This window comes from Streptomyces sp. 3-6 (assembly GCF_056323165.1).
Genome location: NZ_JBWHZP010000008.1, coordinates 170,486 through 252,298, shown reverse-complemented (window position 1 = coordinate 252,298; position 81,813 = coordinate 170,486). Strand labels below are relative to the sequence as shown.

Annotated in this window: 56 protein-coding genes and 1 riboswitch; of the genes, 36 read left to right on the top strand and 20 right to left on the bottom strand. The window is 73.6% G+C overall.

Annotated elements, in window-relative coordinates:
• Positions 1–285 precede the first annotated feature (285 nt).
• Positions 286–1,812: a M1 family metallopeptidase gene (locus AC02VZ_RS13840; protein ID WP_476475448.1), complete on the top strand. Its 1,527-nt coding sequence runs from the start codon at positions 286–288 to the stop codon at positions 1,810–1,812.
• A gap of 224 nt (positions 1,813–2,036) precedes the next feature.
• Positions 2,037–3,530: a GTPase HflX gene (gene hflX / locus AC02VZ_RS13835; RefSeq protein WP_432057743.1), complete on the top strand. Its 1,494-nt coding sequence runs from the start codon at positions 2,037–2,039 to the stop codon at positions 3,528–3,530.
• Positions 3,531–3,648: 118 nt separating this feature from the next.
• On the opposite strand, the gene AC02VZ_RS13830 is transcribed toward hflX, so the two are convergent.
• Both AC02VZ_RS13830 and AC02VZ_RS13825 read right to left on the bottom strand, forming a co-directional pair.
• Positions 3,649–5,025 carry a trypsin-like serine peptidase gene (locus tag AC02VZ_RS13830; RefSeq protein ID WP_432057742.1) on the bottom strand — a complete coding sequence of 459 codons (1,377 nt, stop codon included), beginning with the start codon at positions 5,023–5,025 and terminating at the stop codon, positions 3,649–3,651.
• A 256-nt stretch (positions 5,026–5,281) separates the two neighbouring features.
• The gene (locus AC02VZ_RS13825; protein WP_432057741.1) at positions 5,282–6,502 is read right to left on the bottom strand and encodes a trypsin-like serine peptidase; all 1,221 of its coding nucleotides are present in this window, start codon (positions 6,500–6,502) and stop codon (positions 5,282–5,284) included.
• A gap of 446 nt (positions 6,503–6,948) precedes the next feature.
• Here AC02VZ_RS13825 and AC02VZ_RS13820 point away from each other — a divergent pair, with 446 nt between their 5' ends.
• Positions 6,949–9,036 carry an ATP-dependent DNA helicase gene (locus AC02VZ_RS13820; RefSeq protein ID WP_476475447.1) on the top strand — a complete coding sequence of 696 codons (2,088 nt, stop codon included), beginning with the start codon at positions 6,949–6,951 and terminating at the stop codon, positions 9,034–9,036.
• A gap of 447 nt (positions 9,037–9,483) precedes the next feature.
• On the opposite strand, the gene lexA is transcribed toward AC02VZ_RS13820, so the two are convergent.
• Positions 9,484–10,263: a transcriptional repressor LexA gene (lexA, locus tag AC02VZ_RS13815; RefSeq protein WP_362096184.1), complete on the bottom strand. Its 780-nt coding sequence runs from the start codon at positions 10,261–10,263 to the stop codon at positions 9,484–9,486.
• A 705-nt stretch (positions 10,264–10,968) separates the two neighbouring features.
• Here lexA and nrdR point away from each other — a divergent pair.
• Complete coding sequence (nrdR, locus tag AC02VZ_RS13810) at positions 10,969–11,544, top strand: transcriptional regulator NrdR (RefSeq protein ID WP_362096186.1); 576 nt, start codon at positions 10,969–10,971, stop codon at positions 11,542–11,544.
• A gap of 177 nt (positions 11,545–11,721) precedes the next feature.
• A complete protein-coding gene (locus tag AC02VZ_RS13805; RefSeq protein WP_432054609.1) occupies positions 11,722–14,622 on the top strand; it encodes a vitamin B12-dependent ribonucleotide reductase in 2,901 nt (966 codons plus the stop codon).
• Positions 14,623–14,948: 326 nt separating this feature from the next.
• On the opposite strand, the gene AC02VZ_RS13800 is transcribed toward AC02VZ_RS13805, so the two are convergent.
• Entirely contained in the window at positions 14,949–15,479 is a 531-nt protein-coding gene (locus AC02VZ_RS13800) for a TerD family protein (RefSeq protein WP_432054610.1), read from the bottom strand.
• A gap of 166 nt (positions 15,480–15,645) precedes the next feature.
• On the opposite strand from AC02VZ_RS13800, the gene AC02VZ_RS13795 reads away from it, so the two are divergent.
• The 3 genes from AC02VZ_RS13795 to AC02VZ_RS13785 all read left to right on the top strand — a co-directional run bounded on the left by AC02VZ_RS13795 (position 15,646) and on the right by AC02VZ_RS13785 (position 17,978).
• Positions 15,646–16,251, top strand: a complete 606-nt coding sequence (locus tag AC02VZ_RS13795) for a YdbC family protein (RefSeq protein WP_432054611.1) — start codon at positions 15,646–15,648, stop codon at positions 16,249–16,251.
• Positions 16,252–16,370: 119 nt separating this feature from the next.
• The gene (locus tag AC02VZ_RS13790) at positions 16,371–17,030 is read left to right on the top strand and encodes a histidine phosphatase family protein (protein WP_476475446.1); all 660 of its coding nucleotides are present in this window, start codon (positions 16,371–16,373) and stop codon (positions 17,028–17,030) included.
• Positions 17,031–17,042: 12 nt separating this feature from the next.
• Positions 17,043–17,978 carry an ADP-ribosylglycohydrolase family protein gene (locus AC02VZ_RS13785; protein ID WP_476475445.1) on the top strand — a complete coding sequence of 312 codons (936 nt, stop codon included), beginning with the start codon at positions 17,043–17,045 and terminating at the stop codon, positions 17,976–17,978.
• 608 nt (positions 17,979–18,586) lie between these two features.
• On the opposite strand, the gene AC02VZ_RS13780 is transcribed toward AC02VZ_RS13785, so the two are convergent.
• A complete protein-coding gene (locus AC02VZ_RS13780; protein WP_476475444.1) occupies positions 18,587–20,134 on the bottom strand; it encodes an MFS transporter in 1,548 nt (515 codons plus the stop codon).
• A gap of 209 nt (positions 20,135–20,343) precedes the next feature.
• Here AC02VZ_RS13780 and AC02VZ_RS13775 point away from each other — a divergent pair, with 209 nt between their 5' ends.
• The 3 genes from AC02VZ_RS13775 (at position 20,344) to AC02VZ_RS13765 (ending at position 22,451) form a co-directional block, all read left to right on the top strand.
• Positions 20,344–20,970 (top strand): TetR/AcrR family transcriptional regulator, encoded by a 627-nt coding sequence (locus AC02VZ_RS13775; protein ID WP_476475443.1) that lies wholly within the window; start codon positions 20,344–20,346, stop codon positions 20,968–20,970.
• Positions 20,971–21,051: 81 nt separating this feature from the next.
• Entirely contained in the window at positions 21,052–21,753 is a 702-nt protein-coding gene (locus AC02VZ_RS13770; protein ID WP_432054616.1) for a ribonuclease HII, read from the top strand.
• Between the two features lie 68 nt (positions 21,754–21,821).
• The gene (locus tag AC02VZ_RS13765; RefSeq protein WP_432054617.1) at positions 21,822–22,451 is read left to right on the top strand and encodes a hypothetical protein; all 630 of its coding nucleotides are present in this window, start codon (positions 21,822–21,824) and stop codon (positions 22,449–22,451) included.
• A 297-nt stretch (positions 22,452–22,748) separates the two neighbouring features.
• On the opposite strand, the gene AC02VZ_RS13760 is transcribed toward AC02VZ_RS13765, so the two are convergent.
• Positions 22,749–23,363: a hypothetical protein gene (locus tag AC02VZ_RS13760; RefSeq protein WP_432054618.1), complete on the bottom strand. Its 615-nt coding sequence runs from the start codon at positions 23,361–23,363 to the stop codon at positions 22,749–22,751.
• A gap of 461 nt (positions 23,364–23,824) precedes the next feature.
• Between AC02VZ_RS13760 and AC02VZ_RS13755 the strand changes: the two genes are divergently transcribed.
• The 9 genes from AC02VZ_RS13755 (at position 23,825) to AC02VZ_RS13715 (ending at position 39,652) form a co-directional block, all read left to right on the top strand.
• Complete coding sequence (locus AC02VZ_RS13755) at positions 23,825–25,984, top strand: RecQ family ATP-dependent DNA helicase (RefSeq protein WP_476475442.1); 2,160 nt, start codon at positions 23,825–23,827, stop codon at positions 25,982–25,984.
• A gap of 594 nt (positions 25,985–26,578) precedes the next feature.
• Positions 26,579–26,785: a hypothetical protein gene (locus AC02VZ_RS13750; RefSeq protein ID WP_432054620.1), complete on the top strand. Its 207-nt coding sequence runs from the start codon at positions 26,579–26,581 to the stop codon at positions 26,783–26,785.
• Between the two features lie 488 nt (positions 26,786–27,273).
• Positions 27,274–28,980: a DUF4192 domain-containing protein gene (locus AC02VZ_RS13745; RefSeq protein ID WP_432054621.1), complete on the top strand. Its 1,707-nt coding sequence runs from the start codon at positions 27,274–27,276 to the stop codon at positions 28,978–28,980.
• A 1,201-nt stretch (positions 28,981–30,181) separates the two neighbouring features.
• Positions 30,182–32,170, top strand: coding sequence for a glycogen debranching N-terminal domain-containing protein (locus AC02VZ_RS13740; RefSeq protein ID WP_432054622.1), 1,989 nt, complete (start codon positions 30,182–30,184; stop codon positions 32,168–32,170).
• Between the two features lie 131 nt (positions 32,171–32,301).
• Positions 32,302–33,060: an NUDIX hydrolase gene (locus AC02VZ_RS13735; RefSeq protein ID WP_362096255.1), complete on the top strand. Its 759-nt coding sequence runs from the start codon at positions 32,302–32,304 to the stop codon at positions 33,058–33,060.
• A gap of 115 nt (positions 33,061–33,175) precedes the next feature.
• Positions 33,176–35,485 (top strand): ATP-binding cassette domain-containing protein, encoded by a 2,310-nt coding sequence (locus AC02VZ_RS13730; protein ID WP_476475441.1) that lies wholly within the window; start codon positions 33,176–33,178, stop codon positions 35,483–35,485.
• Positions 35,486–35,648: 163 nt separating this feature from the next.
• A complete protein-coding gene (locus AC02VZ_RS13725) occupies positions 35,649–36,536 on the top strand; it encodes a FadR/GntR family transcriptional regulator (RefSeq protein ID WP_432054624.1) in 888 nt (295 codons plus the stop codon).
• A gap of 595 nt (positions 36,537–37,131) precedes the next feature.
• Positions 37,132–38,664, top strand: a complete 1,533-nt coding sequence (locus AC02VZ_RS13720; protein ID WP_432054625.1) for an RNA polymerase sigma factor — start codon at positions 37,132–37,134, stop codon at positions 38,662–38,664.
• A 157-nt stretch (positions 38,665–38,821) separates the two neighbouring features.
• Positions 38,822–39,652, top strand: a complete 831-nt coding sequence (locus AC02VZ_RS13715) for a S1 family peptidase (protein WP_476475440.1) — start codon at positions 38,822–38,824, stop codon at positions 39,650–39,652.
• A 1,176-nt stretch (positions 39,653–40,828) separates the two neighbouring features.
• On the opposite strand, the gene AC02VZ_RS13710 is transcribed toward AC02VZ_RS13715, so the two are convergent.
• Entirely contained in the window at positions 40,829–41,059 is a 231-nt protein-coding gene (locus AC02VZ_RS13710) for a DUF7455 domain-containing protein (RefSeq protein ID WP_164336075.1), read from the bottom strand.
• 439 nt (positions 41,060–41,498) lie between these two features.
• On the opposite strand from AC02VZ_RS13710, the gene AC02VZ_RS13705 reads away from it, so the two are divergent.
• The 3 genes from AC02VZ_RS13705 (at position 41,499) to AC02VZ_RS13695 (ending at position 46,467) form a co-directional block, all read left to right on the top strand.
• The gene (locus AC02VZ_RS13705; protein ID WP_432054627.1) at positions 41,499–43,622 is read left to right on the top strand and encodes a DNA gyrase/topoisomerase IV subunit B; all 2,124 of its coding nucleotides are present in this window, start codon (positions 41,499–41,501) and stop codon (positions 43,620–43,622) included.
• A 704-nt stretch (positions 43,623–44,326) separates the two neighbouring features.
• Positions 44,327–44,875, top strand: a complete 549-nt coding sequence (locus AC02VZ_RS13700; RefSeq protein WP_476475439.1) for a DUF485 domain-containing protein — start codon at positions 44,327–44,329, stop codon at positions 44,873–44,875.
• Entirely contained in the window at positions 44,872–46,467 is a 1,596-nt protein-coding gene (locus AC02VZ_RS13695; protein WP_432054629.1) for a solute symporter family protein, read from the top strand. Before AC02VZ_RS13700 ends, AC02VZ_RS13695 begins: the two co-directional genes overlap by 4 nt.
• Before the next feature lie 469 nt (positions 46,468–46,936).
• On the opposite strand, the gene AC02VZ_RS13690 is transcribed toward AC02VZ_RS13695, so the two are convergent.
• The 3 genes from AC02VZ_RS13690 to AC02VZ_RS13680 all read right to left on the bottom strand — a co-directional run bounded on the left by AC02VZ_RS13690 (position 46,937) and on the right by AC02VZ_RS13680 (position 50,700).
• Entirely contained in the window at positions 46,937–47,617 is a 681-nt protein-coding gene (locus tag AC02VZ_RS13690) for a response regulator (RefSeq protein WP_476475451.1), read from the bottom strand.
• A complete protein-coding gene (locus AC02VZ_RS13685; protein WP_476475438.1) occupies positions 47,617–49,308 on the bottom strand; it encodes a sensor histidine kinase in 1,692 nt (563 codons plus the stop codon). Before AC02VZ_RS13685 ends, AC02VZ_RS13690 begins: the two co-directional genes overlap by 1 nt.
• 453 nt (positions 49,309–49,761) lie before the next feature.
• Positions 49,762–50,700 carry a sucrase ferredoxin gene (locus AC02VZ_RS13680; protein ID WP_476475437.1) on the bottom strand — a complete coding sequence of 313 codons (939 nt, stop codon included), beginning with the start codon at positions 50,698–50,700 and terminating at the stop codon, positions 49,762–49,764.
• Between the two features lie 279 nt (positions 50,701–50,979).
• On the opposite strand from AC02VZ_RS13680, the gene AC02VZ_RS13675 reads away from it, so the two are divergent.
• Complete coding sequence (locus AC02VZ_RS13675) at positions 50,980–52,311, top strand: CobW family GTP-binding protein (protein WP_476475436.1); 1,332 nt, start codon at positions 50,980–50,982, stop codon at positions 52,309–52,311.
• Between the two features lie 466 nt (positions 52,312–52,777).
• Here AC02VZ_RS13675 and AC02VZ_RS13670 read toward each other — a convergent pair whose 3' ends face one another.
• The gene (locus tag AC02VZ_RS13670) at positions 52,778–55,234 is read right to left on the bottom strand and encodes a DNA gyrase/topoisomerase IV subunit A (RefSeq protein ID WP_432054633.1); all 2,457 of its coding nucleotides are present in this window, start codon (positions 55,232–55,234) and stop codon (positions 52,778–52,780) included.
• Between the two features lie 668 nt (positions 55,235–55,902).
• Here AC02VZ_RS13670 and AC02VZ_RS13665 point away from each other — a divergent pair.
• The 4 genes from AC02VZ_RS13665 (at position 55,903) to AC02VZ_RS13650 (ending at position 60,741) form a co-directional block, all read left to right on the top strand.
• Positions 55,903–57,276 (top strand): M16 family metallopeptidase, encoded by a 1,374-nt coding sequence (locus AC02VZ_RS13665; protein ID WP_432054703.1) that lies wholly within the window; start codon positions 55,903–55,905, stop codon positions 57,274–57,276.
• On the top strand, positions 57,273–58,661 hold the full coding sequence (locus AC02VZ_RS13660) for a M16 family metallopeptidase (RefSeq protein WP_432054634.1): 1,389 nt from the start codon (positions 57,273–57,275) through the stop codon (positions 58,659–58,661). Before AC02VZ_RS13665 ends, AC02VZ_RS13660 begins: the two co-directional genes overlap by 4 nt.
• Before the next feature lie 202 nt (positions 58,662–58,863).
• Positions 58,864–59,026: riboswitch (cyclic di-AMP (ydaO/yuaA leader) on the top strand.
• Positions 59,027–59,038: 12 nt separating this feature from the next.
• Positions 59,039–59,812, top strand: a complete 774-nt coding sequence (locus AC02VZ_RS13655; RefSeq protein WP_432054635.1) for a M23 family metallopeptidase — start codon at positions 59,039–59,041, stop codon at positions 59,810–59,812.
• A 233-nt stretch (positions 59,813–60,045) separates the two neighbouring features.
• A complete protein-coding gene (locus AC02VZ_RS13650) occupies positions 60,046–60,741 on the top strand; it encodes a GntR family transcriptional regulator (protein ID WP_476475435.1) in 696 nt (231 codons plus the stop codon).
• 301 nt (positions 60,742–61,042) lie between these two features.
• Here the strand turns inward: AC02VZ_RS13650 and AC02VZ_RS13645 are convergent, their stop codons facing one another.
• Entirely contained in the window at positions 61,043–61,324 is a 282-nt protein-coding gene (locus AC02VZ_RS13645; RefSeq protein WP_362096304.1) for an HPr family phosphocarrier protein, read from the bottom strand.
• Between the two features lie 177 nt (positions 61,325–61,501).
• Here AC02VZ_RS13645 and AC02VZ_RS13640 point away from each other — a divergent pair, with 177 nt between their 5' ends.
• From AC02VZ_RS13640 to AC02VZ_RS13625, 4 genes are all read left to right on the top strand, one after another.
• Entirely contained in the window at positions 61,502–64,351 is a 2,850-nt protein-coding gene (locus tag AC02VZ_RS13640; protein WP_432054637.1) for a bifunctional acetate--CoA ligase family protein/GNAT family N-acetyltransferase, read from the top strand.
• Between the two features lie 99 nt (positions 64,352–64,450).
• Entirely contained in the window at positions 64,451–65,038 is a 588-nt protein-coding gene (locus tag AC02VZ_RS13635) for a DUF5998 family protein (protein WP_362096310.1), read from the top strand.
• Positions 65,038–66,261, top strand: a complete 1,224-nt coding sequence (locus tag AC02VZ_RS13630) for an alkaline phosphatase family protein (protein WP_476475434.1) — start codon at positions 65,038–65,040, stop codon at positions 66,259–66,261. The genes AC02VZ_RS13635 and AC02VZ_RS13630 overlap by 1 nt, the downstream gene beginning before the upstream one ends.
• 77 nt (positions 66,262–66,338) lie before the next feature.
• Entirely contained in the window at positions 66,339–66,989 is a 651-nt protein-coding gene (locus AC02VZ_RS13625; RefSeq protein WP_432054639.1) for a thymidine kinase, read from the top strand.
• Positions 66,990–67,226: 237 nt separating this feature from the next.
• Here the strand turns inward: AC02VZ_RS13625 and AC02VZ_RS13620 are convergent, their stop codons facing one another.
• The 3 genes from AC02VZ_RS13620 to AC02VZ_RS13610 form a co-directional block, all read right to left on the bottom strand.
• Positions 67,227–68,093, bottom strand: a complete 867-nt coding sequence (locus AC02VZ_RS13620; protein ID WP_476475433.1) for a PhzF family phenazine biosynthesis protein — start codon at positions 68,091–68,093, stop codon at positions 67,227–67,229.
• A gap of 178 nt (positions 68,094–68,271) precedes the next feature.
• On the bottom strand, positions 68,272–70,404 hold the full coding sequence (locus AC02VZ_RS13615) for an SDR family NAD(P)-dependent oxidoreductase (RefSeq protein ID WP_476475432.1): 2,133 nt from the start codon (positions 70,402–70,404) through the stop codon (positions 68,272–68,274).
• Between the two features lie 22 nt (positions 70,405–70,426).
• Positions 70,427–71,176, bottom strand: coding sequence for a TetR/AcrR family transcriptional regulator (locus AC02VZ_RS13610; protein WP_476475431.1), 750 nt, complete (start codon positions 71,174–71,176; stop codon positions 70,427–70,429).
• A 56-nt stretch (positions 71,177–71,232) separates the two neighbouring features.
• Between AC02VZ_RS13610 and AC02VZ_RS13605 the strand changes: the two genes are divergently transcribed.
• The gene (locus AC02VZ_RS13605; RefSeq protein WP_476475430.1) at positions 71,233–72,687 is read left to right on the top strand and encodes an MFS transporter; all 1,455 of its coding nucleotides are present in this window, start codon (positions 71,233–71,235) and stop codon (positions 72,685–72,687) included.
• Positions 72,688–72,751: 64 nt separating this feature from the next.
• On the opposite strand, the gene AC02VZ_RS13600 is transcribed toward AC02VZ_RS13605, so the two are convergent.
• Positions 72,752–73,552, bottom strand: coding sequence for a VOC family protein (locus AC02VZ_RS13600; RefSeq protein ID WP_432054644.1), 801 nt, complete (start codon positions 73,550–73,552; stop codon positions 72,752–72,754).
• A gap of 322 nt (positions 73,553–73,874) precedes the next feature.
• Here AC02VZ_RS13600 and AC02VZ_RS13595 point away from each other — a divergent pair, with 322 nt between their 5' ends.
• Entirely contained in the window at positions 73,875–74,726 is an 852-nt protein-coding gene (locus tag AC02VZ_RS13595) for a sulfurtransferase (protein ID WP_432054645.1), read from the top strand.
• A 385-nt stretch (positions 74,727–75,111) separates the two neighbouring features.
• Here AC02VZ_RS13595 and sepH read toward each other — a convergent pair whose 3' ends face one another.
• The 3 genes from sepH to AC02VZ_RS13580 all read right to left on the bottom strand — a co-directional run bounded on the left by sepH (position 75,112) and on the right by AC02VZ_RS13580 (position 79,140).
• Positions 75,112–76,161 (bottom strand): septation protein SepH, encoded by a 1,050-nt coding sequence (gene sepH / locus AC02VZ_RS13590; protein WP_476475429.1) that lies wholly within the window; start codon positions 76,159–76,161, stop codon positions 75,112–75,114.
• Positions 76,162–76,622: 461 nt separating this feature from the next.
• Positions 76,623–77,942 carry a D-arabinono-1,4-lactone oxidase gene (locus tag AC02VZ_RS13585; RefSeq protein WP_476475428.1) on the bottom strand — a complete coding sequence of 440 codons (1,320 nt, stop codon included), beginning with the start codon at positions 77,940–77,942 and terminating at the stop codon, positions 76,623–76,625.
• Positions 77,902–79,140, bottom strand: coding sequence for an MFS transporter (locus tag AC02VZ_RS13580; RefSeq protein WP_432054648.1), 1,239 nt, complete (start codon positions 79,138–79,140; stop codon positions 77,902–77,904). The genes AC02VZ_RS13585 and AC02VZ_RS13580 overlap by 41 nt, the downstream gene beginning before the upstream one ends.
• A gap of 149 nt (positions 79,141–79,289) precedes the next feature.
• Between AC02VZ_RS13580 and AC02VZ_RS13575 the strand changes: the two genes are divergently transcribed.
• Both AC02VZ_RS13575 and AC02VZ_RS13570 read left to right on the top strand, forming a co-directional pair.
• Positions 79,290–80,417 (top strand): ferrochelatase, encoded by a 1,128-nt coding sequence (locus tag AC02VZ_RS13575; protein ID WP_432054649.1) that lies wholly within the window; start codon positions 79,290–79,292, stop codon positions 80,415–80,417.
• An 8-nt stretch (positions 80,418–80,425) separates the two neighbouring features.
• Positions 80,426–81,241 carry an inositol monophosphatase family protein gene (locus AC02VZ_RS13570; RefSeq protein WP_432054650.1) on the top strand — a complete coding sequence of 272 codons (816 nt, stop codon included), beginning with the start codon at positions 80,426–80,428 and terminating at the stop codon, positions 81,239–81,241.
• A gap of 117 nt (positions 81,242–81,358) precedes the next feature.
• Here the strand turns inward: AC02VZ_RS13570 and AC02VZ_RS13565 are convergent, their stop codons facing one another.
• On the bottom strand, positions 81,359–81,532 hold the full coding sequence (locus AC02VZ_RS13565) for a hypothetical protein (RefSeq protein ID WP_362096349.1): 174 nt from the start codon (positions 81,530–81,532) through the stop codon (positions 81,359–81,361).
• Positions 81,533–81,813 lie beyond the last annotated feature (281 nt).

Sequence of the window (81,813 nt, the reverse complement as noted above, 5' to 3'; positions counted from 1 at the left end):
CCATGCTCCGCGACGGCACGTTCTTCCAACCTCACACCGCCCCCCAAGCCACCTGAAACATCACCGATCAACCGACCCGCCCCTTGACGAAAGAGATAGGGGCACCCCCCCCCGCGTCGGCACGCCCCGCCGAGCAGGAGTGGCAGCACCGGGACCGCCCCCGCACGCCCCGCCCCGGCACGTCCGGCCTCGCGCCCCGGTCGTCGTGGGGGCCACCGCGCCCGATCGGGTGCGTGGGAAGCGCGCCGTCGCCGCGGGGCGGGCGCGCGCTGATAGCCGTGGGGCATGCCGCTCACCCCCACCCACCGGGCCCCCCACGGCCGCCTCCTCCCCACCACCGCCCCGCGCGCCCGCCGGCGGCGCACGGCCGCCGCGCTGCTGGCCTCGGCGGTCTCCGTCTGCCTGGTCGCGGCGAGCGCCCCGGCCGTCCCGCTGGGCCTCGGCGACCGCCTCTTCCCCCACCTCGGCAACCCCGGCTACGACGTGGCGGCGTACGACCTGCGACTGGACTACTCCGGCCGCAACGACGCCCCGCTGCGGGCGGTCACCACCATCGACGCCCGGACCACCGCGGACCTCGACCGGATCAACCTCGACTTCGCGCACGGAACCGTCCACTCCGTCGAGGTGGACGGAGAACCCGCCGCCTTCACCGGCGTCGGCGAGGACCTGGTGATCACCCCGGAGGACGGGCTGGACCGGGGCGAGTGGACCCGGATCACCGTGCGGCACACCAGCGATCCGCGGAGCCCGGGCGACCGCGAGGGAGGCTGGGTGCGCACCGCGGACGGTCTCGCGATGGCCAACCAGGCCGACGCCGCGCACCTGGTGTTCCCCTGCAACGACCACCCCTCCGACAAGGCGCTGTTCACCTTCCGGATCACCGCCCCCGACGGCCACACCGCGGTCGCCAACGGCCTGCGCACCCGCGTCGACCGTGCGGGGGGCGAGACCACCTGGACCTACCGGACCCGGCACCCCATGGCCACCGAACTCGCCCAGGTGTCCATCGGCCGGTCCACCGTGGTCCACCGCGAGGGCCCCCACGGACTGCCCCTGCGGGACGTGGTGCCCACGCGGCAGCGCGAGAAGCTGGAACCGTGGCTGGCGAAGACCCCCGGCCAGATCTCCTGGATGGAGGACCGGATCGGCCGCTACCCCTTCGAGACGTACGGCCTGCTCCTGGCCGAGGCGTCCACCGGCTTCGCGCTCGAGACCCAGACCCTCTCCCTCTTCGAGCGGGACCTCTTCACCGACCCGGCCTACCCGGCGTGGTACGTCGAGTCGATCATGGTGCACGAGCTGGCCCACCAGTGGTTCGGCAACAGCGTCAGCCCCGCCACCTGGTCCGACCTCTGGCTCGGCGAGGGGCACGCCACCTGGTACGAGGCCCTCTACGCCGAGGAGACGGCGGGACGGTCGATGGAGGCCCGGATGAAGGCCGCCTACGAGGCGTCCGACGGCTGGCGCACCGCCGGCGGACCGCCCGCCGCGCCCGAGCCCCCCGACCCCGGCCGCAAGATCGGCATCTTCCGGCCGAGCGTCTACGACGGGGCCGCCCTCGTGCTCTACGCCCTGCGCCAGGAGATCGGACGCGGCGCCTTCGACCGCCTGCAACGCACCTGGGTCGCACGCCACCGGGACGGCAACGCCACCACGGCCGACTTCGTCCGGCTCGCCTCCGAGACCGCCGGACGCGACCTCACCGCGTTCCTGCACCCCTGGCTGTACGGCGACAGAACGCCGCCGATGCCCGGTCACGCCGACTGGAGGTCCGGGACGCGGGCCGCCGCCGGAGCCGGGGCGCACTGACCGTGCCGGAAGCGGGCGATATCACGGTGACGAGACGGGCCGTGCCGTGCGACCATCATCGGGTCGGCACCGCAGGGCACACCGGGAATCCCACGGGGTACTCGTGCGTTGTGGACAGTGACGGGAGAGTTTCCGCTCACCCGTCTCCGCAACCGGGGCACCCACGGGACCGGTCCGGTCACCGGGCGTCGCCGCAGACGGTTTCCCATCTACGTAAGGATCCAATGACCTCCTCTTCTTCCCCTTCCCAGGACACCCAGCGCCGCACGCAGAGCCACCCCGAGGGTCTTCGGGCCGATGCCCTGATGGAAGAGGACGTCGCCTGGAGCTTCGAGATCGACGGAGAGCGGGACGGCGACCAGTTCGACCGCACCGAGCGCGCCGCCCTGCGCCGCGTCGTGGGCCTGTCCACCGAACTCGAGGACGTCACCGAGGTCGAGTACCGGCAGCTCCGCCTGGAGCGGGTGGTCCTCGTCGGCGTGTGGACGACCGGCACCGCGCGGGAGGCGGAGAACTCCCTGGCGGAACTCGCGGCCCTCGCCGAGACGGCCGGCGCCCTGGTGCTCGACGGCGTGATCCAGCGCCGCGACAAGCCCGACGCGTCCACCTACATCGGCTCCGGCAAGGCCGAACAGCTGCGTGACATCGTGCTGGAGACGGGCGCGGACACCGTCATCTGCGACGGTGAGCTCAGCCCCGGACAGCTCATCCACCTCGAGGACGTCGTCAAGGTCAAGGTCATCGACCGTACGGCGCTGATCCTCGACATCTTCGCCCAGCACGCCAAGTCCCGTGAGGGCAAGGCGCAGGTCTCGCTCGCGCAGATGCAGTACATGCTGCCGCGCCTGCGCGGCTGGGGTCAGTCGCTGTCCCGGCAGATGGGCGGCGGCAAGGGCGGCGGCCTCGCCACCCGCGGTCCCGGTGAGACCAAGATCGAGACCGACCGGCGCCGCATCCGCGAGAAGATGGCGAAGATGCGCCGGGAGATCGCGGAGATGAAGACCGGCCGCGAGATCAAGCGCCAGGAACGCCGGCGCAACAAGGTGCCCTCCGTGGCGATCGCGGGCTACACCAACGCCGGAAAGTCCTCGCTGCTCAACCGCCTCACGGGCGCGGGCGTGCTGGTGGAGAACGCCCTGTTCGCCACCCTCGACCCGACCGTGCGCCGGGCCGAGACCCCCAGCGGGCGGCTGTACACGCTGGCGGACACCGTCGGCTTCGTGCGCCACCTGCCACACCATCTGGTCGAGGCGTTCCGCTCCACCATGGAGGAGGTCGGCGACTCCGACCTGATCCTGCACGTGGTGGACGGCTCGCACCCGGCGCCCGAGGAGCAGCTGGCGGCCGTGCGCGAGGTGATCCGGGACGTCGGAGCCACCGACGTGCCCGAGATCGTCGTGATCAACAAGGCGGACGCCGCCGATCCGCTCACCCTCCAGCGGCTGCTGCGCATGGAGAAGCGCTCCATCGCGGTCTCGGCCCGCACCGGCCAGGGCATCGAGCAACTGCTGGCCTACATCGACCAGGAGCTGCCCCGCCCGTCGGTGGAGATCGAGGTGCTCGTCCCGTACACCCACGGCCAGCTGGTGGCCCGTGCCCACGACGAGGGCGAGGTGATCTCCGAGGAGCACACCCCGGAGGGCACCCTGCTCAAGCTGCGGGTGCACGAGGAACTCGCCGCCGAACTGGCGCCGTACGTACCGAGCCCGGCCGGCTGACCGACCGCACGTACGAGGAGGCCCGCCCCGGCTGCTGCCGGGGCGGGCCTTCGCCGTCGGTACCGGCGGTACCGACCGTACCCTCGCGGCTCACCGGCCGCCGTGGGACCGGTCCGGCTCACCGGCCGCCGTGGGTCCGGCTCATGTTCTGGTACAGGGCCTCGGCGTCCCGGCCGAGCTGCGGGCCCGCGAGCCAGGTGTGGTCGGCCGGACCGATCGAGGTGTTGGAGACCAGGACCGTGCGGCCGTCGCGGACCCGGAACCACCCGCCGCCCGAGGAGCCGCCGGTCATCGTGCAGCCGATCCGGTACATCGTCGGCTGGTTGCCGGCGAGGGAGAACCGGCCGGGTGCGTCCAGGCACTTGAACATCCGCAGCCCGTCGTAGGGCGCCGCCGCCGGGTACCCCCACGCGCCCATTTGGCCCGTCTCGGCGGCGGTCGGGGCGGAGAAGTCCACCTCCAGCGCACCGCCGACGGTCTCCTCCAGGGACGGGCCGCCCCGCTCCGGCTGCACGTGCAGCACCGCGTAGTCGTACGGCGCCCCGGCACCCCCCGACTCCGCGCCGCCCTGGATCCAGCCGTTGGACGTCGACGCCCAGTCGGCCCACCAGTTGCCGTAGGGAGCGATCTCGGCCGGGTCGGCGTCGGTGAGTTCGCCGCCGGACCGGCCGAGGTCGTTGTACGCCGGGACGAAGACCAGGTTCCGGTACCAGCCGCCGCCCGCACCGGCGTGCACGCAGTGCCCGGCCGTCCACACCAGGTTGGACTTCCCGGGGCGGTTCACGTCCTTGACGACCGTTCCGGAACAGACGCTCGGGCCGTCGGGGGAGTCGAAGAAGACCTTGCCGACGGGGGCCGCGTGCTCGTGGTACGGAGTCTTCTCGGCCTGGGCCCGGACCGGTGCCGGCTCGGGGTCACTGACCCCCGCGGCCGCCCGCGCGTCCTTCGTCGAGACGGTCTTGTCCGCCTCCTCGGCGGCGCGCATCCGTTCCGGCTTCCACAGGCCCTCGATCACCGGGTTGACGAAGTCCTTGGCCTCGCTGAGCCAGGTGTCCCGGTCCCAGTCCTTCCAGCCGCCGTCCTTCCACCGCTCGACCTCGATGCCGTGTTCCGCCAGCCGGTCCGCGAGGTCGGACGGGAGGGAGACCTTGCCGTCGGCATCGTCCGCCGCCCCGGACGCGCCCGACGCGGGCCTGCCACCCGCCTCGTTCCCCGACGAGCCGCCGCACGCGGTCGCGGTCAGCGCCAGGGCGGCGACGAGCCCGGTGGCGGCCAGCAGGGTGCGACGCCGTCCCGGCCGACGGCCCCGGGACGTACGGGTGGCGGAGGCACTGGCGGCGGACGTGCTGGTGGCGGATGCGCGGGTGAGGGACGAACCGGCTGCGGAGGGACGGGGTGCGGACGCATGGGGTGCGGACGCATGGGGTGCGGACGCACGGTCTGCGGATGGACGGGATGCCGAGGGACGGGATGTGGACGGACGGATTGACCTCATGATGCGTTGACCCCCCGTTGGAAAACGATGCGTGCCGTGCCGGGCGCGAACGCCGCCCGGGCCGGTCTCGGTGGAACGGTGCGCGTACGGGCGCGCGTGGCGCGGTGCGCGCCCGTCGTGCGGCACAGGCTCCGGCGCGCACGCCGGGCCGCGCTCCCGGGCGCGGCGAGGTCACCGGCTGGTGCCGGGCTCCCGCCCCCGGGGTCCCTGCGCCCCGGGCCCGCGTGCGCGTCGGCGCGCGGGCCCGGGAGCCGGGTCACTGCCCGGCGAACTTGTCGCTGACCGCGTCGTAGACGCCCTTGGCGTCGGCACCCAGCCGCGGACCGGCCAGCCAGCCCGACGTGACCGGGCCGATGGAGGTGTTGGACACCAGCGCCGGCTTGCCGTCCGAGCCGTTCGCGATCCAGCCGCCGCCGGACGAACCGGCGGTCATGCTGCACCCGATGCGGTACATCGTCGGATCCGAGGCGGCGATGGAGAGCCGGCCCGGCCGGTCCTCACAGCGGTACAGCGTCTGCCCGTCGTACGGCGGCGCGGCCGGGTAGCCGATCGCCGTCACGCTCTTCATGTCCGGCACCGCGGGGGCGTCGAAGTCCACCGGCAGCGCCGAACCGACCGTCTCCTCCAGCGACTTGCCGTCCCCACCCTTCTCCGGCGTCACGTGGATCACCGCGAAGTCGTGCGCTGCGCCGTCACCGCCGGTGGAACCGCCCTGCTCGATCCACTGGTCGGAGGTCTGTGCCCAGTCGCCCCACCAGACGCCGTAGGGAGCGACCTCCTCCTTGGCCGCGCCCTCCAACTCCTTGGTGGACATGCCCGAGTCGTTGTACGACGGCACGAAGGCGATGTTGCGGTACCAGCCGCCCTTCTTGCCGGCGTGCACGCAGTGGCCCGCGGTCCACACCATGTTGGACTTGCCCGGGTTGGCCGGGTCCTTCACCACGGTCGCCGAGCACACCATGGTGCCCTCGGGGGAGTCGAAGAACACCTTGCCCGCCGTGGGGGCGTTGGCGTGGTACGACGGCTGCACGGCCTCCGCCTGCACCGGCTGCGGCGTCGGGTCGGTGACGCCCTGGTCCCCGTCGATGTCGCTCTCGTCGACGCCCTGGTCCGGCTCCTCCGCGTCCCTCATGCGGTCCGGGTCCCAGAGGTCCTCGATGATCGGGTTGATGAACTCGTTGGCCTCGCGCAGCCAGTCGTCCTTGCTCCAGTCCTTCCAGGCGCCGTCCCGCCACTTGTCGATGTCGATCCCGTGTTCCTTCAGCTTGTCCCGGATGTCGTCCGGGATCCGCAGCTTGCCGTCGTCGGCCGCGGCGGTGGCCGAGGGCTCCGCACTCGCGTCGGCGTCCCCCGAGTCGCAGGCGGTGGCGGTGAGGGCGAGCGCCGAGGCGAGCGCCACGGCGGTCAGGACGGGGGAGGTCCTACGGCGCGGCCTCCCCCCTGAGCGGACGCTGAACGACGGCCGTATGGATCGCATGATCTGACTCCCCCTGGTGTGGACGAACGTGGCGCAGTGGCCGTGCCCCCGGCCCCGGGACCCGAACGAGTCCTGGCCGGACTCACGGTCCTGGGAACGGCACCACACACTATGCGGTCGCTGTGGGGGACATCCGACGGAACGGCAACGGTTCCGTCACGGCAGGGATCTTGAGGCAACGCGTGATCCCCGCACCGGCTCGCGGGGCGGTGAGGGAGGGGCCGGCGGCTCGGTCCGTGTCCCTGCACGACGCGGGGCAGCCCTGCAGCGACCGCCCGGCGGGGCCGGACCCTCCCGGCCGAGGACGGACACGGCGCGTCCGGAGGGCCGGACCCCCGGGTCGAGGACGGACACGGCGCGGCTAAGGGCGGTGTCCGTTCCGGACGTCCCGCCCGGAACGGCGTGATCGCCCGTTTGTCAGTGCCGGGCCGTAGGGTGGTCGCGCTATGACGAAGCCCTCACTCCCCGAACTCCTGCATGCCGCCGTCACCGCCGTCGGCGGCACGGAGCGTCCCGGTCAGGTGACCATGGCCGAATCCGTCGCCGAGGCGATCGACGACGGCTCCCATCTGCTGATCCAGGCCGGCACCGGCACCGGAAAGTCCCTGGGGTACCTGGTGCCCGCGCTCGCGCACGGCATGGGCACTCCGTCGGCCGAGGGCTGGGGGAGAGTGGTGGTGGCGACGGCCACCCTGGCCCTCCAGCGGCAGCTGGTGGAGCGGGACCTGCCCCGCACGGTGGAGGCACTGCATCCGCTGCTGCGCCGCCGTCCCGAGTTCGCGATGCTGAAGGGCAGGTCGAACTACCTCTGCCTGCACCGGCTCCACGAGGGCATGCCGCAGGACGAGGAGGAGGGGCTCTTCGACCAGTTCGAGGCGGCGGCCCCGACCAGCAGACTGGGCCAGGACCTGCTGCGGCTGCGCGACTGGTCCGAGGAGACGGAGACCGGGGACCGGGACAACCTCACGCCCGGTGTCTCCGACCGGGCCTGGTCCCAGGTGTCGGTGTCGTCCCGGGAGTGCCTGGGCGCCTCGAAGTGCGCCTACGGGGCCGAGTGCTTCGCCGAGATGGCCCGGGAGCGCGCCAAGCTGGCGGAGGTCGTGGTCACCAACCACGCCCTGCTCGCCATCGACGCGATCGAGGGCGCCCCGGTGCTCCCGCAGCACGAGGTGCTGATCGTCGACGAGGCCCACGAACTGGTGTCCCGGGTGACCGGCGTCGCCACCGGCGAACTCACCCCCGGCCAGGTCAACCGGGCCGTGCGGCGCGCCGCGAAGCTGGTCAACGAGAAGGCCGCCGACCAGCTCCAGACCGCCGCGGAGGGCTTCGAGCGGCTGATGGAGCTCGCCCTCCCCGGCCGTCTGGAGGAGATCCCCGAGGACCTCGGCTACGCGCTGATGGCGCTGCGCGACGCCTGCCGCACGGTGATCTCCGCGATCGGCGGCACCCGCGACAAGTCCGTCCAGGACGAGGACGCGGTCCGCAAGCAGGCGCTCGCCTCGGTGGAGAGCGTGCACGACGTGGCGGAGCGGATCACCAACGGCTCCGAGTGGGACGTCGTCTGGTACGAGCGCAACGAGTCCCGCGGCGGGAGCGCCTACCGGCCCGGCGGTGCCTCGCTGCGCGTCGCGCCGATGTCCGTCTCCGGGCTGCTGCGCGAGAAGCTCTTCACCGAGCGCTCGGTGATCCTCACCTCCGCCACCCTGAAGCTGGGCGGCGACTTCAACGGAGTGGCGGCCTCCCTGGGCCTCGGGCCCGAGGGCAGTTCCGGCGACGACCTGCCGGAGTGGAAGGGCGTCGACGTCGGCTCGCCGTTCGACTACCCCCGGCAGGGCATCCTGTATGTCGCCCGGCACCTGGCGCGCCCGGCCCGCGACGGGGACCGCGGCGACATGCTGGACGAACTCACCGAGCTGATCCAGGCGGCGGGCGGTCGCACGCTCGGGCTGTTCTCCTCCATGCGGGCCGCTCAGCTCGCCGCGGAGGAGCTCCGCTCCCGCATCCCTCAGTTCCCGATCCTGCTCCAGGGCGAGGAGACGCTCGGCGAACTGATCAAGAACTTCGCCGCCGATCCCCGGACCTGCCTCTTCGGCACGCTGTCGCTGTGGCAGGGCGTGGACGTGCCGGGCCCGAGCTGTCAGCTCGTGGTGATGGACAAGATCCCGTTCCCGCGTCCGGACGACCCGTTGATGAGTGCCCGGCAGAAGGCCGTGGAGGAGGCGGGCGGCAACGGCTTCATGGCGGTGGCGGCGACCCATGCCGCGCTGCTGATGGCCCAGGGGGCGGGCCGGCTCGTCCGGGCCTCGGGCGACCGCGGTATCGTGGCGGTGCTGGACCAGCGACTGGCGACGGCACGCTACGGCAGCTATCTGAAGGCGTCCCTGCCCGACTTCTGGTACACCACGGACCCGAACCAGGTCAGGAAGTCCCTCGCCGCGATCGACGCGGCGGCCCGGCGGGCCGAGGCGGGGGCCGGCGGCGCCGGGGAGTCCGGCGGCGAGGCGGATCCGGGGGCGGGAACGGAGGCGCAGTGATCGCGGGTTAGCCTGTCGCGGCCGCGACAGGCTAACCCGCGATAGGGGACGCCCGGACACCGGGTCCATTCCCCCTCGGCGTCCCGGGAGGTCCCGTGACGGAGCGCCCCGACGTCGCCGGCAAGCGCGCCCGGCGTTCGCGGCGTCCGCGTACGACCCCGACGTGGGCCCCAGGCCGCCCAGAACCGGGCCCGGACCAGGCTCCGGGCCGCGGGCCCCCCAAGGGGCGCGGCCCCGCCCCCGGATCAGACGCTGGGCCGCAGGGCTCCGGGCGCCGCGACCGGCGCTTCCGGCCCGGTACGGAGGAGAATCCCGGGCGAAGCGGAACTTCGGACGGAGCAGACCCCGGATAGAGCAGACCCCGGACAGAGCAGGACCCCGGAACCGGCGCAGGGGTCCCGGGGCCCGGTCGGGGGCGGGGCGGCGGTGACGCGGCCCCACGCGGGCTCAGACGCGCCGCAGGACGGCCACCACCTTGCCGAGGATGGTCGCGTCGTCGCCGGGGATCGGCTCGTAGGCCGCGTTGTGGGGGAGCAGCCAGACGTGGCCGTCCTCGCGCTTGAAGCGCTTGACCGTGGCCTCGCCGTCGAGCATCGCGGCGACGATGTCGCCGTTCTCCGCCACGGGCTGGCGCCGGACCGTGACCCAGTCGCCGTCGCAGATCGCGGCCTCGATCATGGAGTCGCCGACGACCTTGAGGACGAACAGCTCACCGTCGCCGACGAGCTGGCGAGGGAGGGGGAACACGTCCTCGACCGACTCCTCGGCGAGGATCGGGCCACCGGCGGCGATGCGGCCGACCAGCGGCACGTACGACGCGGCGGGCTTGCCGGTGGTGTCCGTGGGCTGGACGGAGGCCGCCTGGTCGGAACCGCGCACCTCGTAGGCGCGCGGACGGTGCGGGTCGCGGCGCAGGAAGCCCTTGCGCTCCAGCGCCATCAGCTGGTGCGCCACGGAGGAGGTGCTGGAGAGGCCGACCGCCTGGCCGATCTCCCGCATCGACGGCGGATAGCCCCGCCGCTGCACGGAGTCCCGGATGACCTCGATCACCCGGCGCTGGCGGTCGGTGAGCCCGGAGCTGTCCGCCCGGATGCCGGGAGGTCGGCCCGGCAGGGAGCGCTTGTGCGTCTCGGGACTCGCGGCTTCGTTCATCACATGCACCGGCTCGGGCCGGCCCTGGGGGCGGTCCTGGGCAGTGATGGTGGCACTGTCTGCGGTGGTGGTCACGTCGGCCCCTCTCGATGGTCTCCCTGCAGCACAACGGTAGTAGCTTTCGAAAGGTTGCGCCAAACACACGTTCGAGTGAAAAATTGCGAATTGTGGCCCGCGATCAGGGGGCGAGGTGTATTGGCTGCCGCGCTACCGTCTGATGGCTCTCGGGGACCTGTCGGGCAAACGGGATCATTGGTGTAATCTCGCGGCCGGTGCGGCGGCCCCGTCCGGCGGCCCCGTCCGGCGGTCCCGACCGGCGGTCCCGTCCCGACGCGGCCCTAGTCTGCCATCCGCTCCCCGGCCGTCCGGGGAGCGGCCCCTCTCCTCCGTGCGTCCGGCGTGTCCCGTCTAGGAGCCCGGCGCCGCGTGCGTACCGCCCGCCGGCTGCCTCCTGGCCCCTCCCGGTCGCGTCGGGCAGCCTCGCCGGCGCCCCACCGGAAAGGGTGCCGCCAGGGACACGGAACCGCCCCGCGCCTCCCGGTGTACGGCGCGCGGCAGCGGGCACACGGGTGCTGCCGTGGGGGCGGAAGGCGACGCGCGTGCACGGCGTGTATGTATGAGCCAATCCCCACATCTAGTGGTTGGATTGCTCAGGCAGCCCAGAAGTTGTGGTCCCCCGGGTCTTCCGGGGCTCGGAGATCGCCTATGCTGGTGCTGCTTCGTGGGGCCCGAGTGGCCCGGCGAGGCCATTGAGTCTGCTGTGAGGAGGGTTGGGATTCCATGCACTGCCCCTTCTGCAGGCACCCCGACAGCCGTGTCGTCGACAGCCGTACGACGGACGACGGCACGTCGATCCGCAGGCGCCGCCAGTGTCCCGACTGCTCCCGTCGTTTCACGACCGTGGAGACGTGCTCGCTCATGGTGGTCAAGCGGTCCGGGGTCACCGAACCCTTCAGCCGCACCAAGGTCATCAACGGCGTGCGCAAGGCGTGCCAGGGGCGGCCGGTCACCGAGGACGCGCTGGCCCAGCTCGGCCAGCGGGTCGAGGAGGCGGTGCGGGCCACCGGAAGCGCCGAGCTGACCACCCACGACGTGGGGCTGGCCATACTCGGCCCGCTGCAGGAACTCGACCTCGTCGCCTACCTGCGGTTCGCCTCCGTCTACCGGGCCTTCGACTCGCTCGAGGACTTCGAGGCGGCGATCGCGGAGCTCAGGCGGGCGGGAACCCCCGGTGGAGACGGCGGGGACGGGGAGGACGGCGGTGACCGCGAGGGAGCGGTCGCGGGGAGCCGGGAGAACGACAGCGGGTCCGGCGGGACCGGTGAGGTCCACGAACCCGCCCACGCCGCCGGCTGACAGCAGCGCCGGTCCGTTCCGGACCCGGACCCGGGTCCGGAACGGACCGGCCGGTCGGCGGCGGGGAGAAGAAGCGGCTGCGGGCGAGGCGAGTGGTGCCCGCAGCACCAGACAGAACACCGTGCCACGGGAACATCGGGGCACTTCAGGGCGTTTTCGCCCGTACAGGGAGGCGGCATGACAGAGACGGCGAGCGGTCCGGCACGGAGTTCCCGCGCCAAGGGCGGCAAGACCGGCAAGGGGCTGCGGGTCGAGCGCGTTCACACCACCCCCGGCGTCCACCCGTACGACGAGGTGGCCTGGGAGCGCCGTGACGTCGTGATGACCAACTGGCGCGACGGCTCGGTGAACTTCGAGCAGCGCGGCGTGGAGTTCCCCGACTTCTGGTCGGTGAACGCGGTCAACATCGTCACCAGCAAGTACTTCCGCGGTGCCGTGGGCACGCCGCAGCGCGAGACCAGCCTGAAGCAGCTGATCGACCGGATCGTGAAGACGTACCGGAAGGCCGGTGAGGACCACAAGTACTTCGCCTCGCCCGCCGACGCCGAGATCTTCGAGCACGAACTGGCGTACGCCCTCCTGCACCAGATCTTCAGCTTCAACAGCCCCGTCTGGTTCAACGTGGGCACCCCGCAGCCCCAGCAGGTGTCCGCCTGCTTCATCCTGTCCGTCGACGACTCCATGGAGTCGATCCTCGACTGGTACAAGGAAGAGGGCATGATCTTCAAGGGCGGCTCCGGCGCCGGCCTGAACCTCTCCCGGATCCGTTCCTCCAAGGAACTGCTGTCCTCCGGCGGCAACGCCTCCGGCCCGGTCTCCTTCATGCGCGGTGCCGACGCCTCCGCCGGCACCATCAAGTCCGGTGGCGCCACCCGCCGCGCGGCCAAGATGGTCGTCCTCGACGTGGACCACCCGGACATCGAGGACTTCATCGAGACCAAGGTCAAGGAGGAGGAGAAGATCCGCGTCCTGCGCGACGCGGGCTTCGACATGGACCTGGGCGGCGACGACATCGCCTCCGTCCAGTACCAGAACGCCAACAACTCGGTCCGCGTGAACGACGAGTTCATGAAGGCGGTCGAGGAGGGCGGCCGGTTCGGCCTGCGCGCCCGGATGACCGGCGAGGTCATCGAGGACGTCGACGCCAAGCACCTCTTCCGCAAGATCGCCGAGGCCGCCTGGGCCTGCGCCGATCCCGGCATCCAGTACGACGACACGATCAACAACTGGCACACCTGCCCCGAGTCCGGCCGGATCACCGCGTCGAACCCGTGCAGCGAGTACATGCACCTGGACAACACGTCCTGCAACCTGGCCTCGCTGAACCTGATGAAGTTCCTCAAGGACGACGGCAAGGGCAACCAGTCCTTCGAGACCGAGCGCTTCCAGAAGGTCGTCGAGCTGGTCATCACCGCGATGGACATCTCGATCTGCTTCGCCGACTTCCCGACCCAGAAGATCGGCGAGAACACCCGCGCCTTCCGCCAGCTCGGCATCGGCTACGCCAACCTCGGCGCCCTGCTGATGGCCACCGGCCACGCGTACGACTCCGACGGCGGCCGCTCCCTCGCCGGGTCCATCACCTCCCTGATGACCGGCACCGCCTACCGCCGCTCCGCGGAACTCGCCGCGATCGTCGGCCCGTACGACGGCTACGCCCGCAACGCCGACGCCCACAAGCGCGTCATGAAGCAGCATTCCGACGCCAACGGCGCGGCCCTGCGCATGGACGACCTGGACACCCCGGTGTGGGCCGCCGCCACCGAGGCCTGGCAGGACGTGCTGCGCCTCGGTGAGAAGAACGGCTTCCGCAACTCCCAGGCCTCGGTGCTCGCCCCCACCGGCACCATCGGCCTCGCGATGTCCTGCGACACCACGGGTGTCGAGCCCGACCTCGCGCTGGTCAAGTTCAAGAAGCTGGTCGGCGGCGGCTCGATGCAGATCGTCAACGGCACCGTCCCGCAGGCCCTGCGCCGCCTGGGCTACCAGGAGGAGCAGATCGAGGCGATCGTCGCCCACATCGCCGACCACGGCAACGTGATCGACGCCCCCGGCCTCAAGCAGGAGCACTACGAGGTGTTCGACTGCGCCATGGGCGAGCGCGCCATCTCCCCGATGGGCCACGTGCGCATGATGGCGGCGATCCAGCCGTGGATCTCCGGTGCCATCTCCAAGACGGTCAACATGCCGGAGACGGCGACCGTCGAGGAGGTCGAGGAGATCTACTTCGAGGCCTGGAAGCTCGGCGTCAAGGCCCTCGCGATCTACCGCGACAACTGCAAGGTCGGCCAGCCGCTCTCCGCCAAGAAGAAGGAGGAGGAGAAGGCCGAGGTCACCGAGAAGGCCGAGGAGACGATCCGCGCCGCGGTCGAGAAGGTCGTCGAGTACCGCCCGGTCCGCAAGCGCCTCCCGAAGGGCCGCCCCGGCATCACCACCTCGTTCACCGTCGGCGGCGCCGAGGGCTACATGACCGCCAACTCCTACCCGGACGACGGTCTCGGCGAGGTCTTCCTGAAGATGTCCAAGCAGGGCTCGACCCTCGCGGGCATGATGGACGCCTTCTCCATCGCCGTCTCGGTGGGCCTCCAGTACGGCGTGCCGCTGGAGACCTACGTCTCGAAGTTCACCAACATGCGCTTCGAGCCGGCCGGCATGACGGACGACCCGGACGTGCGGATGGCGCAGTCGATCGTCGACTACATCTTCCGCCGCCTGGCGCTCGACTTCCTGCCCTTCGAGACCCGCTCCGCCCTCGGCATCCACTCCGCCGAGGAGCGCCAGCGGCACCTGGAGACGGGGTCCTACGAGCAGTCCCTGGACGACGACGAGGTCGACGTCGAAGGTCTGGCCCAGTCGGCCCCGCGCGCCCAGGAGCTGAAGTCGGTGGCCCTGCCGCAGGCCGAGGCCGAGGCGGCCGAGCCCGCGCCCCAGCAGGCCCACACGAGTGCCGAACTGGTGGAGATGCAGCTGGGCATCCAGGCCGACGCCCCGCTGTGCTTCTCCTGCGGCACCAAGATGCAGCGCGCCGGCTCCTGCTACATCTGCGAGGGCTGCGGCTCGACCAGCGGCTGCAGCTGACACCGGGCGCCGTCAGGGCGTGAGGCAGTCGTTCGAGGCGGTGGAGCGGGTTCTCGGCTCCACCGCCTTCGACGTGCGTGACGCCCGGCTGTCGTGCCGGGTGACAGGTGCCGCGGGCCAGGGGGCTTGTCGCGGCGGCTGCCCCTGTGAACGGGGGGGCGGACCGGATCGGCCGGACCGGAGCACCGGTCGTCCGGGAAACGCCGACGTGCCCGGAGGCGTCCCCGCGCACGTTCCCGGTCTTCGCGGTGCGTGGGCCGGCCGGGAGATCGCCGGGGCCCCGGGACACGGTCGTGACCGCGGTCCCGGGGCCCCGGTGCGACGTCTCAGGACCTGCGGGCCGCTCCCATGACGCGGGTGAAGGTCGCCGGGTCCTCCTCGAAGCCCCGGATGGCGAAGTCGGCCTCCCAGGGGCCCGTGCCCTCCCGGCGGAACTCCGCCACCACGGCCGCCGTGGCGCCGGGTACGCCGGAGAAGTCGCTCTCCGAGAGCACGTCGTACCCCTCACGGATGCGCAGGCCGGGCCGGCTCACCCCGGCGAAGGTCAGCGGGCTCTGCTGCTGGATGACGACCCCGACGACCACCCGCGCGTACCGCTCGTGCATCCGGTCCAGTTCCACCGTCATGACCTCGTCGAAGCCGAGGCCCAACCCGTCCGTGCTGTCCCGGTTCAGGGTGATGGTGCCGTCGGGCGAGCGGCTGTCGAAGTGCACCACGTAGGCGGGGTCACCGTACGGATCGGTCGCCGGGTAGGGGGCCGCGACGATGTCCAGATCCGTGGCGGGCCGTCCCGCCGGACTGGGGTCCCACTTCAGCGAGATCTCGATCCTGCCGAAGCCCTTGTTGAGATCGTGCACCACTCTCCCCTTCCCCGGGACCGTGCCGCCCGCCGACCGCTGCGCGCCCCCAACCGCCGGGCGGGCGCGGTGGGTTGTCCATCCTGCCACGCACGGGGGCCGGTGCGCCGCCAGGCGGTGCGCCGGAGGGTGACCGGCGCCACGTGCCGGGCCGTACGATGGCGCGGTGCTGGTCAAGTGGATTCGCTGCACCGTGGTGGACCGCCGCGGGTTCGAACGGGGGCAGCGGAAGTGGGCGGGGCTTCTGGGGGAGCCGGGGTTTCGCGGGCAGGGCGGAGGCTGGAGCCGGGGCCGACCGGATGTGGCGCACGTGTTCTCGTTCTGGGAGAGCCGTGCCTTCTACGACTCCTTCATGGCCCGCTCCCACGACCGGCTCGCCACGGCCCAGTCCGGCACGTTCAAGGACGCCCAGGTCAGGCTGTTCGACCACCGTTTCGACGTGAAGACCGGCTTCGAACCGCGCTTCACGGACGCCGATCTGCTGCGGGTGGCGCTCTGCCGCGTCCACGAGGAGCGCGCGGAGCACTACATGCTGATGCAGGAGAAGGTGTGGAATCCGGCCATGGCCGGATCGCCCGGCATGATCCGGGGCATGCTGGGCCAGGCCCCGGGCAACGAGTTCATGGTGCTGTCGATGTGGCGGTCGGCCGCCGAGTACGGCAAGTACCGCACCGAACGGGTGGAGCGGCTGGCCCTGCGGGCGCAGACGGAGGCCGACATCGTGGCCCTCACCGGTGCTGTCGTGGACATGGAACCGACCTGGACCGTCTGACGCCGCCCGCAGTGGGAGCGCGCCCCCGTGTGGCCTGTCGTGCGAGAAGTGTGTGACCTGCGCCGTATGCGACCCCTTCGGGTGCTCGTCCGCGCGTCACCCGATCTAGGGTTCTGACCATGGCACGACCACGGCGCATCGTCCTTGTCCGGCACGGTGAATCAACGGGCAATGTTGACGACACCGTCTACGAGCGCGAACCCGATCACGCGCTGGCCCTCACCGAGAGGGGCCGGAGGCAGGCGCGGGAGACGGGCAAGCGCTTGCGCGACGTCTTCGGCGGTGAGCGGGTCAGCGTGTACGTCTCCCCGTACCGGCGCACGCACCAGACGCTGAGCGCCTTCGAACTCGACCCCACGCTGATACGCGTGCGGGAGGAACCGCGACTGCGTGAACAGGACTGGGGCAACTGGCAGAACCATGACGACGTGCGCCTGCAGAAGGCGTACCGGGACGCCTACGGCCACTTCTACTACCGCTTCGCCCAGGGCGAGTCCGGTGCCGACGTCTACGACCGGGTCGGCGGCTTCCTGGAGAGCCTGTGGCGCAGCTTCGAGGACCCCGACCACCCCCCGAACGTGCTGATCGTGACGCACGGCCTCGCGATGCGGCTGTTCTGCATGCGCTGGTTCCACTGGACGGTGGCGGAGTTCGAGTCGCTGTCGAACCCCAGGAACGCCGAGATGCGCATGCTCGTTCTGGGGGAGAACGGCAAGTACACCCTCGACCGGCCCTTCGAACGCTGGCGGGACCCGGAACCGTACGGGATCACCGGCTAAGGTGGCTGCGCCATGACCGCTGACTCCTCTCCCGCCGCGCGCCTGGAGCGCGCCCTGGCCTGCGTGCGCGGACTGTCGGTGGGGGACGCGCTGGGCTCCCAGTTCTTCGTGCCCGGACACCATGCCCTGCTCCGGAGCCGGACCCTGCCCCCGCCGCCGTGGCGCTGGACCGACGACACCGAGACGGCCTGTTCCGTGGTGGCCGTGCTCGCCGCGCACCGGCGGATCGACCAGGACGCGCTGGCCCGGTCCCTCGCCGAGCACCATGACGCCGAACGGGGGTACGGCCGGACGGTGAGCCGGCTGCTGGGCCGGGTCCGCGAGGGCGGGGACTGGCGGAAGCCGGCCGCGGCGCTCTTCAACGGGCAGGGCTCCTGGGGCAACGGCGCCGCGATGCGGATCGCCCCGCTGGGCGCCTGGTACGCGGACGACCCCGAGCAGGCCACCCACCAGGCCGAGATCTCCGCCTACCCCACCCACCAGCACCGGGAGGCGGTGGTCGGCGCGATGGCCGTCGCCGCCGCGGCCGCCCTGGTCGCCGGGGCCGACGCGCCGCCCGGGCCGGAGGCCCTGCTGGACGGTGTGATCGGGCTGGTCCCGGCCCGGAGCGCGGTCGGCGCGGGGCTGCGCCGGGCCCGGGACATGCTCGACTACGGCGACGCGGCGACCGTCGCGGCCGTCCTGGGCTGCGGGCGGCGCACCACGGCCCACGACACGGTGCCCTTCGCGCTCTGGTCGGCCGCCCGTTCCCTGGACGACTACGCGGACGCCTTCTGGACGACCGCACAGGCCGGCGGCGACGTGGACACGACGTGCGCCATCGTGGGCGGGGTGGTGGCGGCGAGGGAGGCGGGGGCACCACCGGCGGAGTGGCTGGACCGGACCGAGGCGCTGCCGGAGTGGCTGAGTGCGGCCTTGTCGCAGGGGTCGGCGACCCCGGAATCCTGACCTGTTGTCCGGGAGTCCGGTCACGACGGACTCCGTTCGCTCCGTGACCTCCGCGGGCATCTGACGCTGCGTGTGCGTCGGGAACTCTCTGTGACCGCTGTCCGTTGTGGGGAAGACAGCGGCATGCGGCATGCGCCATGCGACAAGCGGAGTGCGGTATCTGCGGGCTCCGGCATCGCGGGAGGGGGACGGACGGGCGGGACGACGGGCGTCGGGCGGGCGAGACGGAGGCTGTGGGGCGGGCGGGACGAGGCGTGTCGAGGCGGCGCGGTCGGCCGGCGTAGCGACGGTCGAGCCTCGTCGACGACCGGGCGTGTGAATCGGCGGGGGCAGGGGGGCAGGGGGTGAAAGGTGTGGGCCTGGACGTGAGCGTGGACGTGAGTGTGCTGCGCCGTGCTGTGTGTGCACAGGTCACCGGGATCGTCCTGGCCCGTGAGACCTGGTGGGGGAGCCGGGCTGCGTCCGGTGGCGCACGGAGCCGTCTCCGCCGCCCGTCACGCGACCGCCTTGGAGACCCCCCGGGATCCGTGACGGATGCCGGGGGCCGACCGGGGACGGCGTGCGACGGGCAGGCGGCGCTCGGTGGACGGGCGTCCGTCGGGCGGTTGTCAGCCGAGCCCGGGCCCTGCCGTGCCGGACAGCGCCTCCAGGTCGCTCCTGCGGACGCGGATGACGAACCACGCGGTGGCCAGGGCCAGCGCGGCCATCGCCGCGGCGGGCACGAAGGCCTGCGCGATGCCTTCCGTGAGCACCTCGTGTCCCCAGGGCGCCGGAAGCTGCTGCGTCCGGGCGAACTCCGCCTGCTGCTGCGGCGTCCCCTCGGCGAGGAAGCGCGGGATCTGCTGCTGCGCCTCGTCCCGGCTGGCGGAACCGAACACCGTGGTGAGGAGGGCCAGGCCGACCGAGCCGCCCACCTGCTGGGTGGCGTTGAGCAGTCCGGAAGCCGCCCCGGCCTCGTGCTGGGCCACGCCCGAGACGGCGGTGAGGGTCAGGGTGACGAAGTTCAGGCCCATGCCGAGCCCGAAGACGAGCATCGGGCCGAGGATGCCGGTGAGGTAGGAACTGTCCGGGGTGATCAGGGTCTGCCAGGCCAGCCCGAGCGCCGCCAGGGTGGAACCGATCAGCATGAAGGGCTTGGGGCCGAACACGGGCAGGAAGCGCTGCGACACCCCCGCTCCCAGTGCGATCACCACGGTGACCGGCAGGAAGGCCAGTCCGGCCTGGATCGGGCTGTAGCCGAGCACGTTCTGCACGAAGAGGACGATGTAGAAGAACATGCCGAACATCGCCGCGGACAGGCTGAGCATGATCACGTACGTGCCCGAGCGGTTGCGGTCGGCGAACATCCGCAGGGGGGTGATCGGTTCCCTGGCCCGGGACTCGATGAGCGCGAAGGCGGCCAGGAGGACTCCGGCGGCGACGAACGAGCCGATCGTCAGGCCGTCCCGCCAGCCCTCCTCCGCCGCGCGGATGAATCCGTAGACGAGGGAGGCCATGCCGGCCGTCGAGGTCACGGCGCCCGCGATGTCGAACCGGCCGGTGTGGCGTTCGGACTCGTTGATGTAGAGCGGCGCGAGCACGGCGATCAGCAGGCCGATGGGCACGTTGACGAACAGCACCCACCGCCAGTCGAGCCACTCGGTCAGCATGCCGCCGGCGAGCAGGCCGATGGCACCGCCGCCGGCGGAGACGGCCGCGAAGACGCCGAAGGCCCGGTTTCGTGCCGGGCCCTCGGGAAACGTGGTGGTGATGAGCGCCAGCGCGGTGGGCGAGGCGATGGCACCGCCCGCTCCTTGCAGGACGCGGGCGAGCAGCAGCTGCCAGGGCTCCTGGGCGAGGCCGCCGAGGAGCGAGGCGAGGGTGAAGAGCAGGATGCCGGTCATGAACACGCGGCGCCGGCCGAGGATGTCCCCCGCCCGGCCGCCGAGCAGCAGCAGGCCGCCGAAGGTGAGGGTGTAGGCGCTGACCACCCAGGTCAGGTCGGTGGTGCTGAAGTCGAGCGCGGTCTGGATGTGCGGCAGCGCGATGTTCACAATCGTGACATCGAGTACCACCATCAGTTGGCACAACGCGATGACGGTGAGCGCGAGGCCGGGATGTCCGCCCCGGCGGGCCGCTCCCGGCTTGCGGTCCTGGAGCAAAGGAGAGGTTGTCACGATGGATCCCCCACAGGTCGTTCAGTGAACGCTTGCGTTCACTGTTGAGCTCAACCGTAGGAGTCCCCCGACAGTGAACGCAAGCGTTCACTGAACATGTCGTCGTGCGGCGCGTCCCCCGCTATGGCCGCACGGCGGCGCCCCCGTCCCCGCGAGGCATGCCCCATCCCCGGAGAAGCCCGCTTCCCTTGCTCGTTGGAGAGAGTCAGATGGACACTTCGAGCCGGGCCGACGCCCAGGCCCGGACCCCCGCCGCCTCCCGCCGCCGCGGCGCGGTCCTGGAACGCGCGATCCTCGACGCCGCCCTGGATCAGCTCAGCACGGTCGGGTGGAGCGGCCTGACCATGGAAGGGGTCGCCGCGGGTGCCCAGACCGGCAAGGCCGCCGTCTACCGACGCTGGCCCTCCAAGGAGGACCTGGTGGCGGACGCCCTGCGGGCCGGACTGCCGCCGACGGGGCCGGCGCCCGACGTCGGCACCGTGCGCGACGACCTGCTGACCCTCTGCATCCGGACGCGCGACGTGATGTTCTCCCGGTCCGGGCTCGCCCTGCGTTCGGTGATTCACGAATGCGACACCACCCAGGCCGACCGCTTCCACGCGGTCATCTTCGAAGGGGTCGTCGAGCCCACCCTCGCCATGCTGCGGGAGGTGATCGAGCGTGGTGTCGAACGCGGGGAGGTGCGCCGTGACGCGGCCAACGACTACGTGTGCGACGCCATTCCAGCGATGATGATGTACCGCTCGAAGATGTGCGGGAGTGAATGGACGGACAAGGATCTGACGGACATGGTCGACCAGTTGATGGTTCCGCTGCTGCGGCCGGAGACCGGCTGACCGGCCGTCCCGGCGGCCCGCGGGCCGATGGGGGAGGCGGGGTGTCGCGGCCCGCGGCGGGCGGCGTACGCTAAGGGCGCCATGCCGTACGAACCACCCACCCACACCGTCGAGCGCTCACTCCGCGCCACGACCGGGGCGAAGATCATTGCAGGTGTCGACGAGGTGGGGCGCGGCGCGTGGGCCGGACCGGTCACCGTCTGCGCGGCCGTCACGGGACTGCGCCGCCCCCCCGAGGGCCTCACCGACTCCAAACTGCTGACCGTCAAGCGCCGCACCGAACTCGCCGAGACACTGCGGGCCTGGGTGACGTCGTACGCCCTCGGGCACGCGTCCCCCGAGGAGATCGACGAGATGGGGATGACGGCCGCCCTGCGGCTGGCGGCGGTCCGCGCCCTCGAGTCGCTGCCGGTCCGGCCCGACGCGGTGATCCTCGACGGCAAGCACGACTACCTCGGGTCGCCGTGGAAGGTCCGGACGGTCGTCAAGGGCGACCAGTCGTGTGTGGCGGTCGCCGCGGCCTCGGTGATCGCCAAGGTGCAGCGCGACAAAATGATGGCCGAACTGGGCCTCGACCATGCAGACTTCGGTTTCGCGGACAACGCCGGGTATCCCTCGCCGGTGCACAGGGCCGCACTGGAGGTCCGGGGACCCACTCCGTACCACCGGATGTCGTGGGCGTATCTTGATGCGCTGCCCCAGTGGCGGCACCTCAAGAAGGTCCGCACCTGGGCCGAGGAACGCGTTCCGGCGATCGACGGTCAGCTCGGCTTCGAGTTCTGACGGTTCCGTTCGCACTCATGTGCCACCCGGCGGCGCGAGCCGTACCAACCTTTGATAAGAAACAGCCCATGCCTCTCATTCCCGAGGAGCCTCAGATTCACGAGAGTGCCCAGGGTCCCCGCGCCACGCCGGCCAGCGGCCGCACCGCGCCGACCCCCCGCCCCGTACCCGGTCCCCGCCCCGCGGCTCCGCCGCGTCCCGGCCGCCCCGGACCGCACCGGTCCGCACCGCCGGCGCAGCGCACGGCGCGTGACGCGACCCCCACGGCCGAGCCGGGCCGTCCCGCCCCGGCCGCAGCCGACTCGCCCACCGCACAGGTCCAGTTGATCCCGGCGTCCGCCGAGGGGGCGCTCGACGCCGCCGAGGAGGCCGTGGACCTGCTGCTCGACTCGGGCCGTGCCCCGGGTGACGTGCTGGTGATCACCACCGGTGAGCCGCACCCGTGGGCCACCCACGAACTGTCCTTCGGCGAAGCCTCCTACTGGGCCCAGCACGACGCGGGCGACGACGTCTTCTACGCGGACGCCGCCGTCGCGCACCGTGCCGCGTCCCGGCCCGTCGTCGTGGTCGCCGTCAACGGCGGTCCCGAACCGGCCGCCGTGACCGCCCTGTCGGTCGCCCACGCCAAGTCCGGTGCCCTGCTGATCGTCTGCGGCGACCCGCAGCGCATCAACGCGGTGCTCGGCGCGGGAGTCTGAGCCACCCGCCCCGGCATCCACCGACGCCGGGGCCGGGGGCACCGCACACCGCACGGGCCCCGGCGCTGGGTCGCGGCCGTCCGTGTCTCGCGGGTGACGGCCGGGTGGTTCTGCCGTCACCTCCGTCATCGGGGTGGCACCGTGCGCCGCGCCCCCTGCCGTACGGCCGCGTCGGGCTGCCCTCCGGCTGCCCTTCGGCGGGCCGCGGCGGGGCGTGGAGGACCCGGCGCGCGGGGCGCGGGAGGTACGGCGCCGCGGGGCCCGCAGGATCCGCCGCCGGCGGGCGGCGCGCGGGCGTCAGCGTGCGGCTGCCCGGCGCATGACCTCCGAAGCGACGCCGCCCGTCCGGGGGATGCGCGCCGGCGCCTCCGCCAGGGCGACCGGCTCGGGTGCCGAACCCGCGCTGGGGCGGCGGCCGCCCCGGTCCTCGCCCAGCACCTGCCAGCCGTCACGCGTCAGCGTGATGTACGCGCCGCAGCGCAGCCCGTGCAGCGTGCAGGCGTCCCGCAGGCCCCACATCCACGCACCGTCCTCCTCCGTCCACCGGGCGTCCCCCTCCCGGCAGTAGAGGAGCACGGCGGTGCGCACCGGAGTGCGGCGCCGCAGGTCGTGCGGGATGACCCGGCGCAACTGGGCGAGCAGGGCGTTGCGGAACATCCAGCCGTCCGCGGGTGCCGAACGGCGGGTGAACGAGGCGCTCGCGCACAGCCGTTCGTCCGGATCGAGCACGGCGACGACCGCGGTCGCCGGCCCGGGACGGTGCCGGGCGTGCAGACCGTTGACGACCTCGCGCGGGTTGCGCAGCAGCGGGATTCCCGCGGCGGCCCACTCCGCTGGTTCGAGCACACGGTGGGCGGATGCGGCGTGCGCGGACAGCGATGCCGCCGAGGACGGAGCGAATCCGAAGGTCACGGTCCTCCCTTCGGCTACGCCCACACAGCGGGCGGGGTCGGATTCGGGGAGCGCGCACGCAACAGCGCCCTACCTGGGCGGCAGACGGGCCGTGCGGGTGCGGACCTCAATTCTTCCTGCCGAACTGAGCCGCGGCAACGAGCAATTGGGGCAGCGGACCGTTATCGGATGATGCGCGGCTAATATCCCCGCCCCCGGATCCCCGGCACCGCGCGGTCGACGGTCGGCCCCGCACCGTTCCTACGCCCTCCGAGTGCGGGCCGTCCAGAGCCGTGCACACAGCGTTCCGAAACGCGGTGACGGCCGCCGGCGGCACAGGGCTCGCCGGGCGCTCCCGGTCGGTGATCGGCTCCGGATCGCCGGCCGTCCTCGGTCCGTGCACGGTAGGGCGCCCCGTCGTGAGCCCTCTCCCGTGCCGGGCGGATTCGCCGATTGTCAGTGGGATCGGGTTGCATGGAGGCATGGACAACCTGGAGCTCCGCGCCGAAGCCGATGCCGTCCTCGCTGAGCTCGTCGGTGCCCCTGCGGGCTCGGCGCGGCTGCGGGAGGACCAGTGGCAGGCGGTGTCGGCCCTGGTGGAGGAACGCCGGCGTGCTCTGGTGGTGCAGCGCACCGGCTGGGGCAAGTCGGCGGTGTACTTCGTGGCCACCGCTCTGCTGCGCAGGCGGGGCTCGGGCCCGACCGTGATCATTTCGCCGTTGCTGGCGTTGATGCGGAACCAGGTCGATGCCGCGGGGCGGGCCGGTATCCGGGCCCGCACGATCAACTCGGCCAACCCGGAGGAGTGGGAGACGATCTACGGGGAGGTCGAGCGTGGTGAGACGGATGTCCTCCTCGTCAGCCCGGAACGTCTCAATTCCGTCGATTTCCGCGATCAGGTGCTGCCCAGGCTCGCGGCCACGACCGGTCTGCTCGTGGTCGACGAGGCGCACTGCATCTCGGACTGGGGGCATGACTTCCGGCCCGACTACCGGCGGCTGCGGACGATGCTGGCGGAGTTGCCGGCGGGGGTGCCGGTGCTGGCCACGACGGCGACCGCGAACGCGCGGGTGACCGCGGACGTCGCTGAGCAGCTGGGCACGGGGGGCGGGGACGCTCTGGTGCTGCGCGGGCCGCTGGACCGGGAGAGTCTCCGGTTGGGTGTCCTGGAGTTGCCGGACGCGGCGCACCGACTGGCGTGGCTGGGGGAGCGGCTGGGGGACCTGCCGGGTTCGGGGATCATCTACACGCTGACGGTGGCGGCGGCGGAGGAGGTGACCGCCTTCCTGCGGCAGCGCGGTTATCCGGTGGCGTCCTACACGGGGAAGACGGAGAACGCCGACCGGCTGCAGGCGGAGGAGGACCTGCTGGCGAACCGGGTGAAGGCCCTGGTCGCCACCTCGGCGCTGGGCATGGGCTTCGACAAGCCCGATCTCGGTTTCGTCGTCCACCTGGGCTCGCCGTCGTCGCCGATCGCCTACTACCAGCAGGTGGGGCGCGCGGGGCGGGGCGTGGACCACGCGGACGTGCTGCTGTTGCCGGGGCGGGAGGACCAGGCGATCTGGGCCTACTTCGCTTCGGTGGGCTTCCCGCCCGAGGAGCAGGTCCGCCGCACCCTGGCGGTGCTGGAGGAGGCGGGCCGTCCGTTGTCGCTGCCGGCCCTGGAACCACTGGTGGATCTTCGACGCTCGCGCCTGGAGACGATGCTGAAGGTCCTGGACGTGGACGGCGCGGTGAGGCGCGTGAAGGGCGGATGGGCCGCTACGGGGCAGCCGTGGACGTACGACGCGGAGCGGTATGCGTGGGTCGCGAAGCAGCGGGCGGCGGAGCAGCAGGCCATGCGGGACTACGTGGCGACCACGGGATGCCGGATGGAGTTCTTGCAGCGGCAGCTCGACGACGAGAAGGCGGCCCCGTGCGGTCGTTGTGACAACTGTGCCGGCCCGTGGCTGGAGGCGTCCGTCTCTCCCGGGGCTCTCGCGGCGGCAGCGGGTGAGCTGGATCGGCCCGGTGTCGAGGTCGAGCCCCGCAAGATGTGGCCGACCGGGCTGGCCGCGGTCGGCATGGATCTCAAGGGACGCATCCCCGCAGGCGAGCAGGCAAGCACGGGGCGGGCACTGGGCAGGCTGTCCGACATCGGCTGGGGGAACCGGCTGCGGCCGATCCTGGCGGCGCAGGCACCGGACGGCCCGGTCCCGGACGACGTGCTGAACGCCGTCGTGACCGTGCTGGCGGACTGGGCCCGCTCACCGGGAGGCTGGGCCGGCGGCTCCCCCGACGCAGTGGCACGGCCGGTGGGCATCGTCGCCATGCCCTCCCGCACCCGCCCCCGGCTGGTCGCCTCCCTGGCCGAGGGCGTGGCGAGGGTCGGCAGGCTCCCGCTGCTCGGCAGCCTGGCCTACACCCCCCGGGCCGATGAGCACGCCGCGCACCGCAGCAACTCCGCCCAGCGGCTGCGCGCCCTGGCCGACTCGTTCACCGTGCCCGGTGAACTCGCCGCCGCCCTGGCCGTCACCCCCGGCCCGGTCCTGCTCGTCGACGACTACACCGACTCCGGCTGGACCCTGGCCGTCGGCGCACGCCTCCTGCGCCAGAACGGGGCGGGCCAGGTGCTGCCGCTCGTTCTCGCGTCGGCCGGATAGGCGGGCCGCGCCGGCCTCGGAAACTTTCCCGCTTTCCGGCCTTCCCGCTTTCCGGGCTTCCCGCTCTTCGGGCTTTCCGCTTTCCGGTTTCTGGGCGGGAGCGTGCGGCCGCGGGCGGCGTCGGGGCGCCGAGCGGGTCTTCCCCGCCTTGGACCGCGCGGACGTGCTGACCCTCGGAGGCCGACGCGGCTACCTCAGTGGCCCCCTGGTCGCATCGGGCTTCCCCACGGCGCAACGGGGCGCCGCGCGCGGAGCGCTGCTGGACGCGACGGCCGCCCGGCGCCCGCAGCACAGGGCCGCTGGTGGTGGCCGTATCTGACCGGCGAGGACGCCGGGACCGGCCGTGCCGCCCTGTCCGCCCCCGGACACGGGCGGCAATGGCGGCCCGGCTGATCGGGGCCGACTGCTCGATCGCGGTGCCCGACGGCGGGGCTCGACGCCCACATCGCCGCCCTGACCGGCAGACAGCGCCCCACCAACGCCCGCCGCGAACTGCGCGCGTTCACCGAGAGCGGGCTCCGTGTCGTCCGCGCCAGCAGCCATATACCGCTCGTGGATCTACTCCGGGGCGCCGTGCTCCGCCCACTCCGGTCCTTGTCGCACGACCTCCCCGTATCCGCCCCCGGCACCCCGGACGCCCGCCGCGACGCGCTCCTGGCCGCGCTTCCGGCGTACGAGGCCGAACTCTTCCGTACCGCCACGGAGGCCGCCTCCTTCCAGCGTCAACAGCACGGCACCGACGGACTGGTGGCTGGGCGGGGCGGAGGCCCGGCGCGGCCCGGCAGCCGTCCTGCCTCATGACGTGGCCCTGCTCAAAGTTATCCACAGGGTAAGCGGACGATTGCGATCCGCGAGATCGTCCTCACATGACGCATCACATCGAAACGACCGGATCCCCCGAAAACGGCGACGCGGCCGACCGCTGTGCCGGAGACGGTGACCTTCACCCCGCGGCCGAAGACGGTCACGTCGCCGGGAACACCCGGCGGCCCGCTGGTGACGATGACCGGGACCGGCGGACCACCGCCGACGAACCCGGACCGGCAGGGCCCGCTGGTGACGACCGAGGGTCCGCCGCCGGCGAACACCGATCGGCAGTGCCCGCCCGGCGGCCCGCCGCTGACGACGGTCGCCCCACCGCCGGCGGACACCGACCGGTGGCGGACGACCCGCGGCTCGACGGGAGCGACGACCTCCTCGGGGACATCGACCCTCCGCGCGAAAAGGGAGTGGGCCAGGGGCAGGGCGGTGCATCGGGTCCTGCGCGGCCGGAAGGCTCCGGAGCTTCCGTGGAGCCGGCAGCCCCCCTCGCCCCCGGGGCCCCGCCACCCCACGGCGAGGATGGTCCGCCCCCGCTCCCCGCGCCCGACCTCGGCTGCACCGCGTACCGGCGGCACGGCGATCCACAGCAGGTCACGCTCCGCAGCCCCGCCGAACTCGCCGACGCGCTGCCCTACCTCCTCGGCTACCGGCCCGAGGACAGCATCGTCCTGGTGGCGCTGCACGAGAAGGACGGGCAGGGCCGGTTCGGCGGCCGGGCCCGCCTCGGCATCCCGACCGACCGGGACGACTGGCCGGCGGCCGCCCGGCAGTTGGCCCGTGGGCTGGTCATCGGGAGTACCCGCCGCGGGGCCCCTCCCGAGCAGATGATCCTCTTCCTGTGCAGGGAACCGGAGCGTGGCGTCTCCGGCAGGGAGGTCAAGGAACACCTCGCTCCGCTGGCCCACGCACTGCGTGTGGAGTGCGGTGCCCTCGACGTCCCGGTGGTGGAAGCCCTGTGCGTCTCCGACGGCCGCTACTGGTCGTACTGCTGCGACATCCCGGAGTGCTGTCCGGCCGAGGGCACCCCCATGGGCCTGGCCGGCACCTCCGTAGTGGCCGCCGCCGCCACCTACGCCGGACTCCAGGTCCGCGGCACCCTGCGCGAGCTGCGGGCCAGGCTCCAGCCGAGGGAGGGCTTCGCGACCGTGGACCAGGAGGCCGCCCTCGACGCGGCAGGGCTGAAGCTGGTGCCCCGCATCCTCGACGAGGCGGGCCGCGTCGCGGTGGCCGACGAGACCCTGCGCCTCGCCGAGCGGGTCCGGCGCCGCTTCGCCGCCGCCCCGCCCGTCTCCGGCGCCCTCCCGTCGGACCTGCGGGACGACGAACTGCTCCGCCACGACGAGGCCGCGACCCTGATCCTCGGCCTCCAGGACCGGACGACACGCGACCGCGCGGCGGAGTGGATGGAGGGAGAGGAGGCGGCCCCGGCCCTCCGTCTGTGGCGTGCCTTGGCCCGCCGGTGCAGTGGCCCGTACGGCGAACACGCCGCGGCTCCCCTGACGCTCGCCGGGTGGGTCGCCTGGTCCACCGGCGACGAACTGGAAGCCCGCGAGGCCTTCGCCATGGCTCTCGGCGCGGACCCCGACTACCTCTTCGCCCGCCTGCTGCACCAGGCCTGCAACGAGGGCCTCGACCCCGAGTCGGTCCGACGGTGCCTGCGTTCGGAACGATCCGTCCGGACCGGCGGCCGTGGCGGTGACGGCGAGGGCGACGGCCACGGTGGGAGCGTCGGCGCCAGTGGTCCCGCACTGCCCGGTGCGAACGGTGGGCCCGACGGGGTGGTTCGGGGAACCGGCGGTGCCACGGCGGCCGGGGCTGCAACTCTCGGTGCCGGGGACGCAGCGTCACGCCGCCGGAGTCATGGGCGGGAGCCGGAAACCGGAGGTGCTTCGGCCCGCCGCCGTACGCGGACCGACGGCCGCAGGCCCCGTGCGCGAATCCCCCGACAGCGCGCGTGGGCGGGCACCACGCACCCCGGAAGCGGTGCACGGGGTGGGCTCCGCCCGGGCGCCGCGTCCGCCGGCGGCACCCGCCCGACCGGACCGCGCCCCGGGACACCGGGCCGGGGCGCCTCTCGCCACCCCGGAGGTGCTGCCGGCACCGGCGAGACGGGCCCGCAGCACGCCCCGGGCAGGCCGGGGCACGGCACCGACGGTGGCGAAACAGAGCGCTGAGGGAGGGGGAGCTGAGGGCGGAGAGGCGAGGGGGAAGGGGGATGGTGATGCCCGTGGCAGTCGGATCACCGGACGTTCCAACATCCCGGAAGCGGGTCGTGTGCCGCAACGTGGAACTCCTCGGTCGGTTGGGAGCCCCTCGGGGGCAGGACCACGCACCGGAGGACCTGCCTCCTGGGACCAGGACGCGGTGCGTGCCGTTCGCCGGGGTGCCGACCGACCGACAGGCCGACCGACAGGCCGACCGACAGGCCGACGGACAGGCCGACGGACAGGCGGGCCGGCCCACGGGTACGAGCGGCCGACTGGTGCGATCCGTGAGATCGGTCGTCGGGCAGCGACCGGACGGGCGGCTGGTCGGCCCGGTCCTCGGATGCCACCGGCGACCGGCCACCCGCGCGGATGCGGAAGCGGCGGTGGCCGCCCGCCGGGGCTGAGCCCGCCCGCTGCGGCGGCGCCCGACCCTCGACGTGGCGCCCGTCCGCCCACGGCACCCGCAGGTGTCCACCCGTCGCGGGCGTGACCGGGGGAGGGCGGCGCCGTTGATCGGAGGGGCGGAACGCCTTCACTCGGGCGGGACGCCGACCCGCCCGCGCCCGGCCGGAGTTCGCCGCGGCGTCGGCGGCGTCCGAGGCCCGTCGAGCGCAGAGGAACCCCAGCCATGCAGCAGCCGTCTTCAGCCGCCCCGGCGGATGATCGCCGTTCCGCGGACGCGTCGGCTCCGGGGCTCGCCGACCGGCACCGCAGTGCGCAACCGACCGGACGCCCGAGCTACTCCACCGACGCGACGATCCCGTCCATCGGCGAGCAGCACTCCGGTGTGCCCCGGGACCGTGGGCCCGGCCCCGTCGGAACCTCGGCCACACCGACCGACCGGGCCCCGGCAGCCCTCCGGCTCGGCGCCGGTGAGCAGGGGAGGTCGTCCGGGGGGTCCCGGCCGGGCGGCGGGCCCAGTTGGGCCCGGGAGCCCGGCGCCCCTGCCGGTGCGACGCAGCACCCCACCCCGCGCGCGTCCGCAGGGCCCGACCACGCCGCCGTCCGGCTCCCGCAGCCCGACCACACCACCGTCCGGCCCCCGCAGCCCGACCGCACCACCACCCGGATCCCGCAGCCCGACCGGCCCGGCGATCCGCACCCGTCCGCCCGGGCCGTCCGGGACTCGGCCGGGCGCGCGGGAACCGCTGCGGCCACCCCTCCCACCGTGGGCCACCGGACCACGCCCGGCGGCGCGCCCCGCCTGCTCGCGGACCTGCCGGCGGTCCACACCACGCTGATCGGTGTCGCCCTCCCCGGTCTCGTCATCACCACGGAGGAGGGCCGGTTGACCGGGCACGGGCTGGAAGGGTTCTACCAGGCAGGTACCCGTCTGCTGTCCCGCTGCCGGCTGCGGGTGGCGGGGCGCGAACCGCTCGCGGTGCAGGCCCGGACGATCGGCGCCGACCGGGTGCGGTCCGTGGAGACCCTCAGAGCCTCGGGACAGTCGGGACCGGACCCGGACATCCTGATCGAACGGATCCACTCCGCGGACGGCACGGAGCGGATCACGCTCCACAGCGCCGCACCGCACCCACTGCGGCTCCCGGTCGAGGTGGCGCTCGGCACCGACCTGGCCGACCTCGCGGCGATCGCCTCCGGGGACGCGGGGCCGGAACTGCCCGCCCACGTGCATACTTGCGGACTGCGCTGGTCCGGCGGTCCCCGGAGCGCGACGGTCACGGCCGAACCGCAGCCCGCCGATGTCCTGGCCTCCGCGGGCGTCCTGCGCTGGGAACTCCAGCTGCCTCCGGGCGGCCGGGCGAGTGTACTCCTGCGCGTGCGTCCCGGCGGGCGGACGCCCCCGCGTGCTGTCGGACACGGGGCCACCAGCCCGCTCGCTCCCGCACGGGCCACAGGGGACGACGGGCGGATCGTCGCGCTGCTGCGGACCGGCCTCGACGACCTCCGGTCCCTGCTGCTGCGCGACCCCGTCAACCCGTCGGACACCCATCTCGCGGCCGGCGCGCCCTGGCGCTGCGGTCCCGCACCCGCCGACGCGCTCGCCGCCGCCCGCATGGCGCTCCCGCTGGGCACCGGCCTCGCCGCGGGCACCCTGCGCATGCTCGCGCGTGCCCAGACGCCCGGACCGGGTCCGCACGCCGGGATGATCCCCGGGCCGCGCAGGGACGCAGGCCCCCACGTGCCCCCGAGCTGCACCGGAACGGAGGCCACCCTCCTCTTCCCCGTCCTGCTGGCGGAGGCCCGGCGCTGGGGCCTGCTCGACCGTGACACGGAGCAGTTGCTGCCGGCCGCCGAACGCTGTCTGGCCTGGCTGCGCAACACCGTGTGCGACGGTCTCTACCTGCCCGATCCGCAGCCCGGCGGGCCGTGCCGCGCCGAGACCCAGGCGCACGCCCACCGCGCGGCCCTGCTCGGCGGCGACCTGCTCGACGCCTTCGGCAGACCGGGCGGTGACGAACTGCGGCAGTGGGCCCGGGCCGTGCGGACCGCCTTCCGGGACGACTTCTGGATCGACGCCCCGGGCGGCGGACGGCCCGCCGCGGTCCGGGCGAGTGACGGGCGTCCGGTTCCGCACGCGGGGGCCGCGGCCGTGCACCTGCTCGACACCGGACTCCTCGCCCGGGGCGAGCCCGCCCCCGGGCTGCTCGACCGGGCAGACACCGGTCACCTGGCCCGGCTGCTGGGCGGGCCCGGTATGGACTCCGGCTGGGGGCTGCGGGGACTCGCCGTCCGGGACCCGGGATACAACCCGTTCGGTCACCGGTCGGGTGCCGTGCGGGTGCACGAGACCGCCCTCGCCGTGGCGGGTCTCGCCGCGGCGGGCCACAAGGCGGAGGCGACGTCCCTGCTGCGGGGACTGCTCGCGGCGGCCGCGGCGTTCGGCCACCGACTGCCGGAGATGTACGCCGGGGAGCAGCGGACGGAGGGGAGCGCACCGCTGCCCCACCCGGCGGCCTGCCGGCCCGCCGCCACGGCGGCGGCGTCCGCGGTGCTGCTGTTGACCACGGTCGCGGGCATCCGTCCCGACGCCCCGGCCGGGACCGTGTCCCTGCACCCGATGGCCGGCGCCCCGCTCGGCGAAGTGGCCGTCACCGGGCTGAGTATCGCCGGTGCGCCGTTCTCCGTGCGGGTCGGACGGCTCGGTGTCGCCGTGGTCGAGGAGGCCGCCGACGGTCTCCAGCTGGGCGTCTGACCTGCCCCGACGGGCCGCGGCCGGGCAAACCGGACCGGAAGGCCGGGACCGTTCGGGACCGATGATGATCAATCGGGGGCGGGGTCGGCGAAGGGAGTGCTTATCGTCAGTGAGACGACTATGATCGCCGCATGCCCTACGACCCGTCAGCCTTCCCGCCCTTCGCCGTCACCGTGGACCTGGTCGTGCTGACCGTACGCCGTCACGCACTGTGTGCGCTGGCGGTCCGCAGGGGCGAGCCGCCCTTCCAGGGGCGCTGGGCCCTGCCCGGCGGGTTCGTGCGGGCCGACGAGGACCTGGCGCAGGCAGCGGCACGCGAACTGGCCGAGGAAACCGGCCTCCACGTGCACGACCCGGGCGTCCCGGTCCAGGACAACGGGGCCCACCTCGAGCAACTGGCCACGTACGGCGACCCGAAGCGCGACCCCCGGATGCGGGTCGTCAGTGTCGCGCACCTCGCCCTCGCACCCGATCTGCCCGCCCCCCGGGCCGGCGGCGACGCGGCCAACGCCCGCTGGGCGCCGGTCGAGGAGTTGCTGCTGCTCGGCGGCCACGGCCGGGACGGCGGCCAGGTCGCCCCCCTAGCCTTCGACCACGCGCAGATCCTCGCGGACGGCGTGGAGCGGGCCCGCTCGAAGATCGAATACTCGTCCCTGGCCACGGCGTTCTGCCCGCCCGAGTTCACCGTCGGAGAACTGCGGAGGGTGTACGAGGCGGTGTGGGGAGTGGCCCTCGACCCGCGCAACTTCCACCGCAAGGTCACGGGCACCCCCGGCTTCCTCGTCCCCACCGGCGGGACGACCACCCGCCAGGGCGGACGGCCCGCCCAGCTCTTCCGGGCGGGGGGAGCCACTCTGCTCAACCCGCCGATGCTGCGCCCCGAGGTGTGACGGCGGGCCCGCCCGGCCGTCCGTGACCCTCGGGCCCGGCCTCCGCTCCGTCGCCGTCGGCCGCAGGGCCCCGCGATGCCCGAAAAACCCCTTATGGCGCGCTATCTTGCTTCGGGTGATCGAGGCCATCGGACTGACCAGCAACCCCCGCAAAGAGCTTCCGCCCGCCGTCGACAACGTCTCCTTCGAGGCGCACGCCGGCCGCGTCACCGCGCTGCTCGGAGCACCGGGCGCGGGCAAGACCACGGCACTCAGACTCCTGCTCGGACTCCAAAGCGGCCGGGGCGTCGCGCACTTCAGGGGACGCCCGCTGCACCGCATCCCCCGGCCCGCGAGCGAGGTCGGCGTCCTGCTCGGTGACGTACCCGGCCATCCCGCCCGTACGGTCCGGGGGCATCTGCGCATGCTGTGCGCCGCCGTCGGCGCCCGCGTGGACCGTGCTGACGAAGTCCTCGACGCGGTCGGGCTGGTGAGCCTGCGGGGCGAACGCCTCGGCACGCTCTCCCGGGGCGCCGACCGGCGCCTGGGCCTCGCCTGCGCCCTGCTGGCCGATCCGCACACACTCGTGCTCGACCAGCCCACCCGTGGCCTCGCCCCCCGTGAGCACCGGTGGCTGCACGCCCTGCTCCGGGCCCACGCCGAACAGGGCGGCACCGTCCTCTGCACGACGGCGGACCCCAAGGAGGCGGCACGCATCGGCGATCACGTGGTCACCCTCGACGGAGGGAGGGTCGTCGCCGATCAGGACGGGGCGGAGTTCTCCCGCACCCGGCTGCGCCCCCGGGTCGCCGTCCGCAGCCCTCACGCCGCTCGCCTCTCCGTGCTCCTCAGCCGGGAGGCCCGCGCCGCGCGGCGCTCCGTGGAGGTGGTGCCCGAGGGCGGCAACCGCCTCCGCGTCTACGGCAGTACGTGTGCCGACGTGGGCGAGATCGCGTTCCGCAACGGCATCGTCGTGCACCAACTGGCCGACGAAGTGGGAGACATGGGTCCGGGGGCCGGTGGCGAACGCGGGGCCGTTCCCACTGGAGCGGCTTCGGACGGCAGCCCGGCGTCCGTACGGTCGGTGGAGGGGCCCGGCCGCGGCACGGAAGCCCGCCCCGCACCCGAACCGGCGCCCCAGCCGCTCAACGACCCGGAACCGCAACGGGAACGGGAACGGGAGCTGAAGCAGCAAGCACATTCAGAGCAGGACCCGGAGCAGGACCCGGAGCCAGATTCCCGCGCGGAGGTCGAGCCCGCCCCCTGGCCGAGCCCCGCGCCGGAACCCGGGCCGCACCCCGCGCCGGAATCCGGGCCGCACCCCGCGCCGGAACCCGGGCCGCACCCCGCACCGGAACCCGGGCCGCACCCCGCACCGGAACCCCAGCCGGCCCCCGAGGCGCCGCAGATCCCCGAACCCTCGCCTGCCCCTGCTTCCCCTGCTCCCCCTGCTCCCCCTGCCTCCACCTCCGCCCCCGGCTCCCCGGCGGTCGCCGCCGCTGCCGCGCCGCCCCCCGGTCCCCGCCCGGAGCAGGACGGGGGCGGTGGGGCTGCCGCTCCCGCACCGGTCGGAGGCCCCGGCCCCGCGGTTCCGTCCCGCCACCCCCTCGCCGGTCGGGCCGGCACGGCGTCGACGGCTCCCGTCCGGCTCCCGCCCCCGCTCTCCGTACGTCCCGTCCCTGCGCCGCTGCGTCCCGTGCGCTACGAATTCCGGCGCGCCGCGGGCACCGGGACCGCACCGAAGGTCATCGCCGTGGTGGTCATCGTGTCCGCGCTCACCGCGGTCCTGCTGGCCCGGATCGGGCACACCCCGCAGCCGCGGCTGCTCGCCGCTTGGCCTAGGGAACTCCCGCTGCCTCCGGCCGCGATCGGAGCGGGTCTGCTCGGGGCGCTGGCCTTCGGCGAGGAGTTCCGCCACCCCGTACTGGCGGCGGACCGCGGCACGGCGTCCCGGCGGCTGGGGCTGCTCCTGGCCAAGCTGCTCGTGGCCTCGGTCGCCGCGCTGCCGCTCGCCGCCCTGACCGTCGTCTGCGACGCCCAGGTGCTGGCGCTGGTGCACGGACCGGAGTTCGCCGGGGTGCCCGCCGACTGGCCCGTGCTGAGTGCGGGTTGGCTCGGTCTCGTGACCGGGTGCGCCTGGGCCGGGGTCCTCGGGGCGGGCCTCTTCCGGTCCACCACCGCCGGGCTCGCCGTGGTCGTGGCCGTACCCCTGCTCGTCGTGCCGGCCCTGGAATGGGTGACCCGGGGCACGCGGGTGCGAAGTGCGGTCGGGTTTCCGCAACGGGTGCGGGAGGCGCTGCCGCTCCGGTGGCCCTTCGGGGGAGAGCAGTATCTGGACACTGCGCTGCGCATGATCGGTCAACCCGTCGGTGGTGCCCTGGTGTTGTCCGTGGGGGCTCTGGCCTGCGCGTTCCTGCTCAGCACGCGGCGCGGCAGGGTCCGATGACGACCGTCCCTGTCCCCGCTGTTACGGCCGTGTGCGCAACTCCCCGTGGAAAGCCCATTTCTTTCCGATAAGGCGTCAATTGCGACGGGGTGAGCGATCACCCTTTCGTGTGCTTTTCACCAAAGCCCTCAAGGGAGTTGGGCCCCGCGCCGACAAAAGATGCGTGAGTACCCTTGCGCACACCATGATGACCACCGCCCGCACCGCCGACGCCGGCCTCGCGAACCCGGGCGAACTCGACCGCTACCCCTTCGCGGAGGCACCCGTCGCCGACCGTGTCGGGCCCCCCGTCTGGGACGGAGCGGACCCGGAGCTGGCCCGCGTCGGCCGTCGCGCCGCGGGCAGCCGCGGGCGCGGATTGCACGGACAACTCGTCCAGCAGCTGGGACAGATGATCGTCTCCGGGGACCTGGGCGCCGACCGGCCGCTCGTTCCCGAGGAGATCGGCCAGCGTTTCGAGGTGTCCCGTACCGTCGTCCGCGAGTCGCTCCGGGTGCTGGAGGCCAAGGGTCTCGTCAGTGCCCGCCCCAACGTCGGCACGCGGGTGCGTCCGGTCAGCGACTGGAACCTGCTCGACCCGGACATCATCGAGTGGCGGGCCTTCGGACCCCAGCGGGACGACCAGCGCCGAGAGCTCAGTGAGCTGCGCTGGACGATCGAGCCGCTGGCCGCCCGCCTGGCCGCCGGGCACGGACGGGACGACGTCCAGCAGCGCCTGACCGACATGGTGGAGATCATGGGGCACGCCATGGGCCAGGGCGACGCCCTCACGTTCGCCCGGGCCGATGCCGAGTTCCATTCCCTGCTCATCCAGGTCGCCGGGAACCGCATGCTGGAGCACCTGTCCGGCATCGTGACCGCCGCGCTGCAGGTCTCGGGAGGCCCGGTCACGGGCTGTGAGCGGCCGACGGAGGCGTCGCTGGGGCACCACGGCCGGATCGCCGACGCCCTCGCCGGCGGCGACGGTGCCGCGGCCGAGGCGGCCATGCGCCAGCTGCTCACGGTCCACCCCGAGGTGGAACGTGTGGTGCCCGCGCCCCGCGAACACTGACCGCAGTGAACGGACGGCGGGACCCGGCGCGCCACCCCCCTCCTGTGGCGGCACCGGGCCGCCCGTCCTCCGTCGGCGCCCGCGCGGCCGTGCTCGGTCCCGCGGGCGCCCGCGAGCTCCCCGGAACACCCTCCGGCCCCGCACGGTCCGCCGAGCGCCGCCCCGGGCGCCGAGCCGTGCCGCCCGCCCGCACCTCCCGGAGGGCTCGCGGACTTCTCGCGGGCGCCCCGGCCGTCCCGTGCCCCGTCCCGGGTGCCGTCAACGAGGCCCGGAGGTTCGCTGGAGCCCATTACGGGGCAGCCGATGACCGGGTGGGGCAGCGCTGCCTCCGCTTCTGACCACTCATGTCGCTGTATGGCAGCTTTTGCATGTTTATGGGGTGTGACTCGGGCCACGCGGAATGGGCGTAACGCTCCTGAGCAGAACGCGATGACCTAATTGGTGGCAGCCACGGAGGGAATACGGACGCCGATGACGGCGCTGTGCTCTCCCGGTCCCCACCCGCACCGTCGGCCCAATCCCCAAGTCGGCGGTCGGCTCCTGTTCGACGTGGACGGGGCCGGAAGCCGTTTTCCAACGTTCCGAGAGGTTGTTCGTGTCGGCCAGCACATCCCGTACGCTCCCGCCGGAGATCGCCGAGTCCGTCTCTGTCATGGCGCTCATTGAGCGGGGAAAGGCTGAGGGGCAGATCGCCGGCGACGACGTGCGTCGGGCCTTCGAAGCTGACCAGATTCCGGCCACTCAGTGGAAGAACGTACTGCGCAGCCTCAACCAGATCCTCGAGGAAGAGGGTGTGACGCTGATGGTCAGTGCCGCAGAGCCCAAGCGCACCCGCAAGAGCGTCGCAGCGAAGAGCCCCGCCAAGCGGACCGCCACCAAGACGGTCGCCGCCAAGTCGACGACTCCTCGGAAGGCCACCGCCACCGCCGCCACCCCGGCGGCGCCCGCCGCGGACGAGGCCGGCGAGGAGGAGGTGCCCGCCAAGAAGACCGCGGCCAAGAAGACCGCCGCGAAGAAGACGGCCGCGAAGAAGACCACGGCCAAGAAGACCGCCGCGAAGAAGACGGCGGCCAAGAAGACCGCCGCCGAGCCGGGCGACGAGGAAGCGATCGAGGAGCCCAAGGCCGCGGAGGAGCCCGAGGGCACCGAGAACGCCGGCTTCGTGCTCTCCGACGAGGACGAGGACGACGCGCCCGCCCAGCAGGTCGCCGCCGCCGGTGCCACCGCCGACCCGGTCAAGGACTACCTGAAGCAGATCGGCAAGGTCCCGCTGCTCAACGCCGAGCAGGAGGTCGAACTCGCCAAGCGCATCGAGGCGGGCCTGTTCGCCGAGGACAAGCTGGCCAACTCCGACAAGCTGGCGCCGAAGCTCAAGCGCGAGCTGGAGATCATCGCCGAGGACGGCCGCCGCGCCAAGAACCACCTCCTGGAGGCCAACCTCCGTCTGGTGGTCTCCCTGGCCAAGCGCTACACCGGCCGCGGCATGCTGTTTCTGGACCTGATCCAGGAGGGCAACCTCGGTCTGATCCGCGCCGTGGAGAAGTTCGACTACACCAAGGGCTACAAGTTCTCCACGTACGCCACCTGGTGGATCCGGCAGGCGATCACCCGCGCCATGGCCGACCAGGCCCGCACCATCCGTATCCCGGTGCACATGGTCGAGGTCATCAACAAGCTGGCGCGCGTCCAGCGCCAGATGCTCCAGGACCTGGGCCGCGAGCCCACCCCGGAGGAGCTGGCCAAGGAACTCGACATGACCCCCGAGAAGGTCATCGAGGTCCAGAAGTACGGTCGCGAGCCCATCTCCCTGCACACCCCGCTGGGCGAGGACGGCGACAGCGAGTTCGGTGACCTCATCGAGGACTCCGAGGCCGTCGTCCCGGCCGACGCCGTCAGCTTCACGCTCCTGCAGGAGCAGCTGCACTCCGTGCTCGACACCCTGTCCGAGCGCGAGGCGGGCGTCGTCTCCATGCGCTTCGGTCTCACCGACGGTCAGCCGAAGACCCTCGACGAGATCGGCAAGGTGTACGGGGTCACGCGCGAGCGCATCCGTCAGATCGAGTCCAAGACCATGTCGAAGCTGCGTCACCCGTCGCGCTCCCAGGTGCTGCGCGACTACCTCGACTAGGCCACGGCCGACTCGGACGCACGACCACACGACGGCCCGGCCCCCTTGCACGGTTGCACCGCGCGGGGGCCGGGCCGTCGCGCTGTCCGAGGGTGCGGGCCTGCGCACGGTGGATCACCCTGGGTGTCCAACGATCACCCCAGTGTGAGGAGTGCGCATGCGTCGTCGCCTTGCCCGGGCCCTGTCCCGGCCACTGGTCGTCGCGGCTGCGGCAGCCGCGATACCGCTGACCACGGCCGCCACCCCTGCCGCAGCCGACAGCATCGTCGTCGGCGGCTTCCCCGTCGACGTGTCGGAAGGGCCCTGGACGGTCGCGCTGTCCAGCCGTGACCGGTTCGGGGGTACCCGGGCGGGACAGTTCTGCGGGGGAGTGGCCGTGGGGAGGACCACCGTGTTGACCGCGGCGCACTGCATGGACGAGAACGTGCTCGGAGCGTCACCGGACCGGGTGCGCGACCTCAGGGTCATCACCGGACGCACGGACCTGCTCTCCGAGGAGGGCCAGGAGATCGCCGTCCGGTCCACCTGGGTGAACCCGGGCTACGACGCCGGCACCAACTCGGGCGACTTCGCCGTGCTCAGCCTGGCCGAGGCGCTTCCGGAGGACTCCGTGATCGGCATGGCCGCGGCCGGGGACCCCGCCTACCGGGCGGACACACGCGCCACCGTCTACGGCTGGGGCGACACCACGGGCGGTGGCTCCTACGCCGGGAGCCTGCACGCGGCACGGGTCCGCGTCCTGCCCGACCAACTGTGCCGTGCCGCGTATCCGGGCAGTGCCGACGGCGCCTACCGGGCCGACACCATGCTGTGCGCCGGTGAGGTCGCGGGCGGGCGGGACGCCTGCCAGGGGGACAGCGGGGGGCCGCTGGTGGCCGAGGGGCGGCTGATCGGCCTGGTGTCCTGGGGAAGCGGCTGCGGCTGGGCGGGTAGCCCGGGGGTGTACACGCGGGTGTCCGAGGTCCTGCGGACACTCGGCTGGGGCTGAACCTCCGCCGCGACGGACGAGCCTCCCCGCCGCAGTGGACGGGCCTCTCCCCGTCGCGGTCACGGAGGGTGTCCTGCTCGATCCGTGTGGCCCGGCTCCATCCGGGTGGTGACTTCCGCGCTTCGCGTGGTCCGGGGCCATCCGGGTGGAGGGTTCCGGGCGTCGTGCGGACTGGGGCCACCCGGGTGACGAGCTCCGAGATCGGCGCGATCCGGGTCCGTCCGGGTGGCGAGCTCAGAGCGACGAGCCGGGACGGATCGCCGTGGACGGCGGCAGCCCTGCGCGGTGTCTGACGGAACCGGGTACGGCCTCGGCGGCCCGGCCCGGCCCGCTGTGCGGCGGGGGCCTTCCGCCCGGGTCCAGGTCGCGGCCAGGGACGTGACCGCGGACCGCGGACCGCGGAGGGTGTGCGGGAGTCGCGGGTGTGAGGAAGCAGGGGGCGCAAGGGCGGTACCGGGTGAGGACGGCACCGCGTGAGGTCTTCGAAGGGCGCTCCGGGGGCGACTGGCGCCCCGGCAGGGTCGCAGGGGCCCGGCGGCCCGCGTCGCGCATCGCGTTCGGGTCGCCGGGGTGAGGGGACGGTGGGCGAGGGGGTGCGTGGGGCCGCCCCGTCGCGCAGACGGTGGGTGGGGGGTGAGGGGCCGGTGCCGGGGGCGCGGGCCCGGTCGGATGCCAGTGCGGAAGGCGCGGGTCCGGTCGCGTCTCCGAGCGCGGGGGACCGGTGGCCGGCGTCTGCGCCACTCGGGCGCCGGAGGCATCCCGTGGCGCCCGTCGCCGGTGAGGGTCGCCCGGGGCCGCCGCTTCCCGCCGGAGGACGCCCCGCCCGTGGGGCGGGGCCGTGGAGTCGGTGAGGGGTGCGTCAGGGGGACCGGGAATCGGCGGGGGCGCCGTCGGGATCGCCGCGTACGGCGCCGGGCGCCTCCGGTCGGTCACGGTCACGGCGCAGGAATCGGGGCGCTGGCGAGGGGCACGGTGCCCCGGGCGGTGGCTGTCGGTCGGCCGTACCGGCCCGAAGGGCGTGACCCACGGATGCGCGGGATGGGGGGTAAGGAGGTGCTGGTGGGGGACTGGTCAGAGCAGCGCACGCGCGCCGATGAGCCGGGCGGCCACCTCCGGTGGGGAGGTGGCCGCCCGTGGGCCGGCCTGTGCCGGTCTGGCTCGTCGTGTGCGCGAGTGTCAGCGCTCTTCGGCGGAAGCGGTCGCCGACGGGGACGTCAGACGCTCGGTCTCGTCCTGTATCTCAGCGGCGATCTTCTTGAGTTCCGGCTCGAACTTGCGGCCGTGGTGGGCGCAGAAGAGCAGTTCTCCGCCGCTGAGCAGGACGACGCGCAGGTATGCCTGGGCGCCACAGCGGTCGCAGCGATCGGCGGCCGTCAGCGGGCTCGCGGGGGTCAGAACAGTAGTCACGTCGCCTCTTCTCTAGCTCGACGAGCTGTCGTACCAGGGTCAACATCCAACCAACCCAAAACGTTCCCGCTCGGGGCTTCTTCTCGAAAAATCTTTCCGAGTGGTCGGTTGTTGCCGGTTGGCGGCGAATGTGCCGTATTGCGTGTCTGATGTGTCGTACGGATTCGCGTCGTCTTCGGGTGGTCGGCCCTCCCGGCTGGGTTGCCGGTTGTTCATGAGGACGTGCCCGGAGCCTAAATGGTTCATGCCTCCAAGGGAACGTGATGTGTGCTTCACCCCATCGAGGGATCGAACAGGCATGCGACCCTGGACTAGGGTGTCCGGGGACGAGGGTGGCGTGACAACGGCTCTATCAGGCCTCGGTACCCTCTCACCGGTGACTGAAGCGCCGCCCTTACCCATCAGGGCCCCATCTGAAATTCAGCGAGGAGCGAACCGCGTGACCGCCGAGACGTCCGTGCCGTCCACAGCTCTGCTGGCAGGAGCAGACCGCGACGGTGGCAATTACACCGCTCGGCATCTGCTCGTCCTCGAGGGGCTCGAGGCCGTGCGCAAACGCCCGGGCATGTACATCGGATCGACCGACAGCCGCGGTCTGATGCACTGCCTGTGGGAGATCATCGACAATTCCGTGGACGAGGCCCTCGGCGGCCACTGCGATCACATCGAGGTGGTCCTCCATGACGACGGGTCGGTGGAGGTCCGGGACAACGGCCGCGGCATCCCCGTCGACGTCGAGCCCAAGACCGGTCTGTCCGGCGTGGAGGTCGTGCTGACCAAGCTGCACGCCGGCGGCAAGTTCGGAGGCGGCTCCTACGCCGCCTCCGGCGGTCTGCACGGCGTCGGCGCCTCCGTCGTCAACGCGCTGTCCGCCCGCCTGGACGTGGAGGTCGACCGCGCGGGGCACACGCACGCGATCAGCTTCCGGCGCGGTGTCCCCGGCGCGTTCTCGGGAGCGGGGCCGGAGGCGAAGTTCGAGGCCGGCAGCGGCCTGCGCAAGGCCAAGAAGATCCCCAAGAGCCGCAGCGGCACGCGGGTGCGCTACTGGGCCGACCGGCAGATCTTCCTGAAGGACGCCAAGCTCTCCCTGGAGACGCTGCACCAGCGGGCCCGGCAGACGGCGTTCCTGGTGCCCGGCCTGACCATCGTGGTCCGGGACGAGTACGGCCTCGGTGACGGCGGGAGCAAGGGGGAGGAGTCCTTCCGCTTCGACGGTGGCATCAGCGAGTTCTGCGAGTTCCTGGCCGCCGACCGGCCCGTGTGCGACACGCTCCGCTTCAGTGGCCAGGGCACCTTCAAGGAGACGGTCCCCGTCCTGGACGACCGCGGCCAGATGACACCCACCGAGGTCACCCGGGAGCTGGGCGTCGACGTCGCGCTGCGCTGGGGCACCGGGTACGACACGACGGTGCGCTCCTTCGTCAACATCATCGCCACCCCCAAGGGCGGCACCCATGTCGCCGGCTTCGAGCAGGCCGTGGCCAAGACGATGAACGAGGTGCTGCGCGCCAAGAAGCTGCTGCGCGTCGCCGAGGACGACATCGTCAAGGACGACGCCCTGGAGGGCCTGACCGCGGTGGTCACCGTGCGGCTGGCCGAGCCGCAGTTCGAGGGCCAGACCAAGGAGGTCCTCGGCACCTCGGCCGCCCGCAGGATCGTGAACAACGTGGTCTCCAAGGAGCTCAAGGCGTTCCTGACCTCCACCAAGCGCGACGCGGCCCAGCAGGCCCGCGCGGTCATGGAGAAGGCGGTGGCCGCGGCCCGGACGCGGATCGCCGCCCGCCAGCACAAGGACGCCCAGCGGCGCAAGACGGCTCTGGAGACCTCCACGCTGCCCGCCAAGCTGGCCGACTGCCGCAGCGACGACGTCGAGCGCAGCGAGCTGTTCATCGTGGAGGGCGACTCGGCGCTCGGTACGGCGAAGCTGGCCCGGAACTCCGAGTTCCAGGCACTGCTGCCGATCCGCGGCAAGATCCTCAACGTCCAGAAGTCGTCCGTGACCGACATGCTCAAGAACGCCGAGTGCGGGGCGATCATCCAGGTCATAGGGGCCGGGTCGGGGCGGACCTTCGACATCGACACCGCCCGCTACGGCAAGATCATCATGATGACCGACGCCGATGTGGACGGCTCCCACATCCGCACCCTGCTCCTGACGCTGTTCCACCGCTACATGCGGCCCATGGTCGAGGCGGGCCGGGTGTTCGCCGCGGTGCCGCCGCTGCACCGGATCGAACTGGTCCAGCCCAAGAAGGGCCAGGACAAGTACGTCTACACGTACTCCGACCGGGAGCTGCGCGACAAGCTCATGGAGTTCCAGAGCAAGGGCGTCCGGTACAAGGACTCGATCCAGCGCTACAAGGGCCTCGGTGAGATGGACGCCGACCAGCTGGCCGAGACCACCATGGACCCCCGTCACCGCACCCTGCGCCGGATCAACCTCACCGACCTGGAGGCCGCCGAGCAGGTCTTCGACCTGCTCATGGGCAACGACGTCGCCCCGCGCAAGGAGTTCATCTCCAGCTCGGCGGCGACGCTCGACCGCTCCCGCATCGACGCGTAGCGCGCGGGCCCCGGCACCGCCTGCGAAGGCCCTGGCCGCCGTCGGATCCCTCGCGGGCAGTCCCGTGCGGGGATCCGACGGCAGCCAGGGCCGTGTGCTGCGGGCTCCCTGAGGGGCCGCAGCAGCCAGGAGGAGGCCCGGCTCCGGCTGAGCGGACGGCCTCTGCCCTCTCGCCGGCGGTCCGGCTCCATGCGCCCGGAACCCGGTGCGGTGCGGCACGCGCCGAGGCCCGAAGCGGGCGTCCTGGCGGCTCACGTCAGGCGTGGGTCAGGGGGTCGGTTCCACCGTCCCCGACCGGCTCAGAGAGGGAGGCCCCACTCCGGATCGTCGCCGGGAGGCCCCACTCCCGGCTCGGGGTCGGGGGGTCCCCGTGCGGCTCGGGCCGGGACGTCCCCGATCGGCTCCGGCCGGGAGGCCCCAGGAGGCCCAGGGCTGGTTCCGGTCGGGCGGGCGTTGCCGCCCGGCTCCGGACGACCGTGGCGACCCTCGGCTCAGCCCGCGCAGCGTCCGCGCACCGTCCACGCGCCGTCATGCACCATCGCACCGTCGAGCGCCCCCTGTCGCCGCGTCCGGGCCAGGAGCCCGGTACGGCCCGGCACGAGCCGGGGCGCACCGGTGCCGCGACCTGCGTCAGGGTCACCTGATGGGGTGAAGTGATTCGGGAAGAAGAGTCGGGGATCTTCCCGTTCTGTCCATCCTTGGGCATGCAGCAGAACAACGACCGCCCTCGCGTCGCCGGGGGTGGTCAGCAGAGTGCCGCCGATCCCGCCGACGGGTCCCGCCAGGCCCCCGGGGACGCCGGTGACGTGAGGTACGACGACCCCTGGTACGACGCGCTCGCCTCCGGCTGGGGCGAGTCCGCGCGCCCGCAGGGCGTACCGGCGCCGGTCCCGTCGGCCCGCCGGGAGGCGCCCGGGGACACCGGCGTGGACGTGTACCTCGAGGTGCAGCGCAGCGCGGCCTTCCAGGAGGTGCGCAGCCGGTACCGCCGCTTCGTGATTCCCGGCGCCGCCGCCTTCCTGACCTGGTACGTGGCCTACGTGGTGACCGCCACCGGCGCACCGGAGCTCATGGCGCGCCCGGTGGCCGGGGCCGTGAACGTCGGGATGCTCGCCGGGCTCGGGCAGTTCCTGACCACCTTCCTCCTCACCTGGGCCTACGCCCGGCACGCCCGGCTGCGCCGGGACCGTGCCGCGCTCGACCTCCGCTGGGACACCCAGGAACTGACGCGCGGACGGGGCGGAGCGGCATGACGGGGGATCACCAGACGCTCGCGCTGCTGCTGTTCAGCGCCTTCGTCGCGGTCACGCTGGCCATCACCACCTGGGTGAGCCGCCACCGGCAGGGCTCACCGGAGGAGTTCTACGCCGGCGGCCGGCTCTTCTCACCCATGGAGAATGGTTTTGCCATCGCGGGCGACTACATGTCGGCCGCCTCGTTCCTCGGCATCTCCGGCCTCATCGCCCTCTACGGCTACGACGGCATGCTCTACTCCGTCGGCTTCCTGGTGGCCTGGCTGGTGGTCCTCCTCCTGGTCGCGGAACTGGTGCGCAACTGCGGCCGGTTCACGCTCGCCGACGTCGTCGCCGCCCGGATGCGGGAACGCCCGGTGCGCATCGCGGCGGGAACCTCCTCGGTCGCCGTGTCCGTTCTGTACCTGGTGGCGCAGATGGTCGGCGCGGGCACGCTGGTCGCGCTGCTGCTGGGAGGCACCGGCACCGCCGCGCAGTCGTGGACCGTGGTCGGCGTCGGGGCGCTCATGGTGATCTACGTGTCGTTGGGAGGGATGCGGGCCACCACCTGGATCCAGATCGTCAAGGCGGTCCTGCTGCTCGGCGGCACCATCGTGCTGACCGTCCTCGTGCTGCTGCGCTTCCACGGGGACGTCAACCACCTGCTCGTCACCGCCGCCGAACGCAGCGGCCACGGCGAGGCGTTCCTGGCACCCGGTCTGGCGTACGGCAGCGACCTCACCGCCCGCTTCGACTTCATCAGCCTGGGGCTCGCCCTGGTGCTGGGCACGGCCGGGCTGCCGCACATCCTGTCCCGGTTCTACACCGTGCCCACGGCCCGGGCGGCCCGCCGCTCGGTGGTGTGGTCCATCGGGCTCATCGGCGGCTTCTACCTGATGACGATCGTGCTCGGGTTCGGCGCCGCCGCCCTGGTCGGCACCGACGCCGTGCGCGCCTCCCACGCCTCGGGCAACACCGCCGTCCCGCTGCTCGCGCTCGACCTGGGAGGCGGCGCCGGGTCGACGGGCGGCACCGTGCTGTTCGCGGTCGTCGCCGCCATCGCCTTCGCCACGATCCTCGCCGTGGTCGCCGGCATCACCCTCGCCTCCTCCGCCTCCGTCGCCCACGATCTCTACGCGTCCCTGCGGCGCCGGCGGGGCGGACGGGCGCACAGCGAGGTGGCCGTGGCCCGCGTCGCCGCCGTCGGCATCGGTGTCGTCGCGATCGGTCTCGGTCTGCTGGCCCGGGACCTCAACGTGGCCTTCCTGGTGGGCCTGGCCTTCGCGGTGGCCGCCTCCGCCAACCTCCCGGTGCTGCTCTACTCGTTGTTCTGGCGCGGCTTCACGACCCGCGGCGCCGTCTGGGCCGTCTACGGCGGTCTGGTCCCGGCCGTGGTGCTGGTGCTGCTGTCCCCGGTGGTGTCCGGCAGCCCGGAATCCCTCTTCCCGGGCGTCGACTTCCAGGTCTTCCCGCTGCAGAACCCCGGCCTGTTCTCCATCCCGGCGGGCTTCCTCGCGGGCTGGCTGGGCACGGTCACGTCCGGCGACACCCCGGACGAGGCCAAGCACGCCGAGACCGAGGTGCGGTCCCTCACCGGAGCGGGCGCCGTGTAGACCGGGCCTGCCGGGCAGGCGGGGCCTACTGAGCCACCGGAGTTTGTCGAGCCACCGGGGTCTGCCGTGCGGCTACCGGCGAGCGTTGCCGGTCCCTGTCGGCCCCCTTCGGTCACACGGGGCGCACCGCGCATCTCCCACGCGAACCTGCCGGTTCCGGTCGGGCCGCCGGACCGACCAGGCGGCCGTGTTCCGGCGCGGGCTGCCGAGCCATGCTCCGGGACCGCCTGCGGCTCCGATGCGCGGGCCCGGCACGCGGCCACTCGGGACTGCTCCGGTCACGCGGGACCGCCTTGGCCACGCGTGACCGTTCCGGCGCAGGCGTCCGGATCGGGCGGGGCCGACGTCCGGATCGGTCGGCCTCGCACGGGCGGGCGCACCGTACGGAGACGGACGACGGCGCCCGGCTGCGCGAGCGTGGTCCGGTAGCGCGGCGTCCTCCCCGCCCCGCGGGCCGGGCCGCGTGCTCTCAGGCGCGGGTCGCCCAGGTGTAACGGTGTTCCGGGCGGCCCGCGTCCCCGTACTTCAGGGTCAGCGTGGCCCGCCCGGTGCGCTCCAGCAGCTTCAGGTACCGCTGGGCGGTCTGGCGGCTCACCCCCGTGCGTTCGGCGATCTCCAGGGCGGACAGCGGCCGGTCGGCGTGCATCAGGCACTGCCGCACCAGTTCCGCCGTGGTGGCGGAGTGCCCCTTGGGCAGGCTGGGTTCAGCGGCTGCGGACAGGGCGCCGAACATGCGGTCCACCTCCGCCTGCTCGGCCTCGCCCCCGCCGTCGAGGGTGCGGCGCAGGTCCGCGTACGCCTCCAGTTTCGCCCGCAGTCCGGCGAAGGCGAACGGCTTGACCAGGTACTGGAGCGCGCCGTGCCGCATGGCCGCCTGCACCGTCGACACGTCACGCGCCGCCGTCACCATGATCACGTCGGTCTGACGGCCGCGCCGGCGCATCTCGCGCACGACACCGAGCCCCGTGCCGTCCGGCAGATAGTGGTCCATGAGGACCAGATCCGGCGACGGCTCCGCCTCCAGAGCCGCCAGCGCCTCCGCCGCGCCGTGGGCCAGACCGGCCACGTGGAAGCCGGGCACCTTCTCCACGTAGGCCGCGTTGACCCGGGCCACCCGGACGTCGTCGTCCACGACCAGGACCTCGATCATCACGCTTCCTCCTCGCTCGGGCGGGGGACGGACGCCCCGGTCGGTGCGGCCTCGCTGCCCGGCTCGGTCAGGGCCTCGGGGAGGACGACCGTGAACTCCGCCCCGCCGCCCGGCGCGTCGCCCACGGTCGCACGGCCGCCCTGCCGCTCGGCGAGCGTGCGCACCAGGGAGAGACCGATGCCCCGCTCACGGTGGGCCGGCGGCTCCTTGGTGGACCAGCCCTCGGTGAAGACCGTCCCGCGTTGCTCGGGCGGGACACCGGGGCCCGTGTCGCGCACCACCAGCACGACGGTGCGCCCCTCGGTCCGCACCTCGACCTCCACGCGCCCGTGCGCCGTCCCCGCGACGGCGTCCAGGGCGTTGTCGACCAGGTTGCCGACCACGGTGACGAGGCCGCCCGGGTCGACGAGCCGGTCGGGCAGCCGGGTCCGCTCCGACACGCCCAGCGCGACCCCCCGCTCGGCCGCGACCGCGGCCTTCCCCACCAGCAGCGCGGCCAGCAGCGGGTCTCCGACCCGCTCGGTGACCTGCTCGGCGGTCGCCCGGTGGGCGCCGACGACCTCGGCCACGAACTCGACCGCCTCGTCGTACATCTCCAGCTCCAGCAGTCCCAACAGGGTGTGCATGCGGTTGGCGTGCTCGTGGTCCTGGGCCCGCAGCGCGTCGGTCAGACCGCGGGTGGAGTCGAGTTCCCGGCCGAGCCGGTCCAGTTCCGTGCGGTCGCGCAGGGTGGCGACGGCGCCCCCGTCGTCGGTCGGCACCCGGTTGGCGACCAGCACCCGCTGCCCGCGGACGGTGAGCAGATCGGTCCCGTCGGCCCGCCCGGACAGCACGTCGGCCGTGCGGCCCGGGCCGAGCGCCTCCTCGGGGGAGCGGCCCACCGCCTCGTCCCCGAGGTCGAGCAGGCGCCGCGCCTCGTCGTTCAGGAGCCGGACGCGTCCGCTGCGGTCCAGGGCCACGACGCCCTCCCGGATGCCGTGCAGCATGGCCTCGCGTTCCGCGAGCAGCGCCGCGATGTCGGAGAAGGCCAGGTCCCGGGTCTGACGCTGCACCCGCCGGGAGATGAGCCAGGCCGCGAGCGCCCCGACGGCCAGCGCGCCGCCGGCGTAGGCGAACAGACCGGGAATCGCGTGGATCAGCCGGGCCCGGACGCTGTCGTAGGCGATGCCCACCGACACCGCGCCGACGATCCGGCCGTCGGCGTCCCGCAGCGGCACCTTGCCGCGGGCCGAACGGCCCAGGGTGCCGTCGTCGATCTCCATGACCTCGTGCCCGGCCAGGGCCTCGCCGGGGTCGGTGGAGACATGGCCGCCCACCCGCCGCGGATCGGTGTGCGACCAGCGCACGCCGTCGCGGTCCAGCACGACGACGTACTCGGCGCCGGTGGCCTCGCGGATCCGTTCCGCCTCCCGCTGGACCGGTCCGTCCGGGCTCGGCTCCGTGGACCGCAGGTCGTCGGCGATCCGCCCCTGCTGAGCGGTGGTCTGGGCGATCGCCAGGGCCCGCCGCATCGCCTGGTCGTCCAGCTGCTCGCCGAGCGGCGCGAGGAACAAGCCCGTCGCCAGCACGGCGACACCGGCGGCGATCGCCAGCTGCATGAGCAGGACCTGGGCGAACATCCGCCGGGGCAGACGCAGACGCAGACGCAGACGCAGACGCCGGCGGCGCGCGGGGGCGGCAGCGGAACTCATGCCCCGACCGTACGCGGACCGCCGCGCCGCTCCGCACGGGCGGGGCGTCGTGAGGGAACCCTGGCGGGACGCGGGACAGGTCGCCGCACCGGGCGGAGACACCGGCCGCCGGATCTCGCCGACAGTGGGTGGGGCGAAGGCTCGGTACGCGACCGCCGTCGCCCGGTCTCCGCCGCGCGACTCCGGCGTCCGGCCCGTCCGACGAAGTGCCTGTGTCCCATCTGATCCGCGCGCACCCACGGCACACGATGGCGAACCCGCCGATCCGCGCTCGGGCCGACGATCTGCGCCCCGGCCGGCGGTCGGGTCTCCCGACTCGCGCCCGGGGCCGACGGCCGGGCCTGCGCCCACCGACCTGCACCTCGGCCGGTGGACGATCCTGCTGAGCTGCTGACCCGCAGACCCGCAGACCTGCGCCTTGTGCTCCGCACTGGGGTCCGGCCCGTGCGGCGATCACCTCGCCAGCGCGGTCACCGTCACCTCGCGGACCGCCGTCACGTCCATGCGCGCGGGCGATCCGAGCACGGAGCCGCAGCTCTCGGGCCGTGGCGGCGACGCGGCGCCCTGGACCACCTCGACCCACCAGCGGCGCCCGTCGGTGTGGGCGACGGTGACCTCCCAGCGCGGGGCCGCACCGTCGATCCGTACGATGCTCAGCGCCTCCGCGGCCTCGACGCCCGCCACCGTCCGCACCGCCAGTTCGGCGGCCTGTCCGGGGCGCTCCCAGGCAGAACTCCCCCGGCAGCCCTCCACCACGATCCGGCCCTCCTGGACACCGTGCAGCACCTCCTTGACGGCATGGGCCTCGGCGCGGCCGTAGGCGTAGCAGTACGGGAGGACGAGCACGGTCGGGGAGAAGCGGTGACCGCCCAGGTGCGTCACCTCCCACACGCCGTCGACCCCGGAGGCGGCGAGTTCGGCCGCCAGGGGGCGTCCGAGCAGGGCGCAGCAGCGGTCGCGCTTGCCGTTGGTGCAGACGAGGGCGAGGGGGTCGCCGTCGTGCGGCTGTCCGCCGAGGACCGTGTCGAAGGTGTCGTGCGCGCCGCGGCCCAGCGCGGCGAAATCGAGGCCGAGCAGGTCCCGCGGGTCGGCCGTGGTGGCGGAGTGCAACCACACCCGTCCCGGAACGGTGTGTGCGGCGTACACCCGGCGCGCCGCGCCCGCGGGTCGGTCGGCGTGGCGCCCGGTGCGCCGGATGAGGGCGATGCGCACCCCGGTGCCCCTCGCGGCGGCTTCGAGGGCCCGGCCGAGGGCGGGGTCGAGGTGACTCGAGGTGAGCGCCTTGGCACCCCAGGGGCCGGGCTGCTCCAGCAGCAGCCACGTCCTCGCGGTGGCCGCGGTCCCGGCGAGGGGCTCGTCGAGCTCGCGGGAGGCGGTTGAGCACGTACTCACAGAGGTGAGCCTAACCTGACTTGTGTCGGGGTGCTTCCCGGCCCGCGGGTGGTGTGCTCCGGACGGGGGGCGGGGCCGGTGTGCGGCCCTTCGGGACGCACCCACAGTCCCTCCGCCGCATCCCGGGACCGCGCCCTTCGGGAGCCGTGCGTGAAGGGACTTGGCGCGTACCACGGGTTCGCTCCGGGGTCGTCGGAGGCGCTCGTATCCTGGGCGCCGGTCGAGTCGTCGGACGTTCGCCGGGGTGCACACCGGCGTACCGAGGGGTGGAGAGAGCGCGTGGCGGAGCGGAGCAACGAGCAGCGGATTCCGGTGGTGATCCTGGCCGGGTTCCTGGGTTCGGGTAAGACGACCCTGCTCAACCACCTCCTGCACCACAGCGGCGGCAGCCGGATCGGGGCGATCGTCAACGACTTCGGGGCCATCGAGATCGATGCCATGGCGGTCGCGGGGGCCCTCGGGGACTCGACCGTGTCGCTCGGCAACGGGTGTCTGTGCTGCGCCGTCGACGGCAGCGAACTGGACGCGTACCTGGAACGGCTCGCCCACCCCTCAGCCGGTCTGGACGCCGTCGTCATCGAGGCCAGCGGTCTGGCCGAACCGCAGGAGCTGGTGCGGATGGTGCTCGCCAGCGAACACCCCGGGATCGTGTACGGGGGCCTCGTCGAGGTGGTGGACGCCGCCGAGTTCGACGACACCCGGGCCAGACACCCCGAGATCGACCGGCACCTCGCCCTCGCCGATCTCGTCGTGGTCAACAAGATGGACCGCGCGGTGGATCCCGAGCGCCTCCTCGCCCGGGTCCGGGGCCTCGTCGACGGGGCGGCCGTCGTGCCCGCCACCCGCGCCCGGATCGACCCGGAGTTCCTCTTCGACTGCCGCCCGAGCGAGGAACGGATCGGCCAGCTCTCCTTCGACGACCTGCGGCTCCACGACGACGGAGCCGGGCGGGCCGGTACCGGGCGGGTGGGCGCCGGGCGCTCCGGTGACGGGCACGTCCCCGGGCACGCGCACGGGGACGAGGCCGCCCGTGGCGCGACGGGCACCGGCAGAGGAGCGGAGGACCACGGCGGCCATCTGCACGCCGCCTACGACAGCGTGTCCCACGTCTCCGAGCGGCCCACGGACCCCCGGGCGCTGATGAGGTTCCTTGACAGCCGGCCCGAGGGCCTGTTCCGGATCAAGGGCTACGTCGATTTCGGGCCGTTCGACGTCCACCACCGCTACGCTGTGCACGCCGTCGGGCGGTTCCTGCGCTTCCGGCCGGAGCCCTGGCCGCCGGGGGCGGAGCGGCTCACGCAACTCGTGCTCATCGGGTCCGGCATCGACGCCCCCGCGCTGCGCAAGGAGCTGGAGGCGTGCGCCGCCGAGAGCCAGGAGGCCGACGAACGCGGCATGTGGGGCGTCCTGCGGTACGTGGACGGTGCCGAGGACGACCCGGAGGAGCGCGACCCCGACGGGGTGGAGCCCGACCCCGACGGGGTGGAGCCCGACCCCGACGGGATGGAGCCCGACGAGGTCCGGTCCGACGAACTCGCCTTCGGCGAGGGAGAGTCGGACCGGGCCGAGCCCGGCGGGATGGCGTCCCGGGGGACGCACCCGTCGGTGTGAGGGCGAGGCGCCGACATGCCGAGGTGACCGGCGCACGTGACCGGCGCACGTGGCCGGTGGGGTGTGGGCCCCTCGGCAGCGGCGCCGCCCGACACCGCCGCGTCCCGGACCGCACCCCCCGGAACCGCCCGGCCGTGGCAGGGCCCCACCGCCGTGACGCCGGGCCACCGGGACCAGGTACCCGGCCGCCGTGGCGTCCGGCCACGGGGACCAAGGCCCTCGACCGCCGCGGGGCCACCGGAACCAGGGGCCCGGCCGCCGCAGCCCCCGGCCACAGGACCAGGCCCGGACCGCCGTCGGCCACCGGCACCGGGCACCGACCGCCATGACGTCGCGTCCATCCCCGGACCCCGGCCCGGCCTCGTACTGCGGGGCCCCGGCCCGGGGACCGGCCCCGGGCACAGGACCAGCCCTCCAGGACCGGCTCCCGCCGCCCGGTGTCCCGGGACCGGACCGGTCGCGGTTCCTACACCGGGCCGGCGACCACCGACACCGTCTTGCCCAGGGACACGCCCGAGCCGTCGCGGCGCGGGTCGGGTTCCGGCAGGGCGACGGCGGCGCCGTTCTTCTGCGCTGCACGTGCGGGCGTGGCACCCACCCAGGCGAGGGCCAGGCAGTCCTCGCCCTTGAGGAACCGCTGGCAGCGCACCCCGCCGGTGGCCCGGCCCTTGCGGGGGTACTGGTCGAACGGGGTCAGCTTGGCCGTCGTCTGGACGGAGTCGTCCAGCGTGCCGCGCGATCCGGCGACCGTGAGGACCACCGCGTCCGCCGAGGGGTCGACGGCGGTGAAGTGGATGACCTTCGCGTCCGCCGACAGCTTGATGCCCGTCATGCCGCCCGCGGGACGGCCCTGCGGACGGACCTGGGCCGCCGGGTACCGCAGCAACTGGGCGTCGTCGGTGACGAAGACCAGGTCCTCCTCGCCCGTGCGCAGTTCGACACCGCCGACGATCCGGTCGCCGTCCCGGAGCGAGATGACCTCCAGCTCCTCCTTGTTGGACGGGTAGTCGGGCACCACGCGCTTGACGACGCCCTGTTCGGTGCCGAGCGCCAGACCCGGCGAGGACTCGTCGAGCGAGGTCAGGCAGACCACGTCCTCGTCCGCGTCGAGGGTGACGAACTCGGCGAGGGGCGCCCCGCCCGCCGTGTTGGGCACCTGCAGGTCCTCCGGGAGCTGCGGGAGGTCGACGACGTTCAGCCGGAGCAGGCGGCCCGCCGAGGTGACGACGGCCACCTCACCGCGCGCCGTGGTCCTGACCGCCGAGACGATCACGTCGTGCTTGACCCGCTTGGTGCCCGGCTTCTCGGGGAAGGGCGCGTCGTTCGCGGTCCGGGCGAGCAGGCCCGTCGAGGACAGCAGCACGCGGCACGGGTCGTCCGCGACCTGCAACGGCACGGTGGCGGCCGGCGTACCGGCCGAGTCCAGCAGCGTGGTGCGCCGGTCGTTGCCGAACTTCTTGGCCACCGCGGCCAGTTCGGCGGAGACCAGCTTGCGCAGCTCCGCGTCGGAGTCGAGGATCCGGGTCAGTTCCTCGATCTCCGCGTTCAACCGGTCCTTCTCCGCCTCCAGTTCGATCCGGTCGTACTTGGTGAGGCGGCGCAGGGGCGTGTCGAGGATGTACTGCGTCTGGACGTCGCTGAGGGAGAAGCGCTCCATCAGGCGCTGCTTGGCCTGCGCGGAGTTCTCGCTGGAGCGGATCAGCCGGATGACCTCGTCGATGTCCACGAGGGCGGTGAGCAGGCCCTCCACCAGGTGCAGCCGGTCCCGCCGCTTGCCGCGTCGGAACTCCGAACGCCGCCGCACCACGGTGAAGCGGTGGTCGAGGTAGACCTCCAGGAGCTCCTTCAGGCCCAGCGTGAGCGGCTGGCCGTCCACCAGGGCCACGTTGTTGATCCCGAACGACTCCTCCATGGAGGTCAGCTTGTACAGCTGCTCCAGGACCGCCTCGGGCACGAAGCCGTTCTTGATCTCGATGACCAGGCGCAGTCCGTGCTCACGGTCGGTGAGGTCCTTGACGTCGGCGATGCCCTGGAGCTTCTTCGCGCCGACCAGGTCCTTGATCTTGGCGATCACCTTCTCCGGGCCGACGGAGAAGGGCAGCTCGGTGACCACCAGGCCCTTGCGGCGCGCCGTCACGTTCTCCACGGTGACCGTCGCGCGGATCTTGAACGTGCCGCGGCCCGTCTCGTACGCGTCGCGGATGCCGGACAGGCCCACGATGCGTCCGCCGGTGGGCAGGTCGGGGCCCGGCACGTGCTTCATCAGGGCGTCGAGGTCGGCGTTCGGGTACCGGATGAGGTGCCGGGCCGCGGCGACGACCTCGCGCAGGTTGTGCGGCGGCATGTTGGTGGCCATGCCGACGGCGATCCCCGAGGCGCCGTTGACCAGGAGGTTCGGGAACGCGGCGGGCAGCGCGGCCGGTTCCTGCTCCTGGCCGTCGTAGTTGGGGGCGAAGTCGACGGTGTCCTCGTCGATGGACTCGGTCATCAGCCCGGCCGCCTCGGCCATCCGGCACTCGGTGTACCGCATGGCGGCGGGCGGGTCGTCGTTGCCCAGGGAGCCGAAGTTGCCGTGGCCGTCGACCAGGGGCACCCGCATGGAGAACGGCTGCGCCATGCGCACCAGCGCGTCGTAGATCGACGCGTCACCGTGCGGGTGCAGCTTTCCCATCACCTCGCCGACCACGCGGGCGCACTTCACGTACCCGCGCTCGGGGCGCAGGCCCATCTCGTTCATCTGGTAGACGATGCGGCGGTGCACCGGCTTCAGCCCGTCGCGCGCGTCCGGCAGGGCGCGGGAGTAGATGACCGAGTAGGCGTACTCGAGGAAGGAGCCCTGCATCTCGTCGACGACGTCGATGTCGAGGATCTTCTCCTCGTACGGCTCGTCGGGCGGCGGGGTCTTCGTGCTGCGGCGGGCCATCGCTGCCGGCTCCTTGCTGAGCGTGGGACGGATCTGACGCGGACCATTGTGGACCGGCGCACCGACAACCGGGACCAGACCCGGTCGCGGGACCTGCGGTGCGGGCGGGGTCGTGGCGGCGCGAGCAGAGTACGCGCCCCCGGGCACGAACCGTCGGGCGGGCTCCCGGAATCCGCCCCGGCAGCCCCCGGCAGCCCCGGCAGGGTTCGGCGGCTCCGTCGGCCCCGGCCGCCCCGTCGGCTCCGACTGCCCTGTCCACCTCCGTCCCCCGGCAACCCGCCCGCCTCTGGCAGCCCCGGTCGCTTCCAGCAGCCCGTCCGCCGCCGTCTCCGGGATTCCCCCGGCCCTCGATGCCGTACCGGACCCGCACGGGGCGCACCGACTGGCACGCGACGGCACACGGCGCCGCACGCGCCCCCCGCGCACCCCAGCCACTCCCACACCCCAGCCACTCCCACACCCCAGCCGCCCCCGCACCCCAGCCGCCCCACACCCCCCGGTCCCGTGGGCCGGCCGCGCTCCCGTGGGCCGTCCGGTTCCCGGTTCTCGCTGTGGGCGTAGTCGGCGGCCCCCGGGAACTTCGCCGCTGCTCCGCACGCTTGCATACAGTGACAGGACCGGCAGGAACGGCGGGCTCGACGACCGCCACCGCGATCGAAGGGACGTACATGCCCATGGGTCACACGGCCACAGCCCAGGCAGGCTCCGGCGGCCTGACAGCGACCGAGCACCGCCTGGCCAACGGCCTGCGCGTGGTGCTCTCCGAGGACCACCTGACCCCGGTCGCCGCGGTGTGCCTCTGGTACGACGTCGGCTCGCGCCACGAGGTGGAGGGACGCACCGGCCTGGCCCACCTCTTCGAGCACCTGATGTTCCAGGGCTCCGCCCAGGTCAAGGGCAACGGACACTTCGAGCTGGTCCAGGGCGCGGGCGGCTCGCTCAACGGCACCACCAGCTTCGAGCGCACCAACTACTTCGAGACCATGCCCGCCCACCAGCTGGAGCTCGCGCTCTGGCTGGAGGCGGACCGCATGGGCTCGCTGCTGGCCGCCCTGGACGAGGAGTCCATGGAGAACCAGCGCGATGTCGTCAAGAACGAACGCCGCCAGCGCTACGACAACGTCCCCTACGGCACGGCCTTCGAGCGGCTGACCGCCCTCGCCTATCCGGAGGGCCACCCCTACCACCACACGCCCATCGGTTCGATGGCGGACCTGGACGCGGCGACCCTGGAGGACGCCCGACAGTTCTTCCGCACCTACTACGCGCCGAACAACGCCGTGCTGTCCGTCGTCGGCGACATCGACCCCGAGCAGACGCTCGCCTGGATCGAGAAGTACTTCGGCTCCATCCCGTCCCACGACGGCAAGCCGGAGCCCCGTGACGGCTCCCTGCCGGATGTGATGGGCGGGGAGCTGCGCGAGGTCGTGACGGAGGAGGTGCCCGCGCGTGCGCTGATGGCCGCCTACCGGCTCCCGGAGGACGGCACCCGGGCGTGCGACGCGGCGGACCTGGCGCTCACCGTCCTGGGCGGCGGCGAGTCGTCCCGCCTCTACAACCGGCTGGTGCGCCGCGACCGCACCGCCGTCGCCGCCGGGTTCGGCCTGCTGCGGCTCGCCGGGGCGCCCTCGCTCGGCTGGCTGGACGTGAAGACGTCCGGTGACGTCGAGGTACCGGTGATCGAGGCGGCCGTCGACGAGGAGCTCGCCCGGTTCGCCGAGGAGGGCCCCACGGCCGAGGAGATGGAGCGTGCGCAGGCCCAGTTGGAGCGCGAGTGGCTGGACCGGCTCGGCACGGTCGCGGGCCGCGCGGACGAACTGTGCCGGTACGCCGTCCTCTTCGGCGACCCGCAGCTCGCCCTGACCGCCGTGAGCCGGGTCCTGGAGGTGACGGCCGAGGAGGTGCGGGAGGTCGCCGCGGCCCGCCTGCGCCCCGACAACCGCGCGGTGCTCGTCTACGAACCGCTCACCGCCGGGGACGAGGACCCCGCACAGGCCGCCGCGACCGCCGGCACCGACGAGAACGAGGAGACGGCGAAGTGACCGAGCTCGCCCCGATGGACTTCCACCCGCAGCCGCAGGCGGGCGACGCCAAGCCCTGGGCCTTCCCGGCCCCCGAGCGCGGCGCGCTCGACAACGGCCTGACCGTGCTGCGCTGCCACCGTCCCGGCCAGCAGGTCGTCGCCGTCGAGGTGGTCCTCGACGCGCCGCTGGAGGCGGAGCCGGCCGGTCTCGACGGCGTCGCCACGATCATGGCGCGGGCCTTCTCCGAGGGCACCGACAAGCACTCCGCCGAGGAGTTCGCCGCCGAACTGGAGCGCTGCGGCGCCACCCTGGACGCGCACGCCGACCACCCCGGCGTCCGCCTCAGCCTGGAGGTGCCGGCCTCCCGGCTCACCAAGGGCCTCGGGCTGCTCGCCGACGCCCTGAGGGCGCCCGCCTTCGCCGACAGCGAGGTGGAGCGGCTGGTCCGCAACCGCCTCGACGAGATCCCGCACGAGCTGGCCAACCCCGCGCGCCGGGCGGCCAAGGAGCTCTCCAAGGAGCTGTTCCCCGCCGACGCGCGCATGGCGCGCCCCCGCCAGGGCACCGAGGAGACCGTCGAGGGCATCGACGCGGCGGCCGTGCGCGCCTTCTACGAGCGGCACGTGCGGCCCGCCACGGCCACCGTGGTGGTCGTCGGCGACCTCACCGGCATCGACCTGGACACGCTGCTCGGGGACACCCTCGGCGCGTGGACCGGCTCACCGGGGCAGCCCCGTCCGGTTCCGCCGGTGACCGCCGACGACACCGGCCGGGTCGTGATCGTCGACCGTCCCGGAGCCGTCCAGACCCAGCTGCTCATCGGCCGCGTCGGCGCCGACCGGCACGACCGGGTGTGGCCCGCCCAGGTCCTCGGCACGTACTGCCTCGGCGGCACCCTCACCTCCCGCCTGGACCGCGTCCTGCGCGAGGAGAAGGGCTACACCTACGGCGTCCGCTCCTTCGCCCAGGTCCTGCGCTCCGCGCCGGACGGAACGGGCGCGGCCATGCTCGCCATCAGCGGTTCCGTGGACACCCCCAACACCGGGCCCGCGCTGCAGGACCTGTGGAACGTGCTGCGTACGCTCGCCGCCGACGGCCTGACCGACGCCGAGCGGGACGTCGCGGTGCAGAACCTGGTGGGCGTGGCACCGCTGAAGTACGAGACCGCCGCGGCGGTCGCGAGCACCCTCGCGGACCAGGTGGAGCAGCACCTGCCCGACGACTACCAGGCCGAGCTGTACCGCCAACTGGCCGCCACCGGCACCGTGGAGGCCACCGCGGCGGTCGTCAACGCCTTCCCGGTCGACCGGCTGGTGACCGTCCTCGTCGGCGACGCGGCGCAGATCAAGGCGCCGGTGGAGGCCCTGGGGATCGGTGAAGTGACCGTGGTGTCGGCCGAGTAGGCCACCGCGGCCGCTTCCGCGCGCACGGCGCCCTGGTGGCGGGAACGTCACCAGGGCGCCCGTATGCCCGAATTGGTGCGGAGGATGCCTGTCTGCCCTGTGGTGTGCGCTACAAATCCACGGATCCGTTTGAGGATCGAGCGGCCTCCCGCATAGCTTCGTGCGGGCTGTTCGTCGGGCAGTGCGCCGCACCCGCGGCACCGGACAGCCATCGCCGAGTCCCCGTACGGCGCGAGCCAGGGGAGCCGGGGACCCACCGTCCCCCGGGGTGAATCGGGCGCCCGCGCGTGTCGCGAGGGGGTCCGTAGGAGACCTTCCTGCTCCGAACCCGTCAGCTAACCCGGTAGGCGAGAGGGAAGGAAAGGACCAGCCTGTACATGGCGTTCACCCGCGCCGCCGGCAAGCACCGCCGCCCCAGCCGCGTCCGCAGCGGCACCGCCCGCGCCGCGGGCGTCGCGGCCCTCGCCGGTTCCGGTGTCGCCGGCTCCCTCGCGGCCCCCGCGATGGCCGCCGAGCCCGCCGCGGCCCAGACCGGCATCACCCCCGTCGTCACCCTCGGCGACACGGTCGCCGACCGGATCGACGCCCAGGCCGCTGCCCAGCACGAGGCGGCCCGCGAGGCCGCCGAGGCCGAGGCCCGCAAGGCGGCCGAGAAGGCCGCCCGCAAGAAGGCCGCCGAGGAGGCGGAGCAGGCCCGCGAGGCGAAGGAACGCGCCGCCCGCGAGGCCGAGCGCGAGCGCCTCAACGCGTTCGTCTCGCCGATCCCCGGCTCCTACGTGTCCACCGGCTACAAGACCGGCGGCGCCGTCTGGTCCTCCGGCAGCCACACCGGGGTCGACTTCCACGCCGCCAACGGCACCCCCGTGCAGTCCGTCGGCCGTGGCACGGTCGTCGAGGCCGGCTGGGGCGGGGCCTACGGCAACCAGGTCGTCATCAAGATGCACGACGGCACGTACACCCAGTACGGCCACCTGTCGTCCATCGGCGTCTCGGTCGGCCAGGAGGTCACGCCGGGCCAGCAGATCGGCCTCTCCGGTTCCACCGGCAACGTCACCGGGGCGCACCTGCACTTCGAGGCCCGCACGAGCGCCGAGTACGGTTCGGACCTCGACCCCGTCGCGTACCTGCGCGCGCACGGCGTCTCCCTCTGACACCCTCCGGACGCGGTCCGCGCACGAAATCCCCGAAAAGCCCCGGCTCGCCGAGCCGGGGCTTTCCGCGTCACGCGCACGGGGTCACGCGCACGAGGTCGCGCGCACGGGGTGGCCGAAAAGCAGGCGCGAATGTTCTCCGGCTCTCAAGGAATCCCGCACATTGCTTTAGAGTCGCGGAAAGGACGTCCGCCGACGCGGCGTTCTCCAGGGAAGGGAACCGGAGGTCGCTCATGCGTTTTCCCGCGCACTCGGTGTGCGCCGCGATCCGCGACGACATCGTCGCCGGCGTCCACGCGCGCGGCAGCCGGCTCACCGAGGAACTCCTGGCACGCCGCTACGGCGTGTCCCGGGTGCCGGTGCGCGAGGCGCTGCGGACGCTGGAGGCGGAGGGGTTCGTGGTGACCCGGCGGCACGCGGGCGCCTGCGTCGCCGAGCCCACCGAACGGGAGGCCGCGGACCTGCTGGAGATGCGCCTGCTCCTGGAACCCCTCGGTGCCGCCCGGGCCGCCCGGCGCCGCGCCGACGCCCACCTGAAGGTGCTGCGGGGGCTGGTCCGCCTGGGGCAGCAACGGGCCCGCGGGGGGAGCAGCGACGACCTGCGCTCTCTGACCGGCTGGTTCGACGAGACGCTGGCCCGGGCGGCGGGCAGCCCGACGCTGGCCTCGACCCTGGCCGGACTGCGGCACAAGATCGCCTGGATGTACGCGGTGGAGGAAGCGCCCGACCCGGTGCGGACGTGGGCCGACCGCGGCCTGGTCGTGGACGCCGTGGCCCGCGGCGACGGCGAGCGTGCCCGTGCGGCGACCGCACGCCTCCTGGAGCGGACCCACCCCGCCCACCGGCTGCGCCCGCCGTCCGGTGCGGATCTCGCGGAGCGCGTGAGGACCTCGAAACGTCCGGTCAACACTCCGAGCATGCCGGCTTAATACGAGCCGGATAGAAAGGGCGCGGTAGAAAAGGCAGCCGGGCAGCCCTTTGGCGGTCTTTTGGCGACCTTTTCCTGCCCTGCCCTGGCCCGGAAATTTTCGGTGCGCAATACCCGTCCGGATTCCTCCCCCGGATTGCCTGCGGAAGGCGGCATTCTGCCCGGGGTGGAGATTCATGCTCGGAACCGGAATGTGCTGTCGGGCAAGGGATCTTCCTGTCCGGGGAGAAGGCGAACGGAAAGGCCCACCCGGGTCCCCGGGTGGGCCTCTCGTCAGCCCGCTGTCCGCGCGGTCCGGCGCGTCAGACCGTTTCGGGCAGTTCCTCCAGGCCCTCGGCGACCAGCTTGGCCAGCCGGTCCAGCGCGGCGTCCGCGCCCTCGGCGTCGGAGGCCAGCACGATCTCCTCGCCGCCCTGGGCGCCCAGCCCCAGGACCGCCAGCATGGAGGCCGCGTTGACGGGGTCGCCCCCGGCCTTGGCGATCGTCACCGGGACGCCTGTGGCCGTGGCGGCTCGGACGAAGATGGAGGCGGGGCGGGCGTGGAGGCCCTCGGCCCAGCCGACGTTGACGCGGCGCTCAGCCATGTGATGCTGCCCTTCGCTGTTCAGGGTTGTCTAGACCAGTTTCCCACATCGTGAAGCGTGCCGGAGCGGCACCCGCTCCCGCTCCGTGCGCACGGCCGGACCGCGGCCTCGGCCCTGCCCCGCGCACCCACAGACTGCCTCGCGCCGTCGCCGTGCGCGAGCCGTACGCTGGGGCCCATGCAGACCTCCTCGGACCGGCACGAGTACCCCGCTCACTGGGAAGCCGACGTGGTGCTGCGCGACGGCGGCACCGCGCGCGTCCGCCCCATCACCGTCGATGACGCCGAGCGCCTGGTCAGCTTCTACGAGCAGGTGTCGGACGAGTCGAAGTACTACCGCTTCTTCGCGCCCTACCCGCGTCTGTCCGCGAAGGACGTGCACCGCTTCACCCACCACGACTTCGTGGACCGGGTGGGACTCGCGGCCACCGTGGGCGGCGAGTTCATCGCCACCGTACGCTACGACCGGATCGGGGCCGACGGAGCGCCCGCCTCCGCTCCGGCCGACGAGGCCGAGGTCGCCTTCCTCGTCCAGGACGCCCATCAGGGCCGGGGCGTCGCCTCCGCCCTGCTGGAACACATCGGCGCGGTCGCGCGGGAGCGCGGCATCCGCCGGTTCGCCGCCGAGGTGCTGCCCGCCAACAACAAGATGATCAAGGTGTTCACGGACGCCGGGTACACCCAGAAGCGCAGCTTCGAGGACGGGGTCGTCCGCCTGGAGTTCGACCTCGAGCCGACCGACCGCTCGATGGCCGTGCAGCGGGCGCGGGAGCAGCGCGCCGAGGCGCGCTCGGTGCAACGGCTCCTGGCCCCCGGCTCCGTGGCCGTCATCGGCACCGGCCGCGCCCCCGGCGGCGTCGGGCGCAGCATCCTGGACAACATCCGGGACGCCGGCTTCACCGGGCGGCTCCACGCGGTCAACAAGGCGCTCCCCGAGGGCACGGACGAGCTGGACGGGGTGCCCGCGTTCCGCTCCGTGCGGGACATCGACGGCCCCGTCGACCTCGCGGTCGTCGCCGTGCCGTCCGCGCAGGTCCCCGAGGTCGTCGCCGAGTGCGGCGCCCACGGCGTCCAGGGCCTGGTCGTCGTCTCCGCCGGATACGCCGAGTCGGGCCCCGAGGGCAGGGAACTCCAGCGCGCCCTGGTGCGCCAGGCGCGCACGTACGGCATGCGGATCATCGGCCCGAACGCCTTCGGCGTGATCAACAACGCGCCGGACGTCCGGCTCAACGCCTCCCTCGCCCCCGAGCCGCCCCGCCCCGGCCGGATCGGGCTGTTCGCCCAGTCCGGGGCCATCGGCGTGGCCCTGCTGTCGCGGCTGCACCGGCGCGGCGGGGGCGTCACCGGCGTCACCGGCGTGTCCACCTTCGTCTCGTCCGGCAACCGGGCCGACGTCTCCGGCAACGACCTCCTGCAGTACTGGTACGAGGACCCCGACACCGACGTCGTCCTGATGTACCTGGAGTCCATCGGCAACCCGCGCAAGTTCACCCGCCTCGCCCGGCGCACGGCCGCCGCGAAGCCCCTGGTCGTCGTCCAGGGCGCCCGGCACGGCGCGGGACCCCGCGGCCACGCCGTCCGCGCGATGCGCCTGCCCCACGCGACCGTCTCCGCGCTGCTGCGCCAGGCCGGCGTCATCCACGTCGACACCATCACCGAACTCGTCGACGCGGGACTCCTCCTCGCCCGCCAGCCGCTGCCCGCGGGCCCCCGCGTCGCGATCCTCGGCAACTCCGAGTCCCTCGGCCTGCTCACCTACGACGCCTGCCTCGCCGAGGGCCTGCGCCCCCAGCCCCCGCAGGACCTCACCACCGCCGCCTCGGCGGCCGACTTCCACGACGCGCTGGCCCGGGCGCTGGCCGACGACACCTGCGACGCCGTCGTCGTCACCGCCATCCCGGCCGTCGGGGAGGGGTCGGTCGGCGACGCCGCCCTGGCCGACGCCCTGCGCTCGGCCGCCGCCGCCACCCCCGACAAGCCGGTCCTGGTGGTCCACGTCGAGCTCGGTGGGCTCGCCGAAGCCCTCTCGGCCGCGGCCAGCACGGCACCGCAGCCCGCGGCCGGCCCCCCGCCCGCGCCCCGCACCGCCCGGCCCGCCCCGGACGCCCCCGCGGACACCCGCGCGGCAGTTCCCGGGGACGCCCGCCCCGCGCCCCCCGAGGGCGCCCGCCTCATCCCCGCCTACCCGGCCGCCGAGCGCGCCGTCCGCGCGCTGGCGCACTCCGTCGAGTACGCCCAGTGGCGGCGGGACGTCGCCGACCCCGGCAAGGTGCCCGAGTACGAGGACATCGACGAGAAGGCCGCCGCCGCCCTCATCGAGCGGCAGCTCACCAGCGGTCAGGGCCTCACCCTCGAACGCCACGCCGCCTACGAGCTTCTCGCCACCTACGGCATCCACGTCCACCGCGCGCTGCCCGCCCCCGGCCCCGACGCCGCCGCGGAGGCCGCCCGCACCCTCGGCTACCCCGTGGCCCTCAAGGCCACCGCCCCCCACCTGCGCCACCGGGCCGACCTCGGCGGCGTCCGCCTCGACCTCGCCGACGAGGAACAACTGCGCCGGGCCTACGCCGAACTGACGGAGCTGTTCGGCACCCCCGAGGAACTGCGGCCCGTCGTGCAGCGCATGGCACCGCGCGGCGTCGACACCATCGTCCGGGCGGTCATCGACCCCGCCGCCGGTGCCGCGCTCTCCTTCGGCATCGCCGGGCCGCCCTCGCAACTGCTCGGCGACATGGCGCACCGGCTGATCCCGGTCACCGACCGGGAGGCGGCATCGCTGGTCCGCGCCATCCGGACCGCACCGCTCCTCTTCGGCTGGCGCGGCTCGGCCCCGGTGGACACCCCGGCCCTGGAGGAACTGCTGCTGCGGGTGTCCCGGCTGGTCGACGACCATCCCGAGGTGGCCGCGGTCACCCTGGAGCCCGTCGTCGTCGCCCCGCACGCGCTGAGCGTGCTGAGCGCCTCGGTCCGCCTGGCCCCGCCGCCCGCCCGCGACGACCTCGGACCGCGGACCCTCCCGGCCTACTGAGGGCCCCGGCCGCCCCCCGGCCCGGCCCGCCGAGCGGTGCCACCGAGCGGCACCACGGAGCGGTGCCGCGCAGTCGGCGGGCCCCCGTAGGATGGGCGCATGGCCAAGACCAGTACGACGACCCAGGGGCTGCGGGCGGCGATCGAGCGCAGCGGCTACTACCCGGCCCTCGTGGCCGAGGCGGTGGAGGCCGCCGTGGGCGGCGAGCCCATCCGGTCGTACCTGGTCCATCAGGAGACCACGTTCGACCAGAACGAGGTGCGGCGGCACGTGACCGTGCTCGTCCTGACCGGAAACCGCTTCATCGTCAGCCACACCGACGAGCAGGCCGCCGACAGCACCTCCCCGACGCCCTACGCCACCACGTCCACCGAGTCGGTCAAGCTGAGCCGGATCTCGTCCATCGTGGTCAGCCGGGTGGTCGCCAACCCGGAGTCGTACAAGCCCGGCACCCTGCCGCGCGAGATCGTGCTCACCATCGGCTGGGGCGCCGTCTCCCGCATCGACCTCGAGCCCGCGGCCTGCGGCGACCCCAACTGCGAGGCCGACCACGGCTACACGGGCAGCTCCACGGCGGACGACCTGAGCCTGCGGGTCAGCGAGGCCGGCGACGGACCGGAGACGGTGCGCCAGGCCCTGGCGTTCGCGCAGGCCCTCTCCGAGGCGACCGCGGACCAGACGCGCTGATGGTGTACCCCCCGCACTCCACCCCGCCCGCGACGCCCACCGGCTGGGCCGCCCACCACCCCGAGCCCTTGGCCCCGGACACCGCCCCCGTCCCCGAGTACGGCACCGGGTCGCTCGCCGACCTGCTGCCCACCCTCGCCGCGGGCATGGAGGTGCCCGGCACCAGCGCCGCCATCGCGGAGCTCACACCCGCCGACCGGAACTGCGTGTTCCTGATCGACGGGCTCGGATGGGAGCAGCTGCGGGCGCACCCGGAGGAAGCGCCCTTCATGACGTCCCTGCTGGCCGCCTCGCGCGGCGGCACCGGACGCCCGATCACCGCCGGTTACCCGGCGACGACCGCCACCTCCCTCGCCTCCGTCGGCACCGGCCTGCCGCCCGGCGCGCACGGCCTGCCCGGCTACACCGTCCGCAACCCGGACACCGGCGAGCTGATGAACCAGCTCCGGTGGCAGCCCTGGACGCAGCCCGCGGCCTGGCAGCCGTACCCCACGATCTTCCAGCTCGCCCACCGGGCGGGCGTCCACGCCGCCCAGGTGTCCTCCCCGGCCTTCGTCAACACGCCGCTGACGAAGGTCGCGCTCAGCGGCGGCACCTTCCACGGGCGCCTGTCCGGCGAGGAGCGCATGGACCTGGCGGCCGAACAACTCGCCGCCGCCGACCGCGCCCTGGTCTACACGTACTACTCCGACGTCGACGGCGCCGGCCACCGCTTCGGCGTCGACTCCGACACCTGGCGCGGCCAGCTCATGTACGTCGACCGCCTGGTCCAGCGCCTGGCCGAGCAGCTCCCCGAGCGCAGCGCCCTGTACGTCACCGCCGACCACGGCATGATCGACGTGCCCTTCGACGAGGAGCACCGCATCGACTTCGACACGGACTGGGAACTCAGCGCCGGCGTCGCGCTGCTCGGCGGCGAGGGCCGCGCCCGGCACGTGTACGCCGTGCCCGGCGCCGCCGGCGACGTGCTGGCCTGCTGGCGCGAGGTGCTGGGGGAGCAGTTCTGGGTCGCCTCCCGCGACGAGGCGATCGCGGCCGGCTGGTTCGGGCCGCGGATCGACGACCGGGTGTACGGGCGCCTCGGCGACGTGATCGCCGCCGCGCGGGACGACGTCCTGCTGATCGCCTCCGAGCGGGAGCCGAAGGAGTCGGCGATGGTCGGCAACCACGGTTCGATGACCCCTGCCGAACAACTGGTCCCCCTGCTCGAAGTACGCTCCTGAGGTCCGTCCCGCCCCGGCAGCCCCGCCACGTCCTCCACCGGACCCGCCCGATCCCCGCCGAAAGGTGCCCGCCCCCCATGCCCGAGCTGGTCTTCTTCTCCGGAACCATGGACTGCGGGAAGTCGACACTGGCTCTCCAGATCGAGCACAACCGGTCGGCACGCGGCCTCGCGGGCGTCATCTTCACCCGCAACGACCGGGCCGGCGAGGGAAAGTTGTCCTCCCGCCTCGGTCTGGTCACGGACGCGGTCGAGGTCGGCGAGGGCGCCGACCTCTACGCCCACCTGGTCGACCACCTGTCGCAGGGCGGCCGAGCGGACTACGTGATCGCCGACGAGGCGCAGTTCCTGGCCCCCGAACAGATCGACCAACTCGCCCGCGTGGTGGACGACCTGGAGGTCGACGTCTACGCCTTCGGCATCACCACCGACTTCCGCACCCGCCTGTTCCCCGGCTCGCAGCGGCTCGTGGAACTGGCCGACCGGGTCGAGGTGCTCCAGGTGGAGGCCCTGTGCTGGTGCGGCGCCCGCGCCACGCACAACGCCCGCACGGTCGGCGGGGTCATGGTCGTCGAGGGTGCCCAGGTGGTCGTCGGCGACGTCACCGGCTCCGCCGACGAGGTCGGCTACGAGGTGCTCTGCCGCCGCCACCACCGCCGCCGCATGACCGCGGCCACGGCCCGCGCCGCCGCCCTGTCCCCGGACGTCCTGCCGGTACCGACCGTCTGACCGGACGCGGCCGACGGAGGCGGGCCCCGCCACGCCGACGGCCCACGCGGACGGCCCACGCCGACGGCCGGTTCGGGCCCCTGCCTGCCGCCGATGGTCCGTCCGCATGCCGTCGGCCGGTCCGGATCTCGTCGCCGCGCCCCCTGCCTGCCGCCGACGGCCGGTGCGCATGCTGCCAGCTTGACCCGCGCCGCAGTGTCACGGCCCGCATGCCGCCGAGGCTCCGGCCGTGCGCCGTCAGCCGATCCGGGCCCCCGCGCCCCCGACCCGCACCCGCCGGTCACCCGCGCGCAGCGTCACCGTCAGCTCACCGGGGCGGCCCAGGTCCTCGCCCTGGTGCAGGGTGAGCACGGACTCCCCGGGGACCAGGGTGAGTTCCCGCGCGTACGCGCCGAACGCGGCCGCCGCGGCGCCCGTCGCCGGGTCCTCGACGACGCCGCCCACCGGGAACGGGTTGCGCACGTGGAGGACGGTGGCCGACGCACGCCACACCAGCTGGAGCGTGGTGAGGTCCAGACGGTGCATCAGCGTCTCCAGCCGTCCGAAGTCGTAGTCCAGGTCGGCCAGGCGGGCCCGGGTCGCCGCCGCCAGCACCAGATGGCGGGCCCCGGCGAAGGCGATGCGGGGCGGCAGCGCCGGGTCGAGGTCGGCCGCCGGCCAGCGGAGCGCGGCCAGGGCCTCGGCGAGGTCCGCGTCCCCGACCACCTCGACGTACGGTTCGACGCTGGTGAGCGTGGCCCGCAGACCCCCGCCCTCCTCGGTCACCTCCACCGGCACGGTGCCGGCGCGCGTCGCGAAGACGAGTTCCCCGGGGCCGGTCCGCTCGGCGAGCGCGATGGCCGCAGCCACGGTCGCGTGCCCGCAGAAGGGCACCTCGGCCCGCGGACTGAAGTAGCGGATGCCGTACGCCCGTCCGCCGAGCCCGTCCGGGGGCGCGGTCAGGAACGCGGACTCCGAGTACCCCAGTTCGGCGGCGACGGCCAGCATCTCCTCGTCCCCCAGCCCCGTGGCGTCCAGCACGACACCGGCGGGGTTGCCGCCGTCGGGGGTGCGGGAGAAGGCGGTGTAGTGCAGCACCTCGGGCTGCGGCGTCTTCGTCGTCATGATCCGCCCAACACCGGCCGGGGCCCGGCTGTTCCGGTGGCCCGCTCCGGCCGCGGCCGGGCGTGCCGGGAACGGAGGGTCACTGCGCGCGGGGCGCAGGAGACCCGCCGGGGGCCGGTCCGGCCGGGGCCTCCACGCGCCCAGGCCCGGGAGCCCGGCCGCCCGGCAGTGGCCGCGCTCAGCCGGAGCGTCCGTGCCGCCTCCGCAGCCCTTCGGCGAGCGGTGCCTGCGCGAACGCGCCGGCCGCCAGCCGGGAGGCGACGGTCCGCCGCACGATCCGGTCGGCCAGGGCGGGCACGTGCCGGGCGAGGGCCATCTCCGTCCGGCCGCGGCGGGTCGTCGCCACGTCGCGTGGGGCGCGCCGGGCCGTGACCGCGGAGACCACCGCGGACACCACCCCGTCGAGGGGCTCGGGCCGGGACACCCCGTCCAGGGAGAGGCCCGCCTCCCGCGTGCTGTCGTGGATCGGGCTGCGCACCATGCTCGGGTACACGGTCGTCACCCCGACGTGCGTGCCGACCTCCAGCCGCAGCGTGTCCGCGTACGCGGCGAGCGCCCGCTTGGAGACCCCGTAGGCGGCGGCCAGCGGCAGCGGCAGCAGCGCCATCCGCGAGGCGATGAACACCACGCGGCCCCGGGCGCGTTCGAGGTGCGGCAGCGCGGCGGCCGTCACCTCCCAGGCGCCGAGCAGGTTGAGCCGGATCTGCTCGTGCACCTCCTTCGAGGGCCGCAGCTCCGCGGGCGCGGGCCCGCCCCGGCCCGCGTTGTTGACCAGCACGTCCACGCCCCCGCCGAGCAGTGCGACCGCCTCCTCGACCCCCTTGGTCACCGACTCGGGGTCGGTCAGGTCGCAGCCCACCACGGGCACCGGCCCCGTCCCGTCCGCCACTAGGTCCAGCCCGACGACCTTCGCGCCGAGGGCGGTGAAGCGCTCGCCGAGCGCCCGGCCGAAGGTCCCGGACGCGCCGGTCACCAGCACCCTGCGCCCGTCGAGCCGGCCGGCCGCGCGGCGTCCGGCCGGCAGGTCCCGCGCCACCTGGCGGAGATAGCGGTCCACGTCGAGACGCATGTGCGGGCGCTTCTCGCCCCACCGCTCCCGGGCCGCCTGGAGTTCCGAGGTGACCTCGGCCAGCATCCGGTCCCGGTGCGGCCGGCGCAGTCGTCCGGACAGGTGGGCGGCGAGCAGTCTGCCCTGCGCCTCGACGACCGGCAGGGCCGATCCGGTGGACTGCATGAGGCCGACGAAGGACAGCGCGGGCTCGTCGAGCGGGAACACGTGCCGGTACAGGGGCAGCCGCGCCGGGTCGGGCACCAGCTCCGGGTCGAGGAAGGGAACGGTCGCCCGGTAGCCGGTGCACCACAGGACGTGGTCCACCTCGTCCTCGCGCCCGTCGGTGAAGCGGACCCGGTTCCCCTCGAAGCGCTCGATGCCCGCCCGTACGCCGATCCGCCCGGCCGCCACCAGCGCCGGGACCGTGTCGCTCAGGGTCGGGTGGTCCTGGAGCACGCCCTCCGGTGAGGGGGGCAGCGCCGGCCAGTCCTGGCCCCGGGCCGCCAAGCGCAGCATCGCCTGGGAGACCTGCTGGCGCAGCCGCCACGGCAGGACGGCCGCGAGCGCGCCGTTCCACTGGTCGGTGGGGCGGCCCAGCAGCCGTTTGGGCAGCACCCACACACCGCGCCGGGCCGACAGCAGCACCTCGCTCGCGTGCCCGGCCAGTTCGGTGGCGATGTCCATCGCGCTGTTGCCGGTGCCCACCACGAGCACCCGGCGGCCGGCGAACGCGGTGGGCTCGCGGTACGCGTGGGCGTGCGAGGAAGTGCCCTCGAAGGTGCCGGGGTAGGGCGGTTCGGGCAGGCGCGGGGTGTGGTTGTGCCCGTTCGCGACCACCAGGTGGGCCGCGGTCTCCTCGTACCTGCCGTCGGGGCCGTCCAGTTCGAGCAGCCAGCCCTCCCCGGTGCGCCGCGCGGCGAGCAGTTCGGTGCCCAGGCGGTAGTGCCGCGGGACGTCGAAGCGTTCCGCGTACTCCCGCACGTACGCCAGGAGTTGGGCGCGGGAGGGGTAGTCGGGCCACTCGGCGGGCATCGGGTGGTCGCCGAACTCGGTGCGCGGCTTCGACGTGTTGAGCCGCAGCCCCTCGTAGGCGGCGGTGTCCTCGGAGAGCCGCCACAGGCCGCCCAGTTCCGCGGCCCGCTCCACGCCGAACACCTCGACGCCCGCCTCCAGCAGGGCCTTGACCGCCGCGATGCCCGCGACCCCGCCCCCGACGACGGCCACCCGTCCCGGTCCCGCCGTGTCCCGCTCCGCGCCCATCGCCCTCGTGCCCTTCGCCGACTTAATCCAACGTGTGAGGGATTATTATGCCCGGATCGGCGCCGGCACCTGACCCCGACGGTCCGCCGGCCGGCGGCGGACCGTGCAGGGCGTCGAGGAAACGGCGCACCCACAGGCGGAACTCGTACCGCTCCCGCTCGCGGTCGGCGGGGGAGGCCGCGGCCAGCGCCGTGACGTGGCCGTGGGCCGCCCACACCAGGCTGCGCACCGTGACGTGCGGGGTGGTCTCCCGGATCGTCCCCGCCTGGGCCGCCTCCAGCAGGGCGCGTTCGACCTCCCCGTACAGCGGCAGGGCGTACGCGCGGTCCAGGGCCCCGCCGCGCGTCGGGTCGAGCCACCGCCGCAGCCACAGGAACGTCGTGTGCGGGTGTTCCTCCAGGAAGCCCACGAAGCCGTCGGCGAGCGCCCGCAGCGCCTCGGCCAGCGGCGGGCCCCCTTCCGCGGCGGCCCGCCCGAGCTCCGCCACCAGCGGGGCGAGCGCCGCCCGCTCCGCCTCGTGCACCCGCTCGAAACACGCGTCGTACAGCGCGTCCTTCGCCGGGAAATGGTGGTGCAGGCTCGACACGTCGATGCCCACCCGCGCCGCGATGTCGCGCAACGAGGTCCCCTCCGGGCCCCGCGCGGCGAACAGCGCGGTGGCCTCCCTCAGGATCAGCTCGCGGGTGGGGGGCCCGTCCCGTTCCGCGCGCCGGGGCCTGCCCGGCCCGCGCCGGGCGGGCCGCTCATCTGGTGTCTGACCGCTCTTCCTCATCCGGCCCAGTCTGGCTAGGATCCGCAGACCTCGCAATCAAGCAGTTGGGGGATTTCATGAGCGCTGCCACCGGATCCGAAGCCGTTCCCCCCGGACACCGGCCGGCCCCCGCCGACGGGACGGACACCGCGAGCGGCGCCGAGGTGCCCCGTTCCGCCCTGATCCGCTACGCCCTCGGCTCGGCCGGCATGGGCGTCTACGTGACCGTCCCCGGGCTGCTGCTCCTGTACTTCCTCACCGACACCCTCGGCGTGGCGCCGTGGCTGGCCGGACTGGCGCTGCTCGTGCCGAAGGCCGTGGACATCGTCCTGCACCCCTTCGTCGGCTCCCTCTCCGACCGCGAGCGCGCCCACCGGGGCACCCGGTTGCGGCTGCTGACCGTGGGCTGCGCCCTCGCCCCGGCGTTCGTCGCCCTGTTCGCGGTGCCCGGACCCGTGGCCGACCGGCCGTGGGCGGCGGCGGTCTGGGTGGCCGGCTGGTTCGTCGTCGCCAACGCCCTGTTCGCCGCGTACCAGGTGCCGTACCTGTCCACGCCCACCGACATGACGGTCGGCTACCACGGCCGGACCCGGGTGCTCTCGTTCCGGATGGTGGTCCTCACGGTCGGCATCCTGGTCGGCGGGGCACTCGCCCCCCTCCTGGCCGGAGAGGGCGACTCGGTCGCCCGGTACGCGGTGATGGCGCTGGCCCTCGGCGCCTTCACCGTCGTCTTCCAGGCGGTCGGCGTCGGCGGTGTCCGCGCCCTGGTGCCCGCCGGCCCCCGGCACGAGACCCCGGCCCCGCGGCGGACGTCACCCGGACGGCCCCTGGCCCAGGTACGGGAGGTGCTGCGCGCCAACCCGTCCTTCCGCGTCCTGGTCCTGTGCTACCTCCTCGTCTCCACCACGACCCACCTCGTGCTGGCCGGCCTGCCGTACTACGCGCGCCACGAACTGGGCCGCCCCGGCTTCACCACCGTCCTGATGGCCGCCTTCGTGGCTCCCGCCCTGCTCACCACCCCCCTGTGGTTCCGCCTCTCGCGGAGCCGGGGCAAGCAGCGCTGCATGCTGGTCTGCCAGGGCTTCTTCGTCGTCGGCGCGCTCGGCCTCGCGGCGGGCGACGCAGCCGGGATCACGGTGCCGGTGCTGTGCACGCTGCTGCTCGGGACGTGCTTCGCGGGCCTGCAGCTCTTCCCGTTCGCCATGGTTCCCGACACCGTCCGGGCCGGGGGCGCCGCCGAGGTCGAGCGCACCGGCGCCTACACCGGGGTCTGGACCGCGACCGAGGCCACGGGCGCCGCGGCCGGCCCCTACCTGTACTCCGCCGCCCTCGGCCTCGGCGGGTACGCCGCCGCGCGGGCCGGGGAGCAGGTCACCCAGACCGGCGCCGCCCACACCGCCATCCTCCTGGGCTTCACGGTGCTGCCCGCCCTGCTGATGGCGGCCGCCCTGGCCGTGCAGTCCCGCTACCGCCTCGACGCACGCATGACGCGGGGCGGAGCCGCGGCGGGCGGGGCGGACGACGGGGCCTGACCGGTCCGCCCGGGGTGCTCCGGCGTGCGTCCCCAGGGCCTCCGCACACCGGAACCCCGGTCCGTCACCCCGGCGGCTGCAGCAGCGCGAAGCGGGCCCCCTCCGGGTCCGCCACCGTCGCCACCCTGCCGTGGGCGCTGTCGCGGGCGGGCTTGAGCACCTGGCCGCCGAGGTGCACCACGTGGTCCGCGGCGTCGTCGGCGTCGGCCACCGTGAAGTACGTCATCCAGTGCGGCCCGCGGTCCCGGGGCAGGGCGTTGCCCAGACCGTGCACCCCGGCCACGGGGCGCCCGTCCAGCTGGAGGGTGACGTAGTCGAGGTCGGCGGAGACCACCGGCTCCTCGTCGTAGCCGAACACCGACTCGTAGAACTTGGCGACGTACCCCGACTCGAAGGTCGTCAGCTCGTTCCACGCAGGGGTGCCCGGCACGCCGGTGACGGCCGTGCCGAACGGTTCCGCCACCTGCCACACCCCGAACACGGCGCCCGCCGGGTCCGCGCCGATCGCCAGGCGTCCGGCGTCGGCGGCGTCCAGCGGGCCCACGCCCACGGTGCCGCCGCAGGAGCGGATCACCTCGGCGGTGCGGTCCGCGTCGGTCGAGGCGAAGTACGGGGTCCAGGCGATGGGCAGCTGCCGGTCGGGCGGCAGCAGGCCGATGCCGGCCACGTCCCGCCCGTCGAGCAGGGCCCGCACGTACGGGCCGAGCTGCTCGGGGCCGGGCCGGAACTCCCAGCCGAACAACGCCCCGTAGAACTCCTCGGTCGCTTCCAGTCCGTGCACCATCAGGCTCACCCAGCAGGGTGTGCCGGGGGTGTGCCGGGGTGCCTCGCCGTTCGGGCGGGCGCTCCCCCGTGCGTCGGTCATCGTCACTCTTCTCCCGGCCGCCCGGCGGCGGCCGTGCTCATCTCGACCCCGGCGCGGGGTCCTTCGCATCCGCTCCGCGGACCGTCTCCGTCCCGGTGCCCGTACGGCCGGGCGCCGCGCCTCGCGCACGTACCGCGGGACGCCCTGTCCCGGAGGATGCCCGATGTGCGGGCCGTCATCCTCGGCGGCGCGCTGTCGTGCGGGTGGCGATCGGTTGTACAGCATGTGCCTGATCCCGCACACATGGTGATCGGACCTGTCCGGCCGAGCAGATTAGCCGGACGCGGACGCGTCGGCCACCCCGTGCGCGAGGATGGTGACCATGAACGCCATCATCTCCGCATCCGAACTCGTGAGCGAACTGGCCGGCCCGAACCCGCCCGTTCTGCTGGACGTCCGCTGGCAGTTGAGCGCTCCGGCGTCCACCGGTGAGCCGCCCTTCGACGGGCGTGCGGCGTACGCGGCCGGGCACCTCCCGGGCGCCGTGTTCGTGGACCTGGACCGGGAGTTGGCGTCCGCGCCGGGGAAGCGCGGACGCCATCCGCTACCGGACCTCGGGGAGTTCGGCGCGGTGATGCGCCGGGCGGGCGTGTCGTCCGGCCGGCCGGTGGTGGTCTACGACGGCGGACCGGGCTGGGGCGCCGCCCGGGCGTGGTGGCTGCTGCGCTGGACGGGTCACCCGGACGTGCGGGTCCTGGACGGCGGGTTGCCGTCCTGGGAGGGGCCGTTGGAGACGTCGGTGCCCACTCCGCCCCCGGGCGACTTCGAGCCGGTCCCGGCGGCGGACGGGCTGCTCGACGCGGACGGTGCGGCGGAGCTGGCGCGTTCCGGTGTGCTGCTGGACGCGCGGGCGGGGGAGCGGTACCGGGGAGAGGTGGAGCCGATCGACCCGGTCGGCGGCCACATCCCCGGGGCGGTCTCGGCCCCCACCACGCAGAACGTCGGCCCGGACGGCCGCTTCCTGCCCGCCGGGGAACTGGGCGCGCGCTTCCGGGAACTGGGCGTCACCGGCGAGGTTCCCGTCGGGGTGTACTGCGGCTCCGGGGTCTCCGGGGCGCACGAGGTGCTGGCCCTGGCCGTGGCGGGCGTCCCGGCGGCGTTGTACGTCGGTTCCTGGTCGGAGTGGTCCGCGGACCCGAACCGGCCGGTCGCGGTGGGCCCGGACCCGCAGTGACCCGGTCCGCGCCTGCGGGGCGGCCCGGTGGCTCCGGACGGTAGCCCCGGGGGCGTTCGGTCCCGCCATCGGACGCCGGTCCCGTGACCCCACGCCTGTCGCGTGACCCCACGCTCGTCCCGCGATCCGGCACCCGCCCCGTGATCCGGCATCCGCCCCGTGACCCGACGCTCTCCCGACCCTGGCGCGTTCCGGCCTCCGGGACGCGTGTGGGGGAGCGTCCGCCACGGGAGTCGGGAGTGGGGCAGGTGGACGCATGACAGGGGCGCGTGCCGCACGGCGCGCGCCCCTGACTGCGTCACATCCCGTCGACCGGAGTCAACCGGCCGTGGCCCGACGTCCCCGATCGGCTGACGACGGCCCGGCCAGCTCCCGCCGCAACGGCCTACTCCTGTTTCTTCCGCCGCGTGCCGAACACGATCTCGTCCCAACTCGGCACCGCCGCACGGCGCCCCGGACGGACCCCGTCCGCCTCGGCCTGCCGGTCGGTGGAACCGATCAGGCGGTCCCGGTGACCGCCGACGGAACGCGGCATGAGCACGTCCGCGTACGCGGATCCGGCCGAGGCGGCCGGAGCGGGCGGCTCCTCCACCTCGGACTCCACGTCGGGCTCCTCGGGATCCGCCTCCGGCGTACGGTCCGGCACCACCAGGTCGCCCCGGAAGCTGGGTACCGCCTCCAGCAGGCTGGTGAGCGAGTCCCGGTCACCGGCCGACGCCGCCGCCGTGGTCTCCTCCGTGGCGTCGGAGGCCGGCGCGGGCAGGCTCGGGCGCTCGCGGTCCCCGGTGCGGTCCAGCGGGCGGTCGCGGGGCAGCCGGGCGATGCGCGGCACGAACGGGAAGCTGGGCTCGGGCGCGGCGAGGTCGTCGGACTCGCCGATCAGCGAGCGCGCCTCCTCGTCGACGGCCTGGACGAGCCGCCGGGGCGGGTCGTACGTCCAGCTCGCCGAGTGCGGCTCGCCCGCCACCCGGTAGACCAGCAGGACCTCCCAGGTGCCGTCGTCGCGGCGCCAGGAGTCCCACTGCACGGTGTCCTTCTCGGCGCCGCGCAGCAGCAGCCGCTCCTGGACGGCCTCGCCCAGTGGGGGACCGGAGTTCTCGCCGGGGCGCCGGACCGGGGTCTTGCGGGCGCGCTCGGCCATGAAGGCACGCTCGGCCAGCACCGGCCCCTCGAAACGGCGGACGCGGTCGACGGGGATACCGGCCATCTGCGCGACCTCTTCCGCGGTCGCGCCGGCTCGTATACGGGCCTGGATGTCACGGGGGCGGAGGTGGCTCTCCACCTCGATCTCGATCTGGCCGAGGCGAGGACGGTCGCCGCGCACGGCGGCGCGCAGACGTTCGTCGATCGGAAGCGTGTACTCCGTGCTGTCCGCAGCCTTGAGCACCAGCCGTGTGCCGTCATTCGAGACGGCCACGACACGCAGTTCGGGCATGGGGACCTCCCGGGTGGTGCCTGCCGACGTCACCTGCGTCGCTGCTTCCGCTAGTCGAGTGTGGCCTGCCCGGGTGCAGCCTGCCACAACCTTGCCGAGTTGCCCGGCGTGTCGGGCGCGGGCCCTGGATCGCCGTTATGGCACGGTTACCTGTTCGCAACGCTAAGTGACCAATCGCGTCACCCTGTGCAACTAGCCCCCTCCCGGCGGTCCGCAAAGGTCCCGAGCACCCTGACGGGGACCGGACCCAGGGCTCGCCACAGTACTCCATTCGGACCATGTGCGTGGATGGGCGCGCCGCCCAACTTCTCGCAAGGGGTGGGACTTGGCCGCTCCTTCCCGGGTTCCGCGATCTTGAACGTGGGGAACTTCACGCAACCCGGAAAAGTTCCCGCTTCCCGTCCGGCCGGGGCCGGACCGGGCACCGGGGTGCGCGGGCGGGGCCGACCGAACGGACGGCGCTATTCCCCCAGAACGCGGCGGAGGTGGTCGTTGCGGAACAGCCGGTCCGGGTCGAGGCGGTCCCGCAGCGCCGTGAACTCGCCGAACCGCGGGTACACGGCGGCCAGGTGGGAGGCGTCGCGAGTGTGGATCTTCCCCCAGTGCGGCCGCCCCTCGTGAGCGGTGAAGATGCGCTCGGCGGCGGTGAAGTACGCCTGGTGGGGAGTGCCGCGGAACATGTGCACCGCGATGTAGGCGGTGGCGCGCCCCGAGGCGGTGGAGAGCGTGATGTCGTCGGCCGGAGCGGTCCGCACCTCGACCGGAAAACTCACCCGCAATGGTGAACGGTCCACCATCGCCCTCAGTTCACGCAGGGTGTCCGTCAGCGCCTCGCGCGGCACGGCGTACTCCATCTCCACGAAGCGCACCCGGCGCGGCGACGTGAAGACCTTGTAGGGAATGTCGGTGTAGGTCCGGGCGGACAGCGCCCGGCTGGATATCCGTGCCAGCGAGGGAATGGCCGGGGGCGCCGCGCGGCCGACCCAGTTGGCCACCTGGAAGACCCCGTTGGACAGGAACTCGTCCTCGAACCAGCCCCTGAGCGCCGGCACCGGCCGCTCCGGTCCCGCGCTGCGGTTGTTGCGCTTGGTGTTGGTGTTCCCGGTGTGCGGGAACCAGTAGAACTCGAAGTGCTCGTTCTCGGCGTGCAGTTCGTCGAACTCCGCGAGCACCCGGTCGAACGGCATCGGCTCCTCGCGTGCCGTGAGCAGGAACAGCGGCTCCACGGCGAAGGTGATCGCGGTGACGATCCCGAGGGCGCCCAGTCCGATCCGGGCGGCGGCGAAGACGTCGGGGTTCTCCTTGTCGGAACAGGTGAGCACCGACCCGTCGGCGGTGACCAGTTCGAGCGCCGTGATCTGGGCGGCGAGGGAGGCGGATTCGCGGCCCGTGCCGTGCGTGCCCGTGCTCACGGCGCCGGAGACCGTCTGCTCCATGATGTCGCCCATGTTGGTCAGCGACAGCCCCTCCCGGGCGAGCGCCACGTTCAGCCGCTTCAGCGGTGTGCCCGCCTCGACCGTGACGGTGCCGGCCGCGCGGTCGATCCCGCGGATCCCGGTCAGCAGGTCCGGCCGCACCAGCACACCGTCGGTGGCCGCTATGGAGGTGAACGAGTGGCCCGTGCCGACCGCCTTCACCGGCAGACCGTCCTCGGCGGCCCGGCGCACGGCCGCGGCCAGTTCGTCGACGGAGGCGGGCGTCACCTCGCGCGCGGGGCGCACGGTGACGTTTCCTCCCCAGTTACGCCATGTGCCGTTCCTCGTGCTCGCTGTGCTGCCCAACGGAGCCTCCCCGACCCGGCGCCGGCCGCTTGAGCCGGCGGTACCCCAGGAAACCGACCACGACCGCGGCGGCCCCGGCGACCGCCGGAACCCCGTACCCGGCACGCGCCCCGGCCGCGTCGATCACCCAGCCGGCCGCGGAGGAGCCGAGGGCGACCCCGACCGCGAGCCCGGTGCTCACCCAGGTCATGCCCTCGGTGAGCTGCGCGCGTGGTACGTGCTCTTCGATGAGGGACATCGTCGTGATCATCGTGGGAGCGATGGACAGACCCGCAACGAACAGCGCCACGGCCAGAAACGGCAGGTTCCCGACCAGTAGGAGGGGGATCATACTCACGGCCATCGCGCACACGCCCAGGAGCCAGCGCCGTTCCGCCGGACCCACGAAGCGCAGCAGCCCGAAGACGATGCCGGCGGCGCAGGAGCCGAGCGCGTAGACGGACAGCACCACGCTGGCCGCGGCCTTGTGCCCCTGCTCCTCCGCGAACGCCACGGTGACCACGTCCACCCCGCCGAAGATCGCCCCGGTGGCCGCGAACGTGGCCACCAGCACCTGCAGGCCCGGCGAGCGCAGCGCGGTGCCGCCGCCGGAGCGCTCGCGGGGGTGCGGCACGGGCTCGGTGGCGCGCTGCGCGGTCAGCCAGAAGACGCCGACCGCCAGGAAGCAGGCGGCGAGCAGCGGACCGGCCTCGGGGAACCAGGCGGTGGACAGCCCGATGGAGACGATCGGCCCGAAGATGAAGCACATCTCGTCCACCACCGACTCGAACGAGTAGGCGGTGTGCAGCTGGGGCGTGCCCCGGTACAGGGCCGCCCAGCGGGCCCGGACCATCGCGCCCACACTCGGCACGCAGCCGATGCCCACACAGGCCGCGTACAACACCCAGTCGGCCCAGCCGTAGTGCGCGGCGAGCAGCAGCAGGGCGGCGGCCGCGAGCGAGATCAGCGTCGCCGGGCGCAGCACCCGCCGCTGCCCGTACCGGTCCACCAGGCGGGAGACCTGCGGGCCGGCCACGGCCGCGGACAGGGCGATGGTCGCCGCCAGGGCGCCCGCCAGCCCGTACCGCCCGGTGAGTTGGGAGATCATCGTCACGACGCCGATGCCCATCATCGACAACGGCATCCGGCCGAGGAACCCCGCGGCGGAGAAGCTCTTCGTGCCGGGCGCGGCGAACAGGGCGCGGTAAGGGCTGGGCACGAGGTCTCCGGGGTGGTCAGTAAGGCGCCGTCCGAGCCAGCACAGCTTACCGCCCGGTTCACCCGGTCGCACCAGCCGAGGAGCGCCCCGGTGCGCGCTCCCGGCCCTCCGGTTCCCGCCCGTCAGTGCCGGGTGGCAGGATCGTAGACATGCCTGACGAGCTCGATCCCCGCCCCTACGACGCCCTGCTCCTGCTCTCCTTCGGCGGTCCCGAAGGCCCGGACGACGTGGTGCCGTTCCTGGAGAACGTCACCCGCGGGCGCGGGATCCCCAAGGAACGCCTGGAGGAAGTCGGTGAGCACTACTTCCTCTTCGGTGGGGTCAGCCCCATCAACGAGCAGAACAGGGACCTGCTCGCCGCCCTGCGCAAGGACTTCGCCGAGCACGGCCTGAACCTGCCGGTCTACTGGGGGAACCGCAACTGGGCGCCCTACGTGACGGACACCCTGCGCGACATGGTCAACGACGGCCACCACCGCATCCTCGTCGTCGCCACCAGCGCCTACGCCTCCTACTCCGGCTGCCGCCAGTACCGCGAGGACCTCGCCGAGGCACTCGCGACGCTCCAGGCCGAGGGGCTGGAGCTGCCGAAGGTCGACAAGCTGCGCCACTACTTCAACCACCCGGGCTTCGTGGAGCCCATGGTCGACGGCATCGTCGCGTCGCTGGCCGACCTCCCCGAGGAGGTCCGGGACGGGGCGCACATCGCCTTCTGCACCCACTCGATCCCGACCGCCGCCGCGGACACCTCCGGACCGGTCGGGGACCACGGCGACGGCGGCGCCTACGTGCGCCAGCACCTGGACGTGGCCCGGCTGATCGCCGACGCCGTCCGGGAGCGCACCGGCGCCGACCACCCCTGGCAGCTCGTCTACCAGTCCCGTTCCGGCGCCCCCCACATCCCCTGGCTGGAACCGGACATCTGCGACCACCTGGAGGAGCGGCACGCCGCCGGGGTCCCGGCCGTGGTCATGGCCCCCATCGGCTTCGTCTCCGACCACATGGAGGTCATCTACGACCTCGACACCGAGGCCGTCGCCAAGGCCGGCGAACTGGGCCTGCCGGTCCGGCGCTCCTGCACCGTCGGCGACGACCCGCGGTTCGCGGCCGCGATCCGCGAGCTGATCGTCGAGCGGGCCGCCACCGAGCGGGGACAGCGGATCACGCCGTGCGCCCTGGGCGCGCTCGGCGCGAGCCACGACGTCTGCCCGGTCGGGTGCTGCCCGGCCCGCGCCCCGCGCCCCGCCGCCGCGGGCGCCGACAGCCCCTACGCGTGAGGAACCCCGTGACCGACCCCCTGCACGCGGACCTGCTGCAGCTCGCCCGGACCGCGGCCCACCGCGCGGGCGAACTGCTGCGGGACGGCCGCCCGGCCGACCTCGCCGTGGCCGCGACCAAGTCCAGCCCGATCGACGTCGTCACCGAGATGGACATCGCGGCGGAGAAGCTCATCACCTCGCTGATCGCCGAGCACCGGCCCGAGGACGGCTTCCTCGGCGAGGAGGGCGCCGCCACCGAGGGCACCAGCGGCGTGCGCTGGGTGATCGACCCGCTCGACGGCACGGTCAACTACCTCTACGGGTTGCCCACCTGGGCCGTCTCCATCGCCGCCGAGCAGGACGGCGAGGTGGTGGCCGGGGCCGTCGTGGCCCCGATGCGCGGCGAGGCGTACCACGCGGTCCGCGGCGCCGGGGCGTGGGCCACCGGGTCCTGGGAGGGCGAGCGCAGGCTGGCCTGCCGTCCCGCGCCGCCCCTGGACCAGGCGCTGGTGTCGACCGGTTTCAACTACGTCCGCGAGGTCCGCGCCCACCAGGCGGACGTCGCGCAGCGCCTGATCCCCCTGCTGCGGGACATCCGGCGCAGCGGGTCGGCCGCGGTCGACCTGTGCGACGTGGCCGCCGGCCGCCTCGACGGCTACTACGAGCGCGGACTGCACCCCTGGGACATGGCGGCGGGCGACCTCATCGCCCGGGAGGCGGGTGCCCTGACGGGCGGACGTCCCGGACAGCGGCCCTCCCACGACCTCACGGTCGCGGCCTCACCGGGCGTCTTCGAGCCCCTCCAGCGGCTCCTGGAGGACTTCGGCGCCTGGCACGACTGAGGCATCGCGTCCGTACGGCTCACGCGTGCGTGCGACCTCGCGCGCCCACGCGAACGGGCCCCGGCGCTGGATTCGCCGGGGCCCGCTGACGTGCCGTTTCTCGGACGCGCGAGTCGATCAGATGCCGGACAGGCCGACTTCCACACCGTGCTCCGCGGCGAGCCGGCGCAGGTCGTCGAGCTCGCCCTGCTCCACCTCGACGAGGAACTCGTCGCCCTCGTCGCGGGCCCGGGACAGATCGGACTCGGTCGTCCTTATGCGCTGCAGAAGTCCTGCGGTGAAAGCGTCCATGCTGCGCCCCCTCGTCCTGGGTCGTGGGTCGATGGCACGGGGGTGTGCCGTTTCGAAAGGGTTCGATCACGCCCGGAGCGGATGCCCGGCGCCGCTCGGCCGGGGGGCTACGGTGCCGGACACCCACGTCCGCTCTGAAGCGGACCACTAGCTACCGCATGGTGGTACGGCACAAGCAGAGCGTGATCGCGGGGTGTAAGACCCGTCCTCCCCAAGCTCCCTTCCGCGGAAACCTCACCGGACGAGAAAATCTCGTATTCCCCCGGCGTTCCCCGGACGTT

Excerpts from the sequence above, each read along its gene's own strand:
- AC02VZ_RS13840 (WP_476475448.1), top strand. The coding sequence starts at position 286 with ATGCCGCTCACCCCCACCCACCGGGCCCCCCACGGCCGCCTCCTCCCC.
- hflX (WP_432057743.1), top strand. The coding sequence starts at position 2,037 with ATGACCTCCTCTTCTTCCCCTTCCCAGGACACCCAGCGCCGCACGCAG.
- AC02VZ_RS13830 (WP_432057742.1), bottom strand. The coding sequence starts at position 5,025 with ATGAGGTCAATCCGTCCGTCCACATCCCGTCCCTCGGCATCCCGTCCA.
- AC02VZ_RS13825 (WP_432057741.1), bottom strand. The coding sequence starts at position 6,502 with ATGCGATCCATACGGCCGTCGTTCAGCGTCCGCTCAGGGGGGAGGCCG.
- AC02VZ_RS13820 (WP_476475447.1), top strand. The coding sequence starts at position 6,949 with ATGACGAAGCCCTCACTCCCCGAACTCCTGCATGCCGCCGTCACCGCC.
- nrdR (WP_362096186.1), top strand. The coding sequence starts at position 10,969 with ATGCACTGCCCCTTCTGCAGGCACCCCGACAGCCGTGTCGTCGACAGC.
- AC02VZ_RS13805 (WP_432054609.1), top strand. The coding sequence starts at position 11,722 with ATGACAGAGACGGCGAGCGGTCCGGCACGGAGTTCCCGCGCCAAGGGC.
- AC02VZ_RS13790 (WP_476475446.1), top strand. The coding sequence starts at position 16,371 with ATGGCACGACCACGGCGCATCGTCCTTGTCCGGCACGGTGAATCAACG.
- AC02VZ_RS13785 (WP_476475445.1), top strand. The coding sequence starts at position 17,043 with ATGACCGCTGACTCCTCTCCCGCCGCGCGCCTGGAGCGCGCCCTGGCC.
- AC02VZ_RS13775 (WP_476475443.1), top strand. The coding sequence starts at position 20,344 with ATGGACACTTCGAGCCGGGCCGACGCCCAGGCCCGGACCCCCGCCGCC.
- AC02VZ_RS13770 (WP_432054616.1), top strand. The coding sequence starts at position 21,052 with ATGCCGTACGAACCACCCACCCACACCGTCGAGCGCTCACTCCGCGCC.
- AC02VZ_RS13765 (WP_432054617.1), top strand. The coding sequence starts at position 21,822 with ATGCCTCTCATTCCCGAGGAGCCTCAGATTCACGAGAGTGCCCAGGGT.
- AC02VZ_RS13755 (WP_476475442.1), top strand. The coding sequence starts at position 23,825 with ATGGACAACCTGGAGCTCCGCGCCGAAGCCGATGCCGTCCTCGCTGAG.
- AC02VZ_RS13735 (WP_362096255.1), top strand. The coding sequence starts at position 32,302 with ATGCCCTACGACCCGTCAGCCTTCCCGCCCTTCGCCGTCACCGTGGAC.
- AC02VZ_RS13715 (WP_476475440.1), top strand. The coding sequence starts at position 38,822 with ATGCGTCGTCGCCTTGCCCGGGCCCTGTCCCGGCCACTGGTCGTCGCG.
- AC02VZ_RS13700 (WP_476475439.1), top strand. The coding sequence starts at position 44,327 with ATGCAGCAGAACAACGACCGCCCTCGCGTCGCCGGGGGTGGTCAGCAG.
- AC02VZ_RS13695 (WP_432054629.1), top strand. The coding sequence starts at position 44,872 with ATGACGGGGGATCACCAGACGCTCGCGCTGCTGCTGTTCAGCGCCTTC.
- AC02VZ_RS13690 (WP_476475451.1), bottom strand. The coding sequence starts at position 47,617 with ATGATCGAGGTCCTGGTCGTGGACGACGACGTCCGGGTGGCCCGGGTC.
- AC02VZ_RS13685 (WP_476475438.1), bottom strand. The coding sequence starts at position 49,308 with ATGAGTTCCGCTGCCGCCCCCGCGCGCCGCCGGCGTCTGCGTCTGCGT.
- AC02VZ_RS13670 (WP_432054633.1), bottom strand. The coding sequence starts at position 55,234 with ATGGCCCGCCGCAGCACGAAGACCCCGCCGCCCGACGAGCCGTACGAG.
- AC02VZ_RS13665 (WP_432054703.1), top strand. The coding sequence starts at position 55,903 with ATGCCCATGGGTCACACGGCCACAGCCCAGGCAGGCTCCGGCGGCCTG.
- AC02VZ_RS13655 (WP_432054635.1), top strand. The coding sequence starts at position 59,039 with ATGGCGTTCACCCGCGCCGCCGGCAAGCACCGCCGCCCCAGCCGCGTC.
- AC02VZ_RS13650 (WP_476475435.1), top strand. The coding sequence starts at position 60,046 with ATGCGTTTTCCCGCGCACTCGGTGTGCGCCGCGATCCGCGACGACATC.
- AC02VZ_RS13645 (WP_362096304.1), bottom strand. The coding sequence starts at position 61,324 with ATGGCTGAGCGCCGCGTCAACGTCGGCTGGGCCGAGGGCCTCCACGCC.
- AC02VZ_RS13640 (WP_432054637.1), top strand. The coding sequence starts at position 61,502 with ATGCAGACCTCCTCGGACCGGCACGAGTACCCCGCTCACTGGGAAGCC.
- AC02VZ_RS13635 (WP_362096310.1), top strand. The coding sequence starts at position 64,451 with ATGGCCAAGACCAGTACGACGACCCAGGGGCTGCGGGCGGCGATCGAG.
- AC02VZ_RS13630 (WP_476475434.1), top strand. The coding sequence starts at position 65,038 with ATGGTGTACCCCCCGCACTCCACCCCGCCCGCGACGCCCACCGGCTGG.
- AC02VZ_RS13625 (WP_432054639.1), top strand. The coding sequence starts at position 66,339 with ATGCCCGAGCTGGTCTTCTTCTCCGGAACCATGGACTGCGGGAAGTCG.
- AC02VZ_RS13620 (WP_476475433.1), bottom strand. The coding sequence starts at position 68,093 with ATGACGACGAAGACGCCGCAGCCCGAGGTGCTGCACTACACCGCCTTC.
- AC02VZ_RS13615 (WP_476475432.1), bottom strand. The coding sequence starts at position 70,404 with ATGGGCGCGGAGCGGGACACGGCGGGACCGGGACGGGTGGCCGTCGTC.
- AC02VZ_RS13610 (WP_476475431.1), bottom strand. The coding sequence starts at position 71,176 with ATGAGGAAGAGCGGTCAGACACCAGATGAGCGGCCCGCCCGGCGCGGG.
- AC02VZ_RS13605 (WP_476475430.1), top strand. The coding sequence starts at position 71,233 with ATGAGCGCTGCCACCGGATCCGAAGCCGTTCCCCCCGGACACCGGCCG.
- AC02VZ_RS13600 (WP_432054644.1), bottom strand. The coding sequence starts at position 73,552 with ATGACCGACGCACGGGGGAGCGCCCGCCCGAACGGCGAGGCACCCCGG.
- AC02VZ_RS13595 (WP_432054645.1), top strand. The coding sequence starts at position 73,875 with ATGAACGCCATCATCTCCGCATCCGAACTCGTGAGCGAACTGGCCGGC.
- sepH (WP_476475429.1), bottom strand. The coding sequence starts at position 76,161 with ATGCCCGAACTGCGTGTCGTGGCCGTCTCGAATGACGGCACACGGCTG.
- AC02VZ_RS13575 (WP_432054649.1), top strand. The coding sequence starts at position 79,290 with ATGCCTGACGAGCTCGATCCCCGCCCCTACGACGCCCTGCTCCTGCTC.
- AC02VZ_RS13565 (WP_362096349.1), bottom strand. The coding sequence starts at position 81,532 with ATGGACGCTTTCACCGCAGGACTTCTGCAGCGCATAAGGACGACCGAG.